Source organism: Allomuricauda sp. TY007 (assembly GCF_010468565.1).
Taxonomy (GTDB): Bacteria; Bacteroidota; Bacteroidia; order Flavobacteriales; family Flavobacteriaceae; genus Flagellimonas.
The window spans coordinates 1-101465 of sequence record NZ_WUEG01000015.1; the positions used below are offsets into that span (position 1 = coordinate 1).

Consider the following 101465-nt stretch of genomic DNA (forward strand, 5'->3'; position numbering starts at 1 on the left):
ATCGTCTAGAGAGTTGCCTCCCATAAAGTTCACTTCTAACGGTGCGTTTCCGCTTTCTGGCGTAGCGAAAATCACTGCCTCTGGAGCTTGGTTTTCCGCTGCTTCTGTAACCACAATCTGTATGGTTGCAGAATCCGACAATCCAGCTTCATCGGTTACGGTCAAGGTGGCATCGTAGGTCCCTGCATTTTCAAATGTCAGTGTTGGATTCATTTGATCTGACGTTCTGCCGTCGCTGAATTCCCAGAAATAGGTATCGATGCCAACATCATCCCTTGATCCTCCTGCGTTAAATGTAACAGGGAGTGGCGCTTCACCCTCGGTTGGATTTGCACTTGCTACCGCCTCTGGGGCTTCATTGCCCCCAACTTGGGTTACTTGTATAAGTACAGATGCTGTAGCCGTTGCTCCTTCATTATCTGTTACCGTAAGTTCAGCAGTATAGTTGCCCGGGTCTGTATATGTATGTACCGGGTCCGCCTCAGTTGAGTTTGAGCCATCTCCAAAGTCCCATGCATAGGTATCAACTGCAATATTATCGGTAGACTCACTTCCAGTAAAGGATACTTCCAATGGTGCTTCACCTGCGTCTGGGGACCCTGTCGCTACGGCTACAGGGTCTTGGTTTGTCACTGTTATGGTCACCGTATCGGTTCCTGCCAATCCCCCTCCATCGGTTACGGTCAATACCACATCATAAACCCCTGTTGTGTTAAAGGTATATGTTGGATTTTGTTCTGTTGATGTGCCTCCATCTCCAAAGTCCCAAGCGTAGGTAATTATACCCACATCATCTGAAGAATCGCTTCCTGTAAAATCAACCTGCAAGGGCGCCGTTCCAGATTCTTGAGAGGCCAAAGCTTCTGCTATAGGAGCATCATTGGGCTGGTTCACCGTAATGGTAACTTCGGCCGTATCGGTCAGTCCTTCAATATCTGTAACGGTCAGTACCGCGGTATAAATTCCTGCAGTGGTATATAAATGCGTTGGGTCTGGTTCAGTAGAAGAGTTACTGTCTCCAAAATCCCATGAATAACTTTCAATTACACCTAAATCATCGGTTGATGTACTTCCAGAGAAAACTACTTCCAAAGGGGCCTCACCTTCAGTAATATCTGCTAATGCTTCTGCTTTTGGTGGCACCCCTGTACCTGTTACATCAATGGTGATACTTTTGGTATCAGTATTTCCATCAATGTCCCCAACTGTCAAGTCCACTGTATAAATTCCTATTTCGGTAAATTCATAGGTAGGGTCAGGTTGTGTTGATATGGAACCAGGACCATCCTTAAAGTCCCAAGAATAGCTGGTCACACCTACATCATCCAAGGAATTACTTCCTGTAAAGTTCACCGTTAATGGTACAGTACCGCTTGTAATATCTGCTTGTGGTACTGCTATAAGATCTCCAGACTCACCAATGTACCATAAGAAATCAACGGTTTCATTGCCTACCGGGTCGCCATTATCCGTAACTGTTACCGAAACTTCGTAAGGTAATTCTTGGGCAGCTCCCGGACCACTGGAACCAACGCCCTGTGAAGATTCCGGTGCATTGTCCAAATCTGAAGTAGTATACCCCTCACTTACCAAATGTAAAGCAATACGATCAATCAAGTGGCCATCGGATCTTGAGGAAATTTCCATAGTATACGTACCGGGTGCATTAAACTCAACAAAAACCGGATGTGGATCATTGTCACTCACAAATGAGTTCCAGTTCCAATCTAAGGTGTTGGCATAAATTTTAAACCAACCATTGGATCCTACACCTTCAGGATTAGGCGTTTTACCACTACCATATGGGTAAACGATTCCGCCTCCACTTTTCTCTCCATAAAAATCATCCGCATCGGGAAAACGCAGCCAGGCATCGTTATGTTCCGTCGATGGATTTGCAGGGGGAGGGGCAATAATCCCAATGTTGTTGCGCCATTGAAACCTGTATTTACCCGGGGTTGAAATCTTAATTTGTGCTGTTATGGTTCCATTACCGGGAATATTAAGACTTTCAACGTTATTAAATAAATAACCCGACCCCGTAAATCCGGCCTCATCGGTTTCAATGTCCCAGTTGGAATTGATGTCCAAATTTTCTGCCTCAATAATCACCAATCCATTTTCCGCCACGTATGCATCGCTGCCGTTATCAACAACACCGTCATCGATGGTACCGGAAATCATCCCGGTATTTTCGTCTATGGCCAAGTTCGGTGGTAATCCTGTAGCACTGTACGAAGTTACATTGGGGCTTGTAGCCTCAATCTGAAGTGATACAGCATCTCCTTCGTAATTGTACTGGTCTCCTGGGTTGGCCACACCAAAAGTGGCGTCCGGGTTATTGGTCAATGCAATACTTGCCGTATTTGAATTGCCATAGTTAATGGTCAGAATTGCGGTCCTGTCCGGACCGGTGCCCGAGAGGGTTACACTCAGCGTACGCGTTTCATTCGGATTCAAAAGCATATTTTCCAGTTCTCCGGAATCGATACTAAAATCAGTAGCATCTGCTCCTGTAATTTCCATAGATTTTACAAAGATTCCCACATTCCCATCAATTAAGGAAAGGTCGACATCCACGGTCTCTCCATCAGCAATCACTACGGTGTTTGGAACGGACAATGTACTGCCAATACTAGGTGTTCCCACTGGATTATCTTCTCCCAAATACTCCATGTTCTTTTGGTTTCCTCCACCTCTACCTGGTGCTCCGGCCAATATATGCACCCCTGGTCCGGATACGATGGCCTGTGTTCCATGTCTCTCATAGTTCATATCGGGCAATCTTTTCCAAGACGAAGTAACAGGATCATATTCCTCTGTGACCTTTAAAGCGTCATCCGTAAGAACTCCATACACTTCTTCATCTTGTACCTCTCCACCAATAACAACCAATTTGTTGTTAAAGTTAACAGCGGAAGCACCTCCACGCGGGGTGGGAATGTCCTGTCCACTTGGCAATGTACTCCAGGTTTCTGCTGTAAAATCGTACACATCCACCTGTGGAACGGTAGGCCTCCAAGTGGTTTCTCCCCCGGATTGTCTACCAGAAGTAACATATAACTTATCACCAATAACCACCGCATTAAAGTGGTCTCTTGCTATGGGCGCGTCTGCCAACGGGGTCCAGACCCCCGTAGCCGGGTCATATTCGTCAAACCATTCCACATAGCCTCCTGCATGACCGTCCGTGTTTCCTCCTACGATATAAAATTTATCATTGTAGACCGCCAAACCTGTAGAACCACGTCTTCTATTTTCAGGAATCTCAGGACCCTGTATCCATTCTTGAGCTTTAGGATCAAACATCCAAATATAGTCGGTTGGTACCTCATTGGGAAATTTATTATCTCGGAATGCACCTATAACCCAAATCAGTCCTTGATATTCTGTTGCTTGGAAATGATTGAATTCATATCGTGCTGGTGGATCTGTTTTGGGGTCAATAGGCGTACTGTCCGTGATTGAACTCCATGAATCCGAAGTGTAATCATAAATATCTATAGTGGTTGCATTTTCTCGTCCACCCATTAGGTAAAACTTATCTCCGGCCTGCACAAATGAGTTCTCGTGACGTGCTGTGTAGTTTTCGTTCTCATCTTTATCATTCCACAAGTATTGTGAATCAATAGTCCAAGTAAACACTTGTGTCACAGGTGCAGAAAAAGGTTTCATGGCCGTTACCGCTACGGTATGAACACCATCGTTATTAGGCCCTCCATTGGCCGCGGCCACTGTTATGCTTCCTGAGATCTCACCTGTTAAAGGGTTGATGGAGATCCCATCTGGATGACCGGACATGTAATAAGTAACATCCTCAGCAGGGTCTCCACCAGAAGCCGATGCGTTTAAATTCACCGTGTTGGTTATCTCATTGATTTGTTCAGGAATACCATTAAGGGCCAATGGGTTTGAAGGATTGTCCGCATAAACTTCTATGGCATTTACCAATGGATTTTCGGTTACATGCCCGAAGGAAATGTTCAATTCTCCATCTGATACAGTTATTGGATAGGATAACATGCCACCAACCTGATGTCCAAATGTTTCTATTATATCAAAATCGTTTTCAACCACAACTCCCTCAAGAAGTATATCGAATTCACGATCACCAATGACATTTGAGCCTTCAAAACTATTGCCTAGAAATAAATTGACAACGTACTCACCATTTTCGACAGCGAATGTATACTCCATTTCATCTCCTGTATCAGCGTCATAGCGTTCTTCTGCAAAAATAGCATCAAAAGTAGCCTGATTAATATAAGCTGGAATTGAACTGTCCTTATTTTCAAAGGTTATTCCTCCAAAATCCGCAATTACCCCTGTATTTACAAAATAATTTTCTCCAGATTGTTCTCCCTCAGATGCATTGTTCTCCCAATTTGGGCCAATATCTGTGGTAATAATGGCCGCTCCACCAGCATTGATTCTAAAAGCAGATCGTTCAATTATACTCCAAACAAATTCAATCTGTACTTGGTCACTGGATATTCCATCGTTGTCATCAACAGTGATGGCTACGTTGTAAGGGCTACCCGCAAAGGCATTCTCATCTATAGAGCCATATATTTGGCCATTGGTGGGTTCGATATCAACACCGGGTGGCAAGCCTGTTGCTGAGAAATTAAGGTTTCCGTCACCACCTGAGGCATACAAGGCAAAATTTCCATCAACATCATCGCCTGCAAAACTCAATTGGTCTGCAATTCCATTCACGTAGATGGGTGTATCTGAATCTGAAGCATCCAGTATCTCAATACCATTTATTAGTGGATTCTCTTGAAGCCCATGTAAGAACTCAATATCTAAATTGCCATCGCTAACTTTAACAATATGACTGATTACAATGCCCACATTGTGTCCATAAGTTCCAGACAGATCTAAATTATTGAGCAAGGGCATTATATTTCCTTCTATTGCCACATCGAAAATTCGTTCTCCTGCATCAGATGTTCCATCGAAACCATTGCCCATGTATAAACGGACCTCATAATTACCTGGTTGTGGTGATACAGGGAAAGAATATGCCATATTGGGATTACCTGGCACGTTATCGAATCGTTCCGAGGCATAAATATCCAAAGGTGTCGTAGTTGTATTTACAGAACCATCAGTAGTTGTTATTGTTCCTCCAAACGTGCTGTTACTTCCTGCGGCTGCCAAATACATTGAATTATTAACATCGGTGTCCTCTGCCCAATCAATATCGCCATCAATGCTAGATAACAAAGGTCCCCCAGTATTTACTCTATATAAAATAGGTGGTGTTTCAGTAACTGTAACAGTAAATGTTTCATCCACGGTATTACCGTCTTGGTCCTCTGCTCTAATAGTAATGTTGGATAGTTCGGCAGTAGAAGGAAAGGAAAGTGTCAAAATATTATCAGTAACAAGGGCTTCAATCGCAGGATTAGTATTATTTTCAACCGTATAAGTAAGATTGGCTGCTCCATTGTCATCATCAAAATAAACATCCAGATTGATATTTTCATCAACAGAATCTATCAATTTTTCAAAATCCGGTATGCTTTGAGCCACCGTTGGAGCTTCAGGTTTTACGTATAAGAATTCCCATGTACCTTCCAATTCAAACCCGGGTGCATTCGATGTCCCGATGACCCCAACAGCCAAATCCGAAGTTGTTTGTTGTATGGCATCCAAAATAGACCCCTCAGCTGTAATAATGCCTAATGTCGCTCTAGAACCATCATCTAATTGGTATTGTAGTGTAACATCTCCCGAAACCGCATCTACAACAAAGAAAAAGTCAATATTTGAACTTGGCCTGTTTGACACAGGTATATTAAAAAATATTGGGGGTTGGGCAACATCCTCTATTTCTTGTTGGGCAACAAGACCCGAAGGAGTGGCCACAAATTTTATATAATTGCTCTGTGTTCCGTCCCCAATGTAGTAACCTATCTCTCCGTTTGGTGCGTTGGCATTGGTGTACAATTGATTTTGGGTTATGTCAAACCCCCTAATTTCACCATATACTGTAAAGCCTCCTATAGACTGATCGGTTTGGATTCCATATTGGAACGCTTTTTCTTGATTGTTGCTGGACTCGAATGCGGTTCCATCTGTCATTTGCATGGTCAAGGCCCCAATCGCACCGCCTAACAAATCGTCAGGATTTGGACCTGGTTTATCCAACCAATCCAGCCAGTTGTTTCCAGTATCGCCGTTGTTCATCAAACCTGTCATTCCCAGACCTAAATAACCACCAAGACCAGTGTCTGAATATAAATCGTTGGTAACAGGCAACTCAAAAGCATCACTTCCACCTACATCGGGGTTACCTAGTTGGAACGGGTCATTGGCATCCAGGATACCATCTGCATCATCATCATCATCATTGAGGTCAGAGATTGAATCATTATCAAAGTCATTTGGTTGTGAACCTCCATTGCAGGGATCGGTACCATTGTCTTCTTCATCTTGATTGGTAAAGCCATCATAATCGTAATCAGCATTGGCGTCATACTCGGGGTCACTGGAATCCAAACAAGCTACAAAATCTTGTGGCTCCAAAACGACAATGCCCCCACTATCAGTATTAAAAAGGCCTACCCATATAGTTCCTGGAAAAGGGTCAAAGTCACTATTGCAAGTTATCCCCAATGCGTTGGTGGCTCCTCCAGCACTTAAACCAGAACCCCAAGATTCCTCAAGTTGATTTAAGGTACCATCTGGGTTCAAAACAACTCTATGCAAAATACCACCATTCTTTCCTACAATAAGATTCCCTTTATAAAAATCATCACCATTACTGGCAGTATATTCATCAATACCGTTGGAGTTTCTTGGAAAAATTGCAATAGGGGCATCGTCCGGTCCATCATCCAGATTGGGTACCGTTGGTCCTCGCCAATCACCTTCGACTGGATTTGCCACCTCAACTGGCGGCCAATCCGCAGGAAGGGCAATGGAAGGATCGTCCGTATAACCCGCTTGTGGGTTTGAGGGATCATAAATCAATGTCCTGTACGTAGCATTATTTGGATTCGAATCAGGAGAAGTCAAAAGACCTGAACCAGTTGGGTTTGCCCGAGTTGGGTTAGGGTGCCCTCCATAAAATGTGTTGAATGTATAATTTTGAATATCCAAGGTTATCAACTCCAAATGATCTTCGTTGTCCATACCCTCACCATTCTCAGTGTTGGTTGCTATATCTCCACCTGGCTCTCCAGGACGATAGGCATTGGTCACATTTGCTGTTCCTTCATTTTCCGGAAGTCCGCCCCAGCCTTCATTGGCTCCATTGTCAGTAACGTATAGAGCGCCACTTTCGGTGACCACCAAATCGTATGAATTACGATACCCTGGTGACAAAATCTTTACGGGACCATCAGCTACGACTTTAGCCTGGTTTAATCCATCATTACCCCCAAATGGATCATTCACATCAATACCATTATATCCTTGGGCACTTGGATCGTTAACACCGTTTGCATTGGCCCTTGTCGGGTCATCCAATGTGGGTAAATCATATTTGTATTTTCTGCCATTATCGAACTTGTCCGTCATGGCTTCTATTACAGTTAAATCTATTGCCAATATGGCCGCTGAAAGTGCATATTCTCCTAGCAAAGCAAAGTTTACGGAGGGAGACCCACCATTGGCATTACCCCCTTGTGCCACAATAAGATAATCCGTGCCTCCAATGGTCACAAACTCCAAGCCGTTGGTCGCATGATTTTCTTCAGAACGCGGAAGTCCTCTTACCAGGTCTACCACATCCCAAGAACTGCCGTTCCAACTCAATCTTGTAATTACGCCTGAGTTGGTGTCCAAACCTGTGTCTCCTTGACCTGTAGTGGCTCCACCAACTCTAATATCACTGGAAGCCACGTAAATAACCGGATTTGTTGCTGTTCCTGCAACAGCCAATCCTGTAGTTTCTCTTTGAGTAATGGAGTTGTTGGAACCATCATCGTTGTGGTTCTGGATTCCTTGGACACCAGTTAAAGTTTCCATGGAAGTTACCTTGTAGTCATTCGGACCGTCACGTTGTATGGTCATAACATGAACCAGACCTGTATATTCGGTAGCATAAAGTCTTCCATCTGGGCCATACGTCAACGAGGTAATCCCTGAAGTAAATGTTCCTTTGCCATTAAGGTCCAATGCACTTTGAGGAAAACTCAATTGGGCATGCACATCAGCATAAAAAATACTGGATAAAAAAAGAAAAGCTCCTATGGAAACTTTGAGTAAATAAGAAAAGTAATTTTTTTTCATGGTATTGATATAGTTCATAGCAATTTGGCCAGAATTCTTTCTAACAATCAAAAATAATAGAATAGCCCCCCTCCCTTTAATAAGAGCGTTTTTATTCGATTAAACCAAATGCTTTATCGTTAAATGACCATGTAACCGCAATGGGTGGGGCTTTGCTTTTTTTTGGAGAAAAAATAAACAGAAGAAATGTGCGGTTTGTCCAACTCAAAAAAGTAAAAAACGCTGAATAAACTTTTAAAAACAAGCCTATTCAGGTTGGTTTTCGGACATGGTAAATTAGCCCGGAATGCAAATACCCCAAGCTTATTTGACCAAGCTATCATAAACCTTAACCTTGTTATTTTAAGTAAAGGTTATTCATTACCAAATTTTCAAAACAAGGTTTTATTGAATCTTTTCCAGTATTCTATCAATTACCTCCGGGTCTTTGTTCATTGAAAATTTTCGGCTGAACAATGCCTTTGAAGCCATAAGCTCATCAAACTCATCAATGGTCCATGTGTAGGGTTTCCCCCGGTCCCAATCAATCAATCGGGCATAACTCATGGATTTGGAGTGGCTATCTTTAAATTCTGAGTTCATCAAAAGAGTTTGCATAAAAACCTCATCGTTAAAAAAACCATTGTCAAAGTTCTCTGCAATAAATTGTTCTTTGCCCACGACGTATTTTGCAAAATCGTTTGTAATGCTAAACCAAGCCTGTCCCCAATAAAAATCCTTTAAGCTACTGTTCCTAAACCTGTTGATGAACAAACAGGTTTGCAGCAATGCAAATGGATAACGGAGTGATCTGGACCACTTTCTGGGCAACCTTTTGTTTATATTGATAAAGTGATAGTATTTATAGCGGCTGGCTATTTTCCAGTTTTTTACCTTGGTAACTGACAAAAATTGTCGCCCCTTGTGTTTTTCAAAGAAATCATGAATGTAATCCTGGCTCTTGATGGGCAGGTCCACTCCGGAAATCAAGTGATAATAGGCATAATTTTTTTGGACGGCCGCCTTCAACAATCTCAATTCACAATCGATTTGACTATAACCGGACCAATAAATCGGTTTTCTTTCGATAAAAAAAACATTGGAATATTTACATTGATCTTTTAGGTCGTCCTCGGATATGGCATCAAATTTTTGGTCCAAATGAAGATAAATGTCATTACGCTCATCATCCAAACAACCTAACAGTTTGCATAGCAATTCGGGTTCGTTATGGGCCATGACAAGGTAAGCATGTTTCCTATTTTCCATTGTAAACTAAGGTGATTTTAATTTTGGTTGCCCAATTGGCAGACTTGTTTTCTTATAATTTTTATTGTTTTGATGGGAACGGCTAAAACTTCCACCATTTTTTACTTTGGGCGCCATAGCCGTATCCATATTTTCCACCATAGCCCAGTTCCGATGCTTTTACGCCATTCACCACAAAGGCCAGGTTATTTAATTTCCCTTCTTTTCGGAGCTTAAGCGGGAACTCTATATCGCCTATGCTCGATTGGCCCGCTCTCGTTACATAAACCAAAAGGTCGGCGTGTTCGCTTATAAGGAGTGTATCCGTAACCGGCATCATTGGTGCGGTATCGACTATGACATAATCATAAACTTGGGAAACTGTGTCCATAAGGTGTCCAAATCTATTATTCATAAGTAATTCGGAAGGGTTTGGAAATGTTTTGCCCGAATGGATAACATCTATTTTGTTCTCGTTCACCTCGGTGCTATTGGTTATATCCTTCAAACCGAGGGAGTCATCAAACAAATAATCCGTCAACCCTGCACTCCTTGTAAAACCTGACCTCTTGTTTTTAACATTTTCCTTTCCATCGCTGAAAAACATATAAAACTTCGGGTTTCGAATATCTGCCCCGACCAATAAGACTTTTTTGCCCGTACTGGATAAGATCAAGGCAAGGTTGGTGGAGAAAAAGGTCTTTCCTTCTGTTGGAAGACTGGAACTGACATAAATTATATTTTTTCTGGCATTGCCGCCCTTCAGTTCCGTTTTAAGCAAATAATCCATGTTGGTCCTGATAATTCGCAAGGCCTCCGATAGTACGGAGCGGTCGTCCTTTGCTACAGTTTTTATGGATTTATTCTTTAATCGGGGCAATTCTCCGATAACGGGTACCCCGGCCCCTACAACCAATTTTTCCAATGCGTGGGCACTGTGGATCTTGTCATCTATTACATCCAAGCCATAAACAATTCCGGCCGGAATTAAAATTCCCAATAAAAATGCCGCCAAATATATAATACTTTTTTTAGGCGATACCGGAAACTTACTTGCAGGGAAGGCCCTATCAACGACCTTTGAATTGGGCGATGCCGAAGCATATGCAATCTGGGCCTCTTCCCTTTTTTGCAATAAATACAGGTAGAGGCCCTCCACCGTTTGCTGCTTTCGGGTAATCTCCCGTAATGCCCTTTCGTTCCTTGGAGCGGAATATATTTTTGAGTTGATGGTGGCCAACTGTGAACTAAGGTTGTTTACCCTTAGGTTCAAATTATTGGTCATACTGTTCAAACTGGATTGCATGCTCTTTTTCAGGTTCTCCAACTGTTCGTCTATGTTGACGATAACGGGGTTCTTTTCATTGGAACTCTTCAATAGGCGCTCACGTTCCAAAACCAGTTGATTGTACCTTGCAGTTGTGCTGGTTATCGAAGCATCGGCCAATCCAATGTTAGAGGGAAGAATGCCGTACCCCTCTTGACTCTCAAGTTCATCACTCACGCTGTTGGCTATTTGCAATTGAATCTGTGCATTCTGCAATTCTTGCTGATTTGCCGCACTTACATTTAAATTGATATTGGATTGTGATTGGATATCCGTAAGCCCCCTATCCGATTTAAAATCTTGTGCACTTTGGTCCGCTTCCGATAAGTCGCTGTAAATATCCGCAATTCTGTCATCTATAAATTCAGCAGTTCGGTCGGCAATTGCCTTTTTGTCATTTTTTCCATTGAGGTTATAGATATGTATCAACTCGTTCAAAAAATCCATGGCCTTCTCCTGTACGGCATTTTGGATGCTCAAATTTATTATTGAGGAGTATTCATCGGCAATACTGGCCCCAAGCGCATTTTGGTAGCTTGAGGTAACATCGCTTACGGGGGAAAGCACTATTTTCAATGTTTCCCCAATATAGGGTTTCAACTTTTTGCTTTCTTGTGGAAGGATTGTTATTTTACCTCGATTTGTAGTGATTTCCTCACCAAAAGTTCTGTTTTGCTGTTCTTCGTTCTCTTCTGTCCAGTACAAAAAGTTGGTTTGGGACTGTGGAATGATATAACAACTGAATTGTACGTCCCTTTTAATGGAATCTATCGAAATTTTCACAGGTACATTACCATAAACTTCGGAATTTTTCACCCTGCCCACATGCATCACTTTTTTATCGAGCCCCAGATTTATGACCACCTGTCTAACATTGGTTCGGGAACGCATCACCTCAATTTCATCCTCGACCTTTTTTGATCCTCCGGGCAATAAGTTCAAATCACTGAAAAGGCTGAGTTCCGAAGGGGAACTTTTTTCTTCAATGATTTGAATGGTAGCGTTGGCCCGATATTGTGGTGTAGCATATCTCAGATGTAGATACGCTATACCAATAGCTATAATTACAGAGAAAATAAACCAATATTTGTACTTCAGATATTTCTCCAGCTCTCTTTTAAAATTGTTTTTTTGAATCTTTGAGTACAGATTGGATTGTTCCATTTAATCGGAAATTTTATTTTAAATTAATTCCTAGTCAATAAGACTACAGCAGAAGTTATCAGAACTGATATGATGGACACTGCAATACTCGCCCTATTATCCAAAGCACTGGAAGTAATAGCGGATTTATTGGGTTCCACATAAACAACATCGTTTTGTGTTAAATAGTACACAGGGGATTCCGCTGCACTGTTGCTGGTCAAGTCAATTCGGTAATACACTTTTGTCCCATCGAACTCCCTAACCACCAAAACATTCTTTCGCATTCCTTTAATGGTCATATCTCCGGCCAACCCCAAGGCTTCAAAAATTGTGATTTGCTCTCCATTGACCACGTATGTCCCGGGGCGCTTTACCTCCCCAAGTACTGTAACGGTAAAGTTTTTTAATCTGATATTGATAATGGGATCTTTTAGATAATCCGCTAAATGTTCTGTCAGATTAACACGCAACTCTTCGGGGGTAAGTCCAACTACCTTGACCTTACCAACAACCGGAAAATCAATTTCGCCTTCTTTGTCCACCAAATAATCTACCTGCTCTGGCCTAATGCCACCTTCCTGTGTTCCCCTAAAAAGGTTGAACGGTGCACTGGCTTCTGGGTCAAGGGTGGAAACATAAATGCTGATCAGATCATCCACTTTGAACCGAGTAGTGGATTTACTTTCCTTTACCTGCGTTTCCAGACCGGATAAGGCAGCATTTTGAAAATAAACCACATCCTCTTTGGATGCACAGGATCCTAGAAAAATTATGGTAATTAAAAAAATTACTATGTTTCGAGCTTGGAATTTCATTGTTGAATATTTTGGTTAGATGAACTTAAATCGTTTTAAAGCGAAATATAGAATAACTTTGGCTGCCAAAGAAACCTATTTTTACACAAATTAGGGGTACGGCCATCAACAGCGGATAATGCACCCGTATTTAAGCCGCTCTTGGCAAAACCATTATTTAATAAGTATTTACTTTTATTTGAACAAAACATCTATTTATGTATTGACATAATATTAAAGGATAGTTCGAGTTTTAATAAAACATAAAATCGCGACTAAAAGTATATCAGTCTTCCACAAACCTCTTTTTATATTCGTTTAAGCTTATGAAAAATCGTTCAACCGAACTAATTTACCTTTTTATCTTTGTGATTCCATTTTATCGTCTGACAGAATTTTTCCTTGCACAATAAATAATCATACCAAAAATAAATGACCGATTAAATGCAATCACTATTATTCCCTTTCATCCAAAAAAAGGTGACTTGGTCTAAAATCAAGTGCAAGTCTCATATTTTTTTTACCATCTTTGAATTCAACAAAAATTAAGCATGAAAAAAATCAAGAATATTTGCTGTATTGGAGCCGGTTATGTTGGCGGCCCCACTATGTCTGTAATTGCCTCTAAATGTCCTGAAATAACGGTAAATGTAGTCGATATAAACCAAAAAAGAATAGATCTTTGGAACCATGAAGATTTGGATAAGCTTCCCATTTACGAACCTGGCTTAAAAGAAGTTGTAGGAAAGGCCAGAGGGAAAAATTTGTTCTTCTCGACCGAGGTGGACCGCGCCATAGATGAGGCCGATATGATCTTCATCTCCGTGAATACACCAACAAAAACATACGGTAAGGGCAAAGGCCAAGCGGCTGACCTAAAATATATTGAACTATGTGCCCGAAACATAGCAAAAGTGGCCGTTAACGATAAAATTGTGGTTGAAAAATCCACACTTCCTGTTCGGACAGCAGAAACACTGAAAAGTATTTTGGAGAATACGGGCAACAATGTGAATTTTGAAATATTATCCAACCCCGAATTCCTCGCAGAAGGGACCGCCATTGATGACCTACTTGATGCGGACCGTATATTGATAGGTGGGGCGGATACCCCATCGGGGCAAGAAGCCAAGGATGCCTTAAGCTGGGTGTACGAGCACTGGCTGCCCAAAGAGCGTATTTTACAGACCAATGTTTGGTCTTCCGAACTCTCCAAACTTGTGGCCAATGCTTTTTTGGCACAACGTGTCTCTTCCATCAATTCAATTTCGGCACTTTGTGAAAGAACAGATGCCAATGTTGCCGAAGTATCGAAGGCAATTGGATACGATTCTAGAATTGGGTCTCGGTTTTTGAATTCCTCCGTTGGTTTTGGGGGATCTTGTTTTCAAAAAGATATCTTGAACTTGGTTTACATTGCCAAAAGCTTTGGTTTGCAAGAAGTTGCCGATTATTGGGAGCAGGTGATCATAATGAACGATTACCAAAAAAGACGTTTTGCGGACAATATTATTTCCACCCTTTACAATACTGTTTCGGGCAAAAAAATAGCTTTCTATGGTTGGGCCTTTAAAAAAGATACCAACGATACCCGCGAATCTGCAGCCATATATGTGGCCGATGCTCTTTTGGAAGAAAATGCAAATATTGTGGTGTACGACCCAAAGGTATCCAAAGAAACCATTTATGCCGATCTGGAATACCTCGGAAACAAATCAAGGGAGGAAATCGAAAAATTGGTAACCGTTGTAAACAACCCTATCGAAGCTGCAAAAGATGCCCACGCCATTGCCGTGTTAACCGAATGGGACGAATTTAAGGAGTACGATTGGCAAGCCATACACGATTTCATGCTCAAGCCAGCCTTTGTTTTTGATGGGCGAAGAATTTTAGACCACAAAAAAATGGAGGCTCTGGGCTTTAAATTCTACAAAATTGGACAAAACGGAAGCTAACCATAGGGTTTAGCATCCAGTTATGTGCTACACGTACTATATGGCCACACGCTTTTTATTCAGAAAAACACACCTTTTGGGCAAATGAAGATAATTCAGGTTATAACACTTAGCGAACCTATTGGTGGAGCTCAAATGGTACTTTTCAATAATACGGAAGCCATGGTCAATAGCGGTCATGAGGTTCAGGTAATGGTCGGACAAGAGGGTACTTTGACCAAACGGCTTGAAGCACTTAACGTAAAGGTTACCTGCATACCAAGTCTTAAAAGGGAAATTTCACCCATAAACGACTTTAAATGCTACAAGACCATCTGCGAATTATTGAAACAGGAAGCACCGGATATTGTAATCTCACATTCATCCAAAGCGGGAATTTTATGCCGACTTGCTTGTCATAAAATAGGGATGCCCAACATTTTTACAGTCCATGGTTGGTCGTTTACGCCCGGGGTAAAGGGGCTTAAGCGATATATGTACATGGCCATTGAAAAAGTGATGGGCAGGTTTACCGACCATTTGATCACTGTTTCGGCATTTGATTTCAATTTGGCTTCAAAGCACGGCATAGTCCCCGAATCCAGAATGCGGGTGATTTATAACGGAAGTCCAGACTTTTTAAAAGAAGAACGGAAAGAAGCAAAGGAAGACCCGATTACCCTATTAATGACGGCCCGTTTTTCATATCAAAAAGATCACATGACCTTGTTTAAGGCGTTACAAAACCTGAAAGATGCACCTATCCAAGTGGATTTGGTGGGCCATGGGGATTTGCACCAAGAATTTGTGGACCTGTCCAAGAAAATGAAGATCGACCATTTGATCACCTTTCATGGTGAAAGCAATGATATCCCCTCATTTTTGAACAAGTCGGATATTTTTGTGCTTACCTCCAGGTTTGAGGGGCTCCCCCTTTCTATATGTGAGGCCATGTCCGTAGGAGTTCCCATAGTAGCTTCGGATGTGGGCGGGGTTCATGAAATGGTGAGGGACGGCTACAATGGATATTTAATTCCAAAGGAAAATCCCGACCATTTGGCAGAAAAGCTCTCTAATTTGATACGGGATAGAAAACTGATAGCGGAGTTGGGCAAGAATTCAAGAAAAACCTTTTTGGAAACCTTCTCAACACACCAAATGGCAGCCTCGACCGAAAAATATATCGAGGATATTTTAAAGAAAAACTCAGCGAAATAATATATAGCAATACGAATTTATAAAAAACAACCAATGAACATCTTAGTAACCGGGGCAGCAGGATTTATAGGATACCACCTTTGTGAGCTTCTGATCAAAAACGGTCATACCGTAATTGGCATGGACAATGTCAACGATTATTATGATGTTGGGTTAAAATATGCCCGTATACAGCAACTGGGCATTCCAAGGGCCAAAGCAGAAGTTGACGGACAAATATCCTCAAGCACATTGCATGGCGAGCAAATGATGTTCATAAAACTCGATCTAGCCGACCGCCAAGGTTTGGATCGGCTGTTTCAAGAAAACACCTTCGATGTAGTCTGTAATCTGGGAGCCCAGGCCGGTGTGCGCTATAGTTTGGAAAATCCGGATGCATACATCCAGAGCAATGTGGTGGGTTTTGCCAATGTATTGGAATGCTGCCGACATGGCAAGGTTAAGCATTTGGTATATGCCAGTAGCTCCAGCGTTTACGGATTGAACGAAAAAATCCCATTCTCCACGGAAGACACCGTGGATAGGCCCATTAGTGTTTATGCTGCCACCAAAAAGAGCAACGAGCTTATGGCACATACCTACAGCCACTTGTACCAACTGCCCACAACCGGGCTTCGGTTCTTTACCGTTTATGGTCCTTGGGGAAGACCGGACATGGCCCTGTTCCTCTTTGTGGATGCCATAAAAAAGGGCGAGCCCATCAATGTGTTCAACTATGGTAATATGGCCAGGGACTTTACCTATGTGGATGATATTGTCGGGGGAATGGGCAAAATTATAGAAACCCCTGTAGCGGAAAGCAAACGAAAGGACGAACTTTATAAGATTTATAATATAGGCAACAACAAACAGGTAAAGCTTACGGATTTTATTGATGCCATTGAGTCCTCCTTGGACACACCGGCCAAACGAAATTTAATGCCCATCCAACCCGGTGATGTGGAAAGTACTTGGGCAGATGTGAACGACTTGATAAGAGACTACGACTACAAACCCGATACACCCATTGAAAAGGGAGTAAAAGAATTTGTGGATTGGTATAATGGTTTTTATGAATAAACCACTATGGATTCTAAAATCCATGGTTTTAAAGAAAGAGTTAAATTCTTTGCCATCCAGGTATCAAGTCCTCCCTTAATCCCTCCAAAGGAGGAAAACTCCTCCCTTGGCGAAACTGGAGAGGGGACCATCTATAAAAATTTATAGAATACAAACCAAAGGCTTAAAAAGTGTCATACCGAATGACTTTTGGCTACAATTGACACAAATTCCACGAATCTGCAAGAACCATCTTTTTTGTGATACTGAGTGCAACAAAGAATCCATAATCTTGTACTTGAATTTGTCCTTGAACTTGTTCTTATATAAGAGGTTCTTCAGTCGCCATGCCCCTTCAGAATAACAGTAGGAGTTTATGTGTCATACTTCCTAATGAGCCACAAAAAGAAATCTCATAATTTTAAATTTCCAATAAGATTTCTCACTGCGTTCGAAATAACACAATACTCTTAAATACCCATTGTGTGTTTTGAACATAGAACTTAGTTCTAGGCGTCAGTTCGAGTAATCTTTATGAGTAAAATGAAGAAAGATTGTACCTGCCTGAACGGGGACTGATACAGGCAATAGGCCTCAAAGCCTTTGCGGCAGGAAAGTTCACCCCGTTCTTTTTTGTTTACCAATAAAATTATGAACATTTTGTCAAGTTATCAGTCTCCCCCGGACCCCCTCTTTCCAACATCACCATTATAAGTTTTATCTATAAAACAAATCTAAAGGCCGGCAGGTCGAGAACCTTTTTGTTACTTATCATTCCGAATGAAGCACGAAGAGGAATCTCGGAATCTCGTTGACTGAAAACTTCTCGTCACTCGACCCCCTGCGGTCAACTACCTCAATCCCTAGCTCTCTCAACTAAAGTATTTCGGAATCTTATTACGCTAGCAACAAGAATTTAACCAGCACCTAAAAGTTGATTGGATATCCGAATGTTAAAAAAAACGCCTCGATGTTAAAAAAGAGTGTATTTCATCGATAATCAATGCCTTGCACATCCAAAAAAGCATTGCCCACGTAACACAAACGTTTATAATGTATTTCACCTGATTAAAACCTATTTTCATCGAAAAAATAAATAAGTACAGAGAATCAATTGATTATAAAGTGCATTTCATCGAAAAAAAATAGTTTTACGTCGATAAAACATACAATTAAATTAGATTTGTTTCCCAAGTCGGAAATATAGTTTTTAACCACTTAACCTCTTTATTCTAAATGGCATCCCACAAAACCATTTCGTACGTGAGTCTTTTATTGCTTTTTATTTCCCTGACGCTTTCTTCATGTAGTAAGGATAATGATCTGTTCGATGAAACGATCCAAAACCAAATTGAAGAAGAAACAACTGAGGATGGCGAGCTCATAAACTCAGTATCTTTTAGTGTAAACAATGATGAATTCACAATTTCCGGAGCTGTGGAATCAGCTATCTTGGATGTGTTGAAAAATGACAGTATTCCTTCCCAAGATTTGGAAAGCTTTCAAATTGTGGCGGTTTCCGATGCTCTGGAAGGCGACATAAGCCTCAACGAGGATAATACCATAACCTATTCACCAAAACCGGAATCTGCCAACAAGGCCGGCAACAATGGTATGGTAAGCGACGAATTTACCTATACCGTCGAGGTACGAGGAAAAGGTAGTCAAAACAAATATGAAAAAAAGGCCACCGTGGTCGTCAATACTCAATATGGCGATGTGGATATGGGGGCGGTGAAAGCCTTTCCAGGAGCGGAAGGCTTTGGTAGAAATGCCACAGGTGGACGTGGTGGCAGGATTATCCATGTTACTAACCTAAATGACAGCGGACCAGGGAGTCTACGAGCAGCCATAGAAGCGCAAGGTCCAAGAATAGTAGTTTTTGATGTTGGAGGTGATATTTTTCTTGAAAATCCTTTGCAGATTAGGGAAGCGAATGGTAAGGGTTCCGGAGATTTATCGGTTCTGGGACAAACAGCACCCTATCCAGGCATTACCATTAGAAATTATGGCATAGAAATAAGTGAGTCAAATATTATCTTAAGATATTTGACCATTAGGTTAAAAGAGACTAGGGATACTGTAATTACTAGGGACTGCCTGAGGATAAAGAACTTTGACAAGCCTCTAATAGAAAACTTTATTCTTGATCATTTAACTTTTTCTCACGGCGACGATGAGGTTGTTAGCTTTAACGGAATTGACAATGAAATCAGAAATGTAACGTTGCAAAATTCTATGGTAGGAGAGTCAAATACCTCTTACAATATTTTAGTAGGCACAAATGTATTCAACCTCACAGTGTTTGGGAATTATCTCCATAATACCAGCGACAGAAACGTGCTTTATGGCTATGGTTTGAACAAGGAAAATGCGGAGCAAATCAACAATGTGATTTATGGTTATGATTGGGGTACGACTGTGGCTTGGGGTAGCATAGTTGATATAATTTCCAATGTTTACAAAAAAGGATATCCTAATGGTAATGGATATGCCATAGGATATGGAGTTAACACCTATAATAATCCTAATGCCTTAGAAACAGATGGTGATCTTCATGTGAACGGTAATTTTCAAATCGACGGGCATATTTTAAAAAGTAGCGGAGCACAAACATACAGTGAACCGAATAGGGTGATAACAAATAGTTTAATTGAATCATGGGAACATGATTCAGAGAATATTATAACTAATGTTTTGGGTAATTGTGGCAATTCTATCCATAGAGATGAAATGGATTTACAGGACATTACAGATTTTTATAATGGTACTGGGAATTGGGAAACTGAAACTATTCCCAACAAGACTGCTGGATATTGGTCTGAAAGCTATGATACGGACCAAGATGGTATGGCTGATACATGGGAAATAAGGACTTTTGGAGATTTACTCGCAGCACCTTCGGACGATTATAACGGAAATGGTTACACTAATATTGAAGAATTCGTGTTCTCATTAATTCCAAATCAAGAATGAGAAAAGTATTTTAGTTTAAAAACTTGTCCATTATCGATTAAGCTGTTCCTTTGAACAGCTTTTTTTTTTAGGTTATTTCTTCATTTATATTTTTCATTAAAATTCCAAGATGAAAGCTCTATTTAATGATTTTTATACCAAAAACCTATTTGGCTTTACTATTCTTAAACCATTGGTATTGGCATATCAGTTTTTTTCGCAGAAAAAGTATTTGTCGCGTAAAAAATTCATTCTCCTGCAGTTTAAAAAAAACTTTGGTTATGAATTGAATCTTAAAAACCCTAAAACTCTTAATGAAAAAATAAACTGGTTGAAATTACACTACGAAAATCCAATCGGTAACAAGCTTGCCGATAAATATAGGGTAAGGGAAGTTATTAAAAGTGAGATTGGTGAAAACTATTTAATACCACTGGCCTATATGACCAAAAACCCTAAAGATATCATTCCTGAAAATTTACCCAATTATCCAGTAATCATAAAAACAAATCATAACAGCTCAGGTGGTATAGTTATTAAAGATAAAAATATCAAGAATAATTGGAGAAGATTACAAAATCAGTTAAGAGCCAATCTGGCTGAAAACTTTTATTGGGTTGGACGTGAGCTAGTTTATAAGGATATTGAACCATTAATTATAGTCGAGAAATTACTAGGTGATCATAATGGAAACGTCCCTAACGATTATAAAGTACATTGTTTTGACGGAGAAGTTCAAATGATCAATGTAGATATTGGGAGAGGAGGTGATAACCAATATTGCAATTGGTACAATAAACAATGGAATAGAGAACCCTATGAATGGGGTGGGCGAATTCGAAATGGCACCTATGCAAAACCAAGCGAAGAAGATGTTGAAAAACCTGAGTGTTTACAAGAGATGATTCAATTGTCACAAAAGTTGGCAAAAGATTTTAAATATTTAAGGGTGGATTGGTACATTATTAATAATAAGCTTTATTTTGGGGAGTTAACATTATATCATCATGCGGGAAGTAAACCCATATATCCTTTTGAATGGGATTTAACATTAGGAGACAAACTAATTCTAAAGCAAAAATGAAGATTGACTTTGTTATTGATAGTCTTGATGGAGGCGGAGCTGAGAGAGTAATGGCAACATTGGCCAATGGATTCGCTAAAACTAATAATGTTACCTTGATTACCTTCAACGAGGGTGAAATTTTTTTTATTGATTCACTGGTAAAAAGAGAAAAGTTGTACCATGGAAAGTTTAAAAACCATACCTTAAGATCTTTATTAAACCTGTTTCAGTATTACAAAGGACGGGATTCAAGGCCGGATGTAGTTATATCATTTATGCCAATGAATGCCTTTGTAGCTGTGCCAATTGCAAAACTTTTTGGATTTAAGATAATAGTTAGCGAGCATACCAATCATTTGGCCAATCTTACGAGCAAAAAAAAATATATAAGGAAATTTATTTACCCCTTAGCTTCTGCAGTGACCGTGCTAACGCACTACGATTTTGACTTCTTCAGAAAACTGAATCCAAGAGTCGTAATTATGCCCAATCCTATCATTCTGCCAACCTACATAACTCTTCTTCATAAAAGAAAGAAAAATATTTTAGCAGCTGGTGCATTAAACAGGTATGAGGATAAAGGATTTGACAGCTTACTAAAAATAGCTGCTCCTTTACTACACAAACATAAAGAATGGACATTGACCATTGCCGGCAACGGTGATGAAGGAATGTATGCTTTGACCAATTTAAGCAAAGAACTTAATATTGAAAATCAAGTAATCCTGCCTGGCTTTTGTGAAGATATACAAGACCTGATGCAAGGTTCACAAATTTTTATTTTGCCATCCAAGTTCGAGGGGCTACCTATGGTATTGATGGAAGCTTTAAGCAATGGGATGGCCTGTGTTGCTTACGATTGTATATCAGGGCCTCGTGAATTAATTGAACATAAAATCAATGGACTACTCGTGGAAAACCAAAATACAAAATCTATGCAGCAAAATCTAAGACTTTTACTGGAAGATGAAGGTCTAAGGTTGCAACTAGCTAAAAATGCTCCCAAAAGCATGAGAAAGTTTGAGTTATCAGAAATTATAAATAAATGGAATGGTTTGTTTAAAGAACTAACTGCAAAATAATGGAATCAAAGCAAGAGGTATTGCCCATACTGCGATACGTTATTTTAGGCCTTATTATATGGAATTTCCCTGCATTTGCTCTAGTGTATATAAATTCTTCTATATCTTCCCTACTAAGTTATGCATCTTATGGATTGATATTAGCTTATGTTATCCTCAACAAAAAAACCGGGAACTCTTATGAAATGCTCATCTTTGGGGGAGTATATTTTTTGATTGGTATTTTAGTGAGTCAAGAATATATTGAAGGGATTTATTCTTTTTATGTAACCGTAATTAAGTATTTCATCATTATCTGGGGCGGATATGAGGTAGTAAAGAATACCTCTCAAAAAGAACTTTGGTTTTTCCTATTGATTGGTGCATTATCTATCTTGGGTAATATTTTTCTTTTTCAAAGTCCTTTGGCCGATTACGGACGCTATAGCGGTTTTTATTTGGACGCCAACAATGGTGGTTTGGTCTGTTTAATGGGCTTAGCCCTGAGCTTCACTACTCTCAAATCATTACAGCTGTTTGGCAAGCTATCTTTTACTGGTTTGGGACTAATTACCCTATCCCGGACCTTCATGGTAACCTGGATTTTAATTAACCTCATTTCTATCCGGTTGAGTTTGAAAAATGTCAAGATGTTAGTAATTGGATTTGGGGTATTGGTTTTATTGGTCACTTACAACGAATTCCTTCCGGTTAAAAACCCTCGATTGGAACAGCTAGCCGTTTTGGTAAAAGGAGGGCAGCAAAGAAGCACTGGCGCATTAAATGAAGACTCTCGAACAGAAACTTGGGCCCGATATTACGATGCTATTCTTTCCAGACCCATTTTCGGGAATGGTTACCGATCATTTTATGGAAATGGTGTAGCTGCAACAAATTTTGGGGTACATAATACCTACTTGCTTATATGGGGAGAAGGCGGTATACTTCCTATCTTTGTTTTTTTGGCTTTCTTAGGCAAACTGTTTGTTAGAGGTATTAACCAGTTCAAACAAAAACCTTATGGTCTTATGATGTTGGTTGCATTATCATTGTTTTTAATGACCAACCATAATTTTATGACCAACGACTACTCCATCTTTTTACTGATGTGGATTGCCATCCAACTAAAGCCTACATCTACAACAGTTAGGGAGAATAATATGTTTTCCATAGAAAAAAGGTGATGAGCGAAACCAATCAACCCTAAGGTATGCGAAATGATAAAAAATACTGGTTCCTCCAATTGAAAAAACTTTGGAAAAAATATCAAAGTCAACTGTTGTCAGACATGTTGACGGTTGCCATAGTTTCATTGCTTGTAAAAGGAGTTGGTTTTTTTAAGGAAATATTGATTGCTGATGCATATGGTGTATCCGAGCTTTTGGATACTTTTCTCATCGCTTTTCTGGTTCCAAAATTTATCCAAAGTGTATTCCTTAATGCCTATGGCAGCGTCTTTATCCCCAATTACGTACAAGAAAAGCAAGTTGAGAAAAATACAGGAACCTTTCAAGGTTCCAGTTTTATAATTACGGTGTTGATAGCACTGTTTATGATAGGTGTCACCTATATAGGTATTGACACCTATTTGGAACTTCTTTTTCCAGGTCATAAAGCTCAATACTACGAACTTATCAAAACACAATTATGGATTATCCTCCCTTGTATCCTGTTTTGGGGAATCTCCTCTTTGATATCAGGGCTCTTAATGGTTGAAAATGAATTCCTATATTCATCCTTGAATGTCATATTTGTCCCAATTATTACAATTGTTTTACTACTTTTTTTTCAATCCGAATTACAGGAAAAAACACTGGCATTGGGCTTGCTATTGGGCAGTATAGTCAGTTTTCTCTATTTAATCGTATTAGGGCTTAAAAAGAAAGTGCTCGCTTTCAACAAACCTGATTTTAAAAATAAAAACATACGAATTTTACTTACTCAGGTTCCGGCAAAAATGTCATCTGGCTTAATCAATGGGGTCAACCCTATGGTGGACCAATATTTTTCGGCCCAAATTGCTATTGGTGCTATTGCAGCCCTTAATTATGGTCATAAAATACCGATGGTAGTCATTGGATTGGCAGGTGCCCCTATTGGAAACACCTTGTTGCCTTATTTCTCCAAAAAAGCGATGGAAGGCCATCATAAATTGTATGAGTATTTAAAACGTGTATTAAGAACAGCTCTTGGATTAATGGGCATTATCACGGTGGTTTTAATTTTTCTCTCCAAGCTTATTGTCCAAATACTTTTTGAACGTGGGGCTTTTACCTCTGAGGACACCACACAGGTTTATGTGATTCAGCAGATGTATCTAATTCAACTACCCTTTTATATCGTTGGTATCATAATGAACAAATACCTGACGGCCATTAATAAAAATAATTTTCTAGTATTATCCTCGTTGATAAGTTTAGCTCTTAATATTTCTCTAAATTATATATTCATGGAATTAATGGGCACCAAAGGGCTTGCTTTGGCAACCTCATTAGTTTCTCTAGGAAATTCAATTGCTATATACTTGTATATAAAAAAACTACATAAATAACAATGCTATGTTTAGTATTATTACTCCTACCTACAATAGATCCCATACACTAGAGAGAGTTTATTGTTCTTTGCGTAATCAGACAGATCAGGATTTTGATTGGATTATAATGGATGATGCCAGTACTGATGATACGGATGCTCTAGTACATTCTTGGATAGCCGAATCCAATAAATTTTCTATACAATACCATAAATTATCAGAAAATAAGGGAAAGCCCTACGCTTTAAATCAAGGGTTTAAATATTGCCATCGCCCTATTACAATTATTGCGGATAGTGATGATACATTTGTATCCCGGACAATAGCTGAATTGAAAGTGTTATGGAAAAGTGTTGAATTGAGTAAAGATGCGAAAAAAATCGCAACAATATGGACATTAACCGATGATGAGCAAGGGCGATTGGTTGGTGAACCTTTCCCGCATAACTTTTGGCAAGTAAATTACAAAGAACGGGTTTTGGAAAGAAAACAACAGATTGCTGGCGAAAAATGGCATAGCTGGAGAACCGAAATACTCAAGAAATATAAAATGAGTTACAGCAAGCACTCTTTTATCCCAGAAGGTGCTACATGGAAAAGAATTAACCAAGACCATGATTTTTTATGCATAAACATTGTTCATAGAAAATATTTCTCAAGTCCAGATGGGTTAATTAAAAAGAAAAAATCAAGATTAGAGCTTGAAAAAATTAAATATTATAATGCTTATTATCAACTTTATGACGTTCCGTTTTTTTCACATTTAACGCAGCCATTCTATAGAAGATATTCATTTGAGTATTTGAAGGCAAGTTTTTATCATAAAGATAAAGAGGTTAGGTTAGGAATTAGAAAAAAGCTCTGTTGTTTAATTCCCGCCATCTTGAACCTACCAAAGGGTATAATGGGTTATCTAAAAACCGATTCCAAATAAAATATAGGCTATCAAATGATTAAAAAAATAATATGAAAAGCTTTTAAACGTTTTCCTTTCGAAATATAAACAGACTAATTTGAATAGCGTGGCTCAAAAAAAAGTTAAAATTTTCTTCTGTATTCCCAACTTATCAGCAGGCGGAGCAGAACGGGTTATGGTTTTTTTGGCAAAAAATCTTTCTTCAAAACTGTTTACGGTTAAACTTATAGTTGTTGGTTTTGAAAAAGACTCTGTTTATTCCACTGCTGGAATAGATGTTTGTTATTTAAACGAAACAAAAGTTCGAAAAGCATTCTTCAAAATTTTCCGCATTTTGAAGGAATATGAGCCTGATATTCTTTTTGGAACCTTGGCTCACATTAATCAACTAGTTGGCCTACTTTCTTATTTATTTCCAAGACTTGTATGTGTCACAAGGGAAACCTACGTTCTAAGTGAGGACAGAAAAACTGAGTTGAAAAAACCTTATTTTAAAAGAGTAAAGAATAGATTCATTACAAAGCTCGCGAATAACAGAATTAATTATATAATCTGCCAGTCCAATGATATGCAAAACGACATATTACAAACTGGAATTTCTGATTCTAAGAAACTGAAGGTACTTAACAATCCCGTTTCTAACGAAATACAGGTTAAAAAAGTACAGCTTCTCGAAAGCCCAATCAAGTTCATTACCGTAGGTCGCTTAACAAAACAAAAAGGCCATGATCGAATTTTAAGGTGTTTATCAAAAATAACTTTCGATTTTACATACACCATCATAGGAGATGGACCTAAAAAGAAAAACTTGTTAGATCTAGCAAAAAATCTTGGGATTTCGGACAAAATAATCCATATACCATTTACCGACAAAGTATACGAACAGTTATACAAACACCATATATACTTACAAGGATCTTATTATGAAGGGTTTCCAAATGCATTATTAGAAAGTCTTGGTTCAGGAACTCCCGCCATTGTATTTGAGGCACCTGGTGGAATAAATGAAATTATGTCGAACGATTCAAACGGATTTATTGTCGAAAATGAACATGAATTCATAAAAAAAATCAACTATGTGAAAGACAACCTAAGTGAATTTTCTCCTAGCAAGGTTTCTAAAATAGTTAGAGAAAAATTTGGTTCAGATATTGTTATTCGGCAGTACGAAGACTTTTTCAATCAAATTGTAACATAAAAACGAATAAATGGCTTTACCTAGCTTTATACACCCCATCATCTCAATCCTTCCGGATAGAATTTACATTGCTATGAAGTTTTGGTTTTATCAGGGATATTTACCTGACCTTAATGCACCCAAAACCTTAAACGAAAAAATTACTTGGCTAAAACTTAATGACCGGACTAATCTTCATACAGAATGTACCGACAAATATGCTGTTAGAAAATATATCTCAAACACCATAGGTGATGAATATTTGGTCCCATTGTACTTTCACACAGTCAATGTAAAAGATGTTAGACCAGAAAACATCAACAAACTTCCCTGCATTATTAAAACCAATAACGATAGTGGAGGTGGGTATTTTGTTAGAGATATTCGTTCAGTGAACTGGGAAGTAATCCGTAAAGCACTGAAGTATAGGTTATCCAGCAATTATTATGGCAAATCGAAAGAATGGCAATACAAACATATTAAACCCAGGATTATAGTTGAAAAATTATTAGAAGACAAGAATGGGCAAATTCCTTTTGATTATAAAGTACACTGTTTTAATGGAAAACCAAGAATGATCAGTGTGGACATGGGACGTAATACAAATACACATTATAGGAACTGGTATTCCCCGCAATGGCAAAGAGAACCATATAGCTGGTCATCCCCCAAAGGCAGGGGAAAATCAACCAAACCAAGTGAACAAGATGTTCCAAAGCCAAAAACACTAAAAGAAATGCTACAATTATCCAAGAAACTGGCCGAGCCTTTTACCTATGTTCGAGTGGATTGGTACGATGTGAACGATAAATTATTTTTTGGGGAACTGACGTTTTGCCACGATAGTGGGCTTATGCCCATTGTTCCCAAAATTTGGGATGAAAGACTGGGAAGTGAACTAAACCTATCGTCTTGAGAACTTTAGTAACTCCTGTTTTGTTTGTATCCGTAAACCATACCTTTCCAAATTTTATAGCCAACTAAACTAATCGCTCCATTATGTCGACTTCAAAAAGATTATTTTTCCAAGTCAATTCCCTCATCCGTCTCAAACGGATGGAACAAGTTTACAATAACAAAATAAATAAATTAATACGTAGAACTAAGGTTCACAGTTTAAACTCTGGAACCAAAAAACAAATTGTGGAGCGGTTTGCGAAGTATGGATTTAACAACATTTCATTAAAGTGGCATAGGTACTATAATGGTGCAGCTAGTTATCCACATATCGATTTTATTCCGGAACACCTTTTCTATGGATACATTGAGCCCGCTTTGAATAGGGTTCCTCTTCATCCTGCATGGGAAGACAAAGCTTCCATGGAAAAATTTGTAGATCCCAATTTAACACCAAACACCATGCTAAAAAACTGCAATGGGTTTTATTACATCAATGATGAGATGGTTTCCCTTGATGAGGCTTTAGAGTATTGCTCAGAGTTGAGTCAATTTGTTATCAAGCATTCCATGGGCACTTGGGGAGGCAATGGGGTGAGAAAAATAGTTTTGGATAACTCAAACGATAAAAAGAAGTTTTTGAAAGCACTGTTCGACGAATATAAAAAAGACTTTGTGGTACAGGAAATTTTAAAGCAATCTGCCGAGTTATCTAAATTTAACCCAACCTCCATCAATACCATCAGGGTCATGTCCTATTTAAGGCCATCGGGTGTTGTTATTTTGTCCAAATTACTGAGGACAGGAAAAGAAGGTTCATTTACCGATAACACTTCTTCTGGAGGTGTTGCCTTTGGTGTGGATTTAGAGGGAAAACTTACTGATTTTGGAATCGATCAGTTTGGAGTCAAAACAAAAAGTTTAGGTGATGACGATAGATTTAATGGTTTTGTTTTTCCAGAGAATGAAAAAATTGTTGCAACCATTGAAAAAGTGCATAAACAAATGCCTTATTTTAGACTTGTATCCTGGGATGTTATGGTAAATGATAAGTCTGAAATCAAAATAATCGAGTTCAATACCTTTGGTCAGGGCATCAATTTGCACCAAATCACCAATGGCCCCTTATTTGGGGAATATTTTGATGAAATCATGGAAATTGCCAAAAATTACGATAAGTTGAGCGATATTATGAATAATCTTGGATAGTACTTTAACAATAAGCCATATACTCAACTCCTAGGAATAATCTAATTTAATTTACTTAAAAAACCATTATGTTATTAAGCATTATATTACCCATTTACAATGTAGCCAAATACTTGCCCTATTGTTTGGATAGCATATTACGGCAAAACCTTAGTCCAGATGCCTACGAGGTAATCATGGTTAATGACGGTTCTACCGATTCAAGTCATGACGTTGCCAGCACTTACGCAAAAAAGCATGCCAATTTTAAGGTAATCGATCAAGAAAATAAAGGTGTGGGAGCGGCAAGAAATGTAGGATTGGACGCCGCTGTGGGAGAATATATCCACTTTCTTGACCCTGACGATTATTTGACAATGGATGTACTGAATAACATTTTAGGAACCGCAAAGAAGTTCAATACCGACATTTTGGCCTTTAAAACCAAAGATACCGACACGTATTCCTTGGCCGATTACCAAGATATCAGCAAAGAAAATGAAGAACCTCGAATTTATTCGGGGATAGAGTATATAAGCGAAAAAAAATACGGTAATGAAGCTTGGTGGTATATCATAAAAAAGGATTTTTTACAAGAGTCCGGCATACGTTTTATGGAAGGAAGATGGATGGAAGATGCCATATTTACAATCTCTGTTTTGCTAAAGGCCAAACGTATTGTGCACCTTGACCATACTGTACTCATGCACGTTAAATTGCCAAGTTCAGCAATGAACAGTAGAGAAGAGTCTCACTACAAAAAACTTGTTTATGATTATTTGAATGCTGCAGTAGTTTACAATGATATAATTAATTCGATGAAACCGAGTGATAGTACCGATGATGGTGCTATTAAAAGAATGAGGGTAAGACAGGATTCTTTCATTTTTTTCGGCATTGCAAGAGCAATGCAATCGACTTTAAAATTTGAACACTTATGGGAACAATTGAAAGAAATGAAATCGATTGGAATCTATCCTCTCAAGAATTTTACCAAGCTTAATTACACAAGTCTGAAATACAAAGTGTTAGTGACTATTTTTAATAATAAAACGCTTCTTTCCACATCATTTATTGTTTTTAAAAAATTAAACCTCTCCATATAGAAATTACAAAAGATTAAAATTTACCAGACCATCTTAACAAATTGGTTTGCCAAAGAATTAATTTATAAGATGAGTCAAAACGGAAAACAACATAATCAGTCTATTTTGAACGAAGACATTAAAATCTCAATCTTCATCAACTCCTTGGCCGGGGGCGGTGCCGAAAGGGTCACCTCCTACCTGCTCCCTTATTTGATAAAAAAAGGGCAGTCCGTGGTTTTGGTACTGACCGAGGAGGAACTGGCTTACCCTGTTCCCGAAGAGGTTCCCATTTATTATTTGGCCAAATCAAAAAAAAACGAATCCGGTATTCTAAAATTGGCAAAGCTCCCATGGCTGGCATATAAATATGCACGTTTTTTAAAAAGGGAAAACATTACCCATTCCTTCAGCCTTTTAACGCGCCCCTGCTACGTGAATATTATGGCGCGCTGGTTTACCAATCATCCCTACAAACTCATGATCAGCGAACGCAACTTTCCGAGCATGCAATACGGTGGGAACGACCTTCAATCCCGGATCAATAATTTTTTGGTGAAACGCCTATACCCAAAAGCGGATTTGGTGGTAAGCAATGCCAAGGCCAGCGCCCAGGATTTGGTCGATAATTTTGGCGTTCCCAAAGAACGGACCCAAACCATATACAACCCCATCGATATTGACAAAATCGACAAAATTGAAAAACTGGAAGGCTTTTTTGATGCCGATTATGTGAACGCCGTCAGTATTGGCAGATTGGTTCCGGAAAAAAACCACCTTTTTTTGTTGGAGGCCGTAGTCCCTTTCAAAAACCTACGCCTCTACATTTTTGGGGAAGGTGAACTTAGGTCGCAACTGGAAGCCAAGATCAAACATCTTGGATTGGAAGAACAAGTGTTTTTGATGGGTTTTGAAAGCAATCCGTTCCAATATTTAAAAGCTGCCGATTTCTTTTTGTTCGGTTCTTTAAACGAAGGATTCCCCAACGTGCTCATGGAGGCCATGTGTTGTGGCCTGCCCATTGTAAGCACCAATTGCAAATCGGGCCCCGACGAAATGATGGAGCTGAAAGAGGCCAAAACCGATGATATCATGTTTACCGACTACGGCATTCTAACTCCGGTAAACAATGTGGCCTGCATGCAAAAGGCCTTGGATTATGTGTTGCAACATCCCGAATTTTTGAAGGCATGCAAGCCCAAACTTTTACAACGAATCCAAGATTTTAGGCGCGAACCTATATTGGAAGCTTATAGAAGTCTTTTTATTGCATAAGATTAAGCGGTATGAGGTCACCTAAAAAGCAACAAAATTGTGAATTTGTCAGGTTGAGCGCAGTCGAAACCCATTGATTATCAACATACTTTAGATTCTCGACGGCGCTCGAACTGACAGATAACGAGCTTTGTAGAAAGCTTCATCAGATTTTACGCGCTCAGAATTCTATTATTATGAATTCCGACCTCCTGTTCTTAGCATGTTTATCCTCAGTACAATAAACCCCATCGGCACATTCATTTACCAATTGAGTTTCCCCAAAGGCCTCATGACTGATTCTATCCGCAGAGATTCCTTTTGAAATCACATAATCTACAGTTCGTTCAGCCCTTCGTTCGGAAAGCCATTGATTGTATTTTTCCGTTCCCCTGGAATCGGTATGGGCAGTAACCCTGATTTTCAATCCAGGTTCGTCGTTCATGATGACGACCAACTGATCCAACAATTCTTTATCTTTTGAAGTCAAGTAAGAGGAATTGAGCTTAAAGTACACATTCCCCAAATCGTTTATCTTGGTCTGCAATGCATCTCTTCTAGCTTCTTCTGCTTCCCTTTTTGCCTTCTCCGCTGCAGCTAGTTCAGCGGCCTCTTTTTCTTTTTGAAGTCGTTCGGCCAGCAATCTTGCTTCTTCTTCGGCTTTGGCAATGGAATCCTGAACCCTTTGTTGCTCTTTTTCCATTTCCTGCAATAAGGCCAATTTCTCCTCCCCTTTTCTGGAAAGTCCTTTTTCTACATCAAACCTATAAGCTACACCTATTGCATGCTGAATGTGATTGGTTGCATTTTCCGTGTCCATGGCCCATTTACCTGTGGAGTTGAAATCCAAGCCCCAATGGTCGGAGAGCCACGTCCTAAAACCCAATACGGCATTATAGGTTCCCCTACCCTGATTGTTGGCATCGGTATACCCGGCACCAATTCCTACGTACGGATCAAAAAAGCCCATGTGTCCCAAAATCATGTTCAAATCATAGCTTACCCTAAAATCAAGCCCCCAATAATCCACATCTTCTGGATTCACATTGTTGTCCACAATTTTTCCTTCCTTGTATTTGTTGTAAGAGCCTATGGCCTCCAAGCCAAGACCGTTTTTAAAATAACGGCCAAAACTAAGCCTGGACGGATAGGGCACTGCGTTCCATGCATCGCCTATGTCAAAAAGCCTTCCAAATTCATCTCCGGAGTCATCTACCACATTGGTTCCCAACGATACAAGCCAGTAGCTTTGTACAATACTATCCTTCTTGGTCAGTTCTACGTCTTGGGCATAGGCCATGGCAAAAGAAAAAAAAGCCACGACCAATAGGGTCAAAGGTTTTGAAATATTCATTTTTACTCGATTTGAGGTTTATCGCTTTCAAAGCTATGGCAAGCCCTTAAAAAAAGAAACTTTGCACTTCAAAGTGCGCTTATTTTCGATGAGAGGCAAAATATATTTTAAAAGTCCTAATGGTCAATCCTTTGGAAAGTGATGGTTTTATCGACCAATGGCATTTTGTAGAGGTAAAAGGGAAAATTAGTGGTCTGAACCGTGGTTGCTTCCTCCTTTTTCTGCTCAACAAGCTCCAAGGCCATCGAAATTTCCGCGTCGGTCTCCTTCAATTTGGACAATACGGGCGTTTTATCTCCTTTCTGCTCGCCCAAACAGACCAAAATTACCAGCTCTTGGGAAAAATCCACAACAGGAACGGGTAGGCCAGGTTTACGGGTTTTGTTTATTTCAGCATAAAATTTTCGCAACGATTTTGCATCCCGGATCACCCGTGCCCCGAATACATCTATGTTGATAAAACTATGATGGTCTATCAATACCATGCCTTCCATTGCTTCGCCCGCAGGGGAATGCCCCTCTTTTTGGGCCCTACAGGAGAGCAAACAGACCAATGCTATGAAGACTATATATCTAATGGCTAAAAAGTGTTTTTAAAGCGTGATTTAAAGGCTTTTTCATAAAGGTCTTCGTACAAGGGCAGCACATGTACTATATCAAATTTTGATGCCACATTGAATGCATTTTCCTTGAACTTTTCCAAAGTTTCGTCATCCTTTAAGATTTCTATGGCCCGTGCTGCCATGGTCTCCACATCGCCTACATTGGCCAAATAACCGGATACCCCGTCGATGTTTACTTCGGGAATCCCTCCTGTGTTGCTGGAAATTACGGCCACCTTATTGATCATCGCCTCCAAGGCCGCCAAACCAAAGCTTTCCGTTTCCGAAGGCAAGAGGAACAGATCGGAAAAACAAAGGATCCGATCAATTTCATTGCTATTGCCCAAGAACAACACTTTGTCCTTCAGGCCCAAAGAATCGCAAAGATCTTCCGCCTTTTCCTTTTCGGGCCCTTCGCCTACCATAATGAGTTTTGCAGGCATTGTTTTTTGGATCTGATGGAATATTTTAATGACGTCGGGGATGCGCTTAACCTTTCTAAAATTACTGATATGGGTAATGATCCGTTCATCTTCCCTTGCCATCATGGTGCGTTGGCAATCCGTATAATTGTTCTTGTACTTGGTGGTCTCGATAAAGTTGGGAATCACCTCAATATCCTTTTCAATATCAAAAAGTTTTAAGGTCTCCATTTTCAAGGCCTCGGAAACCGAAGTCACCACATCCGATTTATTGATGCTGAAGGTAACCGCCGGTTTATAAAAGGGGTGTTTGCCCACCAAGGTTATATCGGTTCCGTGCAAGGTGGTGATCATTGGAATAAAGATTCCGTATTCCTGGAGCATCTTTTTGGCCATATAACCTGCATAGGCATGTGGTATGGCATAATGCACGTGCAACAGTTCAATACCGTACAGTTTGATGGTATCCACCAACTTACTGGAAAGCGCCAGCTCGTAAGGTTGGTAGTGGAACAAAGGATATTCCGGTACGTGTACCTCATGAAAATGAATGTTGTTACCCAAAAGTTCCAAACGCACAGGTTGACGGTAGGTGATAAAGTGTACTTCATGGCCCCGCTCTGCAAGGGCAATACCCAATTCCGTGGCAACAACACCACTACCGCCAAAGGTTGGGTAACACACAATCGCTATTTTCATAAGACAAATCTAAGGCAATTATTTATTACCTAATTAATAATGGAATCATAAATGGCTTGCTGAATACGTGTCCGCAATCCAGATTTGATCAATAATGTATTCGTTGCAGACGGGTAGGTCCTGTTCGACAGAAAAACATAGACAATTTCCTCTTCGGGGTCGGCCCAGGTATAGGTTCCCGTAAATCCGCTATGGCCAAAGCTCTGTCTGGACACACAACCACAGGTAGGGCCCTTTTCTTCCAGTTGGGGTTTATCAAAACCAACGCCACGCCTCACATTTTTGTTACAGAAATAGCAGGTATTGAACCGCTTCACCGTACGGGGGTTAAAAAACCGTTCCCCTCCGTAGTAACCGCCCTGTAAGTACATTTGCATGATCTTTGCCACCTCATTGGCCGTGCTAAAGAGTCCTGCATGGCCTCCTACACCGCCCTGCATGGCCGCACCCATATCGTGCACATAGCCCTGCACCGTCTGATACCTGTAATAGTCGTCCTCTTCGGAAGGAACTATCTCCTCTTTGGAAAATTTTTTTAAGGGATTAAAGGTGGTTCGTTGCAGCCCCATGGGTTTGTACAGGAACTCATCGATCAATTCGTTGATAGGCCTTTTATAGGTATCCTCAATATACTCCTTGAACACATAATAGCCCACATCGCTATACCGGTACCTGTTCGATTTAAGGCTTTGTCTGCCAATCCTGCTATAGATGGAATCTTTATATGACCTGGTCAGATATAAATGCTCGGCCACTTTGTACGGAAATGCCTCCGATGGGTTTTGCCTGTAAAATTCCGATGATGGCTTTCGGTCCTTGTTCAAGGTATCCAAGTAAAAGGCAATCCAGGAAGGCAATCGCCCATAGTGGGATAGGGCTTTGAGGACGGATACCTCTTTCAACTCGGTATCGGCATATTCGGGAATCAGCTCCCCGAATGTATCGTTCAGGGCAATCTCCCCCTCTTCCTCCATTTTCATGATTAAGGGCAAGGTGGAGAGGATCTTCGTTAGCGAAGCCAGGTCGTAAATAGATTGTTCTTTGATACGCTCCTTGGATTGATAGGTGGGTTTACCAAAATTCTTGTCGTAGACAACCTTTCCCTTTCTGGCAATCAATACCTGTGCCCCTGGAAACATCAGGGAATCCAGTCCATGTTGCACCAAGGTATCGACCTCGGCCAAAAGTTCGGAGCTCATCCCCACCCGTTCTGGAATACTGTACCCCAAACGTTGAATGGGCTCAACATCAACACCTGTGCCCACTGGAAACTCGCCATGGGCCGATACGGGCAGTTTGCCCGATGCCCCAATGGCACCAAAAATAAGCTCGGCCACCTTTTTCTGTGCTATCCTGCTATTTTGATAGCCCACCACTACCCCGTCCATAGTATCAAAATTGAGGACATCCAACAAAGCGTACGGCCTAGCGAACAGGGCCAAAATGGTGTTACTGGTCCGCAAACGGGATATTTCCTCCAACCAAAAAAGTTCGTTCTTTGAAAATTTGTACCCCTTCCAAGGGCTTGAATTGTCCTTATGGAAACCGATGATGACCAAATTATACTTCGCCAGTTCCTTTTTATATTGGGCAATATCCTTGGCCTTGATATGGGTTACTTTGTAATATTTGTTCAATGCTTCGTGGAAAGTGGCCCCGGGATCATCACCAAAATGCACATAAGCAATTTTTTTGTTGTCCAGTTTTTTGATGGGCATCAACGAAAAATTGTTTTTGGCCACCGTAATGGCGGCTTCAATGGCCTCCTCGTAAACCACATCGTTTTCAATGCTGTTCAAATCTTCAAGGAGGTTTTCCAAACGTACGGGCCGATAATTGTACAGACCTGCCTTGTACTTGGCCATCAATATTTTTTTGACGGACTTGGCCAATCTTTCCTCCGTGACCACACCATCGTTATATGCCTTTATGAAAGTTTCTTTGGCCTTGAGCACGTTTTCCGGCATCAACAATAAATCATTCCCTGCCAAAAAGGCCTGCAATTCCACCTCGCCTTCGGGGGCAAAGTCCGAAACTGCCTTCATGTTCAAAGCATCGGTGATGATCAAGCCTTTAAATCCCAATTGGTTTTGCAACACTTCCGTAACTATGTTTTTGGAAAGTGTTGATGGGTGTCCCTCCCTTGGTTCCAAACTAGGCACATCCAAATGGGCCACCATGGTAGAGCTCAATCCAGTGCTCATTACTTCTTTGAAAGGATACAGTTCAATCGAATCCAATCGCTCCAAAGATGAGTTGATGATGGGCAAGGATTTGTGTGAGTCGGTAGCGGTGTCGCCATGTCCGGGAAAATGTTTACCACTGGTGAGTACGCCTGCTTTTTCCATGCCCCGAACAAAGGCCCTTCCCTTTTCTGCCACATTTTTGGGGTCTTCGCCAAAAGAACGGTTACCTATGATGGGGTTTTGCGGATTATTGTTCACGTCTAAATCCGGGGCAAAATTAATGTGTACCCCAAGACGTTTGGCGTGTTTTCCGATCTGATGCCCCACCTTTTCCACAACGGTACTATCCTGGATTGCCCCCAGGGTCATGTTCCACGGAAAAGCGTAGGTGGAATCCAAACGCATGGCCATGCCCCATTCGGCATCGGAACCAATGAGCAATGGCACTTTGGATGCAGCTTGATATGCGTTGGTCAATTGTGCTTGTTGGACAGGTCCCCCCACTAAAAAGATGACCCCTCCAATACCTTCGGATGCGACAAGGTCTCTTACCCTATCCGTTGCGGATTTACTTTGGTTCGATGCAACGCTCACCATAAACAACTGTCCTATCCGTTCTTCAAGCGTCATGTTTGCATAGTGGTTCTCCACCCATGCCATTTGGGCCACGGAGTCTTTAACGACCAACGGGTTAAATTGCCCGATAGCTTGTAAACAAAACAGTAGAAAAAGGGGGAGATGGAGATTTATCCGCATAAAAATCTTGTCTAAGACCTGAACTTATTGGCAATAAAAATATTGTATTTCATCGAGGAAAGCATAAGATTTAAGATAATTTAAGAGTGTAGCGCTTTAGTTGTTGTAATTCTCTGTTCTACTAAAATCCCAAAAAGCAATATATCCCGTTCGTAGGCAAAGACAGGTGCCGAGAAGTGTCTGTGGTCAATGAAAAAATCTCGGTGTTGGTTTATGCCTTGAAATCAATCGAATTTAAAGGTTTGTCATCCAGTATTTAAAACCTATACAAATCTGGAGTGCCAACTTTCGCTGGCAGGGACTTCCCAATGGTCCAAATATTCTTGTTTTGTGGCCACCAAGTTGTTAAAAACAATGGTGTTCGGGGAAACCGATTTGGCCTTGGCCATTTTCTTGAAATCTTTTAGGGGCTTGTAGGCAATGTATTCACCTTGTTTGAAGGATACGTTCATCCTGTCCAGCAATTCTACATTGTATTGCTGCTCCAGACTTTGGATAAAGTGTACCGAAGCGTCAATGGAGCAACCCGATGCACTTACATTGGTCTGGTCCAATCCGATAACGATAAATCGCTTGTACTTTATCTCGAATCCGGCATGTAAATTACTGCCATGTGCGGTCCATTCCTTTAGGAAAGCTGTCAGGCCCTCTTCCAGTTCCTTCAGTTCTTCTTCGGTAAAACTCCTATTGGATTGATAGATCCAAACTCTGGAGTGGTCTGGCAATTCATTGAAATCTACTAGCATTTTTTTATTTTTTTTTTCGGGGAACACCCTTGTAGTCCCCTCAAGGGGACAATTATATTCTTACAAATTTTGGGCGTTGGCCAGTAACTCGGCTACATCCAAAACGGTGACACTATCTTCTTTTTCATGTGCTTTTATCCCATCTGTCATCATGGTATTGCAATATGGGCAAGCTGTTGCAATAATATTGGGGTTGGTTTCCAAGGCATCCTTGGTACGCAATACGTTAATGTCCATATCCCCTTTTTCGGGCTCCTTGAACATTTGGGCACCTCCCGCCCCACAACATAGGGCAGTTTTCCTGTGTCGTTTCATTTCTACCAATTCAGCACTGGTCTTGCCGAGCACTTCCCTTGGTGCATCGAAAACGGAATTGGCCCTGCCCAAATAACAGGGGTCGTGGAAAGTAATGCGTTTTCCCTTGTATCCGTCCCCGGAAATGGCCAAACGCCCGTCATCAATAAGTTCTTTAAGATATTGTGTGTGGTGGACCACATCATAATTGCCTCCTAAACTTGGGTATTCGTTTTTTAAGGTATTAAAAGAATGTGGATCGCAGGTGACTATTCGTTTTATTTCGTAGCCATTCAGTAATTCTATGTTCATCATGGCCTGCATTTGGAACAAAAACTCGTTACCGGCTCTTTTTGCCACATCTCCCGTGGAACTTTCCTCGGTGCCCAAAACGGCAAAATCCACATGGGCTTTGTTCAACAACTTCACAAAGGCCCGCGATATCTTTTTGGCACGATCATCGTAACTACCCGCAGAACCTACCCAAAACAATATTTCCGGCTGTTTGCCTTCTGCCATAAACTGCTGCATGGTCTTAACCTTTAATTGTTCGCTCATAGTACTAGATTTATTCGTTTACCCAATTTAAACGGTCCATTTGATTGTAGGGCCAAGGGGCTCCGTTGTTCTCTATGTTGGACATCATATTGTTCAGTTCGGTAGGGGCGGCCGATTGCTCCATGACCAAATACCTGCGCATTTCCACGATAATGGACAAAGGATCTATGCTTACGGGACAGGCTTCTACGCATGCGTTGCAGGTGGTACATGCCCAAAGTTCTTCGTGACTGATATAATCGCCCAACAACTGTTTGCCATCGGGAACGAACTCGCCCTTGTTGGCGTCCATAATTTTGCCCACTTCCTCCAAACGGTCGCGGGTATCCATCATAATTTTTCGGGGTGATAGTTTTTTTCCGGTCTGATTGGCCGGACATTCCGAGGTACATCGTCCACATTCGGTGCAGGTATATGCGTTCAACAATTGCACCCAGTTCAAATCCATGACATCGGAAGCCCCGAATTTTTCGGGCTCGGCCGCATCATCTTCCACTGGTGCGGCATAAGGGTCTGCATCGGGGTCCATCATCAATTTTACCTCTTTGGTGACGGATTCCAGATTATTGAACTGTCCCTGTGGCTTTATTTTTCCATAATAGGTATTCGGGAAAGCCAAAAGGATATGCAAATGTTTTGAGTAATAGAGGTAGTTTAAAAAAGCCAATATGCCCAAAATATGCAACCACCATGCCGTTCGTTCCACAAAGATCAATGAAGATTCCGATAGCCCGTCAAACAATGGAACAATAAACTGGCTTACGGGAAAAGACCCTGCTTGCACATAATGTTCCGCCCCTATCCGCTGTAACTGAAAATCCGTAGCGTTCATGGTCAAGAACAAGAGCATCAGCACAAACTCGATATAGAGAATCATGTTTCCATCGGTTTTGGGCCAACCTTTCATTTCGGGTTTTATAAAACGCTGTATTCTGATAATATTCCTTCTGATCCAGAAAACCACTACGGCGACAATTACCAAAAGTGCCAATATTTCAAAAGACCCGATCAAAAAATTGTACACGGGCCCCAAGGGAGAAAACAGCCTGTGTGTTCCCAAAAGGCCATCGAGGATAATCTCCAGCACTTCGATATTAATGATAATGAATCCCACATAAACAATAACGTGCATAATCCCGGCAATGGGGCGCACCACCATTTTGGTCTGTCCCAAAGCTATCTTTGCCATGTTTTTCCACCGTTGGGATTTATTGTCGCTCACATCAACATCCTTTCCTAGTTTGATATTTCTGGACAACTTTTTAACATTGCGGGCAAAGAACCCAATGCCCACGATAAGGGCCACGGCAAAAATAATGTTGGGCAAATATTCCATTTACTGATTTTCTTTTAGTCCCGTAGAATCTTGCTGTTCTGCAGGATCGTTCTCGGGGAGCGTGTACTCCTTTTGCTTTTTACCAAATACGGATACATTGACGTAACGCTTGGGGTTTAGCCTAAAATCCTGCAACAATAGATCCAACTCCCTTGATGCCTCGGCCAAATTGTTATAGAGTGCGTCGTCTTGGTGCAATTTGCCCAAAGAGCCCTCGCCCCTTTCTATTTTGGCCAATATGTCGTTGAGCTTTTCCACGGTAGTCTTAAACTCGGTAAGGGTTCCACCAAGGTCGGAGTTTACCAAGGAATCAGACAGTTTTGAAAAATTGGAGGTGATATGACTTACATTTTTCAAGGAACTATCCAACTGCATTTTATTGTTGTCCAGCAAAGTGTTCAGATTATCCGCGCTTCCCTTAAAGGATTTTACCAACTGATTTAATGAAACTATGGTTTCTTGAAGCTGTTTTTTGGTAGGATCGTCCAATATTTGGTTCACATTCATTAATAATGAATCGGCATTGGACACCGCCCCTTCCACCTTCATCTGCAATGGTGTCAATTTTTGTTGTACCAACTCAGTGATTCCCGGCTTTATTTTGGATTGTAGCGTATCGCCCGATTTTGCCCTTGGTGCTTCATCAAAGACCGGCACTATTTGAACTCCTTTCCCCCCAATGATTCCAGTATCAAAAAGTTCGGCAATACTGTTTTCGGAAAATTCGAATTCATTGTTAATGGATAAAGTCACCAGCAATTTACCGGAACTGTCCTTAAAGCCGATATTGGTGACGTTTCCCACATTGTATCCGTTAATGGAAACCTGGGTCCCGGGCTGCAATCCGCCTACATTGTCGTAAACAGCGTAAAAAGTCTTGTTGTTCTCAAAAAGTGGAGAGGATTTTAAGTAGCTAAGCCCAAAAATGAAGGCTACGATTCCAGCGACTACGATAATCCCAGTTTTGATTTCCCTGGATAGTTTCAAAAGATTCGGTTTATGGTTTAAACAAATTTAGGAATAATTATTACAAGAGTGCTTTTGAGGGCATTCTACTTCACTACATCCGTAATGGGAACCCTTAGCCCGTTCTTGTATGCCACAATGTACGATGTTGTATAGCCTTTGGCATCCGCATTTTTCTTTAACCTCTTGGCCTCTTCATAAGTATTTGCATTCCCGTACATATACCGAAACAGGTTCTTATAAGGCTCCTTGGACAATTCGCCCAGGCCATTAAAGTTACTTCCATTGAGTGCAATATTTTTTCCACTGGCCATCAATTGCACTTTGAACACTATTCCCGTCTCTTCTTTGGCTTTCTTTTCTTCATGCTGGACCCCGGAAGATTTCTTTTCAGGCTGTTTCTCTTTTACTTCTTCTTGCTTTTTTGGGCCATCCGTTGGTACGGTAGTAGCTATTTTATCCTCCTTTACTGGAGGGGTGTCGTCCACTGGTGTGGATGTAAAGCCCATATCCTCTTTATAGGCCAACACGGCATCGGCAATGGCCTTTCCCATTTCCTCCTGTCCTTTTTTGGAGTTAAGATAGCTTCCCTCGTTTTTATTGGTCAAAAAACCGGCTTCCACCAAAACACTGGGCATAAAGGTTTGGTGCAGTACGATGAACCCTGCTTGTTTTACCTTTCTATCCTTGCGCTTGAGTCCTTTGGTAAAATTATCCTGCAGCTTTTTTCCCAATTGTATGCTCTGGTCAAGAAACTCTTCCTGCATAATGGTTAGGCCTATCACAGATTCTGGGGAATTAATATCGTACTCCGCATATCGCTGCTCGTAATCATCTTCCAAATAAATTACGGAGTTCTCCTTTTTGGCCACCTCAAAGTTTTGACGATTGGCATGCAGCCCCAACACATAGGTTTCCGTTCCGTAAGCACTGGAATTATGTGCATTGCAATGTACCGACACAAAAAGATCGGCATTGGCCTCGTTGGCGATCTCGCCCCTTACGAACAAATCGACAAAGGTGTCATCGTTCCTGGTATAGACTACTTTTATATCGGGGTGCTTTTCCAGCTCCTTCCCAACTTTTAGGACAATGGCCAGGGCTATTTCCTTTTCCAGGTACCCATTTCCAATATTCCCCGGGTCGTGCCCACCATGCCCTGCATCCAAGACCACAACAAATTTATCTTTGGGCAATACCTCGGTATCATTTTTGTTAAAAGAGGTCAAAGGAAGGACCAGAAGTAGAAAAACTAAAAATGCTAACCGACTTTTATTCATAAGAACTGAGTAATTATAGCGTTCATTAATGGTTAAAAATATCGTAATCACCAATAAGTAGAACAAAAAATATATGTAAGTTTGAGGCCAAAAACTGGGCCAAACTAGCACAAAAATAGGATTTATCACGTTGCAACCAAATAAACATCTTTTACTTTTCCTATTTGTTCTTCTTTGTGGCACAGTTACCTTAAGTGCTCAAGAAGACCTTATCAGACCTTTGCCCATCAAGGCTTCCAAGGACACCATCACTGCTCCTTTGTTGCCCCCGAACATCTTGAACGATTCGATAAAGACGGATTCCGTTGCAACGGATACCGTTCCCAAAAAACAGCCTTTGCTTTTGGACAAAATCAAATATAAGGCCAAAGACTATGTAAAACTTAGCCAAAAGGACAATAAAATTTACCTGTACGACGAAGCGGAAATCTATTATCAGGATACCGAGCTTAAAGCGGGAGTCATTGTTATGGACTATGTGAAAAACGAGGTCTATGCCGGGCGCATGAAGGATTCGTTGGGCAATTACTCGCAACTGCCTTTTTTTAAACAAGGGGACCAAGAGGTAAGGCCCGATTCCATCCGTTTTAATTTTGATACCCAAAAAGCCCTGATCTGGAATTCCAGAACCGAGCAACAGGCGGGTTTGGGACAATTGGGAAGCGACGCCATGAAAGTATATGCCGAAAAGACCAAAAAGGAAAACGATTCGGTTTACTTTTTAAACGAGGGCAAACTGACCACCTCCAACGACACGGTAAACCCCGATTATTATATTAGGGTACGAAAAGCCAAATTTGTCCCCAAAAAGAAAATTATAGCGGGGTACAGCAATATGTACATTATGGATGTACCCACACCTGTTGCCCTGCCCTTTGCTTATTTCCCCTTGACCACGGGCCGGGTGGCTGGAATATTGTTCCCTACCTTTGGCAACGACCCCCGAAGAGGCTATTTTATCCAAAATGGCGGATATTACCTGCCTATAAGCGATTATGTGGACCTGAGTATCACGGGGGATTATTACACCAACGGCAGCTATGGTCTACAGGGAAGTTCCATTTACACCAAACGCTATAAGTTCAAGGGGAATATAAACATCAGTTACGAAAACCTGGTCACCAGTCAAAAGGGTTTTGACGATTACAGCCGAACCAGCAACTACAACATTAGGATATCGCACTCCCAAGACTCCAAGGCCAGCCCCAATTCGCGTTTTTCCGCATCCGTCAACTTAGGGTCCAGTCAATATTACACCAACTCCCTTAACCAGGTAAACCGGAACAATTCGCAAACAAACACTTTTGCATCCTCCATAAGCTACTCCAAAACATTTCCGGCCTATCCATCGGTAAATACAAGTCTAACGCTGAGCCATACCCAAAACACCCGGTCGGAGGAACGTACCATCAATATGTCCCTGCCGAACTTTCAGGCAAGCATGGAACGTATCTACCCTTTTGTGAAACGGGATGAAATCAAAAAAGGGGTTTTTGAAAACATCAATTTTCAGTACGATGTCAATGCGCAGAACAGCATTACCACAACAGAGGAAAACTTCTTCAAAAGCGGTATGTTCGATGATGCCAAAATCGGGGCAAGGCACAGAATACCCATTGCGACCAATTTTAAACTGGCCAAATACCTTAGTGTAAGTTTAAGTGGTAATTACGAGGATGTATGGACCATGAAAACCATTAGGCGGCAATATGATGCCGAAATGGAAGAAGTGGTCACCGACACCATTTCGGGTTTTGATCGTTTTAACCGATATAGTTTTGGAACCAGTATAGGTACAACAATGTACGGTACATGGAACCGTGGTGAGGATAAAAAGATACAGGCGTTACGGCACGTAATGCGCCCATCGATCAGTTATAGCTACACCCCTTCCTTTGAGCAGTTCTACGAATCCTATACCGATGGGGATGGCGAAGAGGTTCAGTACACTCCCTACGAAACCAGCATCTATGGAAGACCTTCCCTGAACAAAGGTAGTTCCTTGAGCTTTTCCCTTCAGAACTCCCTTGAGGCAAAGGTCAGGGACAAAGATTCCACGGCCACCGAACCCAAGAAAGTAAAAATCTTGAGCAATCTTTCGTTTTCCGCCAGTTATAACCTAGAGGCGGATTCCTTAAAGCTCAGCCCGGTAAGTATGAGCGGGGCCACCGAAATCATAAAAAATGTTCCCATTAATTTTGCCGCCACTTTTGACCCCTATGCCATTGATAACAATGGTCGCCGCATCAACACCCTCAATATAAAAAATGGCGGGGGCATTGCAAGATTGACCTCAGCAAGGATAAATACCAGTTTTTCGCTAAACAGTGAAATGTTCCAAAAAGGGGGCGCAGAGGAAAAAAGCGACGAGGAAAAGCAATCGGATTTTAGTGACAACCCATTTGCCATGGACGATGTTCGTGGAGATCGTGCGTTTGGCAGAGGACAGACCGGGGGGCAACAAAACAAAGGCAACACACAGGACAATCCTATTTACAACAATAAACTGCCTTGGGATGCCCGCTTTACCTATGTGGCCTCATACAACAACAGTAACCGACAGAGTGAAATCACCAATCATTCCTTAATGTTCTCGGGGAACATTCAGCTTTCACCCAAATGGGAGGTAGGCTTTAACTCTGGGTATGATTTAAAGAACAAAGGTTTTGCCGATACACGGTTCGCCTTTAAACGCGACCTTGGCAGTTTTAGACTAAGTTTTGACTGGACACCCTTTGGCAGGTACGAACGTTGGTACTTCTTTATTGGGATAAAGAGTTCCCTATTGAGCGATATCAAATGGGAAAACAGAAGTCAGCGATAATTTTAGCTCGATATTTTTTACCTTGAACCAAAACATTCTCATGAAAAAAATAATAAATACTTCAAAAGCACCGGCACCTATTGGGCCGTACAACCAAGCAGTACTCATAAAAGATACGCTTTATATATCCGGACAAATTCCCATTGATCCCACAACGGGAGAATTGGTTAAAGACGATATAAAGGCTGAGACCAGACAATCCATGGAAAATCTAAGGGCCATTCTGGAAGAAGCGGGAATGACTTTTGAGCATGTGATCAAATCCTCGATATTTATCAAGGACATGAACCAGTTTGCCCAAATAAATGAGGTGTATGGAACTTATTTTGATGCTGATACTGCTCCAGCCAGAGAAACAGTAGAGGTTGCAAACCTTCCCAAGTTTGTTAATGTAGAAATATCGATGATAGCGATTAAATAGTTTCCTTGTGAAACTCCACCAAGCCTTCTATAGGTCTTCTTCTGATAACACCAAGAATCAGGTCATTTCGTTCAATACAAGCTCTTAATTCGTCTTGCAAGAAATGTGCAATACTGCCCACGAAGCTCACAGGAACCTTTGTAGCCAGTTCGTATTGCATTATGTAATTGTTCACGAATTGCTGTAGACCTTTTTCAATGACTCCCTTGCAGTAGGGATGCTCCTTGTTCTCGATAATGAACCTGGCAAAAGTGGCCAGATATGTATTGGGATTGGGCTGTTTATATAGGTGCTCTTTGATTACATCTGCATCGAGATCATATTCTTTGGCAAACTTCATTCCCAAGTCCTGTGGCATTTTATGGAAATAATAGTCCCTGATCAGTTTACGTCCAAAGAAATTGCCACTGCCATCGTCCATTAGGATGTATCCCAAAGATGTTACCTTTTGTATCAATTGGTGACCATCGTAATAACTACAATTGGAACCGGTACCCAAAATACATACGATGCCTTGTCTACCAATTTTTGTAGTGGCGTAAATGGCCGCATAGGTATCTTCCCGAACTTCTGCCTTGGCATTGGGAAAGAAATCCTTGAATATGGACTTTAAAAAATTCTTCATTCTATCGGTACCACAACCGGCACCATAAAAAAACAATTGACGTACTTTTTCCTTGTTTTTGGAAAGTTCAAAATTATTGGCCAACCTGTCCTCTATTACTTCTTTGGTAAGTACTTCCGGGCTAAGGCCCAAGGTTTGGGTAACAAACAGTTGTTTCCCATTATCATCCAAGGCAATCCAATCGGATTTAGTGGCACCACTATCCACAATCAAAACCATACGTCGAGATTTATATTGAAATCCTGAAGAGAGGAATCCCCCCTTCAGGATAAAAAATTATTGAGATAAAAAATTATAGGCTTGCTGCGTGCAGGGCCAAATCAACCAATTTGTTGGAATAACCGGTTTCGTTGTCGTACCAAGAAACCACTTTGAAAAATTTGGAATTTAGCTCAATTCCAGCACCTGCATCGAAAATGGAAGTTCTAACATCTCCAACAAAATCTTGGGAGACTACAGCTTCTTCGGTATATCCCAAAATTCCCGACAATTCACCTTCAGAAGCAGCCTTCATTGCAGCTTTAATACCCTCATAAGAAGTTTCTTTTTCCAATTTCACGGTCAAATCCACTACAGAAACGTCAGCAGTAGGGACCCTGAAGGCCATACCTGTTAGTTTACCTTCCAACGAAGGAATAACTTTGGTAACAGCTTTTGCAGCACCTGTAGCTGCTGGAATGATGTTTAAAAGGGCACTTCTACCACCTCTATAATCCTTTTTAGAAGGACCGTCAACCGTCAATTGGGTAGCCGTTGTAGCGTGTACTGTTGTCATCAAAGCTTCAGCAATACCAAACTCATCGTTAAGAACTTTGGCGATAGGTGCCAAACAGTTGGTGGTACACGAAGCGTTTGAAATTATGGTATCCGTAGCTTTTACATCTTTGTGGTTTACTCCCATTACAAACATTGGGGCATCTTTGGATGGGGCTGAGATAACTACTTTCTTGGCACCACCATCAATATGTGATTGGGCCATATCCAATGTGGTAAATATACCGGTACATTCTGCAACGATTTCAGCACCAACTGCATCCCATTTCAAATTCTTTGGGTCGCGCTCTGCTGTGATTCTGATAGTGTTACCGTTTACCACTAGATTTCCATCTTTAACCTCCACGGTACCATCAAAGTTTCCGTGAACCGAATCATATTTCAACAAGTATGCAAGGTGCTCAACATCCAACAAATCGTTGATTGCCACAACATCTACATCGCCTCTTTTTACGGTTGCCCTAAATACCAACCTTCCTATTCTACCGAATCCGTTGATTCCTATTTTCAAATTTGACATGTTCTTCTTTTTTGTGTTTAAATTAAGTTGTCATTATATCCGAAACTCTAATGAGCTCTTCGTCGATTTCCGTATGTGCTTTTATGGCCTCTGCCAAAGGTGTAAGCACCAATTTGGTATCCTTTATACCTACCATTAGGTTTGATTTGCCTTCCAAGATGCTCTCAACGGCCTTAACGCCCATTCTACTGGCGAGAACACGGTCAAAGCACGTTGGGTTGCCCCCTCTTTGCATGTGTCCCAGCACGGATACCCTAACGTCATAGATAGGCAAATGCTCTTCCACGTATTCCTTTAGTTCAAAAACGTTCTTACCTATTTTATCCCCTTCGGCAACAATTACGATACTGGATGATTTCCCTGAGGCTTTACTTCGTTTTAGGGAATCCAACAAACGTTCCAGTCCCAGATTCTGCTCAGGAATTAAAATTTCCTCAGCACCTGCGCCTACACCAGCGTTAAGGGCAATATGCCCTACGTCCCTGCCCATTACCTCAACAAAAAAGAGCCGGTTGTGGGAACTTGCGGTATCACGGATCTTGTCAATGGCATCCACCACTGTGTTGATTGCTGTATCAAAACCTATTGTATAAGAAGATCCCAAAATATCGTTATCAATGGTGCCCGGGATTCCCATTACAGGAAATTTATATTCCTCGTTGAACAAAAGCGCACCTGTAAAGCTTCCGTTTCCTCCAATGACCACAAAGGCATCAATACCTTCCTTGGTCAGTTGGTCGTAAGCTTTCTTCCTTCCTTCCTTGGTTCTAAATTCTTCGCAGCGAGCAGATTTTAAAATAGTACCTCCCTTATTGATAATATTGTTTACACTACGTGCATCCAAGGTCTTAAAGTCACCTTCCATCATTCCTTGATATCCTCTGTAGATGCCTACACACTCAATTCCCAAATATGCACAAGTACGGACAACGGAACGAATTGCGGCATTCATCCCAGGAGAGTCTCCGCCTGAGGTAAAAACTCCTATTTTTTTAATTTCTGAAGCCATTCAAATTTTTAAGAGGTCAAAGCTAGGAAACTTTATTCAAATTTTGAATACCTTAATAATTTATTTGTTTTAATGGGTTTTCTCAAACGTTTTCGTAATAAATTAATACAAAAACCCTAAAAAATATAAATTTTATTGTGTTGATTAGGGTTGATTAACAGGCTTTTCCGAAAAACGAATCAAACTGTCCTTTCCCATGACCTGCGTGGGCTGTTTTCTGGAGATGGTTTTTTGTTCCGTTGCTGACTTTTCCTGCTTGTTGAACACTTTTCGCATCAACTCCCTGAAACTGTCAAAATCCACTTGGTAAGATAGCCCCACTCCTTGGGTATACCCTTGCCTTTCGGCCAAAAACTGCTGTACTTGGTTTTCCCTGTTAAATATCTTGGCACTGAGCGTTCCCTCATCGTTCAACAGTACCTGTACCTCAACATCGCCGGCTACCACTGTTTCCGAAACGCCGCCGACCGGCACCCCTACTCTTCCGTTCACCAAAATTCGGTCGGACAACTGTGTGGAGACCGTTACCCCTATCCTATCCTCCGTGGCAATATCGGCGTTGGGATCATTATAGCCCTGTTCGTAGGATACACCAAAATTCAGTTTATCATTATTGCCCGAGAGAATTTGATTGAAAAGCCCAGAGGCGGTCTGAATCAGATTTCCGGTAACGGCCTGTTGATTGATTCCTCCCGATTGTGGGTTCACAAAAGTTCCCTGTGCCAATAAAAAGAAGGCGTTTCTTTCCTTTATGGTCGGATCTTGCAGGCGATACTCCAGTTCGGACTGCACTACAGAGGTTGTCCCTGGAAAATCGATATCGAAATTAATATTTGGGCTTTCCAGTTCCCCATCCAACCTTATAACAACTTCGGTGGGTATTCTTCCTGTATATCCCGCATTGTCCAAAAGTGGTGCGGGATTGGCATTAAGGGAATATACCGCTTCCAAATTCAACTGTGCCGCTAGTGGGTCGCGTTCCCACAGAATGGTGCCTCCAGGACGCACCTTGAACTTTTTATCTATGACACCTCCATATTTAAAATTGTATTCCCCGGACACCACAACAAAGTCTCCGTACATATTAAATTTTCCATTGGTATTGATCTCTATCAACAAAATACCTTCCCCTGTTCCCTTTAGGGAACTTCCTGTGGTTTGGTCCACTACAATTTCCACTTCTGCCTCGGGGGTAACAGCAAGGTCAAATGCCATTTCCAGGCCTTGATATTCCTCTAGGACACGCTCTTCCTCCAATGATCCCTCTCCCCCTTTTTCAATAAAATTTATAAAGGAATAGTCTCCTACACTGGTCACATCGCTCAGGGGTATTTTAAGTGATGAGCCACGCGCTGTAGTAGCATCCACAGCAATGGTCAATGCATCGGTTGGACCATAAATACTTCCCGTTCCATTAATGAAACCTGTTCCGTAGTAGAGGGTTTCCTCATCGTATTCGGTGTTTAAAATCATGAAGCGGTCGTTATTGGTATCCACATCCAGCCCAAGGTACCAATCATCAAAACCAGTATGACTAATGGTACCGTCCATAGTTGCCGTGGTACCTTCTTCCACATCGGACAGCTCCACATTTTCAAAATAAAAGGTCTGGTCGAACAGCCGAACCTGGGAATATGGCGCAAAATCATAGTCCACGTTAAGATAGGGGATTCCAATGCCCGCATCATTTAAGTTGAGCACCCCATTAATAGCGGGGTTTTCCACATTACCGATTATAGTGGCATTGCCACTGACCTTCCCCCTAATATTGGAAATAATGCCCTCTCCCAAAGGATTGAAAGGCTCTAGGGCAAAATCGGTAAAGTTGGCAACCAAATCCAGTTCTTGCTTATTGTTTATGTTGGTGACCTTGCCATTTATGCTCATGAGTTCTTTTCCTTGATCGTTGAGCCAAGAGCTCACGCCAAACTCGGTAAGGTCGTTGTTGCCATAAATGCCAACTTCCAAATCGCCCATGTGCATCTTGTTGATACTGAAGTTTTGGATATTTAAGCTTGAAGTGGGCAAATACCTTCCATCTTTCTGTAAAATATTGAGAAAGCCATCCACTTTTCCATCCATTTTTAGGCTATCGATTGCCGGGGTAATCTTGTTTAGAGATACCAGTTTAAACTGTAGGTCCAAATCTTTATAGGTGGAATCGGCAAACTCTCCCCTTAATCGAATCTGTTCTTGGTTATTGTTGTCCATGACCACATCCTCTATCCTGATGCTGTCCAAAGAGCTGTTAAAGATTACCTTGTTCTTATTGTTCCCGTTCTTGTTGAGCACCCAAGTGTTCCCTTTAAAGCTAATGTCCGATTTTTTCAGCCCAATGACCGATCTGTTGTTTTCGTTAAAGGTGTGATAAAAGTTCAGATTATAGCTATCATTATACTCACTTCCCCCTTTAAACTCCGTTCTAAAGAAAAGGGTATCCTTTAAGGTAGTATTGATCAGATTAAAATCTTTAATGTCGTAATACACCGTGGACATGTCCTCTACCGAAACAAAGGTGTTGAACAATGGATTTTTGTTGTCTATCTTTAACTCAATATTATCAAACTTGTTCCCAAAGGCCTCGATATTGGGCGATTTAAAGGTGAGCTTAAAATCACTCTGGTCCGCCTTAATGGCCCCTCGGATATAGGTATTGGCATCGAAAGCCATTTCCGGGACAAACACATCAACAATCTTATTGTAAATCTTAAAATTGAAGTCGAGATGTTGTCCGCCCGAAATCTCAAAGGGCTGGTAATTGGTATAGATACTTCCAATGGAATTCTGAATCAATCTTCCCAGTTCGTTTACCTTGAAATTCCCTCGCATATATCCGGTGATGATATCCGGTGAGTTGATCTCCACGGTTCGTATGGTGTCCCGATCAAAGGAAGAGGTCACATTGAAATCCTCGAAATAGTAGGTGTCGTTCGCATTTTGATAGGTGGTATTGGAAAAACGCAACTGTCCTGCCATGTCGTCAAGATTGTTGCCTTCAATATCCATATCCACATGCCCTTTAAATATGGAAATGCTATCGTTGATAAAATTCAATTCCTTAAGGTCGGCGTAGTCCACTGCGGCCACAAAGTTGAATTTGTTCTCCCGGGCCCCGAAATTGGCCAATCCTTGAAAATCGAACCTAAAGTTATCGTCGTTGCACAAAAGCACGCCATCAAAAAGTTCGTTCCTCAAAATACCGGAAACCTTTATTTTGTTATACTCGTAATCGTTGAATTCAAATTTGTAGATGTCCCCGGAAACTTCGGTATTCAAGCTCTCCGCTACAAATCCCTTTCCTTCCACGTTCATGTCCATAGAGGCAAGTCCAAGGTCTTCATTATCTATAAATTCACCAATATCAAAATCGATCAAAGAAATAAAACCAATGTACGAGGCATCTTCTATGGTCTGCACATTGGTCATTTGAAGATCCACGTAGCTATCACCCACAGCAGTGTTCAAATTGACGGTTACGTCGATGGAGGTCTCTGTGATCTCCGTATCCCCACGCACTGTAAACTGACCCAATTTTTGAACGGATTCCGGAATGTTTCTGCCCAATATTTTGGGCAAAATACTTCGTAATTGATAATAACTGGAGGTAAGGTTGTCTATATCCCCACGTAGTACAAAGGGAGCATACTCACTAAAAATATTATCGAACCTAAAGTCTCCCCGAATACCTGTATTATCGGTAAAAAGGAACAAATTATCGACCTGGAGCTGGTTGAGCACCCCACTAAAGTCCCCGGTAAAGGTCACCGTTTTGTCCTGACCAAATTCATCGTAAAAGGCATTTATCTCGTTTAGGGCCACGGAAGATTCCGTAAAATTGGCATCGATCTTCACCAAATCAACAAAATTGGCCAGATCGTCCCGCTCATAATTGAACACCAAATTACCTTTTAGTTCGGATTGCTCGGTATCGATCAGCAGGGAATCAAAGCGCATTTGTTGCTTGGTGTATTTAAAATCGGTCGCCAATTTCTTAAGGCGTATTCCACGCTTCGCCAAGGTGGAAAGGTCATCTATTTTTAAGGAAACATCCGGTCCAAGTATCTGAAAATCGTGCGCCAAAACTTCAATTTCCGAGAAATTCAGCGTCTCAGGTTTTTCCAAGTTCTCATCAACCAATCTAAACTTTCCACTATGTATCTCGATCTCATCAGAAGACATAAAAAATGGAGGGGTTCCCGGATCTCTGGGTTTACCGTCGTCCAATTTGGCCACAAATACATCCAGATTGGTATCCGTCTCCCCTTCGTAGGTCTTTAAGTTAAAGGTGAGACCGTCCAATTCCATATCGCCAAACTCCATCTTATTATTGGCCATATTGCGCAAGTTTAAAATGGATGTGGTTAGTTTGTGAATGTAAATTAGTGTATCCTTCTTGTAGTCTTCTACATAAATACCCTTTATCCCTGCATTCATGTTGAAGAGGGACACGCTTACCCGTTCAATTTGGATATTTGTGCCAAACTCCTCGTTTAAAGAATCGGTAGCGTATTTTCCCAACTTGGTCTGTACCACAGGCAAGGACAATACCAAAGAGCCCAATACCAGAATAAGGATAATGGCCAAAAGGAAACGCAACAGTATTTTACGAAGTTTTTTGATAGGGTTTTTATGTTTTACCTTTGACGACCAATTTTTGTTCCAAAACGAGTGGAAAATCCAAAAAAATATATTCTTGCGATCGAATCATCCTGCGATGATACCTCTGCTGCCGTACTTTGCAATACAAAAGTACTGAGCAATGTGGTAGCTACACAAGAAATTCACAAGCAATATGGGGGTGTTGTCCCAGAATTGGCCTCAAGGGCACATCAACAAAATATAGTTCCCGTGGTACACCAAGCCTTGGCCAAGGCAAATATCGACAAAAAACAGCTATCTGCCATAGCATTTACACGAGGCCCCGGACTTATGGGATCCTTGTTGGTGGGAACCTCTTTCGCCAAGTCTTTGGCACTGGGCCTGGACATACCCTTGATCGAGGTAAACCACATGGAAGCCCACATTCTCGCCCATTTTATCGAGGATGGGGACCAGACTTCCCCAAGATTTCCGTTTTTAGCGATGACCATTAGTGGGGGACACACCCAAATTGTGAAGGTCACGGATTACTTTACCATGGAAGTCTTGGGCGAAACCTTGGACGATGCCGTGGGCGAAGCCTTTGACAAAAGTGCCAAATTGATGGGACTGCCCTACCCCGGTGGTCCATTGATCGATAAATATGCAAAACTGGGCAATCCAGATGCTTTTACCTTCCCAAAACCAAAGGTTGATGGACTCAACTTCAGTTTCAGTGGGTTAAAGACCAGTATTCTCTATTTTTTACAACGAGAGACCCAAAAGAACCCAGATTTTGTTTCCGAAAACATAAATGATATTTGTGCTTCGGTGCAATTCACCATTCTGGAAATATTAATGGAGAAGCTGCAATTAGCTGTTGACCAGACCGGTATAAAACAAATTGCCATCGGTGGCGGGGTAGCGGCCAATTCCGGCATTCGGGGCAGACTTAAGGATGCCGAGGAAAAGTTGGGCTGGCAAACCTTTATTCCTAAATTTGGGTATTGCACGGACAACGCCGCCATGATCGGTATTGTTGGTTACCTTAAGTTTGAAAGGGGAGTGTTCACGGACCAAAGTATTGCCGCCAAGGCACGTTACGCCATAGGTAGCTAATTAAAAATAATTCATTTCGACCTAGAACGTCGGGGAATCAAGCCCTCAATGGGGGATTTAAATTTTAACTATGCAGCTTTTCTACAATCCATCGTTGGACAATAGTGCCAAGCAGTTCATTTTTCCACCCGATGAAAGCAAACACATTGCCCGGGTTTTGCGTAAATCCGAAGGAGACATTGTTCACATCACCAATGGTAAAGGATATTTGTTCGAAGCTGAAATTTTGGAACCAGACCAAAAAAGATGCAAGGCACGTATTACTTCACAGCGTAAATCAATTCCAAAAAGATATAAACTGCACATGGTGGTAGCCCCTACAAAAATGAATGACCGATATGAATGGTTCTTGGAAAAAGCCACAGAAATAGGTGTGGATGAGATTACCCCGATCATTTGCGATCACTCCGAACGAAAAACCATTAAACTGGAACGAATGGAGCGTGTATTGCAAGCTGCCATGAAACAATCTTTGCAAACAGTTTTACCACAGATCAACCCACCAATATCCTGCAAGGACTTCTTGGAATCCGATACTACCGTTGGCCTAAAATTTATTGCCCATTGCCAAAATGGCGAGAAAATGGAGTTAAAACGAAGAGTTATCGCCGACAACGATGTTACCATACTTATTGGACCCGAAGGCGATTTCTCCAAAGAAGAAATTGACCTGGCCAAAGAAAAGGGATATATCCCCATTGCCCTAGGAAGGAATCGACTCCGTACCGAGACAGCGGCCATTGTGGCCTGTACAACAGTGGCCATAATCAACAACTAATAGGGACGCACTTTATTTTTTACAAAGGAATACCCTATTTTTGAAAGGCTGGTCAACTGCTTCTATATGAAACAACATATCCATTTAATATGTACCCTACTGTTTTTTGCGGTAACTGCAACACATGCCCAACAGATTGCCGTACTCAAATATGGCGGTGGGGGCGATTGGTACTCCAACCCCACGGCACTTCCCAACTTAATTCAATTTTGTAATACCAATATTGATACGAAGATCGATTCAGAACCGGAAACAGTGGAGGCAGGAAGCGTCTCTATTTTTAAATATCCATTTTTACACATGACAGGGCATGGCAACGTCTTTTTCACAGATGAAGAAGTCCAGAATTTGCGAACCTATCTTTTGTCCGGAGGATTTTTACATATTGACGACAACTACGGTATGGAACCTTACCTGAGAAGGGAATTGGAAAAGGTTTTCCCGGACAGACCATTGGAGGAACTGGGTGCCGACCATCCCGTATTTTCACAAAAATTCAAGTTTCCGGACGGATTGCCCAAAATTCACGAGCATGATGGAAAAAGACCGCAGGCCTTTGGGATTTTTGATCAAGGTAGACTTGTGCTGCTCTACACTTACGAGTGCGACCTTGGGGATGGCTGGGAAGATCCAAGCGTGCACAACGACCCGGAAGAAGTTCGGTTGAAAGCCTTGCAAATGGGATCAAATATTGTGGAATATGCTTTTAAAAGTTAAAACATGAATGCAAAAATAATCGCTAACGGAATATTACGGGCAGTGGCCATTATGGTCGGTGTGGTTCTTTTAGGCTGGTTTTTTTATAAAATCCAGTCCGTGTTGGCCTATTTGGCCATTGCAGCTGTTTTGGCCTTGTTGGGCAGACCCATTGTACTTTTCCTGCGAAGAAAGCTCAAGTTTCCCAATACCTTGGCTGTTGTGGTTACCATGATCTTTATGCTGGCCATTTTTTTAGGGATACTCGCCCTATTTATCCCCCTGATTGCCGAACAAAGTAAAAATCTGTCCCTACTGGATATTGAAGCACTCAAAGCCGACCTTAACACGCTTTACATTCAAACCTTAGACTATTTTGGTGCCTCAACAGGGAGTTTCAACACCTTATTGAACGAATCCCGTATTGAAGAAAATGTGCTACAAGGTTTGGATTTAGGTTTTATCCCGAATTTTCTTAACTCATTTGTCAATGCATTGAGTAATTTTAGTATAGGCCTTTTTTCAGTACTTTTCATTTCCTTTTTCTTTTTAAAGGATAGCAAATTGATGCAAAACGGTATTTTGACCTTTGTGCCCGATGACAAGGAAAGTAACTTGGTCAAGTCCATTGATAAAATCAATAATCTGCTGTCCAGATACTTTGCTGGAATTTTACTTCAGCTATTTATTCTCTTTGTAATTTACACCATAGCACTATTGATCGTGGGCGTGGAAAATGCCATTGTTATTGCTTTCTTGTGCGCCCTGTTCAACATTATTCCTTATATAGGCCCTATTATTGGGGGAGCAATTATGATTACCCTGACCATGACGAGCTCGCTCGGGGCGGATTTCAGCACCGTTATTTTGCCAAAGGCCATGTATGTTTTTATTGGTTTAACGGTAGGTCAGCTCATTGATAATTTCTTTTCACAACCCTTTATTTTTTCCACAAGCGTAAAGTCCCACCCTCTGGAGATTTTTCTCATCATCATTATTGCAGGGCTTTTATTTGGTGTGGTCGGAATGGTGGTCGCAGTACCCGGATACACGGCCATAAAGGTTGTTTTAAAGGAGTTTTTAACGGAATATTCCTTTGTGAAGAAATTGACCAAAAACTTATAGCATCAATTTGAACGATATTATTTTAAATATCGGTGTCCAGGATTTTATATCAAAAAACATCTCCGCAGACACCATGTCAATCTTACTTAAAAAACCTGTTTTTGAGGGTGTTTCACAAAAAGAGCTGGTCGAACAGATAGAAGCTAAAAAAAAGAGTCGTGATAAACTGCCCACTTGGTTTGCCTCATCCCATATCTACTATCCCAATAAACTCAATATTGAACAAACCAGTTCCGAATCAACAGCTGAATATAAGGCCCAAATTGTAAGTGGAAAATCGTTGGTAGACCTTACAGGTGGGTTCGGTGTTGACAGTTACTTTTTTTCAAAAAAAATAGCGTCCGTTTTTCATTGTGAAATCAATTTGGAACTGAGTGAAATTGCAGCCCATAATTTTAAAGTTTTAGGGCAGAACAATATAAAATGCCTGCCCGAAGATGGCATTACATTTTTAAAGGAATCAACACAAAATTTTGATTGGATCTATGTTGACCCCTCTCGAAGAAACGATAAAAAAGGAAAGGTTTTTCTCTTAGAGGATTGCCTGCCCAATTTACCCGAACACCTCCCTTTGATTTTTGAAAGAACACAACATATTCTCGTAAAAACATCTCCACTTTTAGATATAAAAAAAGGGGTTGAGGAACTGGAATTCGTAAAAGAGGTTCATGTTGTGGCCATTAATAACGAAGTAAAGGAACTCCTCTTTATTTTAGAAAAAGGGTACAACGGAAACATTGGAATAAAAACCATCAATTTACTGCCAAACCGAACAGATACATTCAATTTTAAACTGGAAGAAGAACAAAACACCACTATTGATTTTGGGGAGCCTTCTGCCTATTTGTACGAACCCAATGCCGCTATTTTAAAGTCCGGTGGGTTTAAGTCCGTAGCCAAAACCTACAAGCTTAAAAAACTCCACCCACACTCCCATTTATACACTGCTGACACTCTTGTAGATTTTCCCGGGAGAAGGTTTACCATTGAAAAGACCCTTCCTTATTCCAAAAAGTCCATAAGATCAATGGCCGTCCCAAAAGCGAACATCACAACACGGAACTTTCCCATACCAGTTGCCGAGCTTCGCAAAAAACATAAGATTAAAGATGGCGGAAATCGTTACCTCTTTTTTACCACCAACATCAACAACAACTTGATATTTTTGGTGTGCAAAAAGGTTTAATCGTCGCATTCCCATTTAAAATTGGCGACCCTATCATTGGATGCAGCTGAAAGGTTATAATGCCACCATTCGGTTCTAATGGACCAAAAACCGTGTGCCTCCATGGTCTCCTTAAGTAGTTTCCGGTTATCCAAAATCTCTTGTGGCAAATCTAAATTATCGTGATAGGCCCTTTTCCCGAAGTAATCAAAATCGGTTCCCATATCGAGTTCGTTGCCCTCCATGTCCACCAAAGTAATGTCCACGGCACCGCCCTTGTTGTGAATAGATCCTTTATCTGGATTGGCTACATATTGTGGATTGGGGACAATCTCCCACATTTTGTATTGTACCGAGTTAGGGCGATAACAATCAAAAAACTTGATTTTTACCCCTTTTTCCATAAAATCCTTATTGGCCTTGATCAATGCCTTTGCTGTTTTTACCCTTGTATAGCATTCGGCGCAGTCGTACACCTTGGCCTTTAAAAAATTATTCTCGGTGGCATAGCGCATGTCATACGCAAAATCTTCACTAAAATCGGCCAGTCGCACAAAAGTGGTATCGGCCAATCCTTCGAATGTTTTTAAAACAGGTTTTTCTTCCTTTATAATGGTGTCACTGGAAACGGAGTCCAAACGAATTGCTGTTTCGGTTTGGGCAGATTCATTTTGGTTTTTGTCTTGTTGTTTACAGCTAACCGTCAAAAGAAGACCTAGGAAAATAATCGGGTATTTCATCAAATTTAGTTTATGCGTTTTTGCTCTGCCAACCAAGTATAGAGCGAGTCGGTCGTGTAAGCTCGGCCCCATGCGTTGTGGCCCACACCTTTGTATCTTGTGTAGCGGACATCGCGACCCATCGCCCTCAACTTTTCCACCATCTTGTCTGATTCCTCTACATGGATTACCTCATCCTCATCGCCATGAAAGACCCAGATGGGCATGTTCTTATCTATCCAATGGGCATAGGGTAATGGCGTCATACCGCAAACTACGGCCATGGCAGCAAACTTATCCGGATATTGGGTGGCCAATTCCCAAGATGCACTTCCACCCCTGCTTAGTCCGGTCAAGTAAATTCTATTTTTATCCACCCTATTGGTGTTGACCACGGAGTCCAATAGTTGGACAACTGCATCCGTATTCCACCATTTTTGGGCGTGGGGATTTTGTGGGGCCAAGATCAAAAAGGGAAATTGTTTGCCCTCGGCCAGCATTTTTGGCGGACCATTGTATTTGACTTCTTTGATGTCCCCTCCAGATTCACCCCCGCCATGAAGAAACAGCAACAGGCCAAAATCCTTATCTTCTGATGCGAAGTAGTCTTCAGGATAATAGAGATAGTATTTTAAATTTTCTTTGGTGATGGTCTCCAGTTCGTCCTGTACCAAATGGGATTGTGCGGCACACGCCTGAAACATAAATGTACCGGCCAACAACAGTAACTTGGATAGTTTTTTTTGCATTGCAATTACAAGTTACAAAAGTTTGTTGGCGATATCCTTCCAAGTATCCGCACGTTCAAAGGTGGTGACCTTTGTATTATGTGGTGAAGTAAACATAATGGATCTACCATCAAAAGGCTTGAGGTTCTTGCTACGGTCGTCTATGAGCACATCACCCTTTAAAACATGCTTGTTTCCGCAGAGGATTCGGTTTTGCCACGGAATAAAGGGAAAGTGTTTGTCCAACCAATCCGACTTTTCCCTTAAGGACTGTGGAAACTCCATAGCTGCCGAAGCAATATATACCTCATGTTTTTTGCTTAACGCCTCAAGCACTTCTTGGCTGTCGGCAATTACTTTTAAATCACCAAAAAAACCATCTCGCCTGGTGTGATCTTTTATCGATTGTTGATGTTCCACTGGAACACATTGCCAAAACTCCTTGCCATGGCAGGCTTCAAGTGTTAATTGGGCATTAAACTCTTGATTGTAAATATTTAAATGGGCATTGTAAGCATCTGCAATTACCTCGTCCATATCAACAAAAATCGTCATGGTTTATCTTTTTTCGTGAAGTACGACAAATCTTTATAATTATTAAAACCAACCATCTAAATCTATTGTTAACGACTTTGAATTTCTTTAAAAATACTTATTGTTTTTCTAAAATTTATTTGCCCCGCTACAAACTTTATTGCTTGGTTTTACTTTTGGGAAATATCCACTACCTTCACACAACGAGATCAATGAGGTGCTAAAAAGCAATACAACCTGACGGATAACAAGTTTTTTAGACGGCCTCTTACTTAAAACCAACCTTACATGTTGCCCAAAGGAAACTTTCCTGAAAAAGTCTATCTGAATGGAGAAATAGTAACGGCGGACAATGCCAAAATATCCGTTTTTGACCGCGGATTTTTATTCGGAGATGGTATTTACGAAGTAATGATGCAATTGGAAAATGGCATTTTCTACAAAAGAGCACATTTGGACCGATTGCAGGACAATCTGGACAAAATTGGCATCCCATACTACGTCAAGGGAATTGATGATAATCTGGACGGACTTCTTCATGCGGCTGGTTTAAAAGGGGAATCGTGCTTAATTTATATGCAAGTTACCCGTGGAGTCGCCCCCAGAAAACACTCGTACCCCAAAAACGTTCCCCCTAGCGTGATGATGTATGCACTGCCCTACAATCTCCCTCCCATCAACCTTAAGAACATGAAAGCCGTTCTAGAACCCGACTTTAGATGGCACAGATGCGATATCAAATCCATTTCACTGCTAGGCAATATTATGACCAATGAAACAGCAATGAACGCAAATACAGATGAAGCTGTTTTGGTCCGAAACGGTATAATTTCTGAAGGCTCCCACACCAATATTTTTTTTGTGGAAGACGGAAATGTAATTACCCATCCAGCCAACGAACATATTTTGAACGGTATAAGCAGGCAGATTGTTATAAAACTCTGCAGAAAGTTGGAAATACCTGTTATTGAAAAACCCGTGGCAGAAAATGAGGTTAAAAATATGAACGAGGCCTTTTTTACCGGTACCACTACCCAAGTGGCATCCATTTCACAATTGGGCGATCATATTTTTTATAAAAATGATGCTATTGGAGAAGTGACAGCTAGGCTCCAAAAAGCATTTGCCGAGCTTAGAACAATGGATTCATCGCACATAACACTATAAAGAATAAATATACTTGATTATGAAACAACTTACGTTCGGTCTCATTATTATCTTTAGTCTGTTATCTGGTTCGATAATGGCCCAAGAAATTGAAAAAAAATACACCAAGGAAGTGGAACGCTTGGCCAAGAAAAAACAGGTCAAGAAAGCTTTTGAATTGATAAAGGCCCAAAAAAATCAAACCACAGAAGACCTGATTGCTTTAACAGAAATTTTGGCCCCTCCTTTTATGGAAGATGAGCGGGGAAAGGTTTTTTCCAAAATGTTGAAAGAAGCAGGTGTTGACAGCATTTGGACAGACAAGGTAGGAAATGTCATCGGGTTGCGAAAAGGTACGTCGGGCCAATCGGGCTATGTTGGGGTCGATGCCCACTTGGATGTAGTTTTCCCAGAGGGAACCGATGTTACCGTTAAAAAAGTGGGGGACACGTTAAAAGCCCCAGGGATTGGTGATGACACACGTGGTTTGGCCATGCTCATTAGCATGCTCAAAGCCATGAACAAGGCAGATATAAAAACTGAAAAAGATGTATTAATTGTTGGTTCCGTTGGTGAGGAAGGTCTTGGAGATCTTCGAGGCATGAAATACATGTTCAATGAATCGGGACTGGACATTGACTCTTGGATTGCTATTGATGGCGGCGGTTTGGGAAGAATAAGCAATGCCGGATTGGGCTCCAAACGTTATAAATTGCTCATCAAAGGGCAAGGTGGACATTCTTGGGGGGCTTTTGGGCTTGCCAACCCACATCATGCTTTAGGAAAAGCCATAACTACATTTTCCAAGGATGCGTGGGCATACACTTCTGGAGATATCCCTAAAACAAGTTTCAATGTTGGCAGAATTGGTGGTGGCACTTCTGTAAATTCCATTCCGTTTGAGTCTTGGATGGAGGTTGATATGCGTGCCATCGACCCCAAAAACCTTGATGAAATCGAGACCATCTTTAAAGCCTCTGTGGAAAAAGCCATAACGGAATACAATGCCAGCGGTGTGCGTGGCGAGGTTAGCTATGAGCTCATAAAAATTGGTGATAGGCCATCAGGGGAATTGCCCGCTTCCCTACCCTTGATCCAAAGAACCATGGCTGCCACCAAGTATTTTGGGGAGACCCCGCGTTTGGGGCGCGGCTCAACCAACATCAATATACCGGTTTCCAAAGGAATTCCGTCCGTTTGTATTGGTCGTGGAGGACAAGGAGGCGGAGCCCATTCCTTGCACGAGTGGTACTTGAACGATGAAGAGGGCGATGAATCCATTCAATTGGCGTTGTTGATCACATTATCTCAAGCGGGACTTAGCAAATAGCATATAAATAAACATGGTTTGCTCTTTTGAGTGAGCAAACCATGTTTATCTAATTTCGACTAAAAAGTTATTTTGTTTTGGTAAAAACCAATGCTTTGCCCCTATTCTGTGTTACAATAATAAAGGGATTTCCTCCCCCGGCCCGTTCTACTTGAACCATATCCTTGGCATCTCCGGTAACCTTAAAACCACTCTCTTCCGCATTTTTAAAATTAAAGCCTCCATTGTTGTCTCCAAGCAGCACTCCACCGTTAAACGCATCGTACCTACCAATAAAGGCCTCATTGCCAAAATCGTTCCCTATCATCAACACATCGGTAGAGGCGTTGCCCCCTGCCTGTGTAGTAATCATGCATTTTATGGGGGACGATTGTGTTTGCCACGGAAGTTTGCCCATCTTAAACTGTCCGTTGCCATCATTCTCAAAATAAGTGGTTTGATCGTGATTTGCCATTAATTCATCGGCTCCCTCAAGTTCTTCGGGCGTAAACAGCCCACTCTTGGTGGTCGTGGCAAACTCCCGGAAGTAATTGAACTTTTTCCTGAACATAGGACTTTGACTCATAAGATCACCCCAAAAATTAACAGGATAGGGCTGGTATGTCGAGTCCTCAAAATCGCTTTTAAAATACGCGAACATTACAGGGTCAATGGCTCCATTGTTGTCAAAATCTTTGGCCAACATGGTTACGGGTCTTTCTTCGGAAGGATTGTACAGATTATTCTCTCCCAAGTTTCCTGCAAGTAAGTCCACATCGCCATCGCCATCAAAATCTTCTGCCAAGACACACTCCCACCAACCTGATAGTTGCTGTACGCCTGTTTGGTCCATTTGCTGAAAGGAATCCCTTTTGTTCATAAAAATGGTTACGGGCATAAATTCGCCTACCAAAATCAAATCCTTTAAATCATCATTGTTTAAATCGGCCCATTTGGCATCGGTTACCATACCCGGTTTCCTAAGTGCTTTGTTGTATGTTTCCGTCACATCGACCAGTTTTCCCTTTTCATTTTTCAACAGATAACAATCATCTGGCTTGGGATACTGGGAAAATGGAGTGCGTCCGCCAACAAATAGGTCAACATAGCCATCACCATCAAAATCCTCTGCTTCCACTACGGAACCACTGGAATTTATCTCTGGTATTTTATCTTTTGCCATGATAAACTTACCATTTCCCTGATTGACCATTAGGTAATCTTGATAGTATGGTGAGTCCAAATCAAACTCATTACTACCTGCAACCATGTAAATATCAAGATCTCCATCATTCTCTAGGTCAAACAACGCAATGCTGGTCTCTTCCCGTTTTTTGCTAGCTTCGTCATTGAACAAAGCTGTGCCTGTAAACGTTCCTTCGGCATCTTGCATAAAAATCATTGGGGAGTACCCGGATGAACTTCCAACGATAAAATCCTCAAAACCGTCCCCGTTGATGTCCCCCTTTGCAAGTCGAGGTCCATTTTGGGTCAACTTGTGGGGCAATGTAGGCTGTAGGTAAAAATCGGCCTTATCGGTTTCTTCGTGAACATAATTGACCCCCACTTGTTCCGATATTTCGCGATATATGGGAGTGGTTTGTTTGGGTGCCAAGGGAAATGCCAATTGTTTGCCTTCCAAGGAAGAGGCGTTCTTATAATCAATGTCCAAGGTTTGATTGCTCGTTACATTGGTCAACTCCTGGTATTTTCCATCGGGCCAAACTATTTCGAGGGATGCGATTGTTTTTTGAGGTCCCAAACCAAAATGGGGCATGCTTTGTACTGTTGATAAATACCCCCTATTCAGCTGATGTTCGTAATATTGAAAGGTTCCGTCTCCAAAACGTAGGGCCACCTTGGTGCCCAAACCTGCCTGATTGTTTTTTGGGCCTTTCAAATCCAACTGAAGGAAATTTTTACCCTCTTTTTGCTTTGTTTCCAGATTATTCTTAAAAAGAAAGGCTTCATCATTGATGTTGTTCACCACATAATCCAGGTCACCATCAGCATCCAAATCGGCAAATGCCGCTCCGTTTGAAAAGGAAGGGATACTCAACCCCCATTCTTCGCCCACATCCTTAAACTGGCCATCACCTTCATTTCGGTATGCGTAATTCGGGATTTTAACCACTGGAATGGAATCCAAGATTTGTGAAGGGCTAAGGTATTTCTGAACATTAAAATTAAATTCGCCAAAATCAAGGTCGGTGATGTCTCGTGGAAAACCATTGGTAATCAATATATCTTTTCGTCCATCGTTGTCGGCATCAACAAAAAGTGGTGACCAGCTCCAATCTGTTTTGGCGATGCCTGCCATTAGGCCAATTTCACTATAGGGCATATCGGGACCTTGCCCCATTTGAAGCATGTTACGCATATATTGATAGTCGTATCCATACTTATCATTCATGTGATAATCGTTGTACTTGGTTGCCTTAATGGTTGTTTTTAACCTATAATTCGTTTCCCCGAGCATATCCAAAGTTAGAATGTCAAGGTATCCATCGTTGTTAAAATCGGCTACATCGGAGCCCATGGAAAATTTACTTTGATGTTTTATGGACTCACTTATTTTATCGGTAAAGGTCCCATCGCCATTATTAATGTACATAATGTCGTTGCTCAGATAATCATTGCTTACATAAATATCCGGCCAACCGTCGTAATCCAAATCGGAAATAGCCACGCCAAGACCGTAGCCTTCAATGGTAATGCCCGCCTCTATGGTTACATCGGTAAAGGTATTGTCGCCATTGTTGCGGTATAAACGGTCGTTGCTCAAAGAGGAGCCATCGGTGATCTTTTCCCTGTAGTTGGCTGGCAGTACATGTATATCCACATTGTTAAGCACGTATAAATCCAATAAGCCATCTTTGTTATAGTCTATAAATGCTGCATTCATGCTATTTCCGGTATCCGCAACGCCATATTCTTTGGCCATTTCTTTAAAAATGGGAATGCCATCATCATCCACTCCTTGGTTGATGTATAGCATATTGGCCTTTTCCTCTGGGCTTTCATACATAGCGGCACAGACATAAATATCTAGAAGTGAATCGTTGTTTATGTCGATCACCGCAGCACCTGTTTTCCACTTATCTGCCGCTTCCACACCAGATGCTTGGGTTACGTCCTTAAACTCAAAATCGCCTTGGTTCAGGTATAACTTGTTGGTTACTTGGTTGCCTGTAAAAAAAAGGTCTGGCTTGCCATCATTGTTAAAATCACCTACGGCAACCCCTCCACCATTGAAGATGTATTCGCTTGTGAGAATGTTAAAACTATCGGTCTCAACTATTTTATTGTTGAATGTAACTCCGGAATGGTCGGATGAAACTGGAGTAAACAAAGTGTCCTCTTGTTTCTTGGAACAAGAAATGACCAGTAATGAAGTTAGTGCAATTAAAATATAACTTTTGCTCACTGTGTTGAAGTTTTTACGGGTTAACCAAAATTTTGATGTTACACCAATGTTTGAATACTGAAAAACCAGTGTGCATCAAAAAGGAATCAATTGGATTATTTTTTTAGCTGATGGGCTCACCTCACTCTAAAAATACAAATTCAGGTACTGTATGTGAACTGTTAACAATTAATGTTTGATTAATAACGGTTAATATTTAATTAATAGGGTTTGTCCATAATTAAAATAGGTTGCCAATATATATTGGCAACCTATTTACTTGAATTAAATTAAACTAACTCAGACTACTTTTATTATTTCCACAGTGGACTCTGTTCCAACACACCACCACTTTGGTCAATGGCATTAATAGGAATAGGGAATAAATCATGTTTTGGTTGATATGTTCCAAATTTAGTGCCGTAACCCGCTTGATCGAAATCTTCACCCTCGTTTTGGATATACGTATTTATCGTTTCCATCGCATTGCCCCATCTTCTCAAATCGAACAATCTATGTCCTTCCATACCAAATTCCAAACGACGCTCAAAACGGATTGCTTTTCTAGCAAAGTCTTGACTTCCGAAGGATGCATAAGGTTCAATTTGATAATTGGCAGCATCTCCTGTACCATCGACTGTTTGCACTGGGGTCATATTTTTTGCCCTGTTACGTACTCGGTTAACATATTCCAAAGCCAAAGGTAAATTTGGGTTGGCCTGCTCAACAGCTGCTTCAGCTGCCATCAACAACACATCTGCGAAACGCATTACGTTGTAGTTGATACCTGACCAGTCCGATCCCCAACCCCCTGTACCGCGTTGGGCATCCACTTCATCGGCTTGATACATATTCTTTTTGGGCAAATAGGGTCCTGAAATATCACCAAAGGTCGCCCTTATCCACTCTTTACCTGGGTGTATACCGAATCCATTGTAATCAATACCTCTTCGACCAATGGTATAATCAATTCGTGGATCTAGTGGCCCTGTGTGGGGCGTAAAAGGCTCGTCACTGTTGATTCCATAATCATTGGCTACATCAGTAGCGGCATAGGAATCCAATAATGGCAATCCGGAACCGTCTGTTTGAAAGGCATTTGCCAAGTCTTGTGTTGGCTGGTAAAAACCACAGCAAGTACCCAATGGCCCTCCGCCTGGAAAGTTCAAAGTACCGGCACCATTTCCGTTGAAGGAACGTCCATCATCCGAAGCAAATTGAATAGCAAACATAGATTCCGGTCCGTTTTCACCGGCAAGGTTGAAATTGTCCACATATTGCTCGTTCAATGAATATGGTCCGTTGTTGATCACATCGTTGAACAATGGCAAGGCTTGCTCGTATTTTCCTTGGTACAAATACACTTTGCCCAAAAAGGCTTTTGCAACCCAAGCATTGGCTCTACCAACAATAATATCATCCCCTAGTCTATCAATGGCTGCCTGAAAATCAGCTTCGATTTCAGCCCAAATAGGGCCTGGGTTGGGTTGGTTAAACTCTGTGTTAACCAAGTTCTCCACTGAAATAAAAGAAGGGTATCCATAAAACTTCTGCAGGTCAAAGTTGTAATAACCTCTTAGAAAATATGCTTCTCCCTCTTGTTGGGTAAAATCACCTTCCTCAATCTGATTGATCAAATCCAAAACGGCGTTTGCACGGTTTACCCCGCCATAAAGTGCACTCCATCTTCCTAAAAACCAGTTGTTACCGGTTTGCCAGTCCAAGGTCTCAACTTGAAACAGGGCCGTGTTGTCCCCATCGGTACTACCCCTGTGGGCATCATCGGATACCACATCAGTCCACCAATTATCACCACCAGCGGCAACACCCTCTCCTTGTCTATTTATACGTTCACCGTCCATTGCGGAATAGGCCGCTGTCAACTTTAGGTCTACCCCTAAAGCATTTTGTAAGGCTTCATCCGAAAGTGCCCCTGTAGCGGGCTTTTCTGTGAAATCTTCGCTACAGGCCCATAGCAACAGACCTGCAAATATTGTTGAAAATAATATCTTCTTTCTCATTTTTTTAAAATTTTAGATTAACTCCGAAGGAATAGATTGCAGCTAATGGGTAATTGTTGTCCGAAACCCCTATAGTAAGGTTATCTACAGCACCGCCATTAAATCTGGGTTGTAGCTCTGGGTCTACTCCATCATAATCGGTTATAGTCAACAAATTGGTTCCTTGAAGGTAGAAACGAACACTATCCATTCCCAAATAACCAGAAACCTCTTCATTAAAAGTGTAACCAATTTGAAGGTTTTTCAATCGCATATAGGAACCATCCTCTACGAAGAATGAACTTGCCGTACCTTCATTGTTTGATATACTCTGGCTCAACGCTGGCAATTCGGCATCCAAATTGTCAGGAGTCCATGAATCCAGCACCCTTACACTTCTGTTGGCATTAAAGAAGGTTGGGAAGTCGGTATACACTTTATCGTTGTTGAATATTTCGTTCCCTTGCGATCCTTGGAAGAAAGCTGATATATCAAAACCTTTATAGGCAGCTCTCAAGTTGATACCATAAGTGAAATCTGGGTGAGGAGAACCGATAAAGGTTCTATCGTCATCATTGATTACGCCATCATTGTTCAAATCTGCATATTTAAATCTTCCTACACCATCTGCAGGAGTCGCAAATCCTTGATCTGCCGCTGAGGACACTTCGGATTCCGAAGCAAAAATACCTTCGACCACTCTACCATAGAAAGATGAAATTGGCTGTCCTTCTTGCGTTCTAGTAACAGTTCCTGTAGTTCTAAAACCTCCAAAGCCTGTTTGGAAAGCACTGATCAAATCAACCACCTCGTTTTTGTAATGCGAGAAATTAAGGTCAATTCCGTAGCTAAATCCAGAATCGGTTTGATCAGAATAGCTTAAGGTTGCATCCACTCCTGTGTTCTCAATAGAACCCAAGTTTACATAAGGTGGAGCGGCATCAATAGCTGTTGAACTGAACAATTGCTCATCCTGATTGATCAAATCCTTGGTTTTGATATTAAAATATTCCGCAGAAAGGCTCAATCTGTTATCAAAGAGACCAAGCTCCACACCAAAGTTGGTGGTTTCACTGGTTTCCCATCTCAAATTAGGGTTACCTGCTGCTGATAGTATCGCTCCTTGTGCAAACCCACCGCTACCTGCAAAAACATAATTCGCATATTGCTCACTCAAGGCTGAAATATTGGTTGTTGGGTTATTGACCGGAAGTGTTTGGTTACCCAATTGCCCCCAAGAACCTTTAAGTTTCAATCGACTCACAAAGGAATCTACCGGCCAGAAAGATTCGTTACTCACTACCCATCCTGCACTGAACGAAGGAAATATATCGCTCTTGTTGTCCCCAACAAATCTAGAGGATTCATCACGACGTACCGTTGCCGTCAATAAATAACGACCATCGTAATCGTAATTTACAGTCCCGAACAAAGAGAAAAGGGAGTTAGCGTTATCGTAAGCATAAGCTACGTTAGGCGCACCAGCACCATTGCTCAACAAATAATAGTCCGGTGTTTCGAAGAAATAATCCGTTCTGGAAATTTCTTTTCCTTTTCCGTGGTTATCCAAAGCTTCAATACCGATCAAAGCATTTATACTGTGATCGCCAAAAGATTTGTTGTAGTTTAAAGTATTTGTCCAAACCCACTCATAATTATCCTGATCGGCCTCCGTCAATGTATTTGTGGCGATAGGCTCGGAAGATTCTGGGATCAACGGCCTAAAACGTCTATCGTTGAAGGCTCTAATAGACCCACCAAAAGAGGTTTTGAACTGTAGTCCGTCAATAATATCCAATGTGGCGTAAACATCTCCGAATACCCTAAAGGTCTTGGCAAAATTATCTTTTTGTCGGGTAGCTTCCGCAACAGGGTTGTTAGGGTTGGATAAACCTGTATCGTTACTGTAGTTACCGCCAAAATTGCCATCCGTATCATAAACAGGAACCAAAGGAGACATCCTTTGTGCAAAATTAAACCAAGATTGTCCTCCGCTTCTTCTATCAAAAGAAATATTGGCGTGTTGTCCAATCCGTATTCTATCCCCGATTTTAAACTCAGAGTTCAATCGCACATTCCCTCTTTTAAAACCAGTATGGATTTGAATACCTTGACGGTTCAAATATGATGCAGAGAAAAGGAATTTAGACTTTTCGTTGCCATTTTCCAAAGTAATGGAAGCGTTCTGGGTAATGGCACTTCTGTAGATTTCCTCTACCCAGTCAGTACCCCCAGGCTTAACATTCATAGTAACAGGAACCCCTTGAATCGTAGAAGGAATCACAGGACTTGGACCATTACCATATTGCGGGTGCGAAGGTGTTCCACCATCATTTAGGATACTTTGCCAAAGCATTTCCCCATGTTGCTGAGTGTTCAGCATATCCGGTAAATTGGTTGCCACAGAGAATCCTGTGTACATATCCACCGAAACTTTTGCCGTGTTCAGGTTATAACCGCCACCTTTGGTAGTTACAATCACAACACCATTGGATGCCCTTGCCCCATAAATAGCGGCAGCACCATCCTTAAGAACGTTCATCTGCTCGATATCGGCAGGGTTTATTGAGTTTAAGATGCCAGGATCGTCTGTTTGCACCCCATCAATAATATACAAGGGGTCGTTGCTGTTACCTGTTCCGTATCCCCTAATACGCACCACTGGAGATGCTCCTGGTGAACCATTGTTGGTAATTGTAACACCGGAGACACGCCCTTGCAAGGCTTCTGCGGCATTAACAACAGGTGTTTTAGTGGCTTCTTCCACATCTACTGTTCCCACAGAACCTGTTAATTCCCCTCTTGTTTGGGTACCATACCCAGTTACCACTACCTCATCCAGTGCCGCGGCATCCTCTTCCATAGTAACATCAATGGTAGTATTACCGTTTACTGGAATCTCAGTGGTTTTAAATCCTACATAAGAGAAAATCAAGGTAGCATCAGAAGCAGCTGTAATGGAATAATTACCATCAAAATCTGTCTGTGTACCATTAGTGGTACCCTTTACAATAACGTTGGTACCAGGTAAAGGGGTTCCAAAATTATCCACAACTGTACCTGTTATGGTTACTTGGTAAGGGGGTGAAGTGGCTTCACCCAAGTCCGGGGCCGCTGCTAATGCAGATCCACCCACCAACATCATTGTCATTGACAAAAAGAATGTCTGAAACGCTTTTACCGAATCAGCCCACCCTGTCAAAATCTGAATTTTGTTTTGATTCATAGATAGTCTATTTAGTTTAGTTATTTTGATTGATCTCGACCGTGCATATTGTCTCAATCAGGAACAATAATAGTTAAAATTTTACAATTGGCAATATTTTAACATTATATATTGCAAAAATAAAATTCAACTCCCTCATAAAATGCGATTTGATATTTACGAAAAATCCGCAGCCAACTGTACATGGCGGCCAAACCGATGTTTAATGAGCTATAAACATTCCTTTTTTTGCGTTTAAAAAACAACAAAAAAGCACCTATTTGTTATGGTTCAATCTTTCATTGGTCAACACATTTTCCACCCAAAAAATTCGTGGCGATCCTCCACACTTAAGAACAGCTATTTAAGCCCCTAAGCAATAACCATTTTTAGTGGATCGCCATCAGTTGTTTTGGCATTCGGCCAATTGTGCAATTTCTCACCATTGGGACTAGCATGTAAAATAGAATTGACAAAATATTTCTGAATGGCTACCGTAGTTTCCTTCTACATTACCATTTTCAATATGAACCTAAACGGGAAGTGCATTGTTTTTTTTCGCTTAACCGTTCCTGAAGCCAGAAACATGGGCAAAACATATTTTTATATTCTCGATTTGCCCCCATTTATTGTATCAATTTGTTACAATAATACTTTCTTTTTTTCGTAATTATATTTTTTTGATGTAAATTTTGCGATGTTTACAACATGCTACCATTAGAATCAGAACATATAACCAACATTGCCTACGATACGGTAATCCTAGGTTTTACTGGAAAAGAATTGAAAATATTGATCTTGGAATATCAAAATTCCGGTCAATTTGCATTGCCCGGAGGGTTTATTCGGCGAGATGAAGATTTGTACGATGCTGTTAAAAGAGGGGTTCGGGAAAGAACGGGTCTGGAAAAAATTCATTTAGAACAGTTTCACACGTTTGGAAAAAAGAACAGGGACAGTTCCTACCCCTTCAAAAAGATTGCTGCCGGAAAAGGCTATTCCATATCTTCCGACCATTGGGTTTTGGATAGATTCATCACCATTGGATATTATGCATTGATCAATTACAACCAAGTACAGCCCACTCCCGACAAATTTTCGGATTCCATCAATTGGTATGACATCAACAAGTTGCCAACTTTAATGATAGACCACGCTGAGATTGTTGAAAAAGCATTGGAGTCCATTAGAAATGACCTTGGAAAAAAACCCATCGGAGAAAATCTTTTGCCCGAAAAGTTTACCATGAAGGAATTACAAAAAGTGTATGAGACCATTCTAAACAAAGAATTTAGACGTACCACCTTCCAACGGAAAATGCTTAGTATGGATATTTTAAAACGACATGAGAAATTGTATACCGGTGCGGCCAACAAGGCCCCTTACCTTTATAGTTTTGACAAGGAAAAAGTTGAAAAGACATAAATTATAACAAAATCACTTTAAAAAATAAGGAAATAATCCCAACCTTTAAATCCTAAACCGAATACGCCAATGCCAAATTTTAATATAGATGCCGACCCCAAACACACCTATGATGCCATTGTAATCGGCTCTGGGATCAGTGGAGGGTGGGCCGCCAAAGAACTTTGTGAAAAAGGACTAAAAACGTTGGTTTTGGAGCGCGGCCCCATAGTGGAGCATCCAAAAGACTACACCACAGCCCATCTGGATCCTTGGGACATGGAACTTCGTGGCGGACTTACCCCAGAACAACAACAAAAACATTATAAGGCCATACGCTCAGGGTTTATTGGTCAGGATACCGAACATTTTTTTGCCAATGATGAAGAAAACCCATATACCGAAGAAAAACCATTTTTATGGATCCGCGGTCACCAAATGGGAGGACGTTCCCTATTGTGGGGCAAACAGACCTACCGTTGGAGCGAAATGGATTTTGAGGCCAACGCCAAAGACGGTCACGGAGTAGATTGGCCCATACGCTACAAAGATTTGGAACCGTGGTACACCTATGTGGAGAAGTTTGCGGGTATCAGTGGCGAGGCACTTGGGCTGCCCCAGCTTCCCGACAGCCACTTTCTACCTCCCATGGAGTTGAACTGTGTTGAAAAACACATCAAAAAAAGAATTGAGCGTGACTTCCCCGAAAGACATATGATCATAGGCCGTGTGGCACATTTAACCCAACCCTTAAATGGTAGGGGACAATGCCAATACCGTAATCGCTGTAGCCGAGGATGCCCATACGGTGCCTATTTTAGCAGTAATGCCGTAACCTTGCCAGCAGCCAATGCAACCGGGAATCTTACTTTTAGACCTTACTCCATTGTGCAGTCCATTATGTATGATGAAGGAACAGGCAAAGCATCGGGAGTACGAATTATTGATGCCGAGACCAATGAAGACATCGAATTCAAGGCCAAAATTGTTTTCTGCAACGCCTCTACCTTGAGTACCACCCAAATACTATTGAATTCCACCTCTAATCGCTTTCCTGAAGGGATGGGCAACGATAGCGGTGAGCTGGGCCATAACTTAATGGACCACACCTACCGTGTAGGCGCACTGGGCAAGGTTGAAGGCTTTGAGGACAAATACTACAGTGGTCGCCGACCCAACGGAATTTATATCCCCCGCTATTGGAATATCGACGAAAACTCCAAAACGGATAAATTTTTGCGTGGTTTTGGTTATCAAGGCGGCGGTTATCGCATGGGAAACAGTGAAGCTGCCAATCGTAAAGAATTCGGTGGGGATTACAAGGACAGTATCATGAAGCCAGGACCTTGGGAATTCTTCATTACTGGTTTTGCCGAGTGTTTGCCCTATCACGACAATAAAGTGTACCTCAACAAGGAGGTTACCGATAAATGGGGACAACCTACCCTATCCATAGATTGTGAGTATAAAGAAAATGAACTGGCACAAAACAAACAAATTCAAGAAGATGCCGTGGAAATGTTGGAAAAAGCGGGAGTCAAAGATGTTCTTGGGTTTGATAATGAGCATGAGCCCGGATACGGTGTCCACGAAATGGGGACCGCACGTATGGGCCGTGATCCAAAAACTTCAGTTTTGAATGGAACCAATCAAATCCATTCCGTAAAAAATGTTTTTGTGACCGATGGCGCCTGCATGACCTCCAACTCTTGTGTAAATCCGTCACTTACCTATATGGCACTTACAGCAAGGGCTGCTGACCATGCCGTGAAAGAACTTAAAAAAATGAACATTTGATTATGGACCGCAGAAAAGCTTTAAAATTCACAGGAAGTATGGCCGCAGTTGCCGTTGCAGGCCCTTCATTATTATCCATACTTCAATCTTGTAAAAACGAAACACGGGTTGATTGGCAACCGCAATTTTTGACCATGGACGAAGCGGCATTCATATCCAAAATAGTGGACATGATCTTACCGCGCACCGAAACACCGGGCGCTTTGGATGTGAAAGTTGACATTTTTATCGATAAGGTCTATGCCCGATTATACGATGCAGACGGTCAAAACCATGTTAGAAAAGAAATAGAAAAGTTCAACGCCGATTGTATTTCCGATTTTGGCGACAACTTTGTGAACCTTTCCGAATCAGACCAAATCAAAGTTTTGGAAAAGGCCGAACAAAACTCGGGACAATTTGGTAGTGCTGTTTGGGGAACCGCCGTAGGAAACCCAGAACCCGTAGGCTTCTACCGTTCATTAAAATCAACAGCCCTATGGGGATACTTTACCTCTGAGGAAATCGGTGAAAATGTTTTGAACTACGATCCAATTCCCGGTGCCTATAATGGATGCCTACCTTTAAGCGAAGTAGGCAATAAATGGAGCCTATAATGGATTCTAAAAATTTTTACATCAACCGAAGAAAATTTCTGACCAGCACCTCTGCTGCCTTGGCCTTATCATCATTTGGTGCGTATGGCATGGAATTGATGTATTCTTCGAAAAAGTGGAATGTAGGGCTAATAGGCTGTGGTTGGTACGGGGTAAGTGATTTGTTCAAACTGATTCAGGTTGCCAATGTAGAAGTAGTATCGCTCTGCGACGTGGACCAAAAGCACTTGGACGAAGCTGCACATTTGGTGTCCCAGCGACAAAAATCCGGTAAAAAGCCAAGATTGTACAGCGATTACCGCAAAATGCTGGCCGAAAAGGATTTAGATATCGTTTTGATAGGTTCGCCCGATCATTGGCATGCACTACAAGCCATCGAAGCCATGGAAGCAGGGGCACATCTTTATCTGCAAAAACCCATCAGTCTCGATGTTTTGGAAGGCGAAGCCATTTTGTCCACGGCCAGGAAACTGGGCAAAAAAGTACAAGTAGGCACACAGCGTAGAAGCACGCCCCACTTGATCGAAGGCAAGAAAAATATTATCGATGCCGGACTATTGGGGAAGATATCCCATGTAGAAATGTGCTGTTACTATCACATGCGATGGAATGCCAATCCACCGGTACAACAAATCCCCGATCATTTTGATTACGATCTTTGGTCCGGACCAGCTCCATTAAGGCCCTACGTAGGTCTTCCGCACAGAAGATGGCGGGCATTCATGGAGTACGGAAATGGTATTGTTGGCGATATGTGCGTTCACATGTTGGATGCCGTTCGGTGGATGCTCGGTCTCGGATGGCCCAAAAAAGTAAGCTCCACCGGAGGGGTTTACGTGCAAAAAGATTCCATAGCCAACATTTCCGACACACAAACCGCCATTTTCGAATTTGAAGAGCTCAATTGCGTATGGCAACACCGTAGTTGGGGTACTCCAACAGACCCAGATTACCCTTGGGCCTTCTTTATTTATGGGGAAAAAGGAACTTTTAAGGGAAGTGTGCACCAATACGAGTTTATTCCCAACGATGGTAAAACCATTAAAAAAGAAGTGGTTTACGAACGTGAAAAATATCCAGAGGATTTAAAGGAAAAGGATATCGAGCTCCATACCGCACCAGCTACACGGGGCCACATGTTGGATTTGTTGGATGCCATCGAAAGTGATAGATTTCCTGTTGCCGATGTAGAGCAGGGGCATATTTCCACAGCCAGTTGCATTATGGCCAACCTTGCCATGGGATTGGAACGCCCATTGGTTTATGATCCACAAAAAAGGATTATTGTTGATGATGCGGAAGCCTCTTCATTGCTCAAACATCAGTATCGAGGGCCATGGAAACATCCCTCGGAAACCATTTTATGATCAAACAAACCCACTATCAACATAAAAATTGATGGCCATCAGAACCAAAATGACAAAATTCAACCTTTTATTGCCACTCCTATTCATGTCCTTTTCCGTTATGGCGCAACAAGAGCATAAACGAACCATTGTTACCACCGATGGTGAAATAGACGATGTGGACACCTTTATTCGTTTTTTGATGTACACCAACGAATTTGAGACCGAAGGATTGATCTATTCCAGTTCCATGTGGCATTGGAAGGGTGATGGCAAGGGAACCACCATGGTCTCCGAAATGGAAATGACCCGAAATATGTATGGTGAACGAAGCGAATTGAGATGGCCTGGAACCACTTGGATACAGGAACTGCTGGCCGAATATGCCAAAGTACATCCCAACCTATTGCTTCATGATAAAAACTACCCCACCCCAGAAGAACTTTTGGCGCTGGTAAAAGTGGGCAACATAGATTTTGAGGGAGAAATGGACCAACGCACCGAAGGTTCGCAATGGATAGCAAAAAAATTGCTGGATGATGACCCTCGCGAAATTTTTCTTCAGGCCTGGGGCGGAACCAATACCATTGCCCGTGCCCTAAAATCAATCGAAGAAGACTATTCCAGCCATAAAGATTGGGAAACAATCAAGAAAAAAGTATCAAAAAAGGCCATCATCTACACCATCATGGACCAAGATGCCACCTATAAAAAATACATCGGACCCAATTGGCCCAACATACGGGTCTTTTACAATGCCAACCAATTTTGGTGCTTTGCCTACCCATGGAAACAAGTGGTTCCCAAGAGCCAGCAACCCTATTTAGAGGGGAGTTTTATGGGGCCGAACATCATCAATAACCATGGTCCATTGTTTACAAAATATTATTCTTACGGGGATGGACAAAAACAAGAAGGAGACCCTAATCATTTTGAAGGGGATATTTCAAAAATTGCACATACCGAGCGTGGCAATTTTTCCAAGTACGATTTCATCTCAGAAGGAGATTCCCCTGCGTTTTTACATTTGGTGGATGTGGGTCTGGACAACTACGAAGACCCGTCCCGAGGTGGTTGGAGCGGTCGCTTTGAGGAATCGACCGAAAATCCATACCGTTTTGAAGATGGTGAAGCAGCGGCCGATTTAAATCCTGAAACAGGAGAAATGGACAAAAGCTATCCCCAGACCCGTTGGATAAAACCCATGCAGCTCGATTTTGCCGCCCGTGCCGATTGGTGCATCAAACCTTTTGAAGAAGCCAACCATCCTCCACAGATTTCTGTATCGCAAGGGAATTCGATTAATGCAAACCCAGGAGAAAAGGTTGTTCTCAATCTTTCTGCTGAAGATATTGACGAACACCCTGTCTATTTTAAGGTTTGGCCCTATGCCGAAGCTGGTGATGGAGCTGCGACCGTTGAAATAAAAACTGATGTGGTATCGGTTAAAATTCCAAAAACCGCCAAAAGCGGGGAACAATACCATATCATTGTTGAAGGTACGGATACTGGCTTCCCTGCTTTGACCAGGTACCAAAGAGTTATCATTTCAATCAAGTAAATCAGGGAACAAACTAACGTTTAATTAAAAAATCCTCCACGTTTGCTTTTAACCAGTCTGCTTATCATCATTGTTTTATTGGTACTTATCCTAACAAAAAAGATGAGTGCCATGGCTGCCCTGATTTTGGTGCCCGTAGTAGGCGCCTTACTAGCTGGATTTGGCTGGGAAACGTTTGATTTTGCGCTGGACGGAATCAAAAGCATTGCTCCTGTTGTGGCCATGTTCGTATTTGCCATCCTATTTTTTGGGATACTGACCGATGCGGGAATGTTCAATCCCATTATAAACACCATTTTAAAATGGGTGGGCACCAACCCGACATTAATTGCCATTGGCACCGCCTTGTTGGCGATGACGGTACATTTTGATGGCTCAGGAGCCACCACCTTTTTAATCGTGATCCCGGCCATATTGCCCCTTTATGAAAAACTCCAAATGGATCGCCGCGTTTTGGCTTGCGTCGTATCCTTGGCAGCGGGCACCATGAACATGCTTCCATGGGGCGGCCCTACCATCCGTGCAGCATCAGCGCTCAACTTAAGCGTGGCGGAAATATATTCCCCTATTATGCTGCCACAGATTTGCGGGCTTTTATTTGTTGTTTTCATTGCCTGGCGGTTGGGCAAGAAAGAATCCAAACGCCTCAATATTCAAAAAAACACGGTAGCCAAGGAAGAAATTGAAACCATGGGGGCAGATGTGCCGACCATGCCTTCCAAAACCAGAAACTTTTGGCTCAATATTATTATAACCATTTTAGCACTTGTATTTTTAATTTCCGGCACCGTTCCTCCCGCCCTGGTTTTTATGATCGGGTCAGTCTTGGTCTTGATGTTGAACTTTCCAAGTCTGGAAAAACAAAAAGATTTGATTTTTTCCCATTCAAGAGCTGCCATTTTAATGGCCTCCATATTGTTGGCAGCTGGCGTTTTTACAGGGATCATGAAAGAATCGGGCATGATAGCAAACATGGCCGAAAGTGCCGTGGACGTTATTCCGACCGCTGCGGGTGAACGATTACCGCTTATTCTGGCGATACTGAGTATGCCGCTTAGCTTTTTGTTCGACCCCAATTCGTTCTATTTTGGATTTTTGCCCATATTGGCACAAACTGGCAACGAATTTGGTATAGCTTCTGCAACCATGGGTCAAGCGGCAATTATGGGGCAAATGACCACGGGCTTCCCTTTAAGTCCTTTGACAGCCGCAACCTTTTTATTGATCGGTTTGGCAAAAGTGGATTTGGCGGACCATCAAAGGTTTACTTTTAAATATGCCTTTTTGACCACATTGGTCATGACATTGATTTCAGTTTTAATCGGAGTGATTCCCATATAATATGAAAAAAACAATTCGCATAGGATCGGGAGCTGGCTATTCGGGAGACCGAATTGAACCAGCCATGGACCTAATACAAAAGGGGGATTTGGATTATATCGTCTTCGAATGCCTTGCAGAGCGCACCATTGCGTTGGCCCAATTGCAGAAGATGCAAAACAAAGAGCTTGGCTATGATCCTTTGTTGGGAGACCGCATGAAGGCTTGTCTGCCTCTTTGTATTTCAAAAAAAGTGAAGCTAATCAGCAACATGGGTGCCGCCAATCCCATTGCTGCAGCAAAAAAAACGGCTAAAATAGCCAGTGAATTGGGTTTAAAAAGCATCAAAATAGCTGCGGTATTTGGTGACGACGTTCAATCATTGCTGGATTTTGAAACACAGACCTTATTGGAAAGTGGCGAATCCTTATCCGTTTTGGACGATAAAATCATTTCTGCCAATGCATATTTGGGGGTGGAAGGAATTTTATCGGCCCTCACGGATGGGGCAGACATTATCCTGACTGGCAGAGTGGCCGACCCTGCCCTGTTTTTGGCTCCCATTATCCATGAATTTAGTTGGTCCCTCGGCAATTACCCTCTTTTGGGCAAAGGAACTGCCTTGGGGCATTTAATGGAATGTGCCGGTCAAGTATGCGGTGGTTATTTTGCCGACGGAGCTAAAAAACAAGTTCCTGATTTGGCCAATTTGGGATTCCCCATTGCGGAAATCAACAAAGAAGGTTCTTTCTTCATCACCAAATTAAAAGATTCGGGTGGCATGGTAACCCCTGCAACCTGCAAAGAACAATTACTCTACGAGGTCCATGATCCATCGGAATACCTAACTCCCAATGTCATTGCCGATTTTTCCAGCATCAGTTTTAAGGAAATAGAGAAGGATAAAGTAGAGGTTTCTGGAGCTTCAGGAAAACCATTGACCGGAAAATTAAAAGTATCCGTAGGCTATCATGATGGTTATATGGCAGATACCCAAATAAGTTATGGTGGAAGTTATGCATTGGAACGGGCCAAATTGGCGATTGAAATCATCAAAGAAAGAATACAATCCATTGATTTCGATGTGGAGGATATCCTTTTTGACCTTATTGGGGTTGACAGTCTCTTCAAAGAAAAGATTGCAAACATGCCCCCAACGGAAGTTCGACTGCGCGTAGCTGCTAAAACAAAAGACAGAAAAGAGGCCGTACAGTTGGTCAATGAAGTAGAAACACTGTACACCAATGGTCCAGCGGCTGGAGGCGGTGTTAGCAAAACAGTCACGGAAATTGTTGCCATCCAATCTGTTTTGATCGATAAAAATAGGGTAACCCCCATAGTTGAATACTTTGAAAGCTAACAAATGAAACTAAAGGATTTAGCACATTCAAGAACAGGAGACAAAGGAGATATTATAAATATCTCGGTCATTGCTTTTGATGAAAAAAATTATCAAACCTTGCAAAAATTGGTGACCGCCACTTCAGTGAAAAAGTTTCTTGGGGAAATGGTCCTGGGCGAGGTAATACGGTATGAGCTACCAAATCTTGGTGCGATGAATTTTGTAATCCACAAGGCACTTCGGGGCGGTGTAACGCGCTCCCTGCGTTTGGACAAACACGGAAAAACACTATCCTCCTACCTCTTGGAAATGCCACTGGAAATAAAAAACTAAAACTTGATTGATGAAAATATTCTTAAAATTGATATTGGTCATTTGTACCCTACAGTTGACCTATGCACAAACAACAAAGGGAACCATAGTAATTGATTCCATTTACTCTGAGAATTTGGAAAATAATTTTGATGAAAACCCTACTCGCGAAGTTGGGGTTTATCTTCCTCCCAACTATGACAAGGAAACCAAAAAATATCCCGTAATTTATTTTTTGCACGGCTTTTATGGCGATCACAACATGCTGGAGCCCATGAAGGAAATCTTGGATTTTGCCATAGAGACCAAACGAATTCGACCTTTTATTTTGGTGATTCCCAACCAAAAAACCACCTACGAGGGCAGTTTTTACTCCAATTCCGGCATTTTTGGAAATTGGGAGGACTTTACCGTACAAGATTTGGTGAAATACATGGACGAAAACTATCGCACGCTAGCCAAAAAAGAAAGCCGTGGTATTACAGGCCACAGCATGGGGGGTTATGGTGCTTTGAACATCGCCATGAAACATCCCGATGTTTTCAATACCGTTTACGCCATCAGCCCGGGAGCTTTGGCCATAGTTCGTGAGTACGGGCCGAACAGCAATACCTTTAAAGAGCTTTCGGAAATATCGACCTACGAAGCATTGGAAAAAACATATTTTGGCAAAGTCATGGTTGCTTTTGCCCGTTCCTGGTCCCCCAACCCGAACAAACCTCCTTTTTATTGTGATTTCCCGTTTGGATATAAAAATGGCGAGTTGGTCATACACCAAGAAACACTTAAAAAATGGCACGACAATATGCCTTTTTACAATCTCGAAAATTACATTGACAATCTAAAAAGCTTGAAAGCCATCAAAATGGATTGGGGCAGAAATGCTGGGGAACGATTTACACAGCAATGTAAAATGTTCAGTATAAAATTGGAAAATCTGGGCATTGACCATTTCGCCGAGGAATACATCGGCACCCACGTGAATAACATTTATACCAAAAATGGACGTTTGCCCCAACAAGTGCTGCCCTTTTTTGAATATTATCTTGAGTTTGAAGAATAAAACTATTCAAAAAGGAGACAACATATTATTTTTCTAATCACAAGTCGTTAACTTGCAATTGATTATCACATAGACAACTAAACATCAAACTATGCATAGTTTAAAACAAAACCTTCGATGGGGCAGTCTGCTCTTAGCAACGCTTTTTATAGGTTGTAGTCCAAAATTTACCGAAGAACAAAAAGATGGTTTCAACCTTGTTCACAATGAAGATGGGGCAACCCTTGGGTACAGTTCTGGTTCCGAAGTATCCATTTTAACCGTTGACCGTTTGGCCTTTAAGGACTTGAACAAAAATGGCTCTTTAGACCCTTATGAGGATTGGAGGCTTTCCGCAGAGGAAAGAGCCGACGACCTGGCCTCAAAAATGAGCGTGGAACAAATTGCGGGATTAATGCTGTACAGTGCCCACCAATCCATTCCCGGAGGTGGCAACAGCTTTTTTGGTGCGGTTACATACAATGGCAAACCGTATGCTGAAAGTGGGGCCAAACCCAGCGACCTTTCCGATGCCCAAAAGAAGTTTCTTTTAGAGGACAACCTGCGCCATGTTTTGATTACCAGTGTGGAGTCGCCGGGAATATCGGCACAGTGGAACAATAATGCCCAGGCCATGGTTGAAGGTATAGGATTGGGAATTCCCATAAATACCAGCTCAGATCCAAGACATGGCAGTGATTCTTACGCAGAATTTAATGCTGGTGCGGGTGGAACAATATCCATGTGGCCAAGCACCTTGGGGTTGGCAGCCAGTTTCGACCCATCTTTAATGCAACAATTTGGCGAAATTGCTTCCAAAGAATATCGTGCTTTGGGAATTACCACTGCCCTATCTCCACAAATAGATTTGGCAACAGAACCACGCTGGTCCCGCTTTGACGGTACTATGGGAGAAGACCCAAAACTTGCCGCCGACATGGCCCGAGCATATGTTGAAGGATTCCAAGCCTCAGAAAATGGCGATTGGGGCAACCAAAGTGTAAACGCCATGGTGAAGCACTGGCCTGGAGGTGGCCCCGAAGAAGGTGGTCGTGATGGCCATTTTGGATATGGGTCCTATGCCGTTTATCCTGGCAAAAACCTAGAAGATCATCTAAAGCCTTTTACCGAAGGGGCTTTTGACTTGGAAGGCCCAACTGAAATGGCCACTGCCGTAATGCCTTACTATACAATTTCCTATAATCAAGATACCAAAAACGGAGAAAATGTGGGCAATGCATACAATAAATACTTGATTACAGACCTGCTACGTGGCAAATACGGTTACGATGGTGTAGTGTGCACAGATTGGGGGATTACAGGCGATGCTCCCAATGTATACGAGTTTAGAGGCAAACCTTGGGGAGTTGAAAATTTGAGTGTTGCTGAAAGACATTATAAAATTATTGAAGCGGGCTGCGACCAATTTGGGGGCAACAACGATATGGGTCCTGTTATCGAAGCCTATCAAATGGGCGTGGAGGAACATGGAGAGAAATACATGCGTAAACGTTTTGAAACTTCTGCCGTACGACTTTTGAAAAATATATTCAGGACAGGGTTGTTCGAAAATCCGTATTTGGATGTATCAGAAACAGAACAAATCGTCGGTAATGCAGAATTTATGGAAGCGGGTTACAATGCACAGCTCAAATCCGTAGTAATGTTGAAGAACAGTTCAGAAACTTTGCCAGTACAAGCCAAGAAAAAAGTGTACGTACCTCAGCGCTACGTTGCCCCTACCGTTAACTGGTTTGGCGTTGCGACCAAAGAACGTACGGAACATCCATTTAACATGGAAGTAGTAGCCAAGTATTTTGAAGTTGTGGATGAACCTAGTGAGGCGGATTTTGCACTTGTAGGCATACAAAGTCCAAATGGTGGCGTGGGATACGACGTTGCCGATACGGAAAAAGGAGGCAATGGATATGTTCCCATTAGCTTGCAGTATGGCACCTATACGGCAACCAATGCCAGGGATGAAAGCTTAGCTGCTGGAAGCCCTTTGGAAGATGGTATAACAAACCGCTCTTACAAAGGCAAAACAACAACCGCTGTCAATATTTCGGATATGGGCCTGGTTACGGATACCAAAAGAAAAATGGGGAATAAACCCGTTGTTGTAATTGTTAAAGTATCCAAACCTATGGTCTTTGCCGAGATTGAGCCTTCAGCCGATGCTATTTTGGTACATATGGGCGTTCAAGATCAAGCATTAATGGATATTGTCTCCGGCAAAGTGGAACCCTCCGCCATGTTACCATTCCAAATGCCAAACGATATGATGACTGTTGAATCTCAATTTGAGGATGTCCCAAGGGACATGGAACCCTATACCGATTCCAATGGAAATGCCTATGACTTTGCCTTTGGGCTCAACTGGAGCGGCATAATTGATGATGCGCGGGTAAAAGAATATAAATAATAACAACAAACAATCAGAACAACAAAAGCCTCCTATTGGGGGCTTTTTCTTTATAGCTCTGCCCTACCTAAAAATATGATGTTGGGTAGCGGTAAAATAATCTTTAAAGACCCGGTTCAAAGAATGGTTTTCTTTACTGGCGGCAATACCCAAGGTGGGGTATACCCTAATTATGGCATCAGATAACGACCGTACAGAACCCGAGGCCTCTTGGTGTATTTTATCTGTCATCGCATTCGGCAACTCACTTCCCATATCTATCATCCGCTGTATTTGTTCGGCATATCCCATAGTTAGTAAATCCGCTTTGAGGATCACTTCTTGCAGTTTGTCCATACTTAGGTTTTGGCCGGAAATCTTTAGGGCCTCTTCCAAAAAATGCGCTGCCATACCTACATAGTTTACCCACAAGGTCAAATCGGCAAATATGGAAAAAGGTATTTTAAAAATGGAATGGGGTTGGTGCAGCTCATTATATACAAAACAATATTTTTCATGTACCCACTTAGATTGTACCTCAAAAGACTCTGTAGCAGTGGCCTTTAGCCCCATAGTGTTCCAATCCTTGATAATTTGGACCTCTTCCTTTTGGAGAACAAAGGAGCGCACCAAGGGAGTACCGTCTTTCTGGAGTACATCTTTACCGTCTTCGCGAATCTTTGCATTTAAGGTAAAGTGTGTGAGGTAGGGAGCCCCAGTGGCGTATTTCCATATTCCAGAAATAACGTAGCCCTCGCCTTTTTTCTCAGCTGTGCCAAAGACACCTCCACTGCCCCCAAAGCATACTGGCTTTTCTGGGTCAATAAAAATTTCATCGGCCACTGCCTGTTTTAGATTGCCAATAAAGAAATTCGCACCACTGCACAACGTAATTGTCCATCCCAAACTTCCATCGACCTTTGACAGCGACCGTAATTTTTTCAGGCCTTCGAGAAGGGACATTTCCAATCCACCATAAGATTTGGGAACCCATAGATTCCAAAGGTTTTCTTGGGCAATCCAGTTCAACACCTCGGGAGAGAATGCTTCTTTACCAAAATCAAGACTGCTAAGCTCCTGCATAGGTTCCATCACGCTCATGTGCAATAATTTTTTTCCATTTGATATACCCGGATATGGCCACTGCGAACAAAAAAGCCGTCAATCCTGCGTAGATGTACAATTCCTTATAGATCAACAAGGGAATGGATATAAAGTTGCTAATGTTCAAATAGATCCAATTTTCTATTTTCCGTTTTGCCATCAACCACATACCGGCCCAAGCAAAAGCGCAGACCAAGGCATCCCAATAGGGAACATCGGAATCCGTGTGTTGTGCCAACCAATAGGCCATCAGCCCAAAACAGCCCAAAACAATTCCTCCCGCTATGGTATGCTCCCTACGGTTGGAGGTAGATATGGGTGTTTCTTGCTTTTGTTTTCCCATCTTCCAATAAAACCAACCATAAACACTCATCACCAAATAATAAAGGTTGAGCAAAATATCCGCATACAATCGGGATTGGTACAATACCCAAATACTGATCAGGATGGCAACAATTCCAAAAAGGTAATTATGGATATTGTTCTGACGGGCCAAAAGGACCTGAACCACACCAAAAATGGTTCCCAGCCATTGTAATAAGGTAAGTTGTGAAAGAAATTCCATTGTTTTGAGTTATCCATTTCTAATCATCATGGGGTACCCAAATTGGAACACGGGCAAGATTGACTCACCAAATTCCCTACGCCAGCATTACCTGGATCAGGTGCGAAGTATTCAACTTCCGGGTATGATCTCAGCCCCTATCGGGACACCCCATTCATTTTGTAAAGGTATGGAATAGTCATGATTTTTTAGTAAAGTAGCTCCCGAATCACACACTAACCCTCTTGCGTTGGAAATCTGTAAAAAACAATCGCGCCAAATAAAGACAGATGAAGTGAATCTTACTTAAGCACTCAACAATTCTCTTTCCAGAGCAATAAAATGGGTCAGCTCTTTTTTTGAATCATAAAGCGGTAGTATTTTAATCTGGCATACATAGGATTCCCCGCTCTTTCTATAATTTACAATGGATCCTGTGTAGCTCTGTTTGGAATGTAGCTGTTCGCCAATGTCCCTGATCGTGCTTTTTGAGGTTTGCTCTCCCTGAAGAAATGTAGGTTTTTTTCCCAGTGCATAGTTTTTGGCGTAACCCGTCATCTCCGTAAACCCATTGTTTACCCAAATAATTTGTTGATCAGAGCTTGTTAAAACCAAGGCGTCATAAATTTCTTGCCTTAGCACATCTTGAATATTGGGCCCAATATTTCCCTTGAGTATGTATTTTAATTGTTTTATATCTGTTTCCCTTTTTAAATTTTTGATGAGATGATGGTAGGCCTCTAAATACAAATCAAAACTGAGCAAAGGTGAAATATATGTGCTGTTTTCTTCCTTCATAACTTTAATTTTTAATGGTTCGTGCGGCCGTGGTAAAAGCTGCCTCATCCATAAGAATCAGTGCGTTTGCTTTGAATAAAATGCCGTAGTGATTGACCGTACTGGGAAAAGGGGCTTTAAATATGCCGATTTTGGGGTTTTCCATTCGTTCAGTTATTTCCATTGCTCTTCCTATAATAAACTCCTAAAATTTTTCTAAGGGATTGCTGGTGCTTTAAGTTTTGGTACTCAGATTTCAATAGTCTCAAACATTGTGCACAAAGACAATCGGAATACTTAAGGTTGATATACTCCCACTCTTCTTTGTTGATCTCTACCTCATTACATTGGCATAGGGTAATAGATCCCACCTTGCATTCGAACTGTGCATTGCATCGCTGACAATATTTTTCCTCATGGTGCGCCATAAGCAAAAGGACCAATGGCTTGGCATTGGTCCCTTAATAGTTTTAATTAGTAGGTTCTCCCACAGTTTTTCTCATCTGTTGAGCTGCAGATACCATAAGTTTTAAGGCATTCCTGGTCTCTTCCCAACCACGTGTCTTGAGCCCACAATCCGGATTCACCCAAAGTTTGGAGGCAGGCAGTACATTTTCCGCTTTTCTCAAAAGCTCCAAAATCTCGTTTAAAGATGGAACCCTAGGGGAATGGATATCATACACACCTGGCCCTATATCATTGGGGTAATCGAACTCGGAAAAAGCATCCAATAGTTCCATTTGCGATCGGGAACATTCAATAGTAATCACATCGGCATCCATATCAGCAATGCTCTTGATTATATCATTGAACTCAGAATAGCACATGTGCGTATGGATTTGTGTGAAGTCTTTCACGCCGCTTGTGGATAATTTGAAGGCTCCAATGGCCCAATCCAAATACGTTTCCCAATTCTTTTTACGCAAAGGGAGTCCTTCCCGTATGGCAGGCTCATCCACCTGAATAATCTGTATGCCCTCTTTCTCAAGATCGACCACCTCATCTCTGATAGCTAGGGCAATCTGGTTGCAAGTAGAGGAACGTGGCTGATCATCTCGAACAAACGACCACTGTAAAATAGTGACCGGTCCTGTGAGCATTCCCTTTACAGGCTTTTTGGTCAACGATTGTGCAAAGGATGTCCAGAACACCGTCATTGAGCTTGGTCTTGAGACATCCCCAAATATAATGGGGGGCTTTACACAGCGGGACCCATAACTTTGTACCCAACCGTTTTGAGAAAAGACAAACCCGTCCAATTGCTCCCCAAAGTATTCCACCATATCGTTGCGCTCAAACTCACCATGTACAGGTACATCTAGGCCAATCTCTTCTTGAAAAGCCATGGCATCAGTGGTTTCCTTTATCAGAAACTCAACATACGCCTGTTCGCTCAGCTCTCCCTTCTTAAACAATGATCTGGCCCGTCTTACCTCTTGGGTCTGGGGAAAAGAGCCAATGGTGGTCGTGGGAAACAATGGTAAATTTAAATGGGCTTCTTGAAGCACCTTTCTTTTTTCAAAAGGGGATTTTCTGTAGAAATCCTTTTCAATGAGCTGCTCCACCCGCTTTTTTACCTTGGGTTTATGGATCAATGTGGAATTTCTCCTCTTTTCCATTGAAGCCAAATTCGCTATAAAACGTTGATGGGATTTATAATTGGGGATACTGGCCAGAATCTTCAGGCTTTGAATCTCTTCCAATTTTTGCTTGGCAAAGGCCATCCAGTCCTTTACATCTTCGTGAAGCACTTGTTCGTTTTTCTCAAGCTCCAAATCATACGGAACATGAAGCAGGGAACAAGATGGAGACAAGATTACACGTTCTTCCCCTAGTTGTGCCTTTGCCTTTTGAACAAACCCCAAAGAAGTTTTAAAGTCATTTTTCCATACATTACGACCATCGACCACACCCAAGGACAAGGATATTTTTTTATTGAGTCTTCCCGATTCCAAGACTGTATCCAATTGATTCGGGCTTCGCTTTAAATCCAAATGAAGGGCACAAACAGGTAATGATAGTGCCGTATCCAGATTGTTTCCAAAATCTCCAAAATAATTGGCCAACAGCATTTTTAGGGTTGGGAGCTCCGTCGCAATCTCTTGGTATACCTTTTTGATGGCTTCTTGTTCCTTGTCCGAAAGGTCTGTGGAAAGTATAGGTTCATCAAACTGTACCCAAGTTGCACCTGAATCCAACAATCTTTTTAAAATGGAACGGTATATGGGAAGTAGTTTGGGCAAAAGATCCAGTCTATGAAATCCTTCTTCCTTTTCTTTTCCTAACAATAAATAGGTAACAGGGCCCATAATCACAGGCTTTGTGTGTATCCCCATTGCCTTTGCCTCATTAAACTCATCAACGATTTTTGATGAAAGCAGTTCAAATTCTTGGTCTTTGGTAAACTCTGGAACGATGTAATGATAATTGGTATCAAACCATTTGGTCATCTCCATGGCAATAACATCCACACCATCTTTCTGTACTCCTCTTGCCATGGCAAAATAGAGGTCCAAAAGAGTACCCTTGGTGTTTTGGGCATTCTTGTACCGTTCAGGGATAGCGCCAACCATAAGGCTGGTATCCAGAACTTGGTCGTAAAAAGAGAAATCGTTTGAAGGGATAAGGTCAATGCCCTTTTGCTGTTGGAGTTTCCAATTTTCCTCTCGGATACTCTTACCGGTTTGAAGCAGGTCTTCCAAAGTGATCTTGCCTGACCAATACTTTTCGCAAGCCTTTTTTAGCTCACGGTGGGCCCCAATTCTTGGGTAGCCCAAATTGCTTGTTTTCATTGCTAAAGCTTTTATAAAATTGAACAATTAGATAAAAGCTCCTTAGCTCAACTTCGCAATGCCTTAAACAAGAAGAACGCTATGTTTTTTCTATAGAAAAACCCAGAGAAAGAAATAAACACGCCCGACTTGCCCTTAACGCGAAGGCACCGTCAAAATCCTACAAGGTAGGAACGATATGGGCAGGTATCCTGGCTTGTTCGATTCCTACCGGCCTTCTCGCCCCCACTTTGGGGACAATGGCATTGTTGGTAAAAACATACTATCCCGTGAAACAGGATCGGACTTACAGTTGCGCGTCAGCTCGTGATTTTCACACGATTCCCTTTTAACCCCAACTTTCGAAGGGGACCCTTACCGTTATGATAAAGAAATTAAGTAAAGAACTTATTGAAGTGTAAATGTAGCCATTAAAATTATGAAGGGATAACGAATAAGTAAATTATCTTTCATCCAACAGTCCCCATTTACTTTTTCTTGTTGAATATGTTTGAACCTAAGAATAGTTTAGATCGCTACCAAAAAATATAATACAATATTTGAACACCAATCCAACACTTATTTTGAGGGTATGGTGATTTAAAAAAACGTATCGGGAATTCCATACCAAGTCCAATATTTTTTTGTAGAAAGTCAGATACATGCGATGAAAATAAAAGAGTCTAAAATGTCGATTTTCGTCAACCTGGACTTGATTCAGGTTCTCATAATGATTTGATTATGGCATAATGAGATTCCGAATTCCTGCTCGCAGGAATTCGGAATGACACATTTCAATACTTTTAGAGTTTTTTATCCAATATCTATTTAGAAAAATCTTGAAGCGTTTTGATGATAATGGAAACACAATCCATCAACTGCCCACGGTTCATTACCAAAGGTGGTGCAAAACGGATAATGTTGCCATGCGTCGGTTTCGCCAACAATCCATTCTCCTTTAATGCCATACAAATATCCCAAGCGGTCGAGCTCTCTTCCGTATCGTTGATTACAATGGCATTGAGCAACCCTTTACCACGTACTTTCACTACCAAATCACAGGAAGGGATAAACTTGTTCAGCTCTTCGCGGAACAATTCGCCCAATTCTTGGGCGTTATGGGCCAAGTTTTCTTCTTTGATCACCTCTAGGGCAGCCGTGCTTACCGCAGCGGCAACAGGATTTCCGCCAAAAGTACTTCCATGACTTCCCGGGGTAATCACTTCCATGATTTCATCGTTCGCCAAAACACCCGAAACAGGGTAAACTCCCCCCGAAAGGGCTTTGCCCAAAATTAGAATATCCGGTTTTACATCTTCATGGTCTACTGCCAGCATTTTGCCCGTTCTTGCAATACCGGTCTGTACTTCATCGGCAATAAAAAGTACATTGTATTTTTCACAAAGGGCCTTGGCTTTTTTCAAATATCCTTCGGATGGCACATAAACCCCGGCTTCACCTTGAATAGGTTCTACCAAAAATCCAGCAACATGTGGATTACTTTTCAAAGCATTTTCCAGTGCCGTCAAATTATCGTATTCGATTTTTACAAAACCTTCGGTGTACGGACCATAATTTTTTCTCGCCACTTCATCATTGGAGAAAGAAATAATAGTGGTAGTTCTGCCATGAAAATTGTTTTCGCAAACAATCACCTTGGCTTGGTTTTCTGGGATACCTTTTTTCTGGTATGCCCACCTTCTACAAACCTTCAAAGCAGTCTCAACGGCCTCTGCCCCTGTGTTCATGGGCAACAACTTATCAAAACCAAAGGTTTCGGTTGCGTATTTTTCGTACTTCCCCAACATATCATTATAAAAAGCCCTCGAAGTCAAGGTCAATGTTTTTGCTTGCTCCACCATGGCCCCAACGATTTTGGGGTGGCAATGTCCTTGGTTTACCGCCGAATACGCAGAAAGAAAATCGTAGTATTTCTTTCCTTCCACATCCCACACATAAACACCTTCGCCCCTGCTCAAAACCACAGGGAGAGGATGGTAATTGTGTGCTCCGTACTTGTTTTCCAAATCTATCGCTTGCTGCGATGTTAAATGCTCTAAAACAGCCATTTCATTAAATGATTAAAATTGATAAAATAACCATTCCTACTGTACCTTTATTCTTTCGAAGTCTCGAAAAAGCAGCGTGGGAGAGAAATCATCCCTTGGAGTGCCCGCAAATTACAAATTAATTGATGAAAATGTAATCTTTCAGAATGTGATTCCCGCTTGAACAACCAAAAGTTTAGATGCAATTTAAGAAGCTGTGTTCTGTGAAATACCAAAAAGAACTTACTTTTGCGGCATGCGTAAAAACAAAAGGAGAAAAACGTTTGAAAACGTAGAGGTAGTCGATGCCGGCGCAAAGGGGAAATCCGTGGGCAAGGCCCCTGACGGACGTGTAATTTTCTTGACCAATGCCGTTCCCGGAGATGTGGTGGATGTAATGACCACCAAAAAACGAAAAGCCTATTTTGAGGGGGTTGCCACCAACTTCCACACCCTTTCCGATAAAAGAACCGAACCTGTATGTGAGCATTTTGGTGTATGTGGTGGCTGCAAATGGCAGCACATGGGGTATGAGCACCAACTCTATTTTAAACAAAAAGAGGTAGAAAACAACCTAAAGCGCATTGGTAATCTTGAATTACCAGAAACCACCCCTATTCTTGGTTCCAAAGAGCAGTACTTTTACAGGAACAAAATGGAGTTCTCTTTTTCTGATAGCCGATGGTTGACCCAGGAGGAAATCAACTCCGATATCGAAATTGAGGACAGAAATGCATTGGGATTCCATATTCCTGGCATGTGGGATAAGATTTTGGATATTAAAAAGTGCCATTTACAGCAAGATCCTTCCAATGCCATACGGTTAGAGGTGAAAAATTTTGCCAATAAAAATGGCCTCCCCTTTTTCAACCCTAGAAAACAGGAAGGCCTTTTAAGAACATTGATGATCCGAACATCATCAACAGGGGAAATTATGGTGCTCATTCAATTTTTTGAAGATGGTAAGGAACACCGCGAATTATTGTTGAATCACATTAATGAGAAATTCCCTGAAATAACAGCCTTGCTCTACGTCATCAATTCCAAAGGGAACGATACGATATACGATCAGGAAGTGATTTGTTTTGCGGGCCGTGACCATATTTTTGAGGAAATGGAAGGTCTTCAGTTCAAGATCAACGCAAAATCTTTTTACCAGACCAATTCGGAACAAGCGTATGAGCTTTATAAAGTGGCAAGGGGTTTTGCTGGGCTTACCGGAGACGAATTGGTATACGATTTATATACTGGAACGGGGACCATAGCTCAATTTGTGGCCAAAAATGCCAAAAAAGTCGTTGGTGTGGAGTCCGTTCCCGAAGCTATCGACGATGCCAAGGCCAATGCGCTTCACAACAACATTTCTAACGCTGAATTCTTTGTCGGCGATATGAAAAATGTGTTCAACGATGATTTTATCGCTGCACATGGCCAACCCGATGTGATCATTACCGACCCACCTCGGGACGGTATGCACAAACAAGTGGTGGAACAACTCTTGCAAGTGGCACCGCCTAAAATTGTGTACGTAAGCTGCAACAGCGCAACCCAAGCCAGGGATTTGGCACTTATGAAAGAAAAATACAAAGTCACCAAGGTACAACCCGTGGATATGTTCCCGCAGACACACCACGTTGAAAATGTTGTACTTTTGGAAAAACGGGTGTAGTTTTTGAATTAAAATCCACAGGTAACCGGAATGAAGAAAATAATCCCCATCCTACTTATAGCATCAATGCTCTATTTTGTTTCATCCTGTGAAAAGGATGATATCTGTGTTGAGGGTGACACACCACTGATGGTCATTGGTTTTTTTAACATTGATGATACCACGGCAGCAAAAAGAGTTTCATCGATACGGATCAAAAGTTTGGATATAGACAGTATTTTGACCAATGATTCTTTTAGTGACAGAGCAAATTCGCCAGATTCATTGATGGTTCCCTTAAGGAGCAGTGCAACAAGTACCATGTACCAGATTATTTCTGGTTCACGGGATGATGAAGAAACGGAACAGGAAATTGGGAATATCGATACCTTAACCATTTCTTACGACCTTGGTGAAGCTTTTATCTCAAGGGCCTGCGGGTTTGTGGTCAATTATAACAACATCACCGTTACCGTACCGGAAAGTGCCGAGAATTGGATCCAAGATATTAAGGTCGTTCAACCTAACGTAGAAAACACCGATAACATCCATGTCAAAATATTTCATTAGCATTTTTATTGGCCTGCTGCCAATTTTGGTGCAAGCACAAAGCGAACCTATCGACCTTCAACAAAAGGATACAATTGAATATAAAGATCAGTATGGGCTTCGCGTGGGTGCAGATATTAGCAAATTGGTGCTTTCCTTTATGGACGAAGATTACACGGGCTTGGAGCTGGTGGGCGACTACCGACTTACCCATAAGTTGTATTTGGCTGCAGAATTAGGGAACGAAACCAAGAGGCAGAACGAAAGTTTGAACAACACCCTTTTATACGATTACGAAACTTCGGGAAGCTATATTAAAGCAGGTGTGGATATGAATACCTACCAAAATTGGTATGGAATGAACAATGCCATTACCATTGGGGGGCGTTATGCAGTGGCAAGTTTTAACCACACCTTGAACGATTATAGCCTTTACGAAACAAACCAGTTCTTTAATAAAGACTTTTTGCCCGGTGAAAACCCCAACCGTGAATTTAGCGGATTATCTGCCTCTTGGCTGGAATTTGTAGTAGGTGCAAAAGTGGAACTGTTTGCCAATATTTTTGTGGGTATGAGTGCCCGATTGGGATTTTTGATCACCAATACAGAAGATGAAGCATTCCCCAACCTTTGGATTCCCGGATTTAATAAAGTGACAGAGGGAAGCAATTTTGGTGTGAACTACAACTATTCCATCTCTTACTTTATCCCACTTTACAAAAAGTCCAAAAAGAGCAAGGAGGAACCTGAAAACAATCAATAGTTTGATGACTGCCCCATTGATGGTACTGGATAGCGAAAATCTGGACAATACCAATAAATGGGAAGGACTTAAAAAGAAGAAACTCGAGTATGGTACGATAAATAAAAGGAGCCACATTGGACTCCTTTTATAAAATTTGGTTGAGTTAGTTAGTCGTGTTTTAAACACATCACCAAATCTAAACAATTCTTTTGCACTAAGCCAAATCTATTTTTATACGATTCCTCATCATTTTAAAGCATAGGTAACTGACCTTAGCTCTGTTTTTTCGCCTTTTTGCTTCCTTCATAAATTTCATACTTTACCAATCTTGCTTCCAGCTTACCATTAAAGGTCTTTATTTTTTTGGAAGTCTTTAGGCCTATGTGCTTTAGCGCCTCCAAGTTGGAAGTAATCAACCAGATATCCGTACCTGGATAAATCTTTTTAAAGGTGTCCCCCATTTTGCCATAGAAAATTTCCATATCAATGGGCAATCGCTCTCCATACGGTGGATTGAACAACATGTGTAATTTACCATCAACTGGTTTGTCCACTCTAAAAAAATCCTTTCGCTCCACGGTAATGTAATCCGACAAATTGGCGTGGTCCACATTTTCTTGTGTTTTTCTTACCGCAGATGGGGCTTTATCGTAACCAATAATCTTATGATGGAACTCTCGCACCTTTTTTAAACTCGCATCCACGATTTTAGTGTGCAACTCAGCATCATAATCGTTCCAATGCATAAATGCATAAGACTCCCTATTAATGTTTGCAGGTATATTGCAGGCAATCATTGCAGCTTCAATCAGAAAAGTTCCGCTACCGCACATGGGGTCAAAGAAATCCGATTGCCCATCCCACCCACTTTTAAGCAACAGACCGGCTGCCAATACTTCGTTGATGGGCGCAATATTGGTCAACATACGGTATCCCCTTTGATGAAGGGAGCTCCCGGAACTATCCAAGGAGACCGTACAGGTATTATTATAAATGTGTATGTTTATTTTTACATCGGGATTTTGGGTCTTTACATTGGGGCGTTCCCGAACCACTGCCCTAAACTTGTCCACGATGGCATCCTTGGTCTTTAGGGACACGAACATGGAGTTGTCAAAAACCTCTGTATTGGCAATACTGTCAATGGCAAAAGTTTTTCCTACATCAAAAATTTCGGGCCAATCCAGATCATAAATATGCCTGTAAAGATCCTTTTCATTAAAAACTCGAAACGTTTTTATGGGTTTAAACACCTTTAAGGCCGTTCTAAGGCAAAGATTTGCCTTGTACATAAAACCTGTATCTCCCTCAAAAGTTACATTACGGACTCCCTCTTCCACATGGCCAGCTCCCAAATTACGGAGCTCCTTCGCCAAAATAGGTTCGAATCCGTAAAGGGTTTTGGCCATCATCTTAAAATTTCCTGCCATACTATCTTAAAAACTTTCTGCAAAAATAGGCTATTTTTGCTCCTTTAATTCCACCTATGGATTTTCCTTCCGCTATTATTTATATAATACCCATCTTGGCCGTTTGGGCCGGTTTTGGATTTGTTTGGTTCACAAAACCAAAGAACAACAACAATATTAAGCTCTTGTTGGCTTTTAGTGGAGCATTTCTGTTGTCATTAACTTTTTTTGAGCTGTTGCCCGATGTTTATAATGGCCATGACCCAAAAATAATTGCCCTGTACATTTTGGGAGGGATACTTTTGCAGATATTCTTGGAGTTTTTTTCCAAAGGGGCCGAACACGGGCACATGCACGTCCAACTAAAAGAAAACAAATTTCCCACCTTGTTATTTTTGAGTCTTTCCATCCATGCTCTGGTCGAAGGTGTGCCCATTCATGGAAACGATTCCATTTTGTACGGCATCATCATCCACAAAATTCCGATAGCCATTATCTTGAGCATCTTTTTGATCAATTCAAAGATGAAACTTGTCACATCCCTATTATTTATTGCTGCATTTTCTTTGATGACGCCTTTGGGCAGCTATATTTCCACATCCGTTTGGATGGATAATTATGGTCATTTACTAACCTCCTTGGCTATTGGGGTGTTCTTCCACATATCTACCATTATTTTGTTTGAAAGTGCCCAAGGCCATGCCTTTAACTTACGAAAATTAGTGGTGATCATCTTGGGAATCGGGATTGCTTACTTTGTATAGGAAGGTCAATAATGCATTTCCAGCAAGAAGATTTGCTGAACGTAACATCATTTACCTCTTAACGAATTTTCTTACTTTTCAAGGTGATCTGATTTGTCTTATTTTTAAAAAGCTTAGATTTCGTTTTTTTAAATCTCACAATGAATTCAACCAAACTAAACTATCTTGTCCTTTTTGCTGTTTTTATTCTATTTTCCTGCTCTTCTGATTCCGAAGACCCTACTCCAGAGCCTGATACCGTAGCACCAACACTGAATTTTACCATTTCGGGAACCTCCAGTGGTTCCGCACCCATCGTTGTAAGCGACCAGATGGAAATTAACATCAACGCACAAGACGCGAACGGCATTACAAAAGTGGAAGTCTTTATCGATAATGAAAAAGTTGGTGAGGACACTAGCGCACCATTTAAAATAATAGTTGATTTATCAGGGTATACAGCTAAATCTTTGACTGCCAAATCCCAAAATTATACTCTGCGTGTAAATGCCACGGATACCTCAGAAAATACTTCCTCCAAAGAACAAACAATCACTATTGAATCAAAGACCCAACTGATAACCATTAATTTTCCGGCACAAGTCGAAAATCCAGAGTTAGTAGATTTTTACATATTTGCCTCGCGCATGTCTGGCGAACTTTTAGGTATTGCAAAATTGGAATCAGGTCAAAAAACAGTTTCCATAAGTACAATCGAAGATATTGGCGAGGACGAAGAGTATATGTTGACCTTTGCCCAGAAGTTTGATGCTTACAATGGGGAAACCAATCAATTGGCTACCATTCAAAACATCGAAATTTCCGTTTTAAAAGAAATCAACATTAAAAATTATCCGATTTTTTCCTCTAACTTTTTTGAACGTGAAAGTCCGGAGAAATTCCTCATTGAAGGTTTTTGGGATGAGAATACCGCCGAAACCATAGCCATAGGTGCTCAAGGGTTTGATTATGGTATCAGTGGAAACAATTGCAGCTGCAATTATACAGGTCAAAACAACACTATTTCAATCGCACGGTACAATGAACATGGCAACGGATTCGCCACAGATAAAATCTATTTCAATTTGGTCAATACCAATCAAAACACAGCACAATATGCATTTTTAGACAAAAGCATGTTCCAAGAGGGGTTTAAACTAATTCCCGAACTGTTTTCTACTGAAGGTATGTCATTGGAAAGCTTTGAATACCTCAATTTGGACACTTCAAATTCTAAAGGTCCCAATCTTAAAATATTTGTTTACGAAGATGGTATTGATTATTTGAACAATATCTTTCACACAATATACCCGTATACATTTAATTCAAATATTGAAACGGAATTCAATTATTGGTTGGACAATAATTTTACTAACTATATCACTGAACTGATTTACCTCAATTACAAAATAGATCACACTGGACAACCATATCAAAACTACAATGGAAACGATTGGACATTGAGCCATACTTTTCAAGATGAAACTTTTACCGTAAATAAAAATACGGAAAATCAGGATTTTGTTGGCAGGATTGGTATATCAGATTCCTTTTCTCCAAAAAATGGAGGCCAATCAACCGTATTGGATGGACTCAACTCAACCAATAGATGGCATATTTTATTTGATAGCCAGAACAATTCAACGGTACGGTTACCTGTAATACCCGAAGCCCTACAAGAATGGGTGTTTATTGACAAATACAATAGTCAAACTTTTGAAAGTTCAGAAAATAGTGACCAGCGACAGCTGGAAGTTATCAAATATGAGAGCCTTATTTCCTATAATGACTATTTACAAAAAGTAATACAAGACAACGAAAAATGGTATATGGTTTCTCCCGAAAGGGAAGCCATATTTGATAACCCAAGCTTTTGGAGCGATAACTACTTTTATCCCAACCACTTTTTGTTCGACTAGGACAACAAACCAAAATACACTTAAATAACCATCACAATATTATATAAAGAAGTAAATGAAAAATCTGGAAAATTTCAATCGAATCATATTGTTAGGTATTACAATAATAACGTTCCTTTCCTGTTCCTCAGATTCTTCGGACCCGGCTCCAGAGCCTGATACCGTAGCACCCACCGTAGATTTCACAATAGCTGGCATATCAGATTCCTCCAACTCTCAAACCGTAGTGGTCAGCAGTCAAATCCAGATAAATATTGATGCAGAAGATAAAAGTGGTATCGCAAAAGTGGAAGCTTTTATTGACGGAGAAAAAGTTGGTGAGGATACAACTGCACCTTATCAAATAACTATTGATGTATCTGGTTTTGCTTCCAAAGTGGCTTCAACAGCAAAATTTCAGGATTACGTTCTAAAGGTTGTAGTAACAGATTCTTCCGGAAATAGTACATCTAAAGAACAAATAATCAACATTGATAATGAGATTCCTGTTATTTCAAATCTTTCTATTTCAGAAAATCAAATAATTGGAGGCGATTTTAACGAGGTAACTTTTGAAATCGAAGAAAACCAAGGTTTGGAATCTGTTGAAATCTATATCAACAACCAACTGTATCAAGAACTTGATACGGACAATTTTAATTTCAACTTGCAAACGTCAGAACTTACAGATGGAGCAAACACACTGAAGATTGTAGCACGAGATTTAGCGGACAATATTGCTCTTTTTGAAGTTCCTTTCATTTCTGACAACACAGGTCCTGAAATATCCATTGAGAATTTATCCGACGACCAGATAATTGATGGTACAATTACCATAGCACCCAATCTTACAGATGAATATTCCGAATTGTTTTCGCTTTCCATAGAAATTGATGAACAGGCACTTTTAGCAGTTGAAAATCCCGGAAATGAGTCTTATGTCTTTAATTCCTTACAGTTTCCAACGGGTCCTGGCACATTCAAGATCACAGCTAAAGATGTTTTATTGAATACTACGGAGGTTGAAGTTCCAATAACCATTTTAAGACGTCTGCTAGAAGTAAATGTTCCTGCCAATTATTTTCACAGTAACCTCGAAGTAATACTTTTTCTTTCCAAATTGGATGGCTCTCTATTGGATGAGGCCATAGTTTCACAAGATGAACAGCAAATTGTTTTTAGAACTGCTTTAGATTTGGAACCGGAGGAAAAAACGATGTTAACCTTCGCCTTGAACAGTCCTAGTCCCGGTAATGATTTCGCAAGATTTTATTCCATTTCTGATATTGACATCAATAGACTTCCTATCATCAACCTAGACTATAAACCGATATTGGAGCACAGCTATCAATATTATGAAGCGAGTGGTTTTACAACGGATGACATACATGCGGTAAGGGCTGCAAGTACCAAATATCAAGGTAATTTGGTTTGGGATGATCCCAATAAATTCCAATTCTATAATATGGATTGTTCTACTTGTCCTGTATACGAAATGGAGAATTACTACTTTATAATACTAGATTCTGATACACAACCTTACCAATATACATGGATACCCGCTCCGATTGATGCTAATACCATTTTAGATAAACAAAACTTTACCACAGCAGGTATCGAACAAAGATTCGTACAGGCTTACAACCTCCCATCGAGTAATTACCAACTACATTTGGAAATATTGGGTTATTTAAATGAAGAAGAGTTTAGAGGTGATTATTATCATCTAATGGATGAAAATTCAATAAGCTATTGGGAACTAGGCCCCAATGGCATTGGATATAATTACAATGATGACTTTGAATCCTACGCTACTAAAATCAAACTACGCAATTATCAACCCTCAACTCAAGGTTACCAACTTACAAGTTTTGGAGCAGTAATCGAGTCATTCACAATTCCTGACTGGACTGTTGATTGGGTTGAAACAAGTAGGGTAATTACTATAAACAAATCTGGTTCAGGTGATATATTGGGAAAAATCGAACTTGGTATAGATAATCATGGAGATGAAAATTTTGTTCCGTACGATTGGAACATCATTTTCAACAGTGCTGAAACAAGTTCGGTTAAACTTCCAGAATTACCTGAGACCATAAAATCATGGGATTTTTATTCCGATTTTGTGGAAAAACCTCTCTTCATTCAACAAGTGGATATCAAAAAATATGAAGGAATTTCTGATTATAACGATTACTTACAAAAAGTGATAAAAGATAATAAATCCCCTCATTTGGCATCTCCTAGAATAGAAAGTGTATTCAATAGAAATCCATTGGCTACCAGCGATTCCTTTGATTACTATTATTGGCTATTTGATTAGAACTATACTCTTGATCAATTTAGTTTAAGATTTCAAGTACTAGGCACCAATGACTTATTGCCCCTCCCAATACAAAAAAATGCCATATTAAATGATTATATGGTATTTTTTTTACTGCATAGAATAAGATACCAATGGTATAAAAAGCACCACCTGCGGTAAGGTAAATCAATCCAGATGAAGACATATGCTCCAACAAATAAGGCAAGTCTATTACGATAAGCCATCCCATCACTCCATACAGTACTAAGGAAAACACCTCGAATCGACCAGTAAAGAATATTTTAAGAACTGTCCCAAATAATGCAATGCCCCAAACCAAGTAGAACAACAACCATCCTTTGGATGGTAATAAAACAGACAGGCATACTGGGGTATAGGTTCCAGCAATCAAATAGTAAATACTGATATGATCCAGAATCCTTAGTCGCTTTTTGAGCTTAGGGTCCTCTACCGCATGATAAATTGTAGAGGCCGAAAACAATAGTATTAAAGAAGATGTATAGGCAATGATACTTCCCTTCATAAAGGGTTTGGTTTCGAATTCATTTTGAAAAAGAAGCATTGCTCCTACAACTGCCAATGCTATACCCAGGGCATGGGAATAGGCATTTAGTTTTTCTTCGAGTAAAACGGGATTGGATTGGGTACTCAACGGTATATTTTAAAGTAATAATTCTTCTAGCAAAGATACCATCTAAAAACAAAAAAGCCCTTCACGTTTGTGAAGGGCTTTGAGGAAGGCGGCGACCTACTCTCCCACCTGGTGTGGCAGTACCATCGGCGCAAACGGGCTTAACTTCCCTGTTCGGAATGGAAAGGGGTGGGCCCCGTCGCCA

Annotated in this window: 71 protein-coding genes, 1 rRNA gene and 2 riboswitches; of the genes, 39 read left to right on the top strand and 33 right to left on the bottom strand. The window is 41.2% G+C overall.

Translation table 11 applies throughout. The features are described from left to right. The 4 genes from GO009_RS14855 to GO009_RS14870 all read right to left on the bottom strand — a co-directional run. Positions 1–8247: PKD domain-containing protein (locus tag GO009_RS14855; protein WP_239057483.1), on the bottom strand; the 8247-nt coding region annotated here is incomplete at its 3' end. 384 nt (positions 8248–8631) lie between these two features. Next, the gene (locus tag GO009_RS14860; RefSeq protein ID WP_163627274.1) at positions 8632–9495 is read right to left on the bottom strand and encodes a beta-1,6-N-acetylglucosaminyltransferase; all 864 of its coding nucleotides are present in this window, start codon (positions 9493–9495) and stop codon (positions 8632–8634) included. A gap of 82 nt (positions 9496–9577) precedes the next feature. Beyond that, the gene (locus tag GO009_RS14865; RefSeq protein WP_163627276.1) at positions 9578–11965 is read right to left on the bottom strand and encodes a polysaccharide biosynthesis tyrosine autokinase; all 2388 of its coding nucleotides are present in this window, start codon (positions 11963–11965) and stop codon (positions 9578–9580) included. A 23-nt stretch (positions 11966–11988) separates the two neighbouring features. After that, positions 11989–12762 carry a polysaccharide biosynthesis/export family protein gene (locus GO009_RS14870; RefSeq protein WP_163627278.1) on the bottom strand — a complete coding sequence of 258 codons (774 nt, stop codon included), beginning with the start codon at positions 12760–12762 and terminating at the stop codon, positions 11989–11991. Positions 12763–13292: 530 nt separating this feature from the next. Between GO009_RS14870 and GO009_RS14875 the strand changes: the two genes are divergently transcribed. The 14 genes from GO009_RS14875 (at position 13293) to GO009_RS14940 (ending at position 31084) form a co-directional block, all read left to right on the top strand. Continuing rightward, positions 13293–14696 carry a nucleotide sugar dehydrogenase gene (locus tag GO009_RS14875; protein ID WP_163627280.1) on the top strand — a complete coding sequence of 468 codons (1404 nt, stop codon included), beginning with the start codon at positions 13293–13295 and terminating at the stop codon, positions 14694–14696. 84 nt (positions 14697–14780) lie between these two features. Beyond that, positions 14781–15893 (top strand): glycosyltransferase family 4 protein, encoded by a 1113-nt coding sequence (locus GO009_RS14880; RefSeq protein ID WP_163627283.1) that lies wholly within the window; start codon positions 14781–14783, stop codon positions 15891–15893. A 33-nt stretch (positions 15894–15926) separates the two neighbouring features. Further along, entirely contained in the window at positions 15927–16952 is a 1026-nt protein-coding gene (locus tag GO009_RS14885; protein ID WP_163627285.1) for an NAD-dependent epimerase, read from the top strand. 1215 nt (positions 16953–18167) lie between these two features. Beyond that, the gene (locus GO009_RS14890) at positions 18168–19907 is read left to right on the top strand and encodes an Ig-like domain-containing protein (protein ID WP_163627287.1); all 1740 of its coding nucleotides are present in this window, start codon (positions 18168–18170) and stop codon (positions 19905–19907) included. A 109-nt stretch (positions 19908–20016) separates the two neighbouring features. Beyond that, positions 20017–20970 carry an ATP-grasp fold amidoligase family protein gene (locus GO009_RS14895; protein ID WP_163627289.1) on the top strand — a complete coding sequence of 318 codons (954 nt, stop codon included), beginning with the start codon at positions 20017–20019 and terminating at the stop codon, positions 20968–20970. After that, the gene (locus tag GO009_RS14900) at positions 20967–22034 is read left to right on the top strand and encodes a glycosyltransferase family 4 protein (protein WP_163627291.1); all 1068 of its coding nucleotides are present in this window, start codon (positions 20967–20969) and stop codon (positions 22032–22034) included. The genes GO009_RS14895 and GO009_RS14900 overlap by 4 nt, the downstream gene beginning before the upstream one ends. Then, positions 22034–23197, top strand: a complete 1164-nt coding sequence (locus GO009_RS14905) for an O-antigen ligase (RefSeq protein ID WP_163627293.1) — start codon at positions 22034–22036, stop codon at positions 23195–23197. The genes GO009_RS14900 and GO009_RS14905 overlap by 1 nt, the downstream gene beginning before the upstream one ends. 59 nt (positions 23198–23256) lie before the next feature. Further along, positions 23257–24564 carry a murein biosynthesis integral membrane protein MurJ gene (gene murJ, locus GO009_RS14910; protein WP_163627294.1) on the top strand — a complete coding sequence of 436 codons (1308 nt, stop codon included), beginning with the start codon at positions 23257–23259 and terminating at the stop codon, positions 24562–24564. A 7-nt stretch (positions 24565–24571) separates the two neighbouring features. Then, the gene (locus tag GO009_RS14915; RefSeq protein ID WP_163627296.1) at positions 24572–25480 is read left to right on the top strand and encodes a glycosyltransferase family 2 protein; all 909 of its coding nucleotides are present in this window, start codon (positions 24572–24574) and stop codon (positions 25478–25480) included. 88 nt (positions 25481–25568) lie between these two features. Then, the gene (locus tag GO009_RS14920) at positions 25569–26660 is read left to right on the top strand and encodes a glycosyltransferase (RefSeq protein WP_163627298.1); all 1092 of its coding nucleotides are present in this window, start codon (positions 25569–25571) and stop codon (positions 26658–26660) included. 10 nt (positions 26661–26670) lie between these two features. Further along, positions 26671–27555, top strand: coding sequence for an ATP-grasp fold amidoligase family protein (locus GO009_RS14925; RefSeq protein WP_163627300.1), 885 nt, complete (start codon positions 26671–26673; stop codon positions 27553–27555). Positions 27556–27782: 227 nt separating this feature from the next. Next, on the top strand, positions 27783–28745 hold the full coding sequence (locus tag GO009_RS14930; protein WP_163627302.1) for a sugar-transfer associated ATP-grasp domain-containing protein: 963 nt from the start codon (positions 27783–27785) through the stop codon (positions 28743–28745). Between the two features lie 68 nt (positions 28746–28813). After that, positions 28814–29830, top strand: coding sequence for a glycosyltransferase (locus GO009_RS14935; RefSeq protein WP_163627304.1), 1017 nt, complete (start codon positions 28814–28816; stop codon positions 29828–29830). A 105-nt stretch (positions 29831–29935) separates the two neighbouring features. Further along, the gene (locus GO009_RS14940) at positions 29936–31084 is read left to right on the top strand and encodes a glycosyltransferase (RefSeq protein ID WP_239057484.1); all 1149 of its coding nucleotides are present in this window, start codon (positions 29936–29938) and stop codon (positions 31082–31084) included. Between the two features lie 160 nt (positions 31085–31244). Here GO009_RS14940 and GO009_RS14945 read toward each other — a convergent pair whose 3' ends face one another. From GO009_RS14945 to GO009_RS14985, 9 genes are all read right to left on the bottom strand, one after another. Then, on the bottom strand, positions 31245–32417 hold the full coding sequence (locus GO009_RS14945) for an OmpA family protein (RefSeq protein WP_163627308.1): 1173 nt from the start codon (positions 32415–32417) through the stop codon (positions 31245–31247). A gap of 116 nt (positions 32418–32533) precedes the next feature. Then, entirely contained in the window at positions 32534–32962 is a 429-nt protein-coding gene (locus GO009_RS14950) for a hypothetical protein (RefSeq protein WP_163627309.1), read from the bottom strand. Between the two features lie 35 nt (positions 32963–32997). Beyond that, on the bottom strand, positions 32998–34140 hold the full coding sequence (gene bshA / locus GO009_RS14955) for an N-acetyl-alpha-D-glucosaminyl L-malate synthase BshA (RefSeq protein ID WP_163627311.1): 1143 nt from the start codon (positions 34138–34140) through the stop codon (positions 32998–33000). Between the two features lie 29 nt (positions 34141–34169). Next, on the bottom strand, positions 34170–37082 hold the full coding sequence (locus tag GO009_RS14960) for a glycoside hydrolase family 3 N-terminal domain-containing protein (RefSeq protein ID WP_163627313.1): 2913 nt from the start codon (positions 37080–37082) through the stop codon (positions 34170–34172). Between the two features lie 263 nt (positions 37083–37345). Then, positions 37346–37828 carry an ABC transporter ATPase gene (locus tag GO009_RS14965; RefSeq protein WP_163627315.1) on the bottom strand — a complete coding sequence of 161 codons (483 nt, stop codon included), beginning with the start codon at positions 37826–37828 and terminating at the stop codon, positions 37346–37348. Between the two features lie 60 nt (positions 37829–37888). Beyond that, the gene (locus tag GO009_RS14970) at positions 37889–38680 is read right to left on the bottom strand and encodes a (Fe-S)-binding protein (RefSeq protein WP_163627316.1); all 792 of its coding nucleotides are present in this window, start codon (positions 38678–38680) and stop codon (positions 37889–37891) included. A gap of 10 nt (positions 38681–38690) precedes the next feature. Continuing rightward, positions 38691–40016, bottom strand: a complete 1326-nt coding sequence (locus GO009_RS14975; RefSeq protein ID WP_163627318.1) for a (Fe-S)-binding protein — start codon at positions 40014–40016, stop codon at positions 38691–38693. Then, positions 40017–41003 (bottom strand): MlaD family protein, encoded by a 987-nt coding sequence (locus GO009_RS14980; protein ID WP_163627320.1) that lies wholly within the window; start codon positions 41001–41003, stop codon positions 40017–40019. A 65-nt stretch (positions 41004–41068) separates the two neighbouring features. Then, positions 41069–42262, bottom strand: a complete 1194-nt coding sequence (locus tag GO009_RS14985) for an N-acetylmuramoyl-L-alanine amidase (protein ID WP_163627322.1) — start codon at positions 42260–42262, stop codon at positions 41069–41071. A gap of 130 nt (positions 42263–42392) precedes the next feature. Between GO009_RS14985 and GO009_RS14990 the strand changes: the two genes are divergently transcribed. Both GO009_RS14990 and GO009_RS14995 read left to right on the top strand, forming a co-directional pair. Continuing rightward, entirely contained in the window at positions 42393–45086 is a 2694-nt protein-coding gene (locus GO009_RS14990; protein ID WP_163627324.1) for a putative LPS assembly protein LptD, read from the top strand. Positions 45087–45126: 40 nt separating this feature from the next. Continuing rightward, a complete protein-coding gene (locus GO009_RS14995) occupies positions 45127–45507 on the top strand; it encodes a RidA family protein (protein ID WP_163627326.1) in 381 nt (126 codons plus the stop codon). Here the strand turns inward: GO009_RS14995 and GO009_RS15000 are convergent. The 4 genes from GO009_RS15000 to GO009_RS15015 all read right to left on the bottom strand — a co-directional run bounded on the left by GO009_RS15000 (position 45500) and on the right by GO009_RS15015 (position 53031). After that, positions 45500–46351, bottom strand: coding sequence for an N-acetylglucosamine kinase (locus tag GO009_RS15000; protein WP_163627328.1), 852 nt, complete (start codon positions 46349–46351; stop codon positions 45500–45502). The genes GO009_RS14995 and GO009_RS15000 overlap by 8 nt on opposite strands. A gap of 73 nt (positions 46352–46424) precedes the next feature. Continuing rightward, positions 46425–47426 carry a type I glyceraldehyde-3-phosphate dehydrogenase gene (gene gap, locus GO009_RS15005; protein WP_163627330.1) on the bottom strand — a complete coding sequence of 334 codons (1002 nt, stop codon included), beginning with the start codon at positions 47424–47426 and terminating at the stop codon, positions 46425–46427. 22 nt (positions 47427–47448) lie between these two features. Next, entirely contained in the window at positions 47449–48435 is a 987-nt protein-coding gene (gene pfkA / locus GO009_RS15010; RefSeq protein ID WP_163627332.1) for a 6-phosphofructokinase, read from the bottom strand. Positions 48436–48579: 144 nt separating this feature from the next. Beyond that, the gene (locus tag GO009_RS15015; protein ID WP_163627334.1) at positions 48580–53031 is read right to left on the bottom strand and encodes a translocation/assembly module TamB domain-containing protein; all 4452 of its coding nucleotides are present in this window, start codon (positions 53029–53031) and stop codon (positions 48580–48582) included. Positions 53032–53103: 72 nt separating this feature from the next. Here GO009_RS15015 and tsaD point away from each other — a divergent pair, with 72 nt between their 5' ends. The 5 genes from tsaD (at position 53104) to GO009_RS15040 (ending at position 57917) form a co-directional block, all read left to right on the top strand. Further along, positions 53104–54132: a tRNA (adenosine(37)-N6)-threonylcarbamoyltransferase complex transferase subunit TsaD gene (gene tsaD / locus GO009_RS15020; RefSeq protein WP_163627336.1), complete on the top strand. Its 1029-nt coding sequence runs from the start codon at positions 53104–53106 to the stop codon at positions 54130–54132. A 70-nt stretch (positions 54133–54202) separates the two neighbouring features. Next, a complete protein-coding gene (locus GO009_RS15025) occupies positions 54203–54910 on the top strand; it encodes a 16S rRNA (uracil(1498)-N(3))-methyltransferase (RefSeq protein ID WP_163627338.1) in 708 nt (235 codons plus the stop codon). Positions 54911–54976: 66 nt separating this feature from the next. Then, a complete protein-coding gene (locus GO009_RS15030) occupies positions 54977–55627 on the top strand; it encodes a DUF4159 domain-containing protein (RefSeq protein WP_163627340.1) in 651 nt (216 codons plus the stop codon). A gap of 3 nt (positions 55628–55630) precedes the next feature. Beyond that, positions 55631–56731, top strand: a complete 1101-nt coding sequence (locus tag GO009_RS15035) for an AI-2E family transporter (protein WP_163627342.1) — start codon at positions 55631–55633, stop codon at positions 56729–56731. Positions 56732–56738: 7 nt separating this feature from the next. Continuing rightward, positions 56739–57917 (top strand): class I SAM-dependent methyltransferase, encoded by a 1179-nt coding sequence (locus GO009_RS15040; protein ID WP_163627345.1) that lies wholly within the window; start codon positions 56739–56741, stop codon positions 57915–57917. On the opposite strand, the gene GO009_RS15045 is transcribed toward GO009_RS15040, so the two are convergent. From GO009_RS15045 to GO009_RS15055, 3 genes are read right to left on the bottom strand one after another with little or no spacing between them, the layout of a single operon-like run. Next, positions 57914–58636, bottom strand: coding sequence for a M15 family metallopeptidase (locus GO009_RS15045; RefSeq protein ID WP_163627347.1), 723 nt, complete (start codon positions 58634–58636; stop codon positions 57914–57916). The genes GO009_RS15040 and GO009_RS15045 overlap by 4 nt on opposite strands. 5 nt (positions 58637–58641) lie before the next feature. After that, on the bottom strand, positions 58642–59364 hold the full coding sequence (locus GO009_RS15050) for a PHB depolymerase family esterase (RefSeq protein ID WP_163627349.1): 723 nt from the start codon (positions 59362–59364) through the stop codon (positions 58642–58644). Between the two features lie 12 nt (positions 59365–59376). After that, positions 59377–59898 (bottom strand): 5'(3')-deoxyribonucleotidase, encoded by a 522-nt coding sequence (locus GO009_RS15055; RefSeq protein ID WP_163627351.1) that lies wholly within the window; start codon positions 59896–59898, stop codon positions 59377–59379. 267 nt (positions 59899–60165) lie between these two features. On the opposite strand from GO009_RS15055, the gene GO009_RS15060 reads away from it, so the two are divergent. Further along, on the top strand, positions 60166–61044 hold the full coding sequence (locus GO009_RS15060) for an aminotransferase class IV (protein WP_163627353.1): 879 nt from the start codon (positions 60166–60168) through the stop codon (positions 61042–61044). 19 nt (positions 61045–61063) lie between these two features. After that, a complete protein-coding gene (locus GO009_RS15065; protein WP_163627355.1) occupies positions 61064–62353 on the top strand; it encodes a M20/M25/M40 family metallo-hydrolase in 1290 nt (429 codons plus the stop codon). A 67-nt stretch (positions 62354–62420) separates the two neighbouring features. Here the strand turns inward: GO009_RS15065 and GO009_RS15070 are convergent, their stop codons facing one another. The 3 genes from GO009_RS15070 to GO009_RS15080 all read right to left on the bottom strand — a co-directional run bounded on the left by GO009_RS15070 (position 62421) and on the right by GO009_RS15080 (position 70964). Beyond that, positions 62421–65759 carry a VCBS repeat-containing protein gene (locus GO009_RS15070; protein WP_313790231.1) on the bottom strand — a complete coding sequence of 1113 codons (3339 nt, stop codon included), beginning with the start codon at positions 65757–65759 and terminating at the stop codon, positions 62421–62423. A gap of 293 nt (positions 65760–66052) precedes the next feature. Next, positions 66053–67759: a RagB/SusD family nutrient uptake outer membrane protein gene (locus tag GO009_RS15075; protein WP_163627357.1), complete on the bottom strand. Its 1707-nt coding sequence runs from the start codon at positions 67757–67759 to the stop codon at positions 66053–66055. Positions 67760–67763: 4 nt separating this feature from the next. Next, positions 67764–70964 carry a TonB-dependent receptor gene (locus tag GO009_RS15080; RefSeq protein ID WP_163627359.1) on the bottom strand — a complete coding sequence of 1067 codons (3201 nt, stop codon included), beginning with the start codon at positions 70962–70964 and terminating at the stop codon, positions 67764–67766. A gap of 687 nt (positions 70965–71651) precedes the next feature. On the opposite strand from GO009_RS15080, the gene GO009_RS15085 reads away from it, so the two are divergent. The 10 genes from GO009_RS15085 to GO009_RS15130 all read left to right on the top strand — a co-directional run bounded on the left by GO009_RS15085 (position 71652) and on the right by GO009_RS15130 (position 84088). Then, a complete protein-coding gene (locus GO009_RS15085) occupies positions 71652–72368 on the top strand; it encodes an NUDIX domain-containing protein (RefSeq protein WP_163627361.1) in 717 nt (238 codons plus the stop codon). A gap of 69 nt (positions 72369–72437) precedes the next feature. Continuing rightward, entirely contained in the window at positions 72438–74144 is a 1707-nt protein-coding gene (locus GO009_RS15090; RefSeq protein ID WP_163627363.1) for a GMC oxidoreductase, read from the top strand. 2 nt (positions 74145–74146) lie between these two features. Beyond that, a complete protein-coding gene (locus GO009_RS15095; protein ID WP_163627365.1) occupies positions 74147–74740 on the top strand; it encodes a gluconate 2-dehydrogenase subunit 3 family protein in 594 nt (197 codons plus the stop codon). Beyond that, the gene (locus GO009_RS15100) at positions 74740–76107 is read left to right on the top strand and encodes a Gfo/Idh/MocA family protein (protein ID WP_163627367.1); all 1368 of its coding nucleotides are present in this window, start codon (positions 74740–74742) and stop codon (positions 76105–76107) included. Before GO009_RS15095 ends, GO009_RS15100 begins: the two co-directional genes overlap by 1 nt. Before the next feature lie 31 nt (positions 76108–76138). Beyond that, positions 76139–77647 carry a nucleoside hydrolase-like domain-containing protein gene (locus GO009_RS15105; RefSeq protein WP_239057485.1) on the top strand — a complete coding sequence of 503 codons (1509 nt, stop codon included), beginning with the start codon at positions 76139–76141 and terminating at the stop codon, positions 77645–77647. 42 nt (positions 77648–77689) lie between these two features. Beyond that, positions 77690–78988 (top strand): CitMHS family transporter, encoded by a 1299-nt coding sequence (locus GO009_RS15110; RefSeq protein WP_163627371.1) that lies wholly within the window; start codon positions 77690–77692, stop codon positions 78986–78988. 1 nt (position 78989) lies between these two features. Beyond that, positions 78990–80327, top strand: coding sequence for an acyclic terpene utilization AtuA family protein (locus tag GO009_RS15115; protein WP_163627373.1), 1338 nt, complete (start codon positions 78990–78992; stop codon positions 80325–80327). 3 nt (positions 80328–80330) lie between these two features. Continuing rightward, complete coding sequence (locus GO009_RS15120) at positions 80331–80642, top strand: hypothetical protein (RefSeq protein WP_163627374.1); 312 nt, start codon at positions 80331–80333, stop codon at positions 80640–80642. Between the two features lie 10 nt (positions 80643–80652). Next, complete coding sequence (locus tag GO009_RS15125; RefSeq protein ID WP_163627375.1) at positions 80653–81684, top strand: alpha/beta hydrolase family protein; 1032 nt, start codon at positions 80653–80655, stop codon at positions 81682–81684. Between the two features lie 91 nt (positions 81685–81775). Further along, complete coding sequence (locus GO009_RS15130) at positions 81776–84088, top strand: glycoside hydrolase family 3 N-terminal domain-containing protein (protein ID WP_163627376.1); 2313 nt, start codon at positions 81776–81778, stop codon at positions 84086–84088. A gap of 63 nt (positions 84089–84151) precedes the next feature. Here the strand turns inward: GO009_RS15130 and GO009_RS15135 are convergent, their stop codons facing one another. The 7 genes from GO009_RS15135 to rocD all read right to left on the bottom strand — a co-directional run bounded on the left by GO009_RS15135 (position 84152) and on the right by rocD (position 91332). Beyond that, positions 84152–85168, bottom strand: a complete 1017-nt coding sequence (locus GO009_RS15135; protein ID WP_163627377.1) for an acyl-CoA dehydrogenase — start codon at positions 85166–85168, stop codon at positions 84152–84154. Then, positions 85137–85736: a nicotinamide riboside transporter PnuC gene (gene pnuC, locus GO009_RS15140; RefSeq protein ID WP_163627378.1), complete on the bottom strand. Its 600-nt coding sequence runs from the start codon at positions 85734–85736 to the stop codon at positions 85137–85139. Before pnuC ends, GO009_RS15135 begins: the two co-directional genes overlap by 32 nt. A gap of 56 nt (positions 85737–85792) precedes the next feature. Further along, a riboswitch (TPP riboswitch) is annotated at positions 85793–85898 on the bottom strand. Between the two features lie 123 nt (positions 85899–86021). Further along, on the bottom strand, positions 86022–86513 hold the full coding sequence (locus GO009_RS15145; RefSeq protein WP_163627379.1) for a PAS domain-containing protein: 492 nt from the start codon (positions 86511–86513) through the stop codon (positions 86022–86024). Between the two features lie 4 nt (positions 86514–86517). Next, a complete protein-coding gene (locus GO009_RS15150) occupies positions 86518–86658 on the bottom strand; it encodes a hypothetical protein (RefSeq protein WP_163627380.1) in 141 nt (46 codons plus the stop codon). 4 nt (positions 86659–86662) lie between these two features. Continuing rightward, entirely contained in the window at positions 86663–86920 is a 258-nt protein-coding gene (locus GO009_RS15155) for a cysteine-rich CWC family protein (protein ID WP_163627382.1), read from the bottom strand. A 42-nt stretch (positions 86921–86962) separates the two neighbouring features. Next, positions 86963–89284 (bottom strand): 5-methyltetrahydropteroyltriglutamate--homocysteine S-methyltransferase, encoded by a 2322-nt coding sequence (gene metE, locus GO009_RS15160; RefSeq protein ID WP_163627384.1) that lies wholly within the window; start codon positions 89282–89284, stop codon positions 86963–86965. A gap of 163 nt (positions 89285–89447) precedes the next feature. Next, a riboswitch (cobalamin riboswitch) is annotated at positions 89448–89655 on the bottom strand. Positions 89656–90087: 432 nt separating this feature from the next. Then, a complete protein-coding gene (rocD, locus tag GO009_RS15165; protein WP_163627386.1) occupies positions 90088–91332 on the bottom strand; it encodes an ornithine--oxo-acid transaminase in 1245 nt (414 codons plus the stop codon). 235 nt (positions 91333–91567) lie between these two features. Here rocD and rlmD point away from each other — a divergent pair, with 235 nt between their 5' ends. Genes rlmD through GO009_RS15180 form a run of 3 tightly spaced genes read left to right on the top strand, consistent with a single transcriptional unit; the run spans position 91568 to position 94271 of the window. Continuing rightward, positions 91568–92980, top strand: coding sequence for a 23S rRNA (uracil(1939)-C(5))-methyltransferase RlmD (gene rlmD, locus GO009_RS15170; RefSeq protein ID WP_163627388.1), 1413 nt, complete (start codon positions 91568–91570; stop codon positions 92978–92980). Between the two features lie 30 nt (positions 92981–93010). Continuing rightward, positions 93011–93529 (top strand): DUF6452 family protein, encoded by a 519-nt coding sequence (locus GO009_RS15175; RefSeq protein ID WP_163627390.1) that lies wholly within the window; start codon positions 93011–93013, stop codon positions 93527–93529. After that, entirely contained in the window at positions 93510–94271 is a 762-nt protein-coding gene (locus GO009_RS15180; protein ID WP_163627392.1) for a DUF6048 family protein, read from the top strand. The genes GO009_RS15175 and GO009_RS15180 overlap by 20 nt, the downstream gene beginning before the upstream one ends. A gap of 254 nt (positions 94272–94525) precedes the next feature. Here the strand turns inward: GO009_RS15180 and GO009_RS15185 are convergent, their stop codons facing one another. Then, the gene (locus tag GO009_RS15185; protein ID WP_163627394.1) at positions 94526–95683 is read right to left on the bottom strand and encodes a class I SAM-dependent RNA methyltransferase; all 1158 of its coding nucleotides are present in this window, start codon (positions 95681–95683) and stop codon (positions 94526–94528) included. Between the two features lie 56 nt (positions 95684–95739). Between GO009_RS15185 and GO009_RS15190 the strand changes: the two genes are divergently transcribed. The 3 genes from GO009_RS15190 (at position 95740) to GO009_RS15200 (ending at position 100626) form a co-directional block, all read left to right on the top strand. Next, on the top strand, positions 95740–96426 hold the full coding sequence (locus GO009_RS15190) for a ZIP family metal transporter (protein ID WP_163627396.1): 687 nt from the start codon (positions 95740–95742) through the stop codon (positions 96424–96426). Between the two features lie 140 nt (positions 96427–96566). Beyond that, entirely contained in the window at positions 96567–98324 is a 1758-nt protein-coding gene (locus GO009_RS15195; protein ID WP_163627398.1) for an Ig-like domain-containing protein, read from the top strand. Positions 98325–98379: 55 nt separating this feature from the next. After that, on the top strand, positions 98380–100626 hold the full coding sequence (locus tag GO009_RS15200) for an Ig-like domain-containing protein (RefSeq protein ID WP_163627400.1): 2247 nt from the start codon (positions 98380–98382) through the stop codon (positions 100624–100626). 19 nt (positions 100627–100645) lie between these two features. Here the strand turns inward: GO009_RS15200 and GO009_RS15205 are convergent, their stop codons facing one another. Continuing rightward, on the bottom strand, positions 100646–101281 hold the full coding sequence (locus GO009_RS15205; RefSeq protein ID WP_163627402.1) for a hemolysin III family protein: 636 nt from the start codon (positions 101279–101281) through the stop codon (positions 100646–100648). 83 nt (positions 101282–101364) lie between these two features. After that, a 5S ribosomal RNA gene (gene rrf, locus GO009_RS15210) occupies positions 101365–101465 on the bottom strand; the annotation flags it as partial.

What these genes read in the sequence shown, in the direction of transcription:
- GO009_RS15050 (WP_163627349.1), bottom strand. Translation starts at nt 59,364, where the DNA reads ATGCAAAAAAAACTATCCAAGTTACTGTTGTTGGCCGGTACATTTATG.
- GO009_RS15195 (WP_163627398.1), top strand. Translation starts at nt 96,567, where the DNA reads ATGAATTCAACCAAACTAAACTATCTTGTCCTTTTTGCTGTTTTTATT.
- GO009_RS15120 (WP_163627374.1), top strand. Translation starts at nt 80,331, where the DNA reads ATGAAACTAAAGGATTTAGCACATTCAAGAACAGGAGACAAAGGAGAT.
- GO009_RS15125 (WP_163627375.1), top strand. Translation starts at nt 80,653, where the DNA reads ATGAAAATATTCTTAAAATTGATATTGGTCATTTGTACCCTACAGTTG.
- GO009_RS14935 (WP_163627304.1), top strand. Translation starts at nt 28,814, where the DNA reads ATGTTATTAAGCATTATATTACCCATTTACAATGTAGCCAAATACTTG.
- GO009_RS15135 (WP_163627377.1), bottom strand. Translation starts at nt 85,168, where the DNA reads ATGAGCGTGATGGAACCTATGCAGGAGCTTAGCAGTCTTGATTTTGGT.
- GO009_RS15045 (WP_163627347.1), bottom strand. Translation starts at nt 58,636, where the DNA reads ATGAAATACCCGATTATTTTCCTAGGTCTTCTTTTGACGGTTAGCTGT.
- GO009_RS15090 (WP_163627363.1), top strand. Translation starts at nt 72,438, where the DNA reads ATGCCAAATTTTAATATAGATGCCGACCCCAAACACACCTATGATGCC.
- GO009_RS14860 (WP_163627274.1), bottom strand. Translation starts at nt 9,495, where the DNA reads ATGGAAAATAGGAAACATGCTTACCTTGTCATGGCCCATAACGAACCC.
- GO009_RS14995 (WP_163627326.1), top strand. Translation starts at nt 45,127, where the DNA reads ATGAAAAAAATAATAAATACTTCAAAAGCACCGGCACCTATTGGGCCG.
- GO009_RS14970 (WP_163627316.1), bottom strand. Translation starts at nt 38,680, where the DNA reads ATGAGCGAACAATTAAAGGTTAAGACCATGCAGCAGTTTATGGCAGAA.
- GO009_RS15035 (WP_163627342.1), top strand. Translation starts at nt 55,631, where the DNA reads ATGAATGCAAAAATAATCGCTAACGGAATATTACGGGCAGTGGCCATT.
- GO009_RS15190 (WP_163627396.1), top strand. Translation starts at nt 95,740, where the DNA reads ATGGATTTTCCTTCCGCTATTATTTATATAATACCCATCTTGGCCGTT.
- GO009_RS14880 (WP_163627283.1), top strand. Translation starts at nt 14,781, where the DNA reads ATGAAGATAATTCAGGTTATAACACTTAGCGAACCTATTGGTGGAGCT.
- GO009_RS15055 (WP_163627351.1), bottom strand. Translation starts at nt 59,898, where the DNA reads ATGACGATTTTTGTTGATATGGACGAGGTAATTGCAGATGCTTACAAT.
- GO009_RS15155 (WP_163627382.1), bottom strand. Translation starts at nt 86,920, where the DNA reads ATGGCGCACCATGAGGAAAAATATTGTCAGCGATGCAATGCACAGTTC.
- GO009_RS15030 (WP_163627340.1), top strand. Translation starts at nt 54,977, where the DNA reads ATGAAACAACATATCCATTTAATATGTACCCTACTGTTTTTTGCGGTA.
- GO009_RS15080 (WP_163627359.1), bottom strand. Translation starts at nt 70,964, where the DNA reads ATGAATCAAAACAAAATTCAGATTTTGACAGGGTGGGCTGATTCGGTA.
- GO009_RS14890 (WP_163627287.1), top strand. Translation starts at nt 18,168, where the DNA reads ATGGCATCCCACAAAACCATTTCGTACGTGAGTCTTTTATTGCTTTTT.
- GO009_RS15000 (WP_163627328.1), bottom strand. Translation starts at nt 46,351, where the DNA reads ATGGTTTTGATTGTGGATAGTGGTGCCACTAAATCCGATTGGATTGCC.
- pfkA (WP_163627332.1), bottom strand. Translation starts at nt 48,435, where the DNA reads ATGGCTTCAGAAATTAAAAAAATAGGAGTTTTTACCTCAGGCGGAGAC.
- GO009_RS14900 (WP_163627291.1), top strand. Translation starts at nt 20,967, where the DNA reads ATGAAGATTGACTTTGTTATTGATAGTCTTGATGGAGGCGGAGCTGAG.
- GO009_RS15105 (WP_239057485.1), top strand. Translation starts at nt 76,139, where the DNA reads ATGGCCATCAGAACCAAAATGACAAAATTCAACCTTTTATTGCCACTC.
- rocD (WP_163627386.1), bottom strand. Translation starts at nt 91,332, where the DNA reads ATGGCTGTTTTAGAGCATTTAACATCGCAGCAAGCGATAGATTTGGAA.
- GO009_RS15180 (WP_163627392.1), top strand. Translation starts at nt 93,510, where the DNA reads ATGTCAAAATATTTCATTAGCATTTTTATTGGCCTGCTGCCAATTTTG.
- GO009_RS15075 (WP_163627357.1), bottom strand. Translation starts at nt 67,759, where the DNA reads ATGAGAAAGAAGATATTATTTTCAACAATATTTGCAGGTCTGTTGCTA.
- GO009_RS14915 (WP_163627296.1), top strand. Translation starts at nt 24,572, where the DNA reads ATGTTTAGTATTATTACTCCTACCTACAATAGATCCCATACACTAGAG.
- GO009_RS14885 (WP_163627285.1), top strand. Translation starts at nt 15,927, where the DNA reads ATGAACATCTTAGTAACCGGGGCAGCAGGATTTATAGGATACCACCTT.
- GO009_RS14905 (WP_163627293.1), top strand. Translation starts at nt 22,034, where the DNA reads ATGGAATCAAAGCAAGAGGTATTGCCCATACTGCGATACGTTATTTTA.
- GO009_RS14925 (WP_163627300.1), top strand. Translation starts at nt 26,671, where the DNA reads ATGGCTTTACCTAGCTTTATACACCCCATCATCTCAATCCTTCCGGAT.
- bshA (WP_163627311.1), bottom strand. Translation starts at nt 34,140, where the DNA reads ATGAAAATAGCGATTGTGTGTTACCCAACCTTTGGCGGTAGTGGTGTT.
- GO009_RS14965 (WP_163627315.1), bottom strand. Translation starts at nt 37,828, where the DNA reads ATGCTAGTAGATTTCAATGAATTGCCAGACCACTCCAGAGTTTGGATC.
- GO009_RS15130 (WP_163627376.1), top strand. Translation starts at nt 81,776, where the DNA reads ATGCATAGTTTAAAACAAAACCTTCGATGGGGCAGTCTGCTCTTAGCA.
- GO009_RS15175 (WP_163627390.1), top strand. Translation starts at nt 93,011, where the DNA reads ATGAAGAAAATAATCCCCATCCTACTTATAGCATCAATGCTCTATTTT.
- GO009_RS15025 (WP_163627338.1), top strand. Translation starts at nt 54,203, where the DNA reads ATGCAGCTTTTCTACAATCCATCGTTGGACAATAGTGCCAAGCAGTTC.
- GO009_RS14875 (WP_163627280.1), top strand. Translation starts at nt 13,293, where the DNA reads ATGAAAAAAATCAAGAATATTTGCTGTATTGGAGCCGGTTATGTTGGC.
- GO009_RS15150 (WP_163627380.1), bottom strand. Translation starts at nt 86,658, where the DNA reads ATGGAAAACCCCAAAATCGGCATATTTAAAGCCCCTTTTCCCAGTACG.
- GO009_RS14985 (WP_163627322.1), bottom strand. Translation starts at nt 42,262, where the DNA reads ATGAATAAAAGTCGGTTAGCATTTTTAGTTTTTCTACTTCTGGTCCTT.
- GO009_RS15060 (WP_163627353.1), top strand. Translation starts at nt 60,166, where the DNA reads ATGTTGCCCAAAGGAAACTTTCCTGAAAAAGTCTATCTGAATGGAGAA.
- GO009_RS15095 (WP_163627365.1), top strand. Translation starts at nt 74,147, where the DNA reads ATGGACCGCAGAAAAGCTTTAAAATTCACAGGAAGTATGGCCGCAGTT.
- GO009_RS15085 (WP_163627361.1), top strand. Translation starts at nt 71,652, where the DNA reads ATGCTACCATTAGAATCAGAACATATAACCAACATTGCCTACGATACG.
- GO009_RS15145 (WP_163627379.1), bottom strand. Translation starts at nt 86,513, where the DNA reads ATGAAGGAAGAAAACAGCACATATATTTCACCTTTGCTCAGTTTTGAT.
- gap (WP_163627330.1), bottom strand. Translation starts at nt 47,426, where the DNA reads ATGTCAAATTTGAAAATAGGAATCAACGGATTCGGTAGAATAGGAAGG.
- rlmD (WP_163627388.1), top strand. Translation starts at nt 91,568, where the DNA reads ATGCGTAAAAACAAAAGGAGAAAAACGTTTGAAAACGTAGAGGTAGTC.
- GO009_RS14960 (WP_163627313.1), bottom strand. Translation starts at nt 37,082, where the DNA reads ATGCGGATAAATCTCCATCTCCCCCTTTTTCTACTGTTTTGTTTACAA.
- GO009_RS14975 (WP_163627318.1), bottom strand. Translation starts at nt 40,016, where the DNA reads ATGGAATATTTGCCCAACATTATTTTTGCCGTGGCCCTTATCGTGGGC.
- GO009_RS15200 (WP_163627400.1), top strand. Translation starts at nt 98,380, where the DNA reads ATGAAAAATCTGGAAAATTTCAATCGAATCATATTGTTAGGTATTACA.
- GO009_RS14945 (WP_163627308.1), bottom strand. Translation starts at nt 32,417, where the DNA reads ATGAATATTTCAAAACCTTTGACCCTATTGGTCGTGGCTTTTTTTTCT.
- GO009_RS14895 (WP_163627289.1), top strand. Translation starts at nt 20,017, where the DNA reads ATGAAAGCTCTATTTAATGATTTTTATACCAAAAACCTATTTGGCTTT.
- GO009_RS14865 (WP_163627276.1), bottom strand. Translation starts at nt 11,965, where the DNA reads ATGGAACAATCCAATCTGTACTCAAAGATTCAAAAAAACAATTTTAAA.
- metE (WP_163627384.1), bottom strand. Translation starts at nt 89,284, where the DNA reads ATGAAAACAAGCAATTTGGGCTACCCAAGAATTGGGGCCCACCGTGAG.
- GO009_RS15065 (WP_163627355.1), top strand. Translation starts at nt 61,064, where the DNA reads ATGAAACAACTTACGTTCGGTCTCATTATTATCTTTAGTCTGTTATCT.
- GO009_RS14870 (WP_163627278.1), bottom strand. Translation starts at nt 12,762, where the DNA reads ATGAAATTCCAAGCTCGAAACATAGTAATTTTTTTAATTACCATAATT.
- GO009_RS15115 (WP_163627373.1), top strand. Translation starts at nt 78,990, where the DNA reads ATGAAAAAAACAATTCGCATAGGATCGGGAGCTGGCTATTCGGGAGAC.
- pnuC (WP_163627378.1), bottom strand. Translation starts at nt 85,736, where the DNA reads ATGGAATTTCTTTCACAACTTACCTTATTACAATGGCTGGGAACCATT.
- GO009_RS15100 (WP_163627367.1), top strand. Translation starts at nt 74,740, where the DNA reads ATGGATTCTAAAAATTTTTACATCAACCGAAGAAAATTTCTGACCAGC.
- GO009_RS15185 (WP_163627394.1), bottom strand. Translation starts at nt 95,683, where the DNA reads ATGGCAGGAAATTTTAAGATGATGGCCAAAACCCTTTACGGATTCGAA.